This window comes from Knoellia locipacati (genome assembly GCF_007992835.1).
Taxonomy (GTDB): Bacteria; Actinomycetota; Actinomycetes; order Actinomycetales; family Dermatophilaceae; genus Knoellia; species Knoellia locipacati.
Window position 1 is genome coordinate 55,801 of the sequence record NZ_BKBA01000008.1, and the last position, 112,289, is coordinate 168,089.

The window sequence follows — 112,289 nt, forward strand, 5'->3', positions numbered from 1 at the left end:
CAAGGGTGAGCGGCGCGAGAGCCTCGAGATCTTCACGAAGGTCTACTGGCCGACCGGACTCGGCGGCAAGAACGACACCGGCCTGTCCCGCAAGCACGTCATGGAGTCGATCAACGGCTCGCTGCAGCGGCTCCAGACTGACTACGTCGACCTCTACCAGGCGCACCGCTACGACACCGAGACCCCGCTCGAGGAGACGATGCAGGCCTTCGCCGACATCGTCCGGCAGGGCAAGGCGCTCTACATCGGCGTGAGCGAGTGGACCGCCGACCAGATCCGCGAGGGCGTGCGGCTGAGCAAGGAGCTCGGCTTCCAGCTCATCTCGAGCCAGCCGCAGTACTCGATGCTCTGGCGCGTCATCGAGGACGAGGTCGTCCCGACGAGCGCCGAGCTCGGCGTGAGCCAGATCGTGTGGAGCCCCATCGCCCAGGGCGTGCTCTCCGGCAAGTACCAGCCGGGCCAGGCCCCGCCCGAGGGCTCGCGCGCCACCGACGAGAAGGGTGGCGCCGACATGATCAAGCGGTTCATGAACGACGACGTCCTCACCCGCGTCCAGGGCCTCAAGCCGATCGCCGACGAGGCCGGTCTCAGCATGGCCCAGCTCGCCGTCGCCTGGGTGCTGCAGAACGACAACGTCGCCGCGGCCCTCGTGGGCGCCTCGCGGCCCGAGCAGGTCCACGAGAACGTCAAGGCCGCCGGCGTGCGGCTCGAGCCCGAGCTCATGAGCCAGATCGACGAGGTCCTCGGTGACGTCGTCGAGCGCGACCCCGGCAAGACCGCAGAGACCGCGCCGAAGCAGCGCGTCGCCTGACCTCGTCGGCACCTGCGTGGGCACGTCGCGCGAGAGCGACGTGCCCGCCGGGTCTCGGCCCGGTCACGGTTTGCACATTCGGCTCCCGGGGCCATGGGCCGTGGGTAACGTCCGGCGCAGCACGGTCCGGAGAGCCGGACGTGACTGACCTGCTGACCTGCTGACCTGCGAGGGCGGATCTGTGAGAGTTGCCGAGGGCGCCACTGCCTGCGCCGAGCACGCGTGGGTGACCGCCGACCAGGTCATGGCGTGGGGCGAGGTGCATCTCGTCAGGGTGTGCCGCAGCTGCCCGTCCGTGGCGCTCGTCGACGAGCCCTCCGCGTAGGACGTCGCGGCCGTGGCGGCCGTCGCGCCGTGGTCGTCGCAGCGCGACGGTCGCGCCGCGTCAGGTGATCCGGACGCGCTCGCCCAGCCTCGGCACGACCACGGCCGCGGAGAGCTCGTCCCGGATCCGCCCGGCCAGCGCCTCCGCGGCGCGGGCCTCGGCGTGGTTGACGAACACGGTGTCCGGCTCGTCCGGCAGCTCGTGCAGCCAGCCCAGCAGCTCATCGGCGTCCGCGTGGACGGAGAAGCCCTCGTCGTGGGCGACCTGGGCCCGGACGGGGACGTACGAGCCGGCGATCTTGACCTCGCGGGCGCCCTCGGCGAGAGCCCGGCCGCGGGTGCCGACGGCCTGGTAGCCGGTGAGCAGCACCGTGTGCCGCGGGTCGGGGAGCATCGAGCTCAGGTGGTGGACCACCCGGCCACCGCTGGCCATGCCCGAGGCGGAGACGACGATGCTCGGGGTGCGCGGCTTGTTGAGCGCCCGCGACTCGTCGGCGGTGAGCGCGAGCTGCCAGTGCGGGAGGTGCCCCAGGGAGACCTCGATGTCCTCGGCGAGTTCCCCGTCGGCGGCGGCGCTGCGATAGACCTCGAGCACCTTGAGCGCCATCGGGCTGTCGAGGTGGATGGGGACGTCGGGGATGAGCCCGTCGCTGCGCAGCCGCCCGAGGGCCTCGAGGACGAGCTCGGTGCGGTCGACGGCGAACGCCGGGATGAGGACGGAGCCGCCGCGCTCGATGGTGCGCCGGATCGTCGCCGCCATCTCGTGGTGGTCCGGGTCGCCGCTCGGGTGCGTCCGGTCGCCGTAGGTCCCCTCGATGACGACGTGCCTCGCCGCCGGTGGCGCGGGCCGTGGCCGCAGCAGCGGGTGGTGCGGGCGGCCGAGGTCGCCTGAGAAGAGCACCGTGGTGTCGCCCTGCTCGAGCAGCACGATCGAGGACCCGAGGACGTACCCCGCGCGGACCAGGGTGAGCCGTCCTCCCGACCTCAGCGGCGTGGCGGTGTCGTATGCCGCGGGCGTGAGTGCCGTGATGGCGCGCTCCGCGTCGCTCGCGGTGTAGAGCGGCAACGGTGGGTCGTGCTTGGAGTAGCCCGACGTCCGCGCGTACTCCGCCTCCATCTCGAGCAGGTGGGCGCTGTCGCGAAGGACGATGGGGACGAGGGCGGCCGACGCCCTGGTGCACCACGCCGGACCGGAGAAGCCCTGCCGGACGAGGGCCGGCAGGTAGCCGCAGTGGTCGAGGTGGGTGTGCGTGAGGACGACGTCCTCGATGCCCGACGCCGGCACCCGGAACGGTTCCCAGTTGAGCCGTCTCCACTGCCGCTCGCCCTGGTAGAGACCGCAGTCCACGAGGGTGCGCCGGCGGTCGTGCTCGACCATCGTCTTGCTGCCGGTCACGGTGCCCGCGGCGCCGAGGAAGGTGAGGACGGCGCTCATGGTGTCTCCCCGCCGGCGCCTCTCCGGTCCGCCGGGGTCGAGGGCACGACGACGACCGGGCAGTGCGCGTGGTGGACGACGTGGGCGCCCACCGACCCCAGGAGCAACCCGGGGAAGCCGCCGCGTCCGCGACGACCGACGACGAGCAGCTGGGCTCCTCGCGACTCCTGCACGAGGGTCGGGCCGGCGATGCCGTGGACGAGCGACTCGCTGACCTTCACGTCGGGGTACTCGTCGCGGTAGCCCGCGAGCATCTCGGCGACGATGAGCCGATGGGACTCGACGACCCGCTCCCGGGCCTCGTCCGGGTCGCCGCGGGTGAAGGCGGCGTTCGCCTCGTCCCACCACCACGAGTGGACTGCATGCAGCGGCACCTCGCGCTTGGAGGCCTCGGCGAAGGCGAGGGCCACGGCGGGCGCCGAGTGCTCGTGCGCGTCGACCCCCACGACGACGGGCCCCGTCGCCGAGAGGTCGGCGCCGAGCGGCACGATCATGACCGGGCACTCGGCGTGGGCCATGACCTTGTCGGCGGTGGCCCCGAGGAGGAGCGCCTCGGCCTGTCCGAGGCGACCGCCGTCGAGGACGAGCATCGAGGCGTCGTGGCTCGCCTCGACGAGCATCGCCGCGGGGTCGTCGACCTCGGTGACGGCCGTGACCGTCAGGTCCGGCGCCACACGGAGGGCCCGCTGGCGGCACTTCTCGGTGTGGCTCGCGAGCCGCAGGAGGTGCTCGTCGGTCCAGGGCACGATGGTCAGCCCGGTGGCGTGCATGACCCGCAACGGACTGCCCCACCTGCGTGCGTGGGCGGCGGCCTCCTCCACGGCGCGGCCCGTGGACTGCCCGCTGTCGACACCGACGACCACCGCGTGGCCGGACCTCGTCTCGGTGGTGCTCATGGCACCCTCCCTTCGTTGCGCCCAGCGTCGCCCCGGACGGGGCGCGGTCGGGAGGGCCGAAGGTCCCCCGCGCCACGGCATACGGCAGGGGTGGCACGATCGAGGGCTGTCCCCAGACCAGACGGAGGCCCACATGGCAGAGCGGTTCGGTCGCCCCAGCCCGCGGGCGGCCATCAAGATGGCGTGGCACCACCCGGTGTCCGCGCTCGCCGCGAAGTCGGCGGCTGCGGCAGGGCTGGCGTTCTGGGTCGGCGGGCTGCTGCCGGGCGACCTCGGGGAGTACCGCTACTACGCCGCCCTCGGCGCCTACACGGTGATCTACCCCAGCGTCTCGGACTCCATCACCCAGGCGGGCCGCGCCGTCGTCGCCGTCCTCCTCGGCGCACTGCTCGCCATGGGCCTGCAGCTCACGGCCTGGACCAACCCGATCACGGTGGCGCTCGCCATCGGCCTCGGCGTACTCGTCGGCGCGTGGCGCTGGCTGCGTGACCAGACGACCTGGGTGCCGGTGGTGGCACTGTTCGTGCTGGCCGTGGGAGGGCCACGGCCCGAGGGCTACATCGAGGCCTACGTCGTCCAGATCGTCCTCGGCGCCCTCGTGGGCGCGGCGGTGAACTTCGTCGCGTTCGCCCCGCTGCCGGTGCACGAGCTGCAGAAGTCGACCACCGACCTGAGGCGCGAGCTGGCCCGACAGCTGCGTGCGGTGGCCAACGCCCTCTCCGACGAGGGTGGCAGCCGTGCAGACGACGTGCTCGCCGGCCTTCCCGACGTCAGCCCCGCGCGCGAGCGGGTCCGGCTGGCCATCGCCCAGGCGCGACGGGCGCGCAAGGGCAACCCGCGTGCCTCTCGCAGCGCGCACATCCACCGGGCCCTGTTCGACCTCGGCGAGACCCTCCAGCGGTGCAGCACGAGCGTCGAGTCGATGGCGGTCGTCATCCTGGACCCGAACGCTCCGCCCCTCACCGACGACCTGCGGCATCGCACCGCCGACCTCATGATCTCGCTCGCCGTCCTCTTCGAGGCGCTCGACGACGAGGTCCCCGACGAGGGCCACGTCCGCGCGGCGCGGGCCGCCGTCGACGGGCTCATCGACGCCGTCGACGCCGAGAGCGGCGCGGGTCGCGAGAGCCGCTACGTCGCCGGCGCCGCCGCCGTCTCGGGGCTGCGCTGCCTGGAGGCGTTCGTCACCGCGCAGCGTCGCTCGGGTGGGGACGCGACCATCGTTCCGGGGCCTGCGCTGCTGCCCCCGGAGGAGGCCGGGAGCTGAGGTCCGGACGGCGCCGCCGGAGCGACGGATTCGCCCGTAGCCGCGCCTTGCCCTGACCGCAAAGTCGCAGATCAGCCGCTCGCACGGCAGAGTGTGGCGACATGTCAGCAGACACCGATGTCAGACAGTCCGGCGAGTCGGAGACGAAGCTCAAACGGGGGATCACCCCCATGCTGCTCTTCTTCTTCATCGTCGGAGACACCCTCGGCGCGGGGATCTACACGCTCGTCGGGAGCATGGCCAAGGACGTCGGCGGCGCCATCTGGCTGCCACTGATCTTTGCGCTCGTCCTCGCGCTGCTCACCGCCGGCACCTACGCCGAGCTCATCACGAAGTACCCCCACGCGGGTGGGGCGGCCCGCTACGCCGAGCGGGCGTTCAAGAAGCCGTACGCGACCTTCATCATCGGCTGGCTCATGCTGTCGTCGGGGATCACGACCTCGGCGGCGCTGGCCAACGCCTTCGCCGGTGACTACCTCAAGGCGCTCATCGACCTGCCGGCCGTGCCCGTGACGCTCGTCTTCATCGGCGCGCTCATCGCGATCAACCTGCGCGGTGTGCGCGAGTCGCTCATGGCCAACGTCGGCGCCACGGTCATCGAGATGACCGGCCTGCTCATCATCATCATCGTCGCGGCCATCGTCTTCGGGAAGGGCGAGGCCGACCCGTCGCAGCTCACGACCTTCGCCGACGGTGTGACGCCGCTCCAGGGCGCCTTCGCCGCGACGATCACGGCCTTCTTCTCGTTCCTCGGGTTCGAGGCTGCGGCCAACATGGCCGAGGAGGTCAAGCAGCCGTCCAAGGCCTACCCGCGGGCGCTGTTCGGCGCGATCATCACCGCCGGTGTCATCTACCTGCTCATCGCGCTCGGCGCTGCCGCGGTCGTCCCGACCGGTGACCTCGCCGAGTCCGAGGGACCGCTGCTCGAGGTCATCAAGGCCTCCGGCCTGTCGTTCCCGCCGTGGCTCTTCGGCGCCATCGCCCTCGTCGCGATCGGCAACGGCGCGCTGCTCTTCATGGTCATGGCCAGCCGTGCGACCTACGGCCTCGCCGAGGCCGGGCTGCTCCCGCGGATCTTCGGTGAGGTCGCCTCGACGCGTCGCACCCCGTGGGTCGCGATCCTCGTCGTCGGTGCCATGACGATGGCGATGAGCTTCGTCGGTGACGTGAGCCTGCTCGCGGACACCACCGTGCTGCTGCTCGTGCTCGTGTTCATCTCGGCGAACATCTCGGTGCTCATCCTCAAGAAGGACAAGGTCGAGCACGCGTACTTCAGGACGCCGGCGATCGTCTCGGTCCTCGCGCTCGTCGCGAGCATCGCGCTGCTCACCCAGCAGAGCGCGCAGACGTGGCTCATCAGCGCCGGCTACGTCGTCGTGGGCACCGTGCTCTTCCTCATCGCGCGGGCTGCCCGCAACCGTGAGGGCGAGCCCGCCGATGAGGCGCCCGTCGACCTCGGCTGATCCTGCCGGCCGACCGGCCGACTCAGTCCTGACGCCGTCGCGCAGGCCCGCGGAGCCCCGCGGCCTGCGCGGCGGCGTTCGCCTCGTCGAGGACGACCCGAGCCGGTATGCCGGCCCGCTCGGCTGCCGCTCGCACGTCCTCGAACTCGGGGGTCGCGTGGACGGCGCGGCCGTCTGCGGTGTGGGACAGCTTGATCCGCACCGGGACCCCGCGGACGTCGACCGTCTCCCAGGAGCGGTCGAGGGCGTGACGTGACACCTCGTGCTCGCGGACGCCGAGGGTCGTCGTGTGCTCGAGGACGATTCCGCGCAGGGACTCGCGGTGCCCGACGTCGCAGAGCACGGACAGCGTGTGGGCGGGACGACCCTTCTTCATGAGGATGGGAGTGAGCCACGCATCGGCGGCGCCGGCCGCGAGCAACGACTCGATGACCCCCGGCCACAGCCGCGGGTCGAGGTCGTCGACGTTGGCCTCGAGCACCCAGAGCGTCTCGGCCCCACCGGTGGCGGGTGCCGGGTCGGTGGTGGGCGTCGGCTCCGTGGCGGGCTCGCCGAGGACGACCCGGGTGACGTTGGCCCGGCCCTCGACGTCCTTGGTGCCGGCGCCGGACCCGGAGGCGGTGACCCGCATCGGTGGCAGCGCCTCGCAGGTCGCGGCGAGCGCTCGCACGAGGGCCAGACCGGTCGGGGTGGCCAGCTCCCCGGTGCCGACGGCGGCGACCTCCCACCCGGTGGCCAGCCGCAGGGTCGCCGGCGCGGGGACCCCGACGGTGCCGTGGCTCGTGCGGGCGGTGCCCGACCCCAGCGCCACCGGCCCGGCCGACACCGACGTGACGCCGAGCAGGTGGAGGGCGGCGCAGACGCCGACGACGTCGGCGATCGAGTCCCACGCGCCCACCTCGTGGAAGTGGACGTCGGCGGGTTCGACGCCATGGACGTGCGCCTCCGCGTCCGCGAGCACCTCGAAGACGTGAACGGCCCTGTCGCGCACCGGTTCCGGGATGTCGGCGGCCTCGATGAGTGCGCGGATGTCGGTCCACCGGCGGTGCGGCTGGTCGGGGGCGAGGACCTCGACGTCGACCTTGGCCGCCCGCAGCCCGGCGCGGCTCACCTCGGTGAGGGCGAGCCGCACGGTCGCGGGCAGGACGGCGTCGACGACGGACTGGACCTCGTCGAGCGGAGCGCCCGCATCGACCAAGGCCCCGAGCAGCATGTCCCCGGCGACGCCGGCGCCGGCGTCGATCCAGAGGTGGGTGGTCATGCGCGAAACGGTAGTGGCAGGCACCGGCGGCCGGGCGACGTGCCCGGTGCACGGCATACGGGCTGGGGTCCGGATCGCGGGTCTCAGCGCAGCCGGAAGAGGACCTCACCGGCGTTGGGCACGACGAAGGTCTCGCCGTCGGCCTCGGCCGCCGCGAGGTCGACCGAGTCCGGGTCGAGGTAGCCGAGGTTGGCGCGGCGGCACTCCTCCTCGGGGATGCGTGTAGCGAGCGTGACCTTGACGCGCAGCCGCTCCTCGCCCGTCTCGGCGTCGTAGGTGCCCGCGCCCCGCAGGTGGGTCGAGTGGGCGAGCGTGCCCCAGTGGACGTGCTTGAAGCGGTCCCACTGCTTCACGAAGTAGTCGCGGCAGTGGTAGCCGATCTCGAGGATCTCGGGGTGGCTCGTCGAGATATCGGTGATGTGGGGGGCGTAGAGGATCACCTCACCGCCGTCCGCCACGACGGGCTCGAGCTTGTAGAAGCCCTTGGCGCCGGTCCAGATGTCCTCGTACATCTCGGGGACGACCGAGATGACCCGCGACACCGGCTCGTCGAGGTGGTGGACGTGCGTCGCCGCGCAGACCTCGGCGGCGCTGGCCCACGACGAGATGGTGTCGCCGAACGAGATCGAGTGCAGGTCGAGGCTGCCGGCCTCGCCGACGACGCAGAACGCGAGCTTCTCGGCGGGCACGAGCGAGGCGCCCTCGTTGATGAGGGCCCGCACGGGCGTGATCGCCGTCGTGCCGATGATCTCGGCGGAGGTGATGAGGGCGCCGATCCAGTGCGAGACGTCGATGATGTCCTGGCCGGCGACGCCGGGGAAGAAGTACTTGTTGCCGCCGGAGATCCCGACGACCTCGTGGGGGAGCACGGGCCCGACGACGAGGGCGACGTCGTGCTCGACGACGGCACGGTTGAGGAGCACCGGCACGTCCATCGTCAGCCGTCCCTCGGACAGCTCGGCGAGCCGTGACGCCGGGATGGTCCCGAGGTCCGCGAACGTCGACGGGTCCCACCACTCGTGGTTGACCACCGTCATGCCGGGATAGCTCTGCTCGAGCGCCCCAACCTCGTAACCGAGGTGCGCCGCGAGGGCCTCCTCGCTCATGGGCTGGTGGGTGCCGAGCGCGATGAGCGTCGTCATCCGCGTGACCCGGCCGTGCAGGGCTGCGTGGACGGCACCCAGGAGCATCGGCAGGGGACACGTGCGCGTGCCGTCGGGCACGACGATGCAGACGCTCCTGCCGTCGAGGTCCGTCGCGGCGAGCTGCTCGGCGATGAAGTTCGTGACCTGCTCGGTCGGGAGGACGCCGTGCTCGTCGCCGATGCGTGCCGCCCGCAGTGCGGCCTCGGCGGGAGTCTCCTCGATCGTCGATGTCATGAGCTCACTCTTGCCGGGGCCCACAGGGGCTGGCAAGGCGGGTCGTGGTGGGCCGGAGCCCGGGCGGATCGCCGGTCTCCGGATCGACAGTGAGAAGGTGAAGGCATGGAGGACGTGAGCTTCGGCCCCGACGAGTCCAGGGTCGAGCACGTCCTTCGTGCCTTCGCCGCGTTTGAGCGGGTCGGGGTCGCCTACTCCGGCGGGGTCGACTCCGCCACGCTCCTCGCCCTGGCGGCGCGTGCCCTCGGACCCGACCGCGTCGTCGCCGTCCTCGGTGTCTCGCCGAGCCTGGCCGCCGACGAGCGCACCTCGGCCCACGACGTCGCCGCCTTCATCGGCGTCCCGGTCGTCGAGGTGCGGACCCACGAAGGCGACAACCCGGCATACCAGCGCAATGGTCCGGACCGCTGCTTCCACTGCAAGCACGAGCTGTTCACCCGGATCGACGACACCGTCGTGGCTGCGCACCGGCTCGACGCGGTCGCCTACGGCGAGAACGCCGACGACGCCCTTCGCCCCGACCGCCCGGGCTCGCGCGCAGCGACCGAGCACGAGGTGCTGCGTCCGCTCGCCGACGCCGGCCTCGACAAGGCCGCGGTCCGGCGGGTCGCCCGCGTGCTCGAGCTGCCCTGCGCCGGCAAGCCCGCGGCACCCTGCCTCGCCTCGCGGATCCCGCACTTCGAGGCGGTCTCCCCGGAGAAGCTCGCACAGGTCGAGGCGGCCGAGTCGGGGCTGCGCGCCCTGGGGTTCGCCGACTGCCGGGTGCGCCACCACGGCGAGGTGGCCCGTCTCGAGCTGCTGCCGGACGACATCGCCCGCGCCACCGCCCCCGGGCTGCGCGCGGACGTCGAGGCCGTGGTTCGGGGCGCCGGGTTCCGGTTCGTCACGGTCGACCTGCGCGGCATCCAGTCGGGTGCGTTCACCCTCCCGCTCGTGGCTGCGGCCCGTGGCTGAGCCGGGGGCCGGCGAGCCTTGGGAGCCGGGCGAGGCGCTGCGCGACATCGCCGAGCTCGACCACGACCGCTTCGCCAGGCGCGGCTACCCCGAGGCGGTCTACTGCGAGGGCAAGACCGCCGAGCAGGCCGGCGTCATCGCCGCAGCGGTGGGGGAGCGCGGGGCGCGCACCCTCTTCACCCGGGCGGACGCGGGCCACGTCGAGGCGATCCTCGCGGCCCTCCCGGACGCGGCACACGACGCGACCGCCCGTCTCGTGGCGTGGCCACCCGATCCGCCCGAGCCCACCGGCGGCACCGTCCTCGTCGTCGCCGCCGGCACGTCCGACCTCCCCGTGGCGCGCGAGGCCCTGCTCGTGGCCCGGCACCTCGGCCGCACCGCCGACCTCGTCGTCGACGTCGGCATCGCGGGACTGCACCGCATCCTGTCGCGGCTCGACCAGCTGCGCGCCGCCCGGGCGATCGTCGTCGTCGCGGGCATGGACGGAGCCCTGCCGGGCGTGGTCGCGGGCCTCGTCGCCGCACCGGTCATCGCCGTCCCGACGTCGGTCGGCTACGGCGCCGCCTTCGAGGGTCTGGCGCCGCTGCTGACGATGCTCAACAGCTGCGCGCCCGGGGTCGCGGTGGTCAACATCGACAACGGCTACGGCGCCGGGCACATGGCGGCCCAGATCGCCGCTCCCGTGCCTGGATGAGGTCGGTCAGGGGGTAGCGTGCCCCCGAGTCTCCGTTTCCGTGAGGCGCGCCCTCCACCCCGCACGGGAGTCCGACGGTGTTGAACTCGACGCTGCTCATGTCGTCCGCCCACCACTTCGGCAACGACCACAAGCTCAACCCCTACTACGAGGACGGCGAGACCGTCGACACGGCGAAGGCCGAGCTCGAGCACGCAGGGATCCGCGATGCACTCCGCTCGGCCGGCGCCGAGATCATCCAGGTCGACGCCCCGCCGGCGAGCCAGGACGGCGTCTACACCGCCAACTGGGCGCTGGTCCGCGGCGGCGTCGCCCTCATGGCGACCCTGCCGCCGTCGCGCAAGGCCGAGGAGCCGTGGGCGCGCACCAAGCTCACCGAGCTCGGCTACCAGGTCGAAGACCTGCCCGAGCCGTGGCGCTTCAGCGGCCAGGGCGACGCCCTCGTCTGCGGCGACCTCGTCTTCTGCGGTGCGGGCTACCGCTCCGACGAGCCGGCGCTCGCCTACGCCGCCGACCGGTTCGGCCTCGAGCGGATCCAGCTCCAGACGCTGCCGCTGCTCAACGCCGACGGCACCCCGCACGTCAACGTCGTGAGCGGTTGGCCCGACAGCTACTGGTACGACATCGACCTCACGCTCGCCGTCCTGCGCGAGCCGGACGCCGACGGCCGCGGCCTCATCGCCTACTGCCCCGAGGCGTTCACGCCCGAGAGCCGCGAGAGGCTGGCCCGCCTCGACGCGGTCGACACGATCGAGATCGCCGAGTCCGAGGCCATGGAGTCCTTCGCCTGCAACCTCGTCTCCACCGGCACGACCGTCGTCATGAGCGACAGCGCCCCGCTGCTGCGTGCCGACGTCGAGAGCGCCGGCCTGTCGGTCATCACGCCCCACGTCGACGAGCTCGCCAAGGGCGGCGGCTACATCCGCTGCACCAGCCTCTGGGTCTGACACACACTCCGGCTCAGGGGCGCTGCTGCTGGGCGCGAGCATGCCGCTCGTGCAGGCGGTCGCGCACCTCGTCGGGCGTGTAGGCGCGGCGCTGCCGCTCGTTGCGCGCCACCGCGGCACCCGTCGCGACGACCGAGACGACGCCGGCGAGACCGAGCAGCTTCCACCAGTTCGACTGCATGACCGCAGCGTATGCCGGGTGCCCGAGCACCCGGCATACGCTGCGGTCATGTCTTCGCACCCAGGGACCGCCGGGGAGCTCTCGCTCGACGAGGCCGTCGACCTCACCCGCACCGGTGACGTGTGGATCTTCCGCGGGCGCTCGGTGGCCGACCGGGCGATCCAGACGGCGACCAACGCTCCGGTCAACCACGTCGGGATGGCGGTCGTGCTCGACGACCTGCCGCCGCTCATGTGGCACGCCGAGATGGGCAAGTCCCTCCAGGACATGTGGACCGGCGACTTCCACCGTGGGGTGCAGCTGCACGACCTGCGCGCGGCGGTGAGCCGGTGGCAGGAGACCTACGACCAGCGTGCCTGGCTCCGCCAGCTCACGCCTGAGGTGGGGGAGGAGCATGAGGACGCCGTGCTGCGGTGCGTCGCCCGGCTCGACGGCGTCTCGTTCCCCTCGACGGGCCGGCTCGCCTGGCGCTGGCTCACCGGACGCGACCACCATGTGTCGGCGCGCGACCTCGACCTCAAGGCGTTGCGGCCCGAGGTCGCCTACTGCGCCGAGGTCGTGGCGCTGACCTACGAGGAGATGGGGCTGCTCACGCCCGACGCCCCGATGAACTGGTACGACCCGGGCCGCTTCTGGAGCGGTGACTCGCTGCCGCTCGTCCCCGGGTGGGACCTCGGAACCGAGATCGCCGTCGGCCGTGGGGCTGCGGCCGGCTGAACGGCGTCAAGCCCGCACCGCCGAGGCGTGCGGGCGATCTGCACCCTTCTGGTTACCGAGTGACAAGTTTGCGGTACAGTCGGTATCAGGCACTCGGTGTACCGGATACTTTGGACGACTCCGAGCAGGCCGGACCCAGACCACTCCCTCGAAGGGAAGCCATCATGGCGACGACGCCCACCTTCGCCGACCGGGGCCAGCGCCTCGGCCTGCGCCTCATCTCCAAGGCCGGCGGCCTCCCCGTCATGGCGGACCCCAAGGTCCGCGGACGGGTCGAGAAGCTCCTCAACCGCGGCGCCCACTCCGGGTTCAAGGCCCAAGTCGCCGTCGGCCGCGCTTTCACGCAGGCCCGGGGCTCGGGCTCCGCGACCCGCCCCAGCACGTCCACGCGCCGCGGGGTCTTCGACCTCACGCCGACCGAGGACCAGCAGATGCTCCAGCAGGCGGCCCGCGAGCTCGCCGACGAGGTCATCCGCCCCGCCGGCTCCCGGGCCGACGCCGACCGCGCCGTGCCGGAGGACGTCCGGGTGGCCATGCAGGACATGGGCCTCGGGCTCGTGGGCGTCCCCGAGGAGCTCGGCGGCATCGCCGAGGAGCGCTCCGCCGTAGCCGGGGTCCTCGTCCTCGAGCAGCTCGCCCGCGGCGACATGGGCATCGCCGTCGCCCAGATGGGTTCGGCCGCCGTCGCGACCGCACTCGCCCTCTACGGCGACGCCGACCAGCAGGCGACCTACCTCCCGCACTTCACCGGCGAGCAGCCCGTGGCCGCGGCCGCGCTCGCCCTCCAGGAGCCCCAGCCGCTCTTCGACCCCTTCGCCCTGACGACCACCGCTGTCGCGCAGGGGGACTCGCTCGTCCTCAACGGCACGAAGGCCATCGTCGCCAACGCCGGGCGCGCCGAGCTCTTCGTCGTCTCGGCGATGCTCGAGGGCGAGGCCCGCCTCGTCGTCGTCGAGGCCGCCACCGAGGGCGTCACGATCGAGGACGACCCCGCGATGGGGGTGCGCGCCGCCGCCACCGGCCGCGTCGTCCTCACCGACGTCGCGGTCGCCCGCACCCACCTGCTCGGCACCGCCGACGACCACCGCGACGCCGTCCGCCGAGGCCGGCTCGCCTGGGCCGCTGCCGCCGTCGGCACCGGTCAGGCCGTCCTCGACCAGGTCATCGGCTACGCGCAGGAGCGCAAGGCGTTCGGCGAGCCGATCGGCCAGCGCCAGGCCGTCGCGTTCATGATCTCCGACATCGCGATCGAGCTCGACGGGCTCCGCCTCGCCGTCCTCAAGGCCGCCGCCCGGCTCGACTCCGGCACCGACGCCGCCCAGGTCGTCGGCGAGGTGCGGGCCCTCACCGCGACCCACGCCGCCCAGATCGGCTCCCACGCGGTCCAGCTCCTCGGCGGGCACGGCTTCGTCAAGGACTTCGACAACGAGCGCTGGTACCGCGACCTGCGTGGAGCGGGTGTCCTCGAGGGCACCCTGCTCGTCTGACCGGCATACCCACACAAGGACTGGACCATGATCGATCTCGAGGTTCCCCGGAAGTTCCGCCCGCTCGTCGAGCAGGCACGCGGTATGGCCGAGGAGGTCTTCCGCCCCATCTCCCGCAAGTACGACCTGGCCGAGCACGAGTACCCCCGCGAGCTGGATCTCATCTCCGCCGTCATCGACGGCATGAGCAGCTCCGGCGCCGGCCAGGGAGCCGGTGCGGCCAAGACGACCCGCGCCAAGGACGACGAGGGCGAGGGCGCGGTCGCCGCCGTCGGCTCCGGCCGCTCGCACTCCGCGTCGGCGAAGGTGCGCAACGGCTCCAACATGTCGTCGGTGCTCTCGATCCTCGAGACCTGCCGCGGCGACGTCGGTCTCACCCTGTCGATCCCGCGCCAGGGCCTCGGCAACGCCGCCATCGCCGCCGTCGCCAACGACGAGCAGAAGGCGCGCTACGCCGGCCAGTGGGCGGCGATGGCCATCACCGAGCCCGAGACGGGGTCCGACTCGGGCGCGATCCGCACCACGGCGGTGAGGGACGGCGACGAGTACGTCCTCAACGGCGAGAAGATCTATGTCACCGCCGGCGAGCGCGCCGAGCTCGTCGTCGTCTGGGCGACCCTCGACAAGAGCCTCGGCAAGCAGGCCATCAAGTCGTTCGTCGTGCGCCGCGACAACCCGGGCCTCAAGCTCGTCCGGCTCGAGCACAAGCTCGGCATCCGCTCCTCGGACACCGCGGCCTTCCACCTCGACGACTGCCGCGTCCCCGCCGAGGACCTCCTCGGGGACCCCGAGATCAAGATCGCGGGCGGCTTCGGCGGCGCCATGCAGACCTTCGACAACACCCGACCGCTCGTCGCCGCCATGGCCCTCGGGCTGACCCGCGCGAGCCTGGACCTCACGACCGAGCTCCTCGCGAAGGCGGGCGTCACGGTCGACTGGGACCGGCCGGCATACGTGCAGTCGTATGCCGCGGCGCGGCTCCTGCAGATGGAGGCCGACTACGAGGCCGCGCACGCCCTGACGATGCGCGCGGCGTGGATGGCCGACAACGGCAAGCCGAACTCGATGGAGGCCTCGATGGCCAAGGCGAAGGCCGGACGCACCTGCGTCAACGTCTCCCTCGCGTGCGTCGAGCTCGCCGGTGCGACGGGCTACGCCGAGCGCGAGCTGCTCGAGAAGTGGGCGCGCGACTCCAAGATCCTCGACATCTTCGAGGGCACCCAGCAGATCCAGTTGCTCGTCGTGGCCCGTCGCCTGCTCGGGATGAGCTCGAGCCAGCTCAAGTAGCCGGCGTCAGCAGGGCGTGCGTCGCGGGGTCAGCGACCGCGGCGCTCGCGCTGGCGCTGCACCCACGGGATGCCGATCGCGAGCATGGCCAGGGCGAGCGCGACGGCGGCACCGAGCAGCCCGCACAGCACGGCGAACCCGACCTTGATGATCCCCTCCCAGACGAGGTGGTCGTACGCGAGGTCGGGTTCGTTCTGCGTCCCCGTCCAGAAGCCGAGGACGAACGCCAGTGCGGTGAGCACCATGAGGCCGAGCGACACCCCGGCACTCTTCGCGACGTGCCCCGCCTTGAGCGGCACCTCTGCGTGCTCCTCCTCGTCGACCCGGTGCGCGAACGTCTCGAAGACGTCCGGCATCGGTTCGGTGCGGCGGCGCTTGGGCATTCGCGAAGCATAGGCCCGACGCCTGCGCGGCCCCGGCACCTCGGGCCGGTGCGCCCGGTCGTGCCGCTGGCCCCCGGTTCTGCCCTCGCGCGAACCGCTGCGGCGGTACGTTGCGCTCGTGACGACTGGTTTCACGGACGAGCGCGTGCGCGCGTGGGTCGCGGCCGCCCCGCTGCGCTGGCCCCGCTGGGTGCTCGCCGGTCTGTGGGTCGCGGCCTTCGTGGTCTCGTCGATGAGCGACACCGCGCCGTGCACCACCGACTCGCCCTGTGGGCCCGAACCGGACTTCTCCGTGGCGCTCGTCCTCTGCCTCGGGGCGCTCGCGCTCCTGTGGTGGCGTCCGTTCGTGGCCGCCGCGTGTGCTGTCGTGTTCGCCGTCCTCGACCTCGCGTTCGACGACGTCGTCACCGCGAGGGTGGCCTGGCCCGTCGTGGCCCTGGCCTTCGTCGCGTATGCCGTCCACGTCCGGTCCCGCACGCAGCGCCAGCGTGACATCGCCCGGGCGGCGAGCGTCGTCCTGCCGCCGTGGCCCCCAGGGTTGCAGCGGCCGTTGCGCACGGACCGTCCGCACCGGCTCATGGCGCTGGCCGCGATGGTCCTCGTCCTCGTCGCGACCGGGTCGGTCTTCGGATACGAGCGGGCGACCGGCCTGGACGCCGAGCACTCTGCGCGAAGCCGCGTGGTCGAGGGCGTCGTCCTCAGCCACGAGGACGACGAGGGCTACCAGCGGGTGCAGCTCACGGACCGTCCGGAGGGGTTCCCGGCCGTCGTCGACGTGCTGTTCCTCGACGTGCCCGACGTGGGAGCCGACGTGGCCGTCCAGGTCGACCCGCAGGACCCGTCGTGGACGCACGCGATCGCGGAGCCGCCGGACCGCACGTGGTGGTTCACGCTCGGTCTCGGCGCGCTGCTCGTCGCGGGACTGCTCGGTGAGCGACTGCTCTCGGTCCGGGTGAGGCGCCGTCACCTCGAGGGGTCCGCGCACGAGGTCGGCGTGCCGGTGCGGGTGTTCACCGACGACCTCGACTTCGTGGGGATCGTCGCGACCGACTCGACACGGGGGCTCGCGGAGTTCCCCGTCGACGAGAACCTCCGGCTGGCGCGGGCCGAGGACCGTCGGGTGACGGCCCCGGTCGAGACCTACCTCGTCGGCGACGTCCGGCACGGGGGCTGGGCGGCGCTCGCGTCGCCCACGGGCCTGCGCTTGCCGATGGGGGCGATCTCGGCGCTGCCCGAGGGCACGGAGGTCGACCTCGACAGCTTCGACCGCGACCCCGAGGACGTGCGCGACTGGTCCGAGGAGGTCCCGATGGGGACGATCCCGGTCCCCCTGCCCGTCACGGTCGAGGCGCCGCTCTGGCGACGTCTCGCCGGTGCGCTCGTCGCGGTGGTGGCCGTCGCCGTCGGCACCTGGCTGCTGCGCGACGACGAGGTCGGCTTCTCCGGCATCGGGGTCGTCGTCGGGACCGGGTCGGCGATGCACTGGGGGCTGGACCAGCTGGCGCACCGGATCCGGGTGACCCGCGACGGGTTCGAGATGTCCACGGTGTTCCACCGGATGTCGAGCCCGATGGGTGCGGTCCGTGAGGTGCGGCACGACGGCGAGGCGGCCCTCGTGGTGTTCGACGACGAGAGCGTCCTCGACATCACCCCCGGCGACGGTGACCACCGCGGGCTGGCGGCAGCCATCGAGCACGCGGTCGCGTCCGCGCCGAGGCTGTCCCGGAACGCCGTCCCCACCGGCGGGGAGCTGGCGTGGACGGCCGTGGCGTTCGGACTCGGTGTGGTCGTCCTCGCCGGCAGCTGGCTCGTGCACTGGCTCGGCTGACCTGCACACCGGCGGCTGTCGGTGACGGGTCCTACGCTTCTCGACCATGGCGTCCGTCGAGCGACCTCCCGTGCCCGTGGAGTGGATCGAGCGGCTGTCGGCGATCGTCGGCGCGTTCCCCGAGGCGCGTGAGCACGACGCGTGGGTCGGCATGGCCTGGAAGGTCAGGTCGGCCACCATCGCCCACGTGTTCGGCGGTGAGGACCAGCTGTTCCGGATCACCTTCCGCGCCGACGCCGAGGAGGTCATGGCCTTCGAGCACATGGGTGAGCCCTACTTCAAGGCGGGCTGGGGCGGCAACGTCGTCGGGCTCATCCTGGATGACAGCACCGACTGGGACGAGGTGGCCGAGCTCCTCACCGACTCCTACTGCATCCAGGCGCCACCCTCCCTCGCGGACCAGGTCTCGCGCCCCGCGCTCTAGCGGTCGGATGCACGGGCCGCCAGCCGGTCGGCCGGTCGCCCGACCGGCTCGTGCTGGTCGGGCCGGCTGCCGCCGGGCTGCCGCCCCAGGTGGGTCCGCTGGAGACGTGTCTTTGCTCCACGTCCCGGAGCAAAGACACCCCCCCCTTCGCGTCACGTGCTGATGCGAAGGGGGGTCTCTGTGCGTCGTGTGAGGGAGCAAAGACACGTCTCGGACGCGGCACGCACGGCGTGCGCGGACCCCTCTCGGACGCGGCACGCTCGGCGCGCGCGGGCACGCTCGGCGCGCACGGACACACGCTCGGGGCGCGTGCGAAACGCCCGACCCGGTCAGCCGAACCGCAGCTCGTCACCCACCCGGATCGTCCCCGACCCGAGGAGCCGGAAGACCGTGCCGCCGCGGGCATGCAGAGCCTTCATCGCACCGGGTCCGAGGTCGTCGTCGAGGAGCCGGCAGGGCGCAGCGATCCGGACGACCTCGAGCTCGACGTCACCGACGTGCATCCGCTCGCCGGGTCGCGTCGGGAGCGGCCCGTGGGTCACCGTGAGGTTGCGGCGGGTCAGCCCCGGCGGGACTTCCCGGCCCAGCTCGCGGGCGGCCGCCTCGAGCTCGTCGAGTGCCTGCACCGTGACGTGGCGGTGCCGGCTCCCGTGGTAGCGGTCGCCGACGAGACCCACGCCGGCCTCGGCCTCGACCGAGTCCACCGACTTCGTGGGGAGCCGACGCCCCGGAGCGATGTGGATCGCGTGGACCCGGACCGTCATGACCCGATCACCCACCCGAGCCACGCGGCGCCGACGCCCAGCCCCAGGCTGAGGAGCACGTTGACCACGGCGTCGCGCGGACGCTCGTCACCGAAGGCGTCCTGCAGCTCCAGCGCGAGCGTCGAGAACGTCGTGAGCGCCCCGCAGAACCCGGTCCCGACCAGGGCGAGGCGTGAGCCGTCGACCCCGGCCGCCACGGCGACGCCGAGGACGAAGGAGCCGACCACGTTGACGGCGAGGGTGCCGGCCGTCGGGGTCGCTCCCCAGCGCTGGCGCAGCCAGTGGTTCACGAGGTAGCGCAGAGGCGCCCCCACTGCGGCGCCGAGCGCGACGAGGAGTGTCGTCACGCCGCCATCCTCCAGATCCGCTGCCCCACAGCGGATCCAAGGCTCACCGCGAGCACGCCTCCGAGGAAGGAGGCCAGGACATAGGCACCCGCCTCCCCGCCGTGTCCCGTCTCGAGCAGGGTGACGACGTCGACCGCGAACGCCGAGAAGGTCGTCCAGCCACCCAGCACCCCGACGCCCACGACGGGCCGCGCCAGCCGGTGGGCCCCGGGCCGGTCCAGCAGGAACGCGACGAGCAGCCCCATCGCCAGGGCCCCGGTCACGTTGACGACGAGCGTCGACCACGGGAACGAGCCGGCAGGGTGCGGCAGCGCCAGCCCCACGGCATACCGGCCGAGGGAACCCACGACACCACCGGCGGCGATCCCGAGGAGGAGCGTCGCATCCGGTTGTGCCGCAGGGCTGCCCACGTCAGCGGCGGATGGTCTCGAGGTACTCGCCGATCCGGCCGATGGCCTCGGTGAGGACCTCGGTGTCGGGCAGGGTCACGAGGCGGAAGTGGTCCGGCTCGAACCAGTTGAAGCCGGTGCCGTGCGTCACGAGGATCTTCTTGGCGCGCAGCAGGTCGATGACGAACTGCTGGTCGTCCTCGATGGCGTACATCTCGGGGTCCAGCCGCGGGAAGCAGTAGAGCGCGCCGTGCGGCTCCACGGAGGTCACGCCGGGGATCTCGTTGAGGAGCCGGTTGGCGAGCTTGATCTGCTCGTAGAACCGCCCACCCGGGACGATGAGCTCGTTGATCGACTGGTAGCCGCCCAGGGCGGTCTGGATCGCGTGCTGCGCAGGCACGTTGGCGCACATGCGCATGTTCGCGAGCAGGGTCAGGCCCTCGAGGAAGTCCTCGGCGAGGTGCTTCGGCCCCGACACCATGACCCAGCCGGCGCGGTAGCCGCACACGCGGTAGGCCTTCGACAGCCCGCTGAACGTCAGGCAGAGGACGTCGTCCTCGGCGAACGTCGCGACGTGGTGGTGCACCGGCGTCACGGCGTCGTCGGCGTAGAGGATCTTCTCGTAGATCTCGTCGGCCATGAGGACGAGGTGGTGGCGGCGGGCGATGTCGACGAGCCCGCGGACGATCTCCTCCGAGTAGACCGCGCCGGTCGGGTTGTTGGGGTTGATGACGACGAGCGCGTGGGTGTTCTCGGTGATCTTGGACTCGATGTCCTCGAGGTCCGGGTTCCACCCGTTCGACTCGTCGCACCGGTAGTGCACCGGTGTCCCACCGGACAGCGACACGGCACCGGTCCACAGCGGGTAGTCGGGCGCGGGGATGAGGATCTCGTTGCCGTCGTCGACGAACGCCTGGAGCACCATCGAGATGAGCTCGGACACGCCGTTGCCGATGTAGACGTCGTCGACGGTCGTGTCGGTCAGCCCGCGCGCCTGGTAGTACTGCGCGACCGCGGTCCGCGCCGAGTAGATGCCGCGCGAGTCGCTGTAGCCCTGGGCGTCGGGCAGGTTGTGCACCATGTCGGCGACGATCGCCTCGGGAGCCTCGAACCCGAACGGTGCCGTGTTGCCGATGTTGAGCTTGAGGATCTTGTGCCCCTCGGCCTCGAGGCGCTGGGCCTCGACGAGAATCGGCCCCCTCACGTCGTAGCGGACGTGCTGGAGCTTCTTGCTCTGGACGATCGGGCGCATGACCGCATGCTTCCAGACGCGGTATGCCGTGTGCGCGCAGGTTTCGTCGTGAGACGCGTCAAGGACGCCGGCCACGACCCACGCTGCGCCGGGCCACGACGGTGCGCGGCGACGTCGAGCCCACCACCGTGGTGACGACGGTGGTCACCGACGGGGTCCGCGGGGTCGAGGAGAAGCCGAACCTGCAAGGCGGGTCGATGTCGGCGAGAGCGCCCAGCGGCGTCCCGTCGACCTGCCCTGACATCGCGGTCACCCGTCGGAGGTCGGTCGCGCCGTAGAACTCCTGCCGGCCCTCGAGCGCCGTCCCGACGGTGCGCACGCCCGGCATGACCCGTCGGGCGACCGGCGAGACGATGCGGGCCCAGGTCGGGCTGGCGCCGATCGGCCGGGGCACGGCGCGCAGGAGCCAGCCCAACGGCATACGGGCCCCGATGGTCAGGTCCAGCGAGAGCGAGTCGGAACGCACGCTCCACGACGACTCGGTGACGGTGCACGACACCGGCTCCACGCGCACCTCGTCGAACTCGTAGGTCGAGGTGACGTAGTCGGCGACGACGTCGTTCGGCGCGAGCAGGACCCGATGCCCGCCCACGGTCTCGACCATGACGTCGGCGAACGCACCGAGCGGCGTGGTGTGCCAGCGGCCCACGACGACGCGGGTGCCGGAGGTCGAGCCGACGCCGGCGATGTGGCCCCGGAAGCGGTCACGCAGGCGAGTCACGGGCGGGTCAGTCCGTCGGTGCGGCGCGCACGAGCATGACGGGCGAGGTGGCCGTCTCGAGGACCTTCTGGCTCTGCGAGCCCAGCAGCATCCCGGCGAACCCGCCGCGGCCACGCGTGCCCATGACGACCAGCCCGGCGTCGGCGGAGCGCTCGGCGAGGACCTTGGCCGGGTTGCCGCGGACCACCTCGACCGTGCAGTCGACGTCGGGGTGCCGGGCGCGCAGCGGCTCGACGACCCGGTCGGCGACGGCGCGGTACTTGGTCTCGATGTCGTTCCAGGCCGGCGTGCCGGGGGTGGTGACGACGAGTCCGTCGACGACCTCGACGTTCCACGTCGTGATGGCGACGAGCGGGGCCTTGCGCAGGTCGGCGATCCAGAAGGCACGCTCCGCGGCTGCGGCGCTGTGGTTCGAGCCGTCGATGCCGACGACCACCGGGCCCTCGGAGTCGACCCGGGCACCCTGCGGGACGATGACGACCGGGCACGACGAGTGCATGGCGACGGCAAGCGACGAACGCCCCAGCCCGAGCCGCTGCAGGGTGCTCGCGCGGGCCGCACCGACGACGACGAGGCGCGCCCTGCGGGACGCGTCGATGAGGGCCTGCTCGGGGCGGGAGAAGGGCAGGCTCCCGCTCACCGAGAGGTCGGGCCAGCGCGTGCGGGCGCTCGCCAGCGTCTCGTCGAGGAGGCTGGCGTTGCCGATGTCGCCGTCGGGACCCATGGAGATCGAGTTGCCGGCGACCGGGTCGATCGCGGACAGCTCGGCACCGAGGTCGTGGGCGTGGAGGATGTGCAGCGGGCTGCCCGACCGCTGGGCCGAGCTCCCCGCCCACGTGAGGCACTCCGCATCGCGGTCGCTGTTCCCGATCCCCACGACGACTGCACCGTCGGGGATGGCGTCCCTCTCGCTCGCATCCATGACGCGACCCTACCCACGCCGTAGCGGCGGGGAGTAGGTTCGGCCATCCACGCAGCCGTGAGAAGGGGACTCGATGTCCAGCAGTGCCGACCCGACGCTCTCCCACGCCGCCGGCCGCACCGAGCCGGCGCTGCTCGAGCAGACCATCGGGGCCAACCTCGACGCGACGATCGCGCGGCACGGCGACCGCGAGGCGCTCGTCGACCGCGCCCAGGGACTGCGGTGGACGTATGCCGTCCTCGGCGAGCACGTGGACCGGCTCGCGAGGGCGCTGCTCGCCGCGGGGTTCACCAAGGGCGACCGGGTGGGCATCTGGGCGCCGAACTGCGCCGAGTGGACCGTCGTGCAGTACGCCACCGCCAAGGTGGGCGTCATCCTCGTCAACATCAACCCGGCATACCGCTGGCACGAGCTCGGCTACGTCCTCACGCAGGCCGGCATACGCGGTCTGTTCACCGCGGCGTCGTTCAAGACCTCCGACTACGTGGCCATGATCGAGGAGGTCCGCGGCGACTGCCCCGACCTCGAGCAGGTCTGGGTCCTCGGGCAGGACAGCTGGTCCGACCTGCTCGCCGGCGCCGAGGGCGTGGACGACGAGCGGCTCCGGAACGCGGGCGAGGCGCTGTCGCCGCACGACCCGATCAACATCCAGTACACGTCCGGCACGACGGGGTTCCCCAAGGGCGCGACCCTCAGCCACCACAACATCCTCAACAACGGCTATCTCGTCGGTGAGGTCTGCCGCTACACCGAGGAGGACCGGATCTGTATCCCGGTGCCCTTCTACCACTGCTTCGGCATGGTCATGGGCAACCTCGCGGCGACGACCCACGGTGCCTGCATGGTCATCCCGGCGCCGGGGTTCGACCCCGCCCTCACGCTGGCCGCGACCGCCGAGGAGCGGTGCACGAGCCTCTACGGCGTGCCGACGATGTTCATCGCTGAGTGGGCGCTGCCGACCTTCGGCGACTACGACCTCAGCTCGGTGCGCACCGGGATCATGGCCGGCTCGCCCTGCCCGGCCGAGCTCATGAAGAAGCTCATCGCTGCCGGCATCGACGAGATGACGATCGCCTACGGCATGACCGAGACCTCGCCGGTGTCGACGCAGACCCGCACGGACGACGAGTTCGACCGCAAGGTCGGCACCGTCGGACAGGTCGCGCCGCACCTCGAGGTCAAGGTCGTCGACCCGGTGACCCTCGAGACGCTTCCCCGCGGCGAGGCCGGCGAGTTCTGGACCAAGGGCTACTCGGTGATGCTCGGCTACTGGGGCCAGGACGAGAAGACGGCCGAGGCGATCGTCGACGGCTGGATGCGCACCGGTGACCTCGCCGTCATGGACGAGGACGGCTACCTCCAGATCACCGGCCGGATCAAGGACATGGTCATCCGCGGCGGCGAGAACATCTACCCGCGCGAGATCGAGGAGTTCCTCTACACGCACCCGGACGTCGTCGACGCGCAGGTGGTCGGGGTCCCGGACACGAGGTACGGCGAGGAGCTCGCCGCGTGGATCCGGATGCGTGAGGGAGCCGAGCCGCTCACCGCGCAGTCGCTGCGGGAGTTCGCCACCGGCAAGCTCGCGCACTACAAGATCCCGCGCTACGTCCGCATCGTCGAGGACTTCCCGATGACGGTCACGGGCAAGGTCCGCAAGGTCGAGATGCGCGAGATCACGGTGGACGAGCTGGGCCTCGAACCCGGGGCCCCAGCCGGGGCGTGACCGCGACCCCATCCGTGCAGGTCCGACGGTAGTTTGGGGGCGAGCGGGTGCCGCCGCACCCGACGACGACGTCAGGAGCAGTCACCGTGAAGTACCTCATCGGCGCCCTTGTGATCCTCGCCCTCCTCTTCCTGGTGTGGTGGATCATCTCCCGTGGCAAGCAGCGCCAGCTCGACGAGCAGCGGGCCGAGGCCGCCCGGATCCGGGCCGGCGCCCAGGAGCGGACCGCCGCCCTTCAGGGCCAGGAGACGTTCGCCCAGCAGTCGACCGAGCGCGCCGACCTCGCGCGCCGTGAGGCCGAGGAGCGCGCCCGACAGGCCGAGGAGAGTGCTCGCGAGGCGCAGCGCGTCGAGGAGGAGGCCCGTCGTCACCAGGCCGACCTCGAGCGCGGGCGGCTCGAGCGCGACGCCGAGCTCCGCCGCGCCGACGAGCTCGACCCCGACGTCGAGATGGACAAGAACGACCCCCGACCGCTCCCCGAGGACCTCGACGACGACGTCCGTCCCCTCGACGAGACCCGGGTCCACACGCCCGTGTCCACCGAGGCCCCCGGCGCCGGGACGGCTGTGGCGGCCGGTACGACCGCGGCCGCCGGGACGGCTGCGGCGGCTGACGTCCCGTCCGCCCGAGACGAGGACGCTCCGGCGACGTCGGCCGTGACCTCGACCGGTGCGCCCGCAGACTCCGAGACGGCCGACGTCGAGACGGCCCGGTCCGAGACGGCCGACTCCGGGACGGTCGCCGACTCGGTCACCGCGCCCGACTCGCAGGACCAGGGCCGCACCGAGCAGGGCTGGGGCGCTGGGGCAGCCACCGCCGGTGCCGGCGCCGCCGCTGTCGGCAGTGCGTATGCCGCCACCCGCGGCAACGAGCCCGACGACGCCTCCGCGCGCCTCGCCTCGGGAGTCGACTACAGCGACAACGGGGTCGACCACCGGGACGCCGTCGTCGCGGAGAGTGACGACGCCGACCGCACCGGGGCCGAAGAGGCCCACCACGACGACGCGCCGGTCACCCGTGAGTGGGCCCCCGTCGACAGCAGCCGCGAAGCGGACCAGGCCTCGAGCTCCGTCTCCGACGGCGCTGAGGGGGACGAACGAGCACAGGAGACGACGATGTCCGACGAAGAGCTGTTCGGCGCGAAGGCCGTGTCGAACGACGGGGCCGATGCTGGCCGGACGACCGACGAGCGGGACCTGGGTGACGAGGGGTCGCGCGATCGCGAGTCGCGCGATGACGAGTCGCGCGATGACTCCGTCGCCGACGGCGCGACGACCGCGGGGGCGACCGACGGCGGTGCCGCCGAGATGACGATCATCGGCGACGTCGAGGACTACGCCTCGACCGAACCGCTGCCCGCCGACGAGCAGACCCCCGGCACGTCGCCCGAGGGTGTCGAGGACGCCCGTCGCGATGCTGACCTGACCGCCGACTCCTCGGACGAGGAGCCCACCCACGAGGAGACGTGGGAGGACGAGACCGACAGCCGCGACAGCGACGACGGCTCGGTGCGCGACTCGGATCGCGACACCGATGCGGCCGACAACGGCTCGCGCGACCACGAGGCCGGGACGACGAGCGACTGGGGTGGCGCTGCCACCACCGGTGCCGCTGCCGGAGCGGCCGCGGGCTCCACGACCGGCCGCAACGCATCGACCGACGGTGACGAGTCCACGGACCGTGACGAGACCGAGCGTGACGCTGGCTCCAGCAGCGACGCGGACCGTGGCGACGCCGACCTCGGTGGCGACACCGACGAGAACCGTGGCAACGCCGACCTCGGTGACGGCGCCGACGGGGACCGTGCCCAGGGCACCTCCGACGCCGGTTCCGAGTCGACCTCCGACGACGCCACGAGCGAGGACGGGGACGCGAGCCACTGGCCCGACGGGACCGACCGGATCAACACGCTCGACGACGACGGCACCGACGGGGCCGGCGCGGACGCGTCCGGCACCGACTCCGCCGAGGACCGCGACACCGACAACAGCAACGACGTCGACAACGACACCGAACAGGGCGATCGCGACGGCTCGGCGTCCGAGGGCGGCGGCTCGTCGCGTCGGATCTCGGCGATGGACGAGATCCGCGACGGTGGCTTCGGCGTCGGCTCCGCGGCTCCCTTCGAGGACCGCGCGCAGCCGCTCGACCACCCGGTGCAGGCCTACCGCGACACGATGACCTACCGGACGCCGGACGCCGACGGCTACGACTCGGCCGAGCCCGACGTGTGGTTCTACGACGAGGACGCCGCCCGCCGCGCGGGCTTCAACCCCTCGCAGGGCTGAGCCGCCACGCATCGACGACGCCCCGCCGGTCTCGACCGGCGGGGCGTCGTCGTGTCGTGAGGTCCAGACGACCAGTTCGTGCGCAGACGACCACGCAGAGGCGGGGGTCTCGTGACCACGTGGTCGTCTCGTCGCCCCAGTCCGCCGGCCGCACCGAGGTCAGGGCAGCGGCACCGACCTCACCAGTGGCCGCCGCGACGGCGGTCGAGCTCCTCGTCCACGGCCGGGCTCGACTCCGTGGCGTCGACGGCCACGTGGTGCTCGAGGGGTGAGTCCGACGCGTCCACGGACGGCTCCTCGGCCCAGGAAGGTGACTGGCCGGCATACGCGTCGGTCGTGCGTGCGGCTGGGACGTCCCCGCCGTCGCGCCATCCGGCGCCACCGAGGCGGCTCAGCGGGACGGTCTGGTCGATGGGCGACTGCTCGACGGACTCGTCGGCACCGAACGTGATGTCGCTGCGGCCTCGCGCACCGGTCTCGGTCACCTCGGGCGCGCCATAGCCGTGGAGCTCGGGCGCGGTGGCGTCGTCGCGGTGGCGCAGGACCCACACGAAGGCGGCGACGACGACGACGAGAGCGACCGCACCGACGAGCCACAGCAACGAGTCATCCATGGGCACGACCGTAGTGGGACCGGCGCCGACGGGGGGAGTTGGCGGCCGCCGAACGCCGCCACGCCGTCGTGGCAGTCACACCACCGGCGCGCGGCCGCCCGCGGCTAGTAGGTTCGCGTTCGTATCTGTCCCGGACCCAGGAGGTCGAGTCGTGCGCATCGGTGTGCCGTTGGAGTCGTTGGCGGGTGAGACCCGGGTCGCGGCGACCCCCAGGACCGTCGAGCAGCTGATCGACCTCGGGTATGCCGTGTTCGTCGAGTCCGGTGCCGGGCACCTGTCGACCTTCGAGGACGCGGCGTACGTCGCTGCCGGCGCCGACATCGTCGGCGAGGACGTCTGGAACACCGACGTCCTGCTCAAGATCAACGCGCCCTCCGAGCCCGAGCTCGCCCGGCTGCGCGCCGGTCAGACCATCGTGAGCCCGCTGTCCCCGGCGCTGCGGCCCGAGCTCGTCGCCGCCCTCGCCGAGCGCGGCGTGACGGCGCTCGCGATGGATGCCGTGCCTCGCATCTCGCGGGCCCAGTCCCTCGACGTGCTGTCGTCGATGGCCAACATCGGCGGCTACCGCGCGGTCATCGAGGCGGCCCACGAGTTCGGGTCGCTCTTCACCGGGCAGGTCACGGCCGCCGGCAAGGTGCCGCCCGCCAAGGTCCTCGTCATCGGCGCCGGTGTCGCCGGGCTGTCCGCGATCGGCACGGCCGGCTCGCTCGGCGCCGTGGTCCGTGCGTTCGACGCGCGCAGCGAGGTCGCCGAGCAGGTCGAGTCGATGGGTGCCCAGTTCCTCCGGATCGACGTCGAGGACACCGGCCCGTCGGCCGACGGCTACGCGAAGGAGACGGGGGAGGACTTCAACGCCAAGGCCGCGGAGCTGTACGCCGCCCAGGCCGCGGACGTCGACATCGTCATCACCACCGCACTCATCCCCGGGCGCCCGGCTCCGCGGCTGCTCGACGAGGCCATGGTCGCGTCGATGAAGCCGGGCTCGGTCATCGTCGACATGGCCGCGGCCAACGGTGGCAACGTCGCCGGCTCCGTCGCGGACCAGAAGGTCGTCACCGCCAACGGCGTGACGATCCTGGGCTACACCGACCTGCCCGCCCGGCTCCCCACCCAGGCCTCGCAGCTGTTCGGCACCAACCTCGTCAACCTCCTCAAGCTCGTCACGCCCGAGAAGGACGGCCAGCTCACCCTCGACCTCGACGACCCCGTGCAGCGCGGGATGACCGTGGTCCGGGAGGGCGAGGTCCTGTGGCCCCCGCCGCCGGTGCAGGTGTCGGCGGCTCCGGCTGCGGGTGCTGCTGGTGCTGGTGCAGCGGGTGCCGGTGCTGTGGGCGCCGCGGGTGCCAAGGAGCCGGCCAAGCCACGCGACCCGCGCCTCAAGTACCTCTGGATGGCGCTCGGAGCCCTCGTCTTCGCGCTCGTCGCCTCGGCCTCGCCTGCGGTGTTCCTCGGGCACTTCACGGTGTTCGCGCTCGCCGTCATCGTCGGGTTCTACGTCATCTCCAACGTGTCGCACGCGCTGCACACGCCCCTCATGGCCGAGACCAACGCCATCAGCGGAATCATCGTCGTCGGGGGGCTGCTCCAGATCGACTCCGACAACCTGCTCGTCAAGACGCTCGGGTTCCTGGCGATCCTCGTCGCCAGCATCAACATCTTCGGAGGCTTCGCAGTGACCGGCCGCATGCTCGAGATGTTCCGGAAGGACTGAGGCGACGATGACATCCAACGTGGTCTCTGCGGCATACATCGTCTCTGCCGTCTTCTTCGTCCTCTCCCTCGCGGGTCTGAGCAAGCACGAGTCGGCCAAGGAGGGCAACGCCTACGGCGTGACCGGCATGGTCATCGCGCTCGGCGCCACCATCTGGCTGGTGCTCTCGCGGTCCGAGCACGCCCTCGTGACACTGCTGCTCATCGCGCTCGCCATGGGCATCGGCGCCGCAATCGGGCTGTGGCGGGCGCGCAAGGTCGAGATGACCCAGATGCCCGAGCTCGTCGCGATGCTGCACTCGTTCGTGGGTCTCGCGGCCGTGCTCGTCGGCCTCAACAGCCACCTCACCGTCGGCGACGCGGCCGACACGATCCACTCGGTCGAGGTCTTCCTCGGGGTGTTCATCGGCGCCGTGACGCTCACCGGCTCGGTCGTCGCGTTCCTCAAGCTGTCCGCGCGGATCCCGTCGACGCCGCTCATGCTGCCGGCGCGGCACTGGCTCAACCTCGCGGCGCTCGTCGTGTCGGCGCTGCTGCTGCTGTGGTTCGTCCAGTCGCACTCGGTCGTCCCGCTCATCCTCATGACGCTCATCGCGCTGGCGTTCGGGTGGCACCTCGTCGCCTCGATCGGCGGTGGCGACATGCCCGTCGTCGTGTCGATGCTCAACTCGTACTCCGGCTGGGCGGCGGCGGCTGCGGGCTTCATGCTCGGCAACGACCTGCTCATCGTCACCGGTGCGCTCGTCGGTGCCTCCGGTGCGATCCTGTCGTGGATCATGTGCCGTGCGATGAACCGCTCGTTCGTGTCCGTCATCGCCGGCGGGTTCGGCCAGGAGGTCTCGCTCGCCGACGACAGGGACTACGGCGAGCACCGCGAGATCACCGCCGAGGCCGCCGCGGACCTGCTGCGGGACGCGTCGTCGGTCATCATCACGCCGGGCTACGGCATGGCCGTCGCGCAGGCGCAGTACCCCGTCGCCGAGCTCACGAAGCGGCTGCGCGACCGCGGGGTCGACGTGCGGTTCGGGATCCACCCGGTCGCGGGGCGCCTCCCCGGCCACATGAACGTGCTGCTCGCCGAGGCCAAGGTGCCCTACGACATCGTGCTCGAGATGGACGAGGTCAACGACGACTTCCCCTCGACCGACGTCGTGCTCGTCATCGGCGCCAACGACACCGTCAACCCGGCGGCCGCCGAGGACCCGACGTCGCCCATCGCGGGCATGCCGGTGCTCCAGGTGTGGAACGCGCACGACGTCATCGTCTTCAAGCGCTCGATGGCGACGGGGTATGCCGGCGTCCAGAACCCGCTGTTCTTCCGGGAGAACTCGCAGATGCTCTTCGGCGACGCCAAGCAGCGCGTCGACGACATCCTCACCGCCCTCTGACCCAGCCCGCCTCAACTTTTGCTCCCATGCGGGAACCTTGAGGGTCCGGAGGGGACATGCCCTCCGGACCCTCAATCTTTCCTCCCGGTGCATGCCGACGAGGTATGCCGTCACGCCGCCGCGATCGCGGAGCGCACCTTGGCCGCCGCCGCGCCCGGGCGTTCGAGGTCGGCCCAGGTGATGCGGACGACGACGTAGCCCAGACGGCGCAGGGCGTCCTCACGCTTCTTCTCGGCCCACAGCACCGCTGGATCCCCCGAGTCGTACTTCATCCGACCGTCGAACTCGACGATGACGTTGGTGCCGTGGACGAGGAAGTCGACACGCCCCACGAGTCGACCGTCGCGGTCCCGGATCTCCACCTGTGGGGTGAGGACGAGTCCGGCCATCTCGAGGGCGACCGAGCACCGTGACTCGCCGACCGACTCCCGCAGTCCGTTGGCGAAGGACAGCATCGAGACCGCACGACTCCCGTGCCTCCACCCGCACACCACGTCGACGGCAGCCCGGAGGTCCTCGGCCGACACCAGGCCCGCGTGCATCGCGTGGTCGGCGCTGACGACTCCCTGGACGACGCCGTGCTCCATGGCATGTGCGGCCAGTGCCGTGGCCAGCTGGACCGCTGGGCCGACGGGGGTGCGTTGCGTCGGTTGCCCGGTCCACTGCCGCACGCGGTAGGGCCCGACGCGGACCGACCGGTCGATCGGCCGCAGGACGTTGATCGTGGACATGTCCGCGCCCCACACCCTGACGCCGTGAGCGAGCACGGCCGACGTGGAGCCCAGGGTGGCGTCGTCCCACAGCAGCCCGGCACCGAACGACAGGTCCGCATGCCACCGCGAAGGTGACGTCGGGTCGACGAGGTCGGCCACGGCATACAGGCCTCTGGCGGGATGGAGGAGCTCTTCGGAACGCACGGCGTGCACCAGAGCCACGGAAGTGAGTCCGGTCCTGTGGGCCTGCTTCGTCGTGAAGAGCCCGTGCTGTGCCTGAGCGAGGTCTCGCAGGGAAGGGTCGAGGTACGTCATGGTCTCAGCGTTCGACAGACCCTGCGGGGTGGGCGAGGGGCGGCTCGTCGAGCTGTGGACGACAGCCGAGCCGTGGGGTGCCTGTGGACAGCCGAGCATGCGGAGGAAAGCGTGAGGGACCGGAGGGAAATGTTCGGTCCGGACCCTCAAGGTTCCCGCATGGGGAGCAAAAGCTGAGGTGGGGGAGGCGTCAGGTCGAGGTCATGCTCGGGACCTCGCCCTCGCGGGCCTCCCCGGCGAGCCGCGACCGGCGGTACCCGTAGACGAAGTAGATGAGGAAGCCGAGCGCCATCCAGATGACGAAGCGGATCCACGTCTCCACCGGCAGCGTGAACATGAGATAGGCGCAGATCGCCGCCGACAGCCACGGCAGCCACGGGCTGAACGGCACGCGGAACGGCCGCTCGAAGTCGGGCCGCCGCTTGCGCAGCACCGGCACGGCGATCGACACGAGGAAGAACGCCGTGAGCGTGCCGATGTTGATCATGAACTCGAGCTTGCCCACGGGCGTGACAGCGGCGACGATCGCGACGAGCAGCCCCAGACCGATGGTGATCTTGAGCGGGGTGCCGGTGCGGCGGTTGACCTTGCCCAGCCCCGACGGGAGCAGCCAGTCGCGCGACATCGCGAAGACGACGCGGGACGAGCCGATGAGCAGCGTCATGACCACCGTCGTCAGACCCGCGACGGCGCCGGCGGAGATGAGCGTCGCGTAGCCCGGCTTGCCCACCTGCTCGAACGCGCCGGCGAGCGACCCGGCCTTGTCGAGCTGGTCGTACTTCACCATGCCGGTGAGGACGAGGGCGGTGGCGCAGTAGAGGACGGTGCAGATGACGAGCGAGCCCAGGATGCCGCGGGGGAGGTCGCGGGCGGGGTTCTTGGCCTCCTCGGCGGTCGTCGCCACGACGTCGAACCCGATGTAGGCGAAGAAGACGAGCGAGGCCGCGGCGAAGATCCCCGAGATGCCGAACGCCGACGGCGCGAACCCGAAGAGGGCCTCGACGAGCGGTTGCTCCATCGTCGAGCCGCTCTTGCTCGGCAGCGACGGCGGGATGAACGGGCTGTAGTTCGAGGTCTTGATGTACGAGAGCCCGGCGAAGATCACGAACAGGACGATGAAGATCTTGAGCGCGACGAGCGCCATGTTGACCCGCAGCGACTCCTTGATGCCGACCGAGACGAGCACCGTGAGCGCGAGCACGAGGAGGAACGCTGGCAGGTCGAACGACGAGCCGTAGGCCACGGACTCCGGGATCGTGATCCCGAGGTGGTCGAGGAAGATGCCCAGGTACGCCGACCACCCCTGTGCCACGACGGATGCGCCGAGCAGCAGCTCGAGCAGCAGGTCCCAGCCGATGATCCAGGCGACGAGCTCGCCGAGCGACGCGTACGAGAACGTGTAGGCCGAGCCCGACACCGGGATCGACGACGCGAACTCGGCGTAGCAGAGCGCCGCCAGCGCACAGCAGATGGCGGCGACGATGAACGAGATGATGACCGCGGGGCCGGCGAGCTCGCTGGCCGCGCGGCCGGCGACGGTGAAGATACCGGCGCCGATGACGACGCCGACGCCGAACACGGTGAGGTCGAGGGCGGTGAGACGTTTCTTGAGCTGGTACTCGGGCTCGTCACCCTCACGGATGGTCTGCTCGATGGACTTGGTCCGCATCACGCTCATCGCATTCCCTTTCGTCCGGGCCTGCGCTGGGTGCGTGGCCTGATCACCGGGATCTCGCCCGTGTCCTCCAATCGAGAAGCGTGCAGGAGATCGGAGCTCCGGTAAAGGGTCTCGTGCGGCGGCGTCACAGAGCGTGACTCGCGAACCGGGTTGCGTATGCCGTCCGCCCCCGTCGCGCCCTCACCTCGCCCGAGGTAGTCGCGCCAGCCGTGCGGGTCCTCCCAGTGGTCCTGCCACCCGTCGTCGTAGTCACCGACGGGTCCCCGGCCGGGGTGGCCACCGGGTCGCCCGCCCCGTCCGCCACCGTCGGGGCCCTCGTCGTCCCCGTCGTCGCCGGCCCACCCGTCCTCGGGGTCGCGGGCGGCCTCGTTGGAGCCGAAGAGCACGGTGCAGATGGCGCGGTAGTGGCGCTCGGCGTCGGGGACGTACTCGATGTGGCCGAGCGCCTGGTCCTGCCCGGCGGACTCGAGCAGGAAGGTGCCGTAGCCGATGATCCGCCCCATGATCGAGCGGTCGAAGGTCATGTCGGTGACCTTCATGAGCGGCATCATCGCGACCTTGCGGCGGACGAAGCCGTAGAAGAGCAGGAAGCGCTTGTCGGTGGCGACGAACCAGTCGTGGCGCCAGTTGAGATAGCGCCACAGGAGGTACAGCGCACCGGCGAACGCGGCATACCAGAAGAAGTTCGCGAGCATCGCGCCGCCGCGGGTGCGGGGTGCCTCGGCCTCGACGTAGGTCGCGAGGAAGAGCAGGCCGACGAAGAGGGCGATCGGGCGGATCTGCGAGAACCAGTGCTGGCGCACCATCGTGACGACGTTCTCGCCATCGACGAGGTAGCGGTCCAGCTCTCGATCGAGGCGCCCGGCCGCCAAGGTCAGCTCCGGGCGATCAGGGAGTCGAAGAACCGACCGATGTTGGCCACGCCGTTGGCGATGACGTCCCAAGCGCTGCCGACGATGTTGGCGGCGTCGGAGGGCGAGGTGAAGATGGCGTAGAGCAGGAAGATGACGAGCAGCCACGTGACGATCTTCTTGACCGGGGGCATGGACACGTCGACTCTCTCTCGGGTTCAGGTCAGGCGCAGGCGCGCGCGCAGACTCGACTTCGCAGCACCTCATGATGACGGATGGAGGTGTGACTGGTGTGACTCATGTGGCCACACGGCGTGTCGGGCGTGGCGTCAGACGACGCCGTAGAGGCGGTCCCCGGCGTCACCGAGCCCCGGCACGATGTAGCCGAGCTCGTTGAGCTTCTCGTCGATCGACCCGGTGACGAGCTGGACGGGCACACCGGCGTCGGCGAGCGACTCCTCGAGGTGCGCGATGCCCTCGGGTGCGGCGAGCAGCGTGACGGCCGTGATGTCGTCGGCGCCGCGCTCGAGCAGGAACTTGATGGCGTCGACCATCGAGCCGCCGGTGGCGAGCATCGGGTCGAGGACGTAGACCTGGCGCCCGGACAGGTCGTCGGGCAGGCGGTTCGCGTAGGTGATCGCCTCGAGGGTCTCCTCGTTGCGCTGCATGCCGAGGAAGCCAACCTCGGCGCTCGGCAGGAGGCGCACCATGCCCTCGAGCATGCCCAGCCCGGCGCGCAGGATCGGCACGATGAGCGGCTTGGGGTTGGAGAGCTTGATGCCCGTCGTCGGCGCCACCGGCGTCTCGATCTCGAACGGCTCGACCCGCACGTCGCGCGTCGCCTCGTAGGCGAGCAGCGTCATGAGCTCCTCGGCCAACCGGCGGAACGTCGGGGAGTCCGTCCGCTTGTCACGCAGGTAGGTCAGCTTGTGTGCAATGAGCGGATGGTCGGCAACGTGAACGCGCATGGGTGAAACTTAGCGTGTGTGTGCCCACCCCGGACCAGCGTCAGGTCCTCCGACCGCTCCGCTGCGCGAGGAGTATGCCGTCGCCATGCGTCGCGCACTCGAGCTCGCCGCGCGTGCAGCGGACGACGGGGACGTGCCCGTCGGTGCCGTGGTCCTCGACCCCGCCGGCGTGGTCATCGGCGAGGGGCGCAACCTGCGTGAGGTCGAGGGCGACCCGACCGCGCACGCCGAGGTGGTCGCGCTCCGCGAGGCGGCACGGCATACGGGCTCGTGGCGGTTGGAGGGCTGCACGCTCGTCGTGACCCTCGAGCCGTGCCCCATGTGCGCGGGCGCCGCGATGCTCGCGCGGATCTCCCGGATCGTCCTCGGTGCGTGGGACCCCAAGCTCGGTGCGACCGGCTCGGTGTGGGATGTCGTGCGCGACCGGCGGGCCACGCACCGGATCGAGGTCGTCGGCGGAGTCCTCCAGCGCGAGGCGTCGCGCCAGCTGCTCGACTTCTTCGGGGAGCGCCGGTGAGCGACGTCCTCGCGACCCTGCTCGACCAGCCGCCGTGGGTCATCCTCACGATCGCCGCGCTCGTCGTGTTCGGGGAGTGCGCGATCTTCGTCGGGATGGTCCTGCCGGGCGAGACCGTCGCCGTGCTCGCCGGTGCCGCGGCGGCCATCGGCCAGACCTCCCTCGCGTCCGTCCTCGTGGTCGTGCTCGCCGCGGCGATCCTCGGCGACAACGTCGGGTATGCCGTGGGTCGCTTCGCCGGTCCGCGCCTCCACCGCCGCGTGACGAACCCGGCGCGGCGCCAGCGGCTGGCCGGTGCCGAGGCGCGGCTGAGGTTGCGTGGTGGGCTGGCGGTCTTCCTCGGCCGGTGGACCCCGTTCGTGCGCTCGGTCATGCCCTCGCTCGCGGGGATCTCTCGTATGCCGTACGCGAAGTTCCTCGCCTGGGACCTGCTGGGTGCCGGGTCGTGGGCCGTGGGGAGCGTGCTCGCGGGCTACGCGGCGGGGAGGTCCTACGAGCAGGTCGTGGACTGGTTCGGGACCGCGGGGGCGGTGCTGCTCGGGGCGTTGATCATCGTCGGGGTGGGCGTGTGGAGCTGGCGGCGGACCGCGTCGGCACGCGCCTGACCGCCCTGCGCGCGGCTCACCGGCGACGCCGGCTGCCACGCAACACACTCGACGTCGGCATCGGCGCCCGACAAAACCGTTGCGCGCAGCGGGCCTCCCGGCTTAGCGTCGGAGGACACGGAAGGGAGGTGGTCCAAGAAGTGATTTCTCATTGGACGCGTGAGGTGACTGCGCGCTAGTCGTGCACCTCGACTGCTCGAGGTCGCGCCGCCCGGCGCAATCCAACGCAGTTCACCGCAGCCCGCGGGTCGTGCAGGTCGTCCCCTGCACTCGCTGTCTCCCAGTTCGGGGGCGGCGGGCCCGCGGGCTGTTCCATGCCCTATGCCGGTCAGCGCCAGACCGTGGACCGCCGCGGCTAGGCGCGGGCGAGGACGTCGAGTCGCGGGCGGCGCAGGTGCTGGGGGTTGGCCAGCTCGTACACCTCGGCCACCGCCAGCAGGACCTCGTCCGAACCCTCGGGTCCGACGAGCTGGAGCCCGACCGGCAGCCCGTCGCCGTCGAACCCGGCGGGCACGGACATGGCGGGCAGCCCGGTGGCGGAGACCAGCGTGGCCGCCCTCATCCAGTCGAGGTAGGTGTCCATCGACACGCCGGCCACCTCGGACGGGTACTCGAGGGTGGCGTCGAAGGGTGCGACCTGGACGGCGGGTGCCACCAGCAGGTCGTGGGTCGAGAAGAACGTCGCCGTGCTGCGGCGCAACCGGGCCCGGGCGTTCGCGGCGGAGCGGAGGTCGTCGGCGGTGAGCTCCATCTGGCGCAGCGTCGTGAGGTCGGGGGAGGCATGGGTGTCAGCCGGCATGGTGACCCTCCCGGCTCACTCGAACGCGCCGGCATACGCGTTGAGCGCAGGCTGGCCGCCGAGGTGGGCGTAGAGGACCGTGGAGTCCTTGGCGATCTCGCCCGAGGTGACGAGGTCGATGAGGCCGGCCATCGACTTCCCTTCGTACACAGGGTCGGTGATCATGCCCTCGAGGCTGCCCGCGAGCCGGATCGCCTCGATGGTCGAGTCCACCGGGATGCCGTACTCGTCGCCGGCCCAGCCCTCGAGGACGGTGATCTCGTCCTCGCGCAGGTCGCGGCCCAGGTCGATGAGGTCGGCCGTGTGGCGGGCGATCCGGCTCACCTGGTCGCGAGTCTTCTGCAGCGTGGCCGAGGCGTCGATGCCGAGCACGTGGCGGGGACGGCCACCGGCCTCCTCGAGGGCGGCGAAGCCGGCGATCATGCCCGCGTGCGTCGAGCCCGTCACGGTGCAGACGACGATGGTGTCGAAGAAGACGCCGAGCTGCTCCTCCTGCGCCGCGAGCTCGTAGGCCCAGTTCGCGAAGCCGAGACCGCCGAGCCGGTGCTCCGAGGCGCCGGCCGGGATCGGGTAGGGCTTGCCGCCCTCGCGCTCGATCTCGTCGATGGCCTCCTGCCACGACTGGCGGATGCCGATGTCGAAGCCGGCGGGGTCGAGCCGGGCGTCGGCGCCCATGATCCGGGACAGCAGGATGTTGCCGACGCGGTCGTTTCCGGGGTCCTCCCAGTTGACCCAGCGCTCCTGGACCAGGCGCACCTTGAGGCCGAGCTTGGCGCCGACGGCGGCGACCTGGCGGGTGTGGTTCGACTGGTACCCACCGATCGAGACCAGTGTGTCGGCGCCCGAGGCGAGCACGTCGGGGACGATGTACTCGAGCTTGCGGGTCTTGTTGCCACCGAACGCCAGCCCGGAGTTGACGTCCTCGCGCTTGGCCCACACCTGGGCGCCACCGAGGTGGGCGGTGAGCCGGTCGAGGGCGTGCACGGGGCTGGGGCCGAAGGTCAGGGGGTAGCGCTCGAAGTCCGCGATGGACATGGGTGTCTCCTGGGTTCTGGGTCGGGGTGGGCCGGGGCCCGGGTGGGGAGGCCGGTCAGCCGGCCTGGCCGGCCCTGCTGTCGGCGTCGTCGACGAGGTCGACGAGGGGGAGCAGGGTCTGCCAGTTCTCCTGTGCGGCCCGGCCCGCCGCAGCGGCGTCACCGGCCTCGCAGAGCGCGATGATCTGCTCGTGGAGGGTGATCGAGCCTCGCCCGTCGAGGCTCGCGAAGCGGATCCGCTCGAGCCGGCGGAGCACGGGGGTGACCTGTTCCAGGACGGTCGCGGCGACGGGGTTCGCGCTCGCGGTGACGGTGACGGCGTGGAAGTCGTCGTCGGCGGACAGTGCGGCCTCGGCGTCGTGGGCGTCGAGGGCCTCGGCGAAGCGGCGGTTGGCCTCGCGCATGGACCGCAGGTCGCCCTCGGAGAGGTTCGGGACCGCCTCCCGGACGACCAGCTCGTGCAGTGCCGCTGCCACGGACTGCGAGGCCCGGGCCTCGCGCACGTCGAGGGGGCTGACGCGGGTGTAGCTGCCGGGCTTGGACTGTACGAGACCTGCCCGTTCCAGACGCCCGAGGGCCTCACGGATCGGGGTCCGGCTCACGCCGAGCCAGCGGCCCAGGTCGGCGTCGTTGAGCCGCTCGCCGGGAGCGAAGGTGCCGTCGATGATCCCCGCGCGCAATGCCAGGTAGGCGTCGTCGCGCAGGAGCAGGCGGGGCCGCGTCGGCGGGTTCTGCGGGATTGGCATGCAATATATTGCACACGGCATTCGGAGAGTGTCAAGGGGTGCGGGTCGAGTCCTGAGGTCAGGGCCCTGAGCGCACCGTCGTCTCCACGGTCCTCACGAACGGGGGAGATGTGCCGCGTTCGTGAGGACCGGGAGCGCGGGACGACGAAAAAGCCCCGAGCCGAAGCTCGGGGCTTTTCCGTTCTGGCGGTGGCGGTGGTGTTGAGTCTCAGGACATCCGCAACAGGTGTCTCAAGACATAGGCAACAGTTCGGCGCTGCGATGTGGTGGTGTCTCGAGCGAAGCTGGTCATCACCGCGGTCACCGTCGAGGGCTTGAGCCAGGCGGAGGCGGCGCGTCGGTATGGGCTGTCCCGTGCGTGGGTATCGCGGTTGATGGCTCGGTGGTGGGCCGAGGGAGAGGGCGCGTTCGAGCCTCGCTCACGACGACCCAGAACGACCCCGACAGGGGCCGGGCCCGAAGCCATCGCTGCGGTCCTGGCCGAACGGGACCGGCTTACGGCGGTCGGGCATGATGCCGGCCCGGAAACAATCCACTGGCACCTTGACCGGGTCGGGGCGCTGTCGCCGGTGCCTTCACGGGCCTCGATCGCGCGGATCCTGTCCCGTCACGGCCGGGTCACTCCCGCGCCCAAGAAGAAGCCGAAAAGTGCCTACCTGCGGTTCGAGGCGGCCCAGCCCAACGAGTGCTGGCAGTCCGACTTCACCCATGTCCGGCTCCCCGGAGACGATGCCGAAGTCATCACCTGGCTCGATGACCACTCCCGGATGGCGTTGCACATCACCGCACACCACCGCGTCACCGGACAGATCGTGCTCACCACCTTCCGTGACGCAATGAGCGAACACGGCTGTCCCGCATCCACGCTCACCGACAACGGGATGGTGTACACCGTCCGCCACGCTTCCAAACGCACCAGCGGGGGACGCAACGCGTTCGAGGCCGAGCTCGCCACCCTGGGCATCCGGCAGAAGAACGGGCGCGGCAACCACCCCCAGACCCAGGGCAAGGTCGAACGGTTCCAACAGACGATGAAGGCGTGGCTGACCCGCCAACCCGAACAGCCCACCACCCTCGCCCAGCTGCAAAACCTGCTCGACCGGTTCCGGTACGAGTACAACCACGAACGACCTCACCGAGCCTTGGGCCGACGCACCCCGGCGGCGGCCTACGCATCCCTGCCAAGGCGAACCCCCGGCCCGAACCCACAGGCAGGCCTCACGCGCGCGTGCGCACCGACAAGGTCCACACCGGCAAGATCACCCTGCGTCACGGCGGAACGCTCTACTCCATCGGCATCGGCCGCCACCACAACGGCACCACCGTGAAAGCGCTGGTCAACGGCCTGGACATCACCATCATCGACGCCACCACCGGCGAAGTCCTACGCCAGCTCACCCTCGACACCACCCGCAAGTACCAGCCCCAGAAACCACAACACCCCGAACCCTGAGGGTTCGGGGTGTTGCCGATGTCCTGAGACATCACATGGCGGTGGCGGTGGGATTTGAACCCACGGAGGGCTTGCACCCTCACACGCTTTCGAGGCGTGCTCCTTAGGCCGCTCGGACACACCACCGCGAAGCAGGATACGCAACGAGCCCGCGTGAGCGAAATCGAGGGGCGGGCAGACGGCATACGGGCCGGCAGGTGGGCGGGCATCTGGAGGGAAGACAGAGGGTCCGGAGGGAAATGTCCCCTCCGGACCCTCGAGGTTCCCGCACGGGGAGCAAAAGGTGGTGCTCAGGCGCGCGCAGCGAGCATCTCCTGCATCGCCGTGATCTCCGAGGTCTGCGCCGACTTCATGGCCCGGGCCAGCGTGACGACCTCCTTGCGGTCCGAGCGCGCGAGCACGGCATCGGCCATCTCCACACCGCCGCGGTGGTGGGCGATCATCAGCGTGAGGAAGATCCGGTCGGCCTCGACACCGCGCGCCGCGGTCAGCCGCGCGAGGTCCGCCTCGGACGCCATGCCCGGCATCGGCACGGCGTCACCCGACGCCGACGTCGCACCGTGGTGGTCCGAACCCATCCACGCCATCGGCGCCTGTGACCCCGTCGGCGTGAGCCCCCAGAGCTGGAGCCAAGCGAACATCTGGCCGGCCTGCTGCTGCTGGCTCGTCGCGATGTCGTTGGCGAACGTGCGGATCGCCGGGTCCTCGGTGCGCTCGGCCACGAGCAGCGACATCTGCACCGCCTGCCCGTGGTGCGTCTGCATGTCGCGCGCGAAGCCCGCCTCGGCCGACCCGTCCAGCGGGAACCCGCCCCGCCCGAACAGCGCCCAGCCGAGCACCAGTCCGGCGAGCAACGAGCCGACGGCGAGCAGGACGGACAGACCGACGACCTCACCCCGGGAGCGGGGCGAGGCCGTCGGCACTGCGTGGTCGGACTCGGTCACGATGCGGACGGCGAGGGGGTCGCGCCCGGCATCGACGAGGGGCTGGTCGACGGCGTCGCGCCGGTGGACGGAGCGGCGGGTGCGCCACCGGTGAGGCTCGGCGACACGGACGGGTCGGTGCCGTCGGTGCCGTTGGTGCAGAGCGCGCCGGGCTCGGGGGTGTCCGGACCCTGGCGGTACTCCTTGATGAACTCCTCGAGGCGCGGGTCGTCGGCGCCGGTGAGCTGGATCTGGTGGCCCCAGGTCGAGGCGACCACCGGCGAGGGGAGCCCGTCGTACGGCGAGAGCACGGCGTAGGTGCTCGGCAGCACGTCCTTGAGCTTGTCGACGTCGGCCTTGGGCAGGTCGGGCTTGTAGGTCACCCACACGGCGCCGTGCTCGAGCGCGTGGACGGCGTTCTCGTTGGGCACCGGCTTGTCGTAGACGCCGCAGTTGAGCCACACGGGGTTGTGCTCGCCACCGACGGGCGGGTTCTCCTTGTAGGTCACCGGGGTCTGGACGTGCGCGCCCGCGGCGTACTTGTAGTCCTTGACCGCGTCGAGGCTCGGGGTGTTGGCCTTGTCGTGGATGACCGCGAACACCACGGCTCCGACGACGATCGCGATGGTCACCGCGGCGGCACCCCAGATCGCGAACAGCCGACGCTTGTCCTTCTTCTGCTGCTCCTTGCGCATCTGCGTCACACGGTCGGAGGCACTGCGCTGGCTCGCGCGCGCCTTCTTGCTGCCACTCCCGGACGGGGCCACGTCACACTCCTGAGAATTCGAACGATGTCGGGGAGATTGTCACCCATGGGTCTGGGAGTTCGCTGGGGCAGTCCGTGCCTAGGCGATCCAGTGCCTCGTGGCCGCGGCCCACGTCGCACCCACGAGGAGCACGGCCGACAGTCCCAGCCCCACGGCATACAGCCGCCTGTATGCCGTCCCCTCCCGGATCGTCCCGACCGCGAGGTAGGCGGGGAACCACGTGAGGGCGTAGCGCGGCGCCGACACCCACAGCGTCGAGCAGAGCACCACGCCGACGGTGAGCGAGAGGTAGGTCAGCTCGGGCCAACGACGTTGTCGCGCAAGGAGAAGGCACACGGCGACACCCAGCAGAACGGCAACGATGTCGGCGGCGCGGCTCGCGGCGAGCCAGGCGTTGGGGCTGTCGAGCAGCGACTGCCAGGCCGTCGCGATCCCGGTCCACGGGGTGGCGGTCGAGCGGTCCCAGCCGCGGTGCTCCGCCTCGCGCCACGCGTCCCACGAGCCGGTGAGGGAGTGCAGGTGGAGCACGTAGCCACCGATGCTCAGTGCGGGAAGTCCGAGGGCGAGGACGTCCCAGCGCGGACGGGGTCGCCCGTCGTGGTGCCACTGCAGGGCGTACATGACGGCGAGCCCGGCGGCGAGGAACAGCCCGTTGACGCGGACCCCGGTCGCCAACGCCGCGAGCGCACCCGCCCACCACCAGTGGCGCCGTGAGGCGAGCAGCCAGGCCCCGAGGGCGAGGGCGAGGAAGAGGGCCTCCGTGTAGACGGCGACGAGGAAGAAGCCGCACGGCGCGAGGGCGAGCATCAGGACCGCCCGGCGAGCCGCCACCGGACCGCCGCGGGCGTCGTCGCGGACGAGCTGCCACAGCAGCGCGGCGGCGATCGCCCCGGCGACGAGGGAGGTGAGGACGCCGGCGCCGGTGACGCTGCCGCCGGTGAGCGGGGCGAGGGCCGCCATGAGCATGGGGTACCCCGGGAAGAACGCCTGGTCGCAGCAGTCGAGGCCCGGCGGGAGGTAGCCCAGGGTCGCGATGCGCACGAAGTGGTAGCTGTCCCACGCCGAGAAGCGGTCGAGCCACCAGACGCCGCTCGCCCACTCGTGGGCAACGGCCCCCTGGCCGGCGACCGCGGCCATGGCGAGCACGGTGAGCCCGAGCAGCAGCCGGGAGCCGAGGAACGCGACGCCGGCACGCACCGCGGGGGACGTGCGCAGGGTGGTCACTGGGCGGGGTGGCGCCAGAAGGGTTCTCGCGCACCGAGATCCGCGACGATCGCCGACGCCTGGTCGAGGAGCGGCTGCTTGTCGGTCTCGGGCGGCGTGACGTCGACGAGCTCGAGGAGGTGGTGGCTGGTCTCGAGGTCACCCAGCTCGCCGAGCGTGTCCTGGAGGTGCGCGACCACCGTCGCCAGGTCGTGGGGCGCGGAGCCGGGCGCGTGGGCCGACTCGGGCGGGACGGCATACAGGCTTCCGAAGAACTGGATGCCGTAGCGGAGCTTGCGGGCCTCCTTGCGCACGGAGTGCCGCTCGGTGCGTGAGGCGTGGGTGAGGTCGGCACCGCGACGCAGGACGCGACGGAGCCGGCGGTCGAGGGCGTCCGGTGCGGCCTCGAGCACGGGCGGGTCGTGGGGGACCTCGTCGTGCAGGTGGCGGAGGAGCCCGTCGACGTGGGTCCTGAGGTCGCTCCACCGGTCGGACGAGAGCACCTCGAGGACCTCGTCGTGGGCCGCGGCGCGGCGCTCCAGGAGCAGCGCACGCGGTGCCCCGGTGAGGTGGCCGGCGTGGTCGCGGACGGCGACGTCGAGGTCGCGCGCCCGCCCGAGCGGCACGGCGAGGTCACGGATCTCGGTGCTGACCCACGCGAGCTTCTCGCCGTCGCCGAGCGGACGGCTCAGGAGCGCGAACGCGACGCGCGCCCGCCGGATGCCGATCCGCACCTGGTGCAGGGCCTCGGGGTCGTGGCCGGCGCGCAGCAGCTCGCTGTGGTGGCGCACGTGGTCGCCGGCGGCACGCACGACGATGTCGAGGGCCTGCGTCGTGGTCATCTCGGGGGTCAGCACGATCGGGGCCCCCGTCGCGACCGTCACGACGACGACTTCGACGTGGTGGTGCTGGGCGAGGGGCACATCGGCAGGCCGGTGGGCGTCGGGTTGGGTGCGAGGGTCGAGAACCTGCTGCCCAGGACGATGTCGAGCGTCGCGTCCTTGCGCTTGTCGGTGATCGACGTCGTCCCCTTGCCGCCCAGCGGGACGACGAGGTGGGCCCGGCTCTTGCCCGCCTGGCCGTAGCGGACCTCGACGACGTTGACCTTGCGCCCGAGCGGGTCGTTGCGGACCTCTCCGATGACGAAGCCGCGCTCGCGCAGCTCGGCGGCGGTGCGGGCCGCGAGGCCGTTCTTGCTCGACGCGTTGTAGACGTTGACGCGGGTCGTCGCGGGCGTCGGCAGCTTCGGGTTGAAGGGGGTGCACGTCGCGCCGGTGCGCGGTGTCGCCTCCTCGCCCCCACCCGAGGCGCGGTAGTACGAGTAGGCGTACCAGAACGCGAAGAAGAGCAGGAGCAGGACGATGAGGATCGTCGTCGTCGCCCGGCGGTTCTGCCGGCGGTGCCGCAGCTCGGAGGAGAGGTCGCGTTCGGCCATGGCGGGCTACTCGATGACGAGGACGCGCGCGTGGAGCGTCGGCCGTTGGTGCAGGGCCGCGCGCAGGGCCCGGTGCAGTCCGTCCTCGAGGTAGAGTGTCCCCTCGAACTCGACGACGTGCGCGAACAGGTCGCCGTAGAACGTCGAGTCCTCCGAGAGCAGCATCCCGAGGTCGAGCGTGCGCTTGGTCGTGACGAGGTCGTCGAGCCGCACCAGGCGCGGGGGCACGTTGGACCACTGACGCGTGCTGTACCCGTGCTCGGGGTACGGACGCGTGTCGCCGACGGCCTTGAAGATCACGCCGCCACTGTATGGGCCCCGGTGCCGGGACGCGCGCACCCTCCCGCGTCGTGGGCGCAACTGTGACCTGCTTGGTATGCCGGCCCCTCGGCTGCGTCCGCAGACCTGGTCGGGTTCCTGACCGGCGTTGCGGACGCAGTGGGTCAGGAGGCGACCGAGGCGAGCTGGCGCTCGACCTCCTCGGCGGAGAGCACGTGCTGGATGACCATGGTCGCGGCGCCGATGACGCCCGCGTGCCCGCCGGTGCGGGCGGCGACGATCTGGAGCTGCTCGGTGGCCAGCGGGAGCGAGCGGCCGTAGACGACCTCGCGGATGCCGGCGAGCAGGCTCTCGGCGCACTGCACGAGCAGCCCCCCGACGACGATGACCTGCGGGTTGAGCAGGCTCACGGTCGAGGCGAGCACGGCGCCGATCTCACGACCGGCCGCGCGCATCTCGGCGATGGCCTCGACGTTGCCGCCACGCACGAGGTCGACGAGCCCGCGGGTGTCGTGGGCGTCGACGCCGCCCCGGGCGAGGCGGGCGACGATGGCGGGTCCGCTGGCGACGGCCTCGAGGCACCCGACGTTGCCGCACCGGCAGAGGACGCCGTCGCCGTGCGGTGCGGCGACGTGGCCGAGGTCGCCGGCCGCGCCCTGGGCGCCACGGTGGAGCTGGCCACCGGTGATGATGCCGGCGCCGATGCCCGTGGCGACCTTGACGAACACGAGGTGGTCGACGTCGGGGTGCATCGTGGCGTGCTCCCCGAGCGCCATGATGTTGACGTCGTTGTCGACGAGGACGGGACCACCGAGGCCGGCGGAGACGTGGGCCGGGACGTCGTAGCCGTCCCAGCCGGGCATGATCGGCGGCGACACGGGGCGGCCGCTGGAGTGCTCGACGGGACCGGGCAGCCCGATGCCGACGCCGGCCAGGTCGGTGCGCGTGCGCTTGGCCTCCTTGAGCAGCTCGCGGCCCAGCTCGACGACGCGGTCGAGGACCGGGCCGGGACCGCTCGCGATGTCGAGCTCGACGGTCCGGTCGGAGATCACCGTGCCGTCGAGGTCGGTCAGGCCGACGGTCGCATGGGTCGCCCCGAGGTCCGCGCCGATGACCGCGGCGGCGGAGGGGTTGAACGCGAATCGCACCGGCGGGCGCCCGCCCGTGGAGCGCGACTCCCCGGCGGGCTTGAGCAGCCCGGCCGCGAGGAGCGAGTCGACGCGGGTGCCGACGGTCGAGCGCGCGAGCCCGGTCACCTGGATGATCTCGGCCCGGGTGCGGGGGCGTCCGTCGCGCATGAGCTGGAGCAGGGCGCCGGCACCGGTAGGCCCATCGGTGAGGGGGAGGGTGCCGGGGGAGTTCACGCGGGTAGTCAAGCACAAATCGCGAGTTTCGCCCACGATGCACACAGATGTGTGCGATGAGATTCACGCTTTTGCTTGACGGACATGCAAAAGACTCCTACGGTTCTGACCCATGAGCAGAGGCAATGACGCCTCACCACTTCTGGTGATGGCAGGGATCGTCAAGCGGTTCCCCGGAGTGACGGCACTCGACGGCGTGGACCTCGACGTGCTCCCGGGTGAGGTTCACTGCCTGCTCGGCCAGAACGGCGCGGGCAAGTCGACCCTCATCAAGACGCTCGCGGGGGTGCACACGCCCGACGAGGGCACCATCACGTGGGACGGCACGGAGGTCACGCTCGGTCACCCGCAGGCCGCCATGGACATGGGCATCGCGACGATGTACCAGGAGCTCGACCTCGTCGAGGGCCTCACCGTCGCCGAGAACATCTTCCTCGGTCACGAGAAGTCGCGGTTCGGACTCTCGCAGCGCTCGGCCGCCCGCGCCGCGACGCGCGAGCTGCTCGCAGGCCTCGGTCACCCCGAGATCTCCCCGACGACCGAGGTGGGGGACCTGTCCGCCGCCGGCCAGCAGATCGTGAGCATGGCCCGGGCGCTGTCGCGCAAGGCGCGGCTCATCGTCATGGACGAGCCGTCGGCCGTCCTCGACAGCGGTGAGGTGGAGCGCCTCTTCGACGTCATCCGCCAGCTCACGGCCCAGGGCATCGCCGTCGTCTACATCTCGCACCGCCTCGAGGAGATCCGCGTCATCGGTGACCGCGTCACGGTCCTCAAGGACGGACGCACCGTCGCCACGGGCCTGTCCGCCGAGGAGACTCCGACCGGAGAGGTCATCCGGCTCATGACCGGCCGCTCCATCGAGTACGTCTTCCCCGAGCGGGCAGCCGCGGCACCCGAGGGTGAGCCCCTGCTCGTCGTCGACGGCATCTCGCGTCGCGGCGAGTTCGAGAAGGTGAGCTTCGAGGTGCGCCCGGGCGAGGTCGTCGGTCTCGCCGGCCTGGTGGGCGCTGGTCGCTCCGAGATCGTCGAGACCGTCTTCGGCGCCCGCAGGGCCGACGAGGGCACCGTGAGCGTGGGTGGTCGCCGACTCCGGCCCGGCTCGGTCGGCTCCGCGGTCGACGCCGGCGTCGGGCTCTGCCCCGAGGAGCGCAAGAGCCAGGCGCTCGTCCTCGGCAACAGCGTCGCCCACAACATCAGCATGGCGACGCTCACCCGCTTCTCCAGGGGCGGCCTCATCGACCGCGGCGCCGAGAACGCCGCGGCCCAGGAGCTCGCGACGAGCCTCGAGCTGCGACCGACCGGGATCTCGCGTGAGATCCGCACCCTGTCCGGTGGCAACCAGCAGAAGGTCGTGCTCGCCCGTTGGCTGCTCCGCGGCTGCCGGGTGCTCCTGCTCGACGAGCCCACGCGTGGTGTCGACATCGGCGCCCGCTCCGAGATCTATGCCCTGGTCCGCAGGCTCGCCGACGACGGTGTCGCCGTCGTCGTCGTGTCGAGCGAGATCGAGGAGGTCCTCGGTCTGTCCGACCGCGTCCTCGTCGTCGGTGACGGCCAGGTCCTTCACGAGGCGCCCGCCGGCGACCTCGACGAGCACCAGGTGCTCGACATCATCATGAGAGGAGACGCCGCATGAGCGTCGAGACCCCCCGCACCTCCGAGGAGCCCGTCGGCACCCAGGAGATGGCGGCCCCCGCAGCCACGGCCGGGTCCGGCCCGAGCGCGCTGAGCCGTCTCGCCGGCAGCTCTGCGACCCGCAACCTCGGCCTCGTCATCGCCCTCGTCATCCTCTGCGTCGTCGGGCTCGCCACCGCAGGTGAGCGGTTCGGGAGCATCGACAACGCGCTGACCATCCTCCGGCTCGCTGCCGTCGTCGGCGTCGTGAGCATCGGCATGACCTTCGTCATCTGTGGTGGGGGCATCGACCTCTCGGTCGGCGCCATCGTCGCCCTCTCCTCGGTCTGGGCGACCACCCTGGCCACGCAGACGCTGGCCGCGGACATCCACTGGATCGTCATGGTCTTCACCGCGCTCCTCGTGGGAGGCGCCTGCGGGCTCGTCAACGGCGTGCTCGTGGCCTACGGCAAGGTGGCGCCGTTCATCGCCACCCTGGCCATGCTCGCCAGCGCCCGCGGTCTCGCCGAGCTCATCGCCCAGCGCCGCACCCAGATCGTCCGCGACCGCTCCTTCATCGACTTCTTCGGCGGCAGCGTCCTCGGCATCCCGGTGCTCGTCATCATCTTCGCCATCGTGGCCGCGCTCGGCTGGGTCCTGCTCAACCGCACGACCTTCGGCCGTCGCACCCTGGCCATCGGTGGCAACCCCGAGGCAGCGCGACTGGCCGGCATCAAGGTCGAGCGGCAGACGGCATACCTCTATGTCCTCCTCGGACTCGCCTGCGGGCTCGCCGCCGTGATGCTCATGGCCCGCACCACGACCGGGACGTCAACCCACGGCGGGCTGCTCGAGCTCGACACCATCGCCGCCGCGGTCATCGGCGGGACGCTCCTCAGCGGCGGGCGCGGCACCATCGTCGGCACCGTGCTCGGTGTCCTCATCTTCACGACGCTCACCAACGTCTTCACGCTCAACAACGTCGACACCTCGACCCAGAACGTCGCCAAGGGCGTGGTCATCGTCGCCGCCGTCCTCCTCCAGCAGCGGCTCGCCGCCCGCCGTCGCAGCACCTAGCCACGGCTCGTCCGCACCACGGCACCACGGCCGGGCCCACGGCGTGGGCCCCCCTGCTCCACACCAGCGTCATGCACGGCACCACCACTCCCTTCACCACCTCGCACCACAGCCCCAGGAGAGCACCATGAACCCTCGCACCATCTCCCGTCCCGTCCGCGTCGCCGCGGCCCTCGGCGTCGTCGTCCTCGTCGCCGCTGGCTGCACGAGCAACACCCCCGAGGCCGAGGGCTCGACGTCCTCGGACAGCCAGCGCGCGGGGAGCAACAACGACGAGCCGGGTGACAAGGTCACCATCGGCTTCTCGGGCCCCGCGGCCGACCACGGCTGGCTCGGCGCCATCAACAGCGCCGCCCAGGCGGAGGCCAAGAAGTTCTCGGACGTCGACTTCAAGGCCGCCGAGGGCACCAACGACGCGAGCCAGCAGATCGCGCAGGTCGAGACCTTCATCAACGACAAGGTCGACGCCATCGTCCTGCTCCCGACCGACGGCGCCGCCCTCACCGAGGTCGCGACCAAGGCGATGAACGCCGGCATCATCGTCGTCAACGTCGACCGTGAGTTCTCGACGCCGTTCGCGGCGCGCACGACCGTCCTCGGTGACAACTACGGCATGGGCGTCAGTGCGGGCACCTACGCCTGCAAGCTCGTCAACGACAAGAAGATCAGCAACCCGGTCATCGCCGAGATCGCCGGCATCGACGCCCTGCCCCTGACGCAGGACCGCAGCAAGGGCTTCGCCGACGCGCTCAAGGCGTGCAACCAGACCGTCGACAACCGCGTCGCCGCGGAGTTCACCGTCGAGTCCGGTGAGAAGGTCGCCTCCAACCTGCTCCAGGCCGCGCCCAAGATCGACATCATCTGGAACCACGACGACGACCAGGGTGTCGGCGTCATGGCGGCCTTCGACAACGCCAAGCGCAGCGAGTTCGCGTTCATCGGTGGCGCCGGCTCGGCCAACGCCATGCGCTGGATCAAGGAGGGCAAGATGGAGGCCACGGTCCTCTACCCGCCCACGCAGGCCGCTGACGGCGTCCGCTTGGCCCGCCTCCTCGCCCAGGACAAGAGCATGAGCGACCTCGTCCAGGTCGCCATCCCGCGTCGCATCGTCCTCGACGCTCCGGTCGTGACGAAGGAGAACGTGGAGGAGTACCTCCCGCTCGGCTTCGAGTCCTGACCGACCCTCGACCGGGGTCCGCGCGGCCATCCCTGGGCCGCGCGGACCCGATCCCCTCGACGCCCGGCTGCCCCGCGCGGCCCCCGGAGACCTCCCGGAAAGGGTTCTCATGACCACGGACACCACGGCGACCGACCTGGCACAGGCGGGCACCGCCGCACCGCAGGCCCACGCCGCCACCGAGACGGGCCGGATCGGCATCGGGATGGTCGGCTACGCCTTCATGGGCCTGGCCCACTCCCAGGGCTGGCGCAACGCCCGCAGCTTCTTCGACCCGGCGCTCACCCCCGACCTCGTCGCGATCGCCGGTCGTGACGGCGCCGCCGCCGCCGAGATGGCACGCCGGTTCGACTGGCAGCACGTCGACACGGACTGGCGCGCGCTCATCGCCCGCCCCGACGTCGACGTCGTCGACATCTGCACGCCGGGCGACACCCACGCCGAGATCGCGATCGCCGCACTCGAGGCCGGCAAGCACGTCCTGTGCGAGAAGCCGCTGGCCAACACGGTCGACGAGGCGCGACGCATGGCCGAGGCCGCACAACGCGCTGCTGCCAACGGGATTCGCTCGATGGTCGGCTTCACCTACCGTCGGGTGCCGGCCATCGCCTTCGCCCGCCAGCTCGTGCAGGAGGGCCGGATCGGCGAGATCCGGCACGTGCGCGCGCAGTACCTCCAGGACTGGCTCGTCGACCCCGAGTCCCCGCTGACGTGGCGCCTCGAGAAGGAGCGCGCCGGCTCGGGCGCCCTGGGTGACATCGGCGCCCACATCATCGACCTCACCCACTTCATCACCGGGGAGCGGATCACCGGGGTGAGCGCGACCACCGAGACGTTCGTCAAGGAGCGCCCGATCGCGGGGAGCGTCAAGGGCCTGTCGGCCTCGGCACAGGACGGGGGCGCGCGTGGTGCCGTCACCGTCGACGACGCCGCGATCTTCATCGCCCGGCTCAGCGGGGGAGGTCTCGGCACGTTCGAGGCGACCCGGTTCGCGACGGGTCGCAAGAACTCGATCCGCCTGGAGCTCAACGGTTCCGGGGGCAGCTTGGCGTTCGACTTCGAGGACATGAACGTCCTCCACCTCCACGACGCCTCGGTCGACGCCCGCGAGTCGGGCTTCACCAAGATCACGGTCACCGAGCCCAGCCACCCCTACGTCGAGAACTGGTGGCCCGCGGGTCACGGCCTCGGCTACGAGCACGGGTTCACCCACCAGGCCGCGGACCTCGTCGACGCCATCGCCCGCGGCGTCGACCCCACCCCGTCGTTCGCCGACGGGCTCGCGGTCCAGGAGGTGCTCGCCGCGGTGGAGTCCAGCGCGGCCAGCGGCTCCGCCTGGACGGCCATCGACTCCCCGGCCGGCACCTGAGCCGTCGCCGAGGACCCCACCGACCACCCCGCTCGTCCGTGGCCGACCACCACACCAGCGCAGGCAAAGGAGGCTGACCGGTCCCGCTGTTCCCCCCTGTCATTGCAGTGACGAAGGAGCACCATGAACGACAACGACGTCAAGATCCCCGAGCTGGCCCGCACGCTGGGCCTCGGTCGCCGCCAGTTCCTCGCGGCGACGACCGCGATGGCCACGGCCGGTGCCGCGACAGCGGCAGGTGCCGCGACGGCATACGCCTCGCCCGTCGGCAACGCCAACGGCACGCTCGTGCCCGCCTCGAAGCGCGGCATCATCCTCTACACGGTCCGCGACGCGATCTCGCGCGACCCGAACACGACCGACCTCGCCTCGGGCTTCAAGGAGGTCCTCGGCGAGCTGTCGCGCATCGGCTTCCGCCAGATCGAGTTCGCCGGCTACACCCAGCACGCGAACGCCGAGGGCGGCAACAACCTCAACACCGTCGCCGGCGCCACCCTGCTCAAGTCGTGGCTCGACGACCTCGGGCTCGAGGCCGAGGGCAACCACGGCAGCATCCCGAGCACCATCACCGACCAGACCGTCGCGGCCTTCGACACGGCGTGCGAGATCGCGAACATCCTCGGTCTCGGCCACATCGGCACCGGCAACGACCCGACGAGCTCGGCCTACGTCGCCGACTGGGTCGCAGCGGCGGAGCGGTGGGACTTCTTCGGCAAGCGCGCCTCGGAGCACGGGCTCAAGCTCTACACGCACAACCACGACGTCGCCTACAGCTTCCTGCTCGACAGCGGGCCGCTCGACGCGCAGGGTCGCCCGACGCGCAGCAGCGGTATCCGGCGCCTCGAGCACTTCCTCGCCAACACCGACCCCAAGCACGTCTTCCTCGAGATGGACATCTACTGGGCGCACGTGGCGCAGTACAAGCACCACACCTACACGGCGCCGGACGGCAGCCCGGTGAGGTCGGTCTTCGACCCGGCCGCCCTCGTCGCCGCCCAGACCAAGCGCTTCCCGCTCTTCCACGCCAAGGACGGGCGTCGCGACGCCACCCAGACCAACGGCTACGTCATGACGCCGTTCGGTGAGGGCGACATCGACTACTCGACGTTCTTCCGCCGCGTCGGGGCCAAGGGCTCGCACAACCCCATGTGGGAGCAGGACACTGCACCGGGTGGCACCGCCAACCCCGGCCAGTCGCTGGCCTTCGCCCGCACGAGCTACGACAACCTGGCCGCCCTGCGCGGCTGACATCCCCCGTCGCCGGCCCGGTCGGGTTCGCTGTTGCAGCAACGGACCCGACCGGGACGGTTTCCGCCCGACTCTTTGACCAGCAGGACGTGACCCGGATTCTACGTTCGTGGAACCGGCCGAGAGAGATGAAACTGGAGGACACCGTGGCACGACCGATCACCCTGTTCACGGGACAGTGGGCCGACCTTCCCTTCGAGGAGGTATGCCGTCTGGCCGCCTCGTGGGGGTACGACGGGCTCGAGATCGCCTGCTGGGGTGACCACTTCGAGGTCGACCGGGCCCTGGCCGAGGACGACTATGTCGCCGGCCGCCGCGAGATCCTCGAGCGCCACGGCCTCGGGGTCTGGGCCATCTCCAACCACCTCGTCGGCCAGGCCGTCTGCGACGACCCGATCGACCAGCGCCACCAGGACATCCTGCCGGCCGACATCTGGGGCGACGGCGACCCCGAGGGGGTGCGCCAGCGCGCCGCCCAGCGGATGGCCGACACCGCCCGGGCCGCCGCCAAGCTCGGTGTCGACGTCGTCATCGGCTTCACCGGCTCGGCCATCTGGAAGTACGTCGCGATGTTCCCGCCGGTCTCGGCCGAGACCATCGAGGCGGGCTACCAGGACTTCGCCGACCGCTGGAACCCGATCCTCGACGTCTTCGACGAGGTCGGCGTGAGGTTCGCGCACGAGGTCCACCCGTCCGAGATCGCCTACGACCACTGGACGACGGTGCGCACCCTCGAGGCCATCGGGCACCGCGAGGCGTTCGGCCTCAACTGGGACCCGTCGCACATGGTGTGGCAGGACCTCGACCCGGCGGCGTTCATCTGGGACTTCCAGGACCGGATCTACCACGTCGACTGCAAGGACGTCCGGATGCGGGTCGGCAACGGCCGCAACGGAAGGCTCTCGTCGCACCTGCCGTGGGCGGACCCGCGACGCGGCTGGGACTTCGTCTCGACCGGTCACGGGGACGTGCCGTGGGAGGACTGCTTCCGCACCCTCGGCGCCATCGGCTACGACGGCCCCATCTCCGTCGAGTGGGAGGACGCCGGCATGGACCGGCTCGTCGGCGCGGCCGAGGCGGTCGGCTTCGTGCGCCGGCTCGCGTTCGACCGGCCCGAGGCGGCGTTCGATGCGGCGTTCAGCTCGGGCAAGGACGAGCAGTGAGCGGCGACGTGAGCGGTGACGTGCGCGGCGGCGGCGGCGGCGGCGGCGCGGTGGCGGCGGACTTCACGCCCACCCGAGACGACCGGTTCTCGTTCGGCTTCTGGACGGTCGGCTGGCAGGGCGTCGACGTCTTCGGTGGCGCGGTGCGCCCGCCGCTCGACCCGGTGGAGGCGGTGCACCGGCTCTCCGACCTCGGCGCGTGGGGCATCACCTTCCACGACGACGACGTCAGCGACTTCGGGACGTCGACGGCGCAACGGCTCGAGCAGCTGGCGCCGTTCCGACGAGCGCTGGAGGAGACCGGCCTCGTCGTGCCGATGGTGACGACGAACCTGTTCTCGCACGGCGTGTTCCGCGACGGCGGCTTCACCAACAACGACCGCGACGTCCGTCGCTACGCCATCAGCAAGGTCGCCGACGCCATCGACCTCGCCGTCGAGCTCGGCGCGACGACCTTCGTCGCGTGGGGTGGTCGCGAGGGTGCGGAGTCCGGCGCCGCCAAGGACGTGCGCGCTGCGTTGGACCGCTACAAGGAGGCGTTCGACCTCCTCGGTGACTACGTCGTCGAGCAGGACTACGACATCCGGTTCGCGATCGAGCCCAAGCCCAACGAGCCGCGCGGCGACATCCTGCTGCCGACGATCGGGCACGCGCTCGCGTTCATCAACGAGCTCGAGCGCCCCGAGCTCGTCGGTCTCAACCCGGAGGTCGGCCACGAGGAGATGGCCGGGCTCAACTACGCACACGGCATCGCCCAGGCGCTGTGGCACGGCAAGCTCTTCCACCTCGACCTCAACGGCCAGACCGGTCCCCGCTACGACCAGGACCTGAGGTTCGGTGCGGGCAACGCCCGTGGGGCCTTCTGGACGGTCGACACCGTCGAGACCGGGGGCTACGACGGGCCGCGGCACTTCGACTTCAAGCCGCCGCGCACCGAGGACATGGACGGCGTGTGGGCCTCGGCCGCCGGCTGCATGCGCAACTACCTCGTGCTCAAGGAGAAGTCGCGGGCGTTCCGTGCCGACCCCGAGGTGCAGGCCGCGCTCGAGGCGTCACGTCTGGATCAGCTCGCGACGCCGACCCTGGCCGAGGGGGAGGGGCTCGCCGCGCTGCGGGCCGAGGCCTTCGACCCGGACGAGGCGGCTGCGCGTGGGATGGGCTTCGAGCATCTCGACCAGCTCGCGCTCGAGCACCTCTACGGCATCCGCTGACCCGCTCCCTCCTCAACTGATTGCCCCACCGCGAGGCCTCGCGGTGGGGCAATCAGTGGTGTGTGGGCACGCAGCCGGACGACGACCGGGTATGCCGTCCGCTCGCCTCGCGCTCGCGCTCACCCCTGTGCGCCGCCCACCGTCGCACTAGAGTGCCGAAGGTGACCGAGAACGCGACGCCCGAGACGCCCGCCAGCGACGCCACTGCTGCTCCTGCAGGCGAGCCGGCGCCCGCCACCGCGGCCGAGGCCGCGCCCGCACCGGATGAGAAGGCCGCGCCCGCTGGGGGCAGCGCGCACCTCGACGAGATCCGCGCCGGCTACGCCTTCTCCGGCCCGTCGCTCAACTTCGGCGCCACCGTCATCGACGGCACGGCGCACCCCGACGCCCCGGTCCAGATCCCGCTCGCCGTCCTCAACCGGCACGGCCTCGTCGCGGGCGCCACGGGCACCGGCAAGACCAAGACGCTCCAGCTCATGGCCGAGCAGCTCTCCGGTCAGGGCGTCCCGGTCTTCCTCGCCGACATCAAGGGCGACCTCTCGGGACTCGCCAGCCCCGGCGAGCCCAGCGACCGGACCGCCGCGCGCGCGAAGGACGTCGGTCAGGACTGGCAGGGCACGGCATACCCGACGGAGTTCCTCTCGCTCGGCGGGCAGGGCAAGGGTGTCGCGATCCGCGCGACGATCACCGACTTCGGGCCCACGCTGCTCGCCAAGGTCCTCGGTCTCAACGACACGCAGGAGTCGAGCCTCGGGCTCGTCTTCCACTACGCCGACAAGAACGGCCTCGCGCTCCTCGACCTCAAGGACCTCCGCGCGGTCATCCAGCACCTCGTGAGCGACGACGGCAAGGCCGAGCTCAAGGCGCTCGGCGGCCTGTCGTCCGCGACAGCCGGCGTCATCCTGCGCGAGCTCATCGCCTTCGAGGACCAGGGCGCGGACGCGTTCTTCGGTGAGCCGAACTTCGACACGAACGACCTGCTGCGCACCGCCGCCGACGGCAAGGGCCTCGTCACCTGCCTCGAGCTGCCGGGGGTGCAGGACCGGCCGGCGCTCTTCTCGACCTTCCTCATGTGGATGCTCGCCGACCTGTTCCACGACCTGCCCGAGGTCGGCGACGTCGACAAGCCCAAGCTCGTCTTCTTCTTCGACGAGGCGCACCTGCTCTTCGCCGACGCGAGCAAGGCCTTCCAGGAGGCCATCGAGCAGACGGTGCGGCTCATCCGCTCCAAGGGCGTCGGTGTCTTCTTCGTGACCCAGTCGCCCCGTGACGTCCCCGCGGGCGTGCTCGGCCAGCTCGGCAACCGGGTCCAGCACGCGCTGCGTGCGTTCACACCCGACGACGCCAAGGCTCTGAAGTCGGCCGTCAAGACCTACCCGCACAGCGAGTACGACCTCGAGGAGCTTCTCACCACGCTCGGCACCGGCGAGGCCGTCGTCACGGTCCTGTCCGAGCGCGGCGCCCCGACCCCGGTGGCGTGGACGCGGATGCGTGCGCCCCAGTCGCTCATGGCGCCCTCGCCCGACGCGCTGCTCGACTCGACGATCGCGGCCTCGGCCATCGCGTCGAAGTACGCCGCCGTGGCCGACCGCGAGTCCGCCTACGAGAAGCTCGCGGCACGTGTCCAGGCGGCTCCCGCGCCGACCGCGCCGACCGCGCCGCAGAAGTCGCCGGCTCCGACGCCCGCGAAGAAGGCGGCGACTCCCAAGGAGGACCCGGGCCTCGTCGAGCAGGTCGTCAAGTCGAGCGCCTTCCGCTCGGCCCTCCGCTCGGCCGGCACGGTCATCGGCCGTGAGATCACCCGGTCGATCTTCGGGACCCGCAAGCGCTGACGAGTCGACCACCTCGTGACGAGCCGACCGGGCATACCTGGTCGGTTCGTCCGAAACAGATCCTTTGACGACCTCCCGCAGTGAGCTAGAGACCGAGCAGGGCTCTCGCGTAGGCGTCCTCGACGTGCGTCTCGGTGACCGTATGCCGTGAGCCATCGCTCCCTGCGCACGTCACCTCCCAGCCCTCGGGCGTGCGGGTCAGCGACTCGAGGCGGTCGCCGAGGAGCTCGCGGAGCTGGTCCTCGCGGGGCAGCCACAACGCCTTGTCGAGGCTCACCGAGTCGAGCGCCCACTCGGTCGTGCCGTTGAAGCCGAGCACCGTCTGCTCGCCGAACGTCTGCGGCTCGACCGTGAGGTCGCTGACCCAGAAGACCTAGGCCGTGAGCAGCTCGGCGTCGATGACGAACCGGTCGCCGGCGGCGGGCTGCCAGAGCACGCCGGCGTCGTGGACGATCCGGCGGGCGAGCTCGAGGCTGATCACCGTCCCATCATGGCGTGGACCGTCCCGGCGTCAGCGCTTCGCGAGCGAGGCCCGTGAGACGGGGAAGGTGAAGAACGTCGTCGGGAAGAGCTCGGGCTTGTGCGTGAAGTGCCACCACTCCTCGGGCAGGTTGGTGAAGCCCTCGGCGCCGAGCACGCCGACGAGGAGGTCGCGGTTCGCCCGCGCGGCCCCCGTGATCGCGGGATTGGCCGTGTGCGACAGGACGTCGAAGCAGTCGAACGCCGTCCCCATGTCGAGCGAGGCATCGGGGGCCCGGTCGGCCACCGGCCCGAAGCACGAGCCCGCGGGGTGGGGCGAGTGCGGCGTCGGGCCCGGGCGCGCGCCGATCGGCTGGATCGTCAGGTCGACCGTGCTCGCGCGGCTGTGGCCGGACTTGGCCGCGATGTAGCCGTCCTCGAACAGTCGCGACTTCTCGACCCGCGGATAGAACTCCGACTTCATCTGCTCGTCGCCGAGGTCCTCCGCCCACCGGACGAAGTGGTCGACGGCACCCTGCGGGCGGTAGCAGTCGTAGACCTTGAGGGTGAGCCCCTTGGGCCGCAGGGCGGTCTGGGCCCGCGAGAGCGCCTCGGCGGCGGGACGGGTGAGCAGGCACAGCGGTGCGCGGTAGTCGTCGATCCGCTCGCCGACGAAGTTGTGGTTCGTCGCGTAGCGGATCTCGTGGACGATCGTCGGGTCGACGTCGCGCAGGGCGACGATCTCCGGCGGGGCGCTCGGATGTCCCTGTGCAGCAGCGGCTCCCGCTCCCGCCGGCGCGGCGGCAGGGCCGGCGGCGACGGCGGCCGTCAGCGGGGCGGCGACGAGGGAGAGTCCGAGGGCGAGCACGGGCAGGGCGCGACGAGTCATGCCACGTTCCTAGCAGCGTGCTCAGCGGGCCGCCACCGGAACGTTCCCGTCACCACCAGGAGACGACGGCCGCGGCGCCACCGATGACGGCCGCGAAGCGCACCGCACGACCGACGAGCCCCGTCACGAGGAAGACGACCAGAGGCACGCGGAGCGCGCCCGCGAGGACGGCGATCACGGCATACGGCGGAAGCCCCACCACCGACGAGACGAGGAGCAGCCCGGCGGTGAACCACGGGCGTCCCTCCGTGCGGCAGCGCCACCGTTCGAGCGCGGCCTTGGCGCGGGGCTTCTGCATCCGCCGGGCCACGAAGCCGAAGCGCTCGAGCTCGCGGCCGCCGTAGTACCAGAAGAGCTTGCCGACCATCTGTCCCACGGACGACACGGCGATGATGACCCACGTGGGTGCCTCGCCCTGGGTGGCGGCGAGGGCGACGACCGCCTCGATGTTGATGAGGGGGATGAGGGCCGAGGCGACCGCGAACCCCGCGATGCTGAGGACCTCAGGCCACATGCGTGGTCACCGGGTCCGGCAGGGGCAGCCCGATCCGAAGCAGTCGCGCAACCGACCAGCACTTGAGGACGAGCAGCGCGAGCGCGATCGCCAGGGCCACCTCCATCCACCCGGTGACGAGGAGCAGCACCGCGAACAGTGCGCTGTTGACGGCCTTCGCGGGCTTGGACCAGTTCCACAGCCAGATGGTGCGGTCGACGACGTAGAAGTAGTTGGGGCTGCGGATCGGCCACGCGAGGAACGCGATGGACAGGAAGGTGTCGACGACCATGAACTCGGCGAGGTAGACGAACACCGCCGGTGCGAGGTCGGGCTGGAGCCACGCGAGCCCGACGTAGAAGGCGCCGGCGTTGAAGCGGTCCGAGAAGATGTCGAGCACGGCGCCGATGCGGGTCTCGCAACGGCGCAGCCGCGCCCACGTGCCGTCGAGGATGTCGCCGACCCAGTAGATGCCGAGCGCGACGACGAGCAGGGTGAGGCTGCCTTCGAGCGCGCCCCACGCGGCCACGGCGGCCGAGCCGACCGTGCGCACGGCGGTGATGACCGTCGCCCCGGTCCACAGGTGCTCGTGCAGGATCCCGACGTCGGCCGATGTCCCCCCAACCAGCACTGGTCCCGGCATCTGCACAGGATAGGGGCCCGGCGTCGAACGCGTCCCGACTCAGCCGAGAACCGCGGCGACGAGCAGGATGACCGGCACCGACCCCATCGTCGTGATGAGGATCGTGTCGCGCGCCAGCACGGTGCCCCGGTCGTAGCGGGTCGCGTGGACGAAGATGTTCTGCGCGGTGGGCAGGGCCGACGTCACGACGATGGCGAGCAGCGCGTGCCCGTCGACACCGAGCGCGAAGCGAGCCACGGCATACGCGACGAGGGGTTGGACGACGAGCTTGAGGGCCGACGTGGTCGCCAGCTCGGCGACGGAGCCGGCGGCCCCGAGGCCGGGCCCGAGCCGCAGCGCGATGCCGTAGGCGAGGAGCATCGCGGGCACGGCGACGTTGCCGAGGAGCTCGAGCGGGTTGCCGACGAACTCCGGCAGCGTCCACCCGGTGAGCGAGAGCAGCAGGCCGATGAGGGAGCCGACGGTGAGCGGGTTGCGGAACGGCCGCGTGACGAGCTGCCCGATCGACGGAGCGCGCCCGAGGGCGTCGGCGTCGAGCAGGGCGAGGGCGATCGGCTGGAGCACGAGCAGCTGGAGGAGGAGCGTCGGTGCAACGAGGGCGGCGTCACCGAGCACGTAGCTCGCCACCGGGATGCCCAGGTTTCCCGCATTGACGTATGCCGCGGAGAGGGCGCCGATGGTCGCGTCACCGAGGCGTCGCCGCCAGAGGAATCGCGCGAGCAGGCCGTAGACCGTGACGGGCACGAGCACGGCGACGGTGGTGGCCACGAGGTTGGCCGACAGGACGTTGTGGACGTCCGCGCGGCTCAGCGTCACGACCATGAGCGCGGGTGAGCCGACGAAGAACGCGACCTGTGACAGCACCCGCTGGGCGGTGAGGTCGACGATGCGCAGGTGGGCGAGGAGTGCGCCGACGGCGATGACGACGCCGATGGTGGCGAACCCCGTGAAGACTCCCTGCACGGCGCAAGGTTAGGGGTGCGGCCGCGGCGGTGCGCGAGACGACCATCTCCTGGTGAGACGACCATGGAGATGTGGTCGTCTCACCAAAGCGTGCTCGTCTGGTGGCAGCCGGGCGGTGGCGGCGGTGCGGGCGGCGTCGGAGAGCAGTCAGCCGCCGGGTCGCAGGACCGGCCCCAGGGTGTCGAGCACCGACGCGTCCTCGATCGTCCCGGGCACGGTCGGCGTGCGACCGTCGGCGATCTCGCGCATCGTCTTGCGCAGGATCTTGCCCGAGCGCGTCTTGGGCAGCGCGGCGACGATGTCGACCTGGCGCAGTGCGGCGACCGCGCCCACCTCGTCGCGCACACGCTTGACGAGCTCGGCCCGGATCCGCTCGCCCTCGGCACCCGTGCCGTCGACACCGCCCTTGAGGACAACGAGGCCACGGGGCAGCTGTCCCTTGAGCTCGTCGGCGACGCCGATGACTGCGCACTCCGCGACGTCGGGGTGGCCGGCGAGGGCGGCCTCGATCGACCCGGTCGAGAGACGGTGCCCGGCGACGTTGAGGACGTCGTCGGTGCGGCCCATGACGAAGAGGTAGCCGTCCTCGTCGACGAGCCCGCCGTCGCCGGTGGCGTAGAAGCCGGGGTAGGTCGAGAGGTAGCCGTCGACGTAGCGCTGGTCGTCGCCCCACAGCGTGGCGAGCGTCCCCGGAGGCAGCGGCAGGCGGATCGCGATCGCGCCCTCCTCGCCGGCCGGCAGCGGGGCACCGGTCTCGTCGAGGATGGAGACGGCATACCCGGGCATGGGCACGGTGGGGGAGCCGGCCTTGATCGGCATCGGCTCCAGCCCCCGTGGGTTCGCCGCGATGGGCCACCCGGTCTCGGTCTGCCACCAGTTGTCGACCACGGGCACGCCGAGGGTCGACGTCGCCCACTCATAGGTGTCGGGGTCGAGTCGCTCGCCCGCGAGGAAGACGGTCTCGAGCGTGGAGATGTCGTGCTCGCGGAGCAGCTCACCCCTGGGGTCGTCCCGCTTGATCGCCCGGTAGGCCGTGGGCGCCGTGAACATCGCCTTGACCCCGTGCTCGGCGATGACCCTCCAGAAGGCCCCGGCATCGGGCGTCCCCACCGGCTTGCCCTCGTAGAGCACGGTGGTCGCGCCGGTGAGCAGCGGCGCGTAGACGATGTAGGAGTGACCGACGACCCACCCGACGTCGCTCGCGGTGAACCACACGTCACCGGGCCCGATGTCGTAGACGTTGCTCATCGACCACCGCAGCGCGACGGCGTGGCCGCCGTTGTCGCGGACGATGCCCTTGGGCCGCCCCGTCGTCCCCGAGGTGTAGAGGACGTAGAGCGGGTCCGTCGCGGCGACCTCGACGCAGTCGGCCGGCTCCGCATCGGCGACGAGCTCGTCCCAGTCCATCTCCTCCCACTCGGTGTCGCGCTCGCCGACCGCGGCGCGGGCCTGCTCGCGCTGGAAGACGATGACCGACTCGGGCTTGTGGCTGCTGCGGTCGAGGGCCGCGTCGAGCATCGGCTTGTACTCGACGACGCGGCTCGGCTCGATGCCGCAGCTCGCGGCGACGACGACCTTGGGCTGGGCGTCCTCGATCCGGGCGGCGAGCTCCGCCGGCGCGAACCCGCCGAAGACGACCGAGTGGATCGCGCCGAGCCGGGCGCACGCGAGCATCGCGACGACGGCCTCGGGCACCATCGGCATGTAGACGACGACCCGGTCGCCCTTCTCGACCCCCAGGCTCGCGAGCGCACCAGCGAACGTTGACACGCGAGCCAGCAGGCCGGCATACGTGATGGTCTGCTTCGTGCCGGTGACGGGACTGTCGTGGATGAGCGCCGGCTGGTCGCCCCGGCCGTCGCGCACGTGCCGGTCGAGCGCGTTGAAGCAGGTGTTGAGGGTGGCGCCGGAGAACCAGCGGTAGAGCGGTGGGTTCGAGTCGTCGAGCACCGTCGTCGGGGGCGTCACCCACTCGATGCCGTCCGCGGCGGCGCGCCAGAAGGTGTCCGGGTCCTCGAGGGACTGCGCGTATGCCGTGCGGTAGGCGTCGGTGCTCATGTCGCCATCGTGGGGGTCGGGAGGGGGCCGCGACCAGTGGTTCGACGAACGGCGAGCCGAGCGGCGGAGGGGGAGCGGCGAGCGGATTTCGTCGGCGTTGCGCGCTCGGGTAACCTCCTCCGTTGGAGGATTCGCATAGTGGCCTAGTGCGCACGCTTGGAAAGCGTGTTGGGTTAACGCCCTCAGGGGTTCGAATCCCCTATCCTCCGCTCCAAGAAGGGCCCCGACCATGTGTCGGGGCCCTTCTGCGTGCCCGGCACGACTTGGCCCGACGGTCGGATGTGCGGACAGGAGGGGCCCCGTTCTGCCACGATCTGGCCATGACGACCGGGGTGGGGCACACGGTGCTGGGGGCCGAGCCCGCAGGAGTGCGGCGAGCGGTCTGGCTGCGACGCCTCCTCGGCGCGCTCATCGTCGCCGCCTGGGTGGCCTGGTTGGTGCCGTCGTGGATGTCCTCCCTGAACGAGGTGCAAGCGCGCGACGTCTTGCAGGACGTGCGCGCGGAGAGAGTTGTCGCGTTCGTCGCCGCCGACCTGGTCCGGCCGAACACGATGCGCTTCTCCGCGCTCGGGACGACCTGGGACATGGACACGCCCGGAGCCGATGCCGACGGACGGCCTGAAGAGGGCCCGGCCATGCAGCTTGTCTACTCGGTCGAGGGCGACGTGAGGCCGCGATGGCTGCCGGAACCGCCCCCACTCATCGGTGACCAGGACGTGTTCGCCGCCCTCAAGGCCTCGGGCGCGCAACCGTTCACGCCCGAGACATTCCCTCCCAACCGTGACTGGGTGGCCTTTCCAGCCCTGTTCGCGTCGATCGCCGCCCTGGTCTCGCTGCTGACCACGACGCCGACGCGTGGGACCCGGCCGTTCTGGGTCTTCGCGGGAAGTCTGGGCATGGGCCTGGGCGTCGTCGGGTATGCCGTCGCCGAGCTCTGGTGGCCCCGCACCTCCGTGCCCCCGGAGCAGGGCCCGGACGGGGAGGACGTCGAGCGCCGGCTGCGGTGGTGGCACGGGCTCGGCGTGGCGGTCGTCGGCGGTCTCGTCGTCGCCGGGCTCCGCGCCGTCATCACCTGACCTCTCGTCCGACCTCCCGCACGTGACCGCTGCGTATCTGTTGCGCATGTCCGGAGGTGTGGCTAAGTTCCATTGGCAACACCAAGTGCGTGAATGGTTCACATCGTCGTGGACCTCGAGAGACCGGAGATGTCATGCCCCGTTCGTCCGTCACCCGCCGCACCGCGATCGCCTCGGCGGTCGCGGCGACCCTCGCCGCCGGCGCGATCCCGGTCACGACGGCGGACGCCGCCGTCCCCGCGGGTCCCAAGGGCTGGGTCCAGTCGACCCTCGTCCGGATGACGCTGGAGGAGAAGGTCGGCCAGCTCTTCGTCCAGCAGGTCTACGGCCAGGACGCGACGACCCCGGACTCGCGCAACCTTCCCCTCTACGGGGTCTCAACTCCCGCCGAGGTGGTGCAGAAGTACCACCTCGGCGGTGTCATCTACTTCGCGTGGACCGACAGCGTCAAGAACCCGCAGCAGATCGCCGGGCTCTCCAACGGTCTCCAGCAGGCGGCGCTGACCCAGCAGTCCAAGGTGCGCATCCCCCTGCAGGTCGCGACCGACCAGGAGCAGGGCGTCGTGACGCGCATCGGCCCGCCCGCCACCCAGTTCCCCGGCTCGATGGCGCTCGGCGCGAGCCGCTCGGCCGACGACGCCCGCACCGCCGCCGCGATCACCGGCGAGGAGCTGCGCGCGATGGGCGTCAACACGAACTTCGCCCCCGACGCCGACGTCAACGTCAACCCGCTCAACCCCGTCATCGGCACCCGCTCGTTCTCGAGCAAGCCCGAGCTCGCCGCGCAGATGGTCGCCGCGCAGGTCGCGGGCTACCAGGAGGACGGCAAGGTCGCCGCGAGCGCCAAGCACTTCCCGGGCCACGGCGACACCGCCACCGACAGCCACGTCGCCTTCCCGATCATCACCCACAGCCGTGAGCAGTGGGAGCAGCTCGACGCCCCGCCGTTCAAGGCCGCCATCGCGCAGGGCATCGACATGATCATGACGGCGCACCTCGCCTTCCCCGCGCTCGACGACTCGGGCAACCCCGCCACCCTGAGCAAGCCGATCATGACCGACCTGCTGCGTGGCGAGCTCGGCTACAAGGGCGTCATCGTCACCGACGCGCTCGAGATGCAGGGCGTGCGCGACCTCTACGGCGACGAGGAGGTCGCCGTCCGTGCCCTCGAGGCCGGCGTGGACCAGCTCCTCATGACCCCGGCGATGGACAAGGCCTACGCGGCCGTCATCGACGCCGTGAAGACCGGCCGGATCAGCCAGGCCGACCTCGACGCCAAGGTGCGTCGGGTCCTCGAGCTCAAGGTCAAGCGCGGCATCGTCGCCGACCCGATGGTCGACCCCGCCGCACTGGGCTCCGTCGTCGGCACCACCGAGCACCTCGCCACGGCTGACGCCATCACCAACCGCACGAGCACCCTCGTCAAGAACGACGCCAAGGTCCTGCCGCTCGCCACCAACGGCAAGAAGGTCCTCGTCACCGGCTACGGCGTGACGACGACCCAGATCCTCGCCGACGGCCTCGCCAAGGCCGGCTCCACGACGACGGTCAACCAGACCGGCACCTCGCCCACCGACGCCCAGATCGCCTCGGCGGTCGCCTCGGCCCAGGGCAAGGACGCCGTCGTCGTCACGACGATGAAGGCCTGGGACACCAACGTCACCGACAAGCGCGGCGGCCAGCAGAAGCTCGTCAAGGCGTTGCAGGACACCGGGATCCCGGTGATCGTCGTCGCCACGCGCGACCCCTACGACATCGCCTACCTGCCCGGCACCACGACCTACCTGTCGACCTACTCCTACAGCCCGGTCGCCATCGAGGCCGCGGCCCGCGTCATCTCCGGCGCGGTCGCACCGACCGGCAAGCTCCCCGTCGACATCCCCGCTAAGGGCGCGCCGAGCACCGTGCTCTTCCCCTTCGGCCACGGCCTCACCTACTGAGTGGAGATCTGACATGACCTCACCCAACCGCCGCCAGCTCCTCACCGGTGGGGCCGGTCTCGCCGGCGCCGCCGCCCTCAGCCTCGGTGCGAGCCCCGCGCTCGCCAGCCCCACGGCATACGCGCCGTCCGTCAACGACCCGAAGCGCAAGGTGACCCCCGGTGCCGACGTCGCCGCTGCGAGCGGCTGGTCGGTCCTCAAGGGCCGCAAGGTCGGCGTCATCACCAACCCGACCGGGATCCTGCTCAACCTCCGCTCGATCGTCGACGAGATGCACGACTCGGGCGCCGTCGACATCCGCGGCGTCTTCGGGCCCGAGCACGGCTTCCGCGGCACCGCCCAGGCCGGCGAGGCCGAGGACACCTACGTCGACGAGCGCACCGGGCTCACGGTCTACGACGCCTACGGCGCCAACACCGCGAAGTTCGCGTCGATGTTCCGCGCGGCCGGCGTCGACACCGTCGTCTTCGACATCCAGGACGTCGGCGCGCGCTTCTACACCTACATCTGGACGATGTACACGGCGATGAAGGCAGCCGTCGAGACCGGTGCGACCTTCGTCGTCCTCGACCGCCCCAACCCCATCGGCGGCACGGCCTACGGCCCGATGATGACCGAGCCGTGGACCTCCGGGGTCGGGGCCGAGGCGATCGTCCAGGCGCACGGCATGACCGTGGGTGAGCTCGCGCGCTTCCTCAACGTCGAGATCCTGCCCAGCGACACCGGCGGTCGTCGCCTCCCGAAGGTCGAGGTCGTCGAGGTCAAGGGCTGGCGTCGCGACGTCACGTATGCCGGCACCGGCCTTCCGTGGGTCATGCCCAGTCCCAACATGCCGACTCCCGACACCGCGCTCGTCTACCCGGGCACGGGCATGTTCGAGGGGACGAACCTCTCCGAGGGGCGCGGGACGACCCGCCCGTTCGAGCTCATCGGTGCGCCCTACGTCGACCACAAGTGGGCCGACCGCCTCGCGGGTCGCGACGTCGCGGGCGTGGCGTTCCGCGAGGCCTACTTCACGCCGACGTTCAACAAGCACGTCGGCAAGGTCTGCGGTGGCGTCCAGGTGCACATCACCGAGCCCTCGGCGATCGACCCCGTCCTCGTCGGTGTCGAGATGCTCGTCGCGGCGAAGTCCCTCTACAAGGACTTCCAGTGGCGCTACGACACCTACGACCCGGCGCGTCCGTACTGGATCGACAAGCTCACCGGATCGACCCGCCTGCGTGACCAGATCACGGCCGGCGCCGACGTGGCCACGGTCGTGGGCGCATGGAAGGACGAGCTCGCGAAGTTCGATGCCGCCCGCCAGCCCTACCTCATCTACGGCGGCCCCGCCCGATGAGCCTCTCCCGTCGCACCGTCCTCGGCGGTGGCCTCGTCCTCGGGGCCTCGTTCCTCACCGCTCCGGCCGCCCGCGCGGAGGACTACACGAAGCCCTTCACCGGCTTCGCGCCGCCGTCCACGGTGCTGCGTGCCGGGACCCCGGGGTCCGTGGGCCTGGACCCGGCCCCGATCGAGCTGGCCAAGGACCAGGTCCGCAGCCACCAGGTCGCGGCTCCCGGTGGGCACCCGCTCTACCCCGGGCACGTCGGCCTCATGGCCCACGACGGGGCCGTCGTCGCCACCCAGGTCGACGGCTTCGCGCTGCGCTACAGGAACGCGACGGAGGAGCTCCCGCAGTCGCAGTGGGTCCCCATGCGCCGCGACACGATCTTCGACCTGGCCTCGGTCTCGAAGCTGTTCACGTCGATCACGGTCGTCCAGCTCATCGAGGAGGGGAAGGTCGACCTCGAGGCGCCGGTGGCGACCTACCTGCCCGAGTTCGGTGCCGCGGGCAAGGAGTCGGTGACGATCCGGCACCTGCTGACCCACACGAGCGGGTTCACGTCGTGGCTGCCGCTCTACAGCAAGTACCCCGACAAGGCCTCCCGCATCGCTGCGGTGATGAACCAGCCGCTCACCAACCCCGTGGGGACGGTCTACCTCTACAGCGACCTCAACCTCATCACACTCGGCGTCCTCGTCGAGCGGCTGCGGGGCCAGTCGCTCGACGAGGTCGTCGCCTCGCGGCTCACCGGGCCGCTGGGCATGCGCGACACGGGATACAACCCCGTGGCCAAGGAGCGCACGGCCGCGACCGAGTACCAGGCGGTCCCGGCTCGCGGGATGGTCCGGGGTGAGGTCCACGACGAGAACGCCTGGTCGCTCGGTGGCGTCGCCGGTCACGCCGGTGTCTTCTCGACCGTCGACGACCTCGCCGTCCTCTCGCAGGCCCTGCTCAACGGCGGCACCTACCGTGGCGCGCGCATCCTCGACCGCAAGAGCGTGTCGCTGCTCATCACGAACTTCAACGAGAGCTTCCCCGGCGACGACCACGGGCTCGGCTTCGAGCTCGACCAGACCTGGTACATGGACGCGCTCAGCGGACCGAGGACGGCGGGGCACACCGGCTACACGGGCACCTCGATCGTCATCGACTTCGCCTCCCGCTCGTTCGCCATCCTGCTCACGAACCGCGTGCATCCCTCGCGCTCGTGGGGGAGCATCAACGTCGCCCGCCAGGAGTGGGCCAGGGGGCTGGGCATGGCCCTGCCGATCCGGGCCCGCGGCAACCACGTCGTCTGGGAGACCGTCGCCCGGAACGCGAGCACGGCCACGCTCACCGTGCCGCTCGTGGTCCCGGCGTCGGGCGCCCGTCTCGGCTTCGACCTCGTGGCCCAGACCGAGGACACCGACGTCCTGCACGTCGAGACCTCACGCGACGGTGGCACCACCTGGGAGGCGCTGCCGCTGCGGATCCGCCAACCCGGCGACGCCCGCCACGGTGAGGACCGCGAGCAGGACGGCTCGCTGGCGAAGGCCGAGCTCGACGACGGCACGACGGGTCCGATCAGCGGCACCGACGGGGAGCGGCGGTGGCGCCAGGTGCGCGCCGACCTCACGGCCGGTGACCAGCTGCTGCGGTGGCGCTACGTGACCGACGCCAACACCCTCGGACGAGGCGTGGCGGTGAGCCGGGTCAGGGCGTTCTCGGGCCGCGGCATTCTCGTGGACGGTGACCGGACTCCGGACGAGTTCGGGACTTCTGGGTGGACTCTGGCCCGGAGGTCGTAGTTTTGGCACATGTCGACACCGATCCAGTCCTTCGACGTGGCTGACGCCCCGCTGCTCGTCCGCCTGCGTGGAATCCTCCCGTCGCTCACTCCTGCAGAGGAGCGCGTCGCCGCCCAGGTCCTCGCCGACGCCCGCCGGGCCTCCGACCTCACGATCACCGAGCTCGCTCAGGCGGCGAAGACCTCGGAGACGACGGTCCTGCGCTTCTGCAAGCGGCTGGGGCTCAAGGGCTACCCACAGCTGCGCCTCGCTCTCGCCGCCGAGTCGGCCATGCCGCGTGAGCAGCGCATGGCCGGCAGCGACATCAGCGCCTCGGACACGATCGACGACATCATCGCCAAGGTGGCGTCCGTGGACTCCAGCGCCGTCGAGGAGACCGCGCAGCAGCTCGACCGCGACTCGCTGACCGCGGCCGTCGACGCCGTGGCCAAGGCCACCCGCGTCGACGTCTACGGCATCGGGGCCAGCGCGACCGTCGGGGCCGACCTCCAGCAGAAGCTCCACCGCATCGGTGTCGTCTCCTTCGCGTGGAACGACCCGCACATCGCCTTGACCAGCGCGACCCTGCTCTCGAAGCAGGACGTCGCGATCGGCATCTCCCACTCCGGGTCCACGAGCGAGACCATCGAGTCGCTCGCGGTCGCCCGTCGACATGGCGCGCGCACCATCGCCGTGACGAACTTCCCGCTGTCGCCTCTGGCCAAGGGCGCCGACATCGTGCTCACCACGGCGGCCCGCGAGACCTCGTTGCGGTCGGGGGCGACGGCCAGCCGGATCGCGGCCCTCACCGTCGTCGACTGCCTCTACATCGCCGTGGCCCAGCGCGACCTGCGCCGGGCGCGCAAGGCCGTGGCGGACAGCCGCAAGGCCGTCGAGGGTCACCACATCGCGTGACGCGCAGGCGGGTGTGGCGTGGCTTCCGGACGTCCGAAACCGCCAGTGATTCACATTGTTGACGCTGAGCGTGTAAGAAACTAACCTTCGAGAATGGTCAGCGACGTCCGGGTGAGTGCGCCCACGGAAGAACGCCATCCCGGCACCGTCGGGATCGACAGCGCGTCGACCCTCGAGGTCCTCACCCTCATGAACGAGGCCGACCGCACGGTCGCCGACGCCGTGGCGGAGATGCTCCCCGAGCTGGCCGTGCTGGTCGACCACGCCGTGGCCGCCATCCGGGCGGGCGGCCACGTCCACTACTTCGGGGCGGGCACGTCCGGGCGCCTCGCCGTCCTCGACGCCGCCGAGCTCCTGCCCACGTTCAACGCCCCCGAGGGGCTCTTCGTCGCCCACCACGCGGGTGGGCCCACAGCGCTGCTCCGTGCCGTCGAGAACGTCGAGGACGACAGCGACCTGGGGAGTGCCGATGCCGGCGTCGTCTCGGAGGGGGACGTCGTCATCGGACTCACCGCGTCGGGCCGCACCCCCTACGTCAAGGGCGCCCTCATGTGCGCCCGCGAGATGGGGGCGCGCACCGCGCTGGTGACGGCCAACCCGGGATCGGAGCTCGCGGCATACGCCGACCACCTGCTCGTCGCGGACACCGGCCCGGAGGTCCTCACCGGCTCGACCCGCCTCAAGGCGGGCACCGCCCAGAAGCTCGTCCTCAACGCCTTCTCGACCGCCGTGATGATCCGGCTGGGGCGGACCTGGTCCAACCTCATGGTCGACGTCGTCGCCACCAACGCCAAGCTGCGGGGACGCGTCGTGCGCATCCTCCAGGAGGCCACCGGCGCCAGCGACGAGGACGCCCGGCTCGTCCTCGAGGCGGCCGGTGGCCGTCTCAAGCCGGCGCTGCTCTCGCTGCTGGCCGGCATCCGCGTCGACGACGCCCTCGACGCCCTCGCCGCGAACGGCGACTCCGTCGCCGCGGCGCTCGCCGCCCTCACCACCCCACCCGCGTCCCGGACCGCGCCCCACGGCGCGTCCGGCGGCGCGCCCCGCAGTGCATCCCCCAGCCCGGCCCCGGGCGCGCCCCACGGCACGCCCAGCACCCCACGCCCCACGTCAAGCCAGTCAGCGTCGACAGGAGAGTTGTCATGACCCAGCGGACCCGCCGCTCCACCTTCACCCTCATCGCCTTCACGGGGGTGCTCGCCGTCGCGGCCTGCGCACCGTCGAGCGACAACGACACGAAGGGGTCCGGCGACGGCGGTGACGCCAAGGCGACCACGCTCACGGTCTGGTCCTGGCGCGTCGAGGACGAGGCGGCATACAACAAGATCTTCGACGCCTACGAGGCCAAGCACGAGGGCATCACCGTCGAGTTCAAGCCGTTCAAGGCGACCGAGTACAACAAGGTCCTCGCGACCGGGCTCGCCGGCTCCGACGGCCCCGACGTGCCCCAGGTGCGCTCCTACGGCCAGGTCGAGCCGACCATCGCCTCGAAGTCGCTCGTGCCCCTCGACGGCAAGGTCGACCTGTCCGGCTGGGACGAGAACGTCGTCAACTCGGCGAAGTCCAAGGCCGACGGCAAGCTCTACTCGGTGCCGCTGGCCCGCCAGACGGTCCAGATGTTCTACAACAAGGGCCTGTTCGAGAAGAACGGCATCAGCGAGGCCCCCAAGACCTGGGCCGACTTCACCGCGGCGGGCGACAAGCTGCTCGCCGGTGGCGTGACGCCGATCGCCGTCGGCGCCAAGGACGACTGGACCCTGCCGATCGTCCACGAGGTGCTCGCGGCGCCCCGCTTCGGCGGTGCGGCCTTCCAGGAGGAGGTCCTCACCGGCAAGAAGTCGTTCACCGACCCGAACTTCGTCGCCTCGATCGACGTCTTCAAGCAGCTCGCCAAGTACTTCCCCAAGAACGTCACGGGTGTCGCGGTCACCGACGCGCAGACGCTCTTCTCGGCCGAGAAGGCCGCGATGTTCCCCGGTGGCTCGTTCGACATGGCCGTCCTCAAGAAGGCCAACCCCAAGATCGACCTCGGTGTCTTCGAGGTCCCGGCCCCGACCGGATCGCCGGAGGACAAGGCGACCACGCCCGGCTGGGCCGACGGCAACTTCGCGGTCAACGCCAAGTCGCCCAACCAGGAGGCCGCCCTCGAGCTGGTCAAGTGGATGTCGACCAAGGAGTTCGGCCAGATGGTCGCCGACGAGGTCAAGCAGATCTCGGCCGTGCCCGGCGTCACCTACAACGACCCGCTGCTCAAGCAGATGGCCGACAACTACGAGAAGTCCCCGTCGCCCTACCTCCTGCTCACCGACTTCCGCTACGGCACGCCGTCGGGCACCGACCTCATGGGCAAGGGTGCGCAGCAGCTGCTCCTCGGCTCCAAGACGGCAGAGCAGGTCGCGGCCGACATCGACACCGGGGTGAAGGCCTGGTTCAAGCCCTCCTCGTGACCGGGGTGGAACCCGGGCCGCTCACCGTGGTGGACTCGCTCTCGTGAAGACGCGCACCGGACTGGCCTTCCTCGCGCCGGCCCTGATCCTCTTCGGCGTGTTCGTCCTCTACCCGATGCTCACGGCGTTCTCGTACGCCTTCTTCGAGTGGCAGGGGACGAGCCGCCAGGGGTTCGCCGGGCTGTCGAACTTCTCGGCGCTCGTCAACCGGGCACCGTTCAAGACCGACCTGCCCACGGCGCTGCTCCACAACGTCCTGTTCTTCGTCGGCACGATGCTCGTCCAGAACACCATCGGCCTCTCGGTCGCGACGCTGCTGCACCGCCGGGCCCGGACCCGGCGGATGCTGCAGACGCTCTACGCGATGCCCTACCTCGTGAGCCCGATCGTCATCGGCTACCTCTGGACGCTGCTGCTCTCGCCGACGTTCGGCCCGGTCAACCAGCTGCTCACCAAGATCGGCCTCGAGCAGTTCGCCCTGCCCTGGCTCGGCGACCCCAAGACCGCGCTCTGGGTCGTCATCCTCGTCTCGGTGTGGCAGTGGGTCGGCTTCCCGGTCCTCCTCTACGGCGCGGCCCTCGGCGGCGTCCCGGAGGAGCTCACCGAGGCGGCGCGCGTCGACGGGGCCTCGCACGGTCAGGTGTTCCGCAAGATCACCTTCCCGCTGCTCATCCCCGCGATCGGGACGGTCTCGGTGCTCACCTTCATCTTCGCCATGGAGGCGTTCGCCCTGCCGTTCGCGTTCGGTGGCTCGACCGGCAACCCGGCCGGCTCGACCGACTTCGTCTCGCTGCTCTTCTACCGCTCGGCGTTCGACTCCGGTGCGGTCGATGCGATCGGCACCTCCTCGGCCCTGGCCACGGTCCTCTTCCTCATCATCTTCGGTGGGGCGATGGCCGCGACCAAGGTGCTCCGCCGGCACGAACGACGGATGGCCTCATGACGACGACCCTCACCGCGGCCGACGCGGCCCCCACCGGCCTCGAGACCTCGGGTGCGTCCGGCGCCTCGGGCCGGCGTCCACGCCGCCGCCGGGGTTCGAGCGCCAGCGACCCGGTAGGTGGTGTCGGTGCGAGCATCCTGCTCTGGGGCTACGCCGTCCTCGCGCTCGCACCGCTCGTCATCATGGTGCTCAACTCCTTCCGCACCAACGCCGACTTCATCACCAACCCCCTCGGGCTGCCCACGTCACCGACGGTCGCGGCATACAAGGAGGCGTGGACGGTCGGCAGCTTCGGGACGTACTTCGTCAACTCGCTCGCGGTGACCGCGGGCGCGGTGGCGATCTCGACCGCGGTCTCGACCATGGCGGCATACGGGCTGGCGCGCAGCCGCGCGCGGATCTTCCGCTGGATCGAGTCGCTCTTCCTGTCCGGCCTCATGCTGCCGATCCACCTGGCGATCCTGCCGGTGTTCTTCCTCTTCGACGGCTTCGGCCTCATCGACAGCCGCCTCGGGCTCGCGCTCATGTATGCCGCCGCGGGTGTGCCGTTCTCGATCTTCGTCCTCACGACGTTCTTCCGGCAGCTGCCCGAGGAGCTCGAGGAGGCGGCGGTGCTCGACGGCGCCAGCCCGTGGCAGACGTTCTGGCGGATCATGGTGCCGATGGTGCGCCCGGCGCTGGCGACGGTGGCGGTGTTCCGGTTCGTCCCGATCTGGAACGACTTCCTCTACCCGCTCGTGCTGCTCCGCTCGGAGTCCAAGTACACGCTTCCCGTCGGCCTCACGAACTTCTTCGGCGAGAACGCGACGAACTACTCGGCGCTCTTCGCCGGGCTCGTCATCACGACGATCCCGCTCATCGTGCTCTTCCTCTTCGCCACCAAGCAGATCGTCGCGGGGTTGACCGCCGGCATGTCGAAGTGATCGGCTCGCGCCTGTGAGCGGAGACCGGTCGGCTACCGTCGTCGGCGTGGACGTGGGTGGTTCGGGCCTTCGTCTGCAGTGGTCGTATGCCGGTCAGCCCGGTCCCGTGCTCACCGCACCCGGGGTGCGGATCGGGTCCGGTGGTGTCGACGTCGAGGCCCTGGCCGCGGATGCCTCGCGCCTGCTCTCCGAGGGTGGCGTCACGGACGTCGCCGCGGTGTGCTGGTCGCAGCGCGGGCTGCTCTTCCTGTCGGACCCGGTGGAGGTCGTGCGGGTCGTGTCGGGTGCCCTCGGTGCCGCCCGGACCGCGGTCGTCAGCGACGCCGTCGCCTCCCTCGTCGGTGCCCTGGGTGGCGTGCGCCCGGGCGCGGTCGTCGCCGCGGGGACGGGTGCCGTGGCGTTCGGGTCGGACTTCGGGTCGGCCGACACATCGGTGTGGCGGCTCGTCGACGGCTGGGGCCACGTGCTGGGCGACCGGGGCTCGGCGGCCGGTGTCGGGCTCGAGGGTCTGCGTGCCGGGCTGCGGTTCCACGACGGCCTGCCCGGCGGGTCCGAGCGGCTGCTCGCCGAGGGCGAGTCGGCGTTCGGAGCGACCTCGCACTGGCCGCGTCGCGTCATGACCGGGACCGACGCCCCAGCGCTGCTCGCCTCCTTCGCCCCGCGCGTGGCCGAGGTGGCGAGCCACGGGGACGTGGTGGCGGCGCGGATCTGCCGCGAGGCGGGGGAGTCGCTGGCCGAGTCGCTCCTGTCGGCGGCCCGGGGCATCGCGTCGCCGGTGCTCGTCGCCACCGGTGGGCTGCTCGCGGCCGAGCCGGTGCGGGTGGCTCTCGAGGCAGCGGTGGGTGAGGCCGGCGCCGCGCTCAGTCCCGCCGTGGGCGGTGCCCTCGACGGCGCCCTGCACCTGGCCACCGTCCTCGCCCGGACGGGCACGATCCCGCGCCACCCGGCATACGTGCACCTGTCCTGAGCGCTGCTGGTGGGGCTCCCGGGACCGGGACGCTCCGACGGCACCCATGCTCACGACCGTGTGCACTGCTGCGCCCCAGTGCAGCAGTGCACAGTCACGCAGTGCACTGCTGCGGCCGAGAGCAGCAGTGCACAGTCTCGCAGTGCACTGCTGCGGCCGAGAGCAGCACTGCACAGTCTCGCAGTGCACTGCTGCGCCCGAGTGCAGCAGTGCACAGCGCTGAGCGAACAGGTGCGGCGCGGCGGCCGAGTTGGAGCAGGCCCGGCGCGCCGGGTTAGACTCGGAACCGGCACCCCGCGTGGTGGTACCTCACTGAACTCCCCCAGGGCAGGAATGCAGCAAGGGCAGGTGAGCTCTTCCAGGTACGCGGGGTGTCTTTGCGTCTCCCCATCGGGAGACGAGGGGCGTCAGGCGCCGCAGGCGCAGCCACCCTCGCAGCCGCCACAGCCCCCGCCGCGGGCCTCGGGGGCGTTGCCCCGGTCCTCCCACACGAGTTCGAGCGCACGCAGCAGGCCGTCGACGGGCTGGGCGCCGGTGACGGCGAACTTCTGGTCGAGGACGTAGGTCGGGACGGCGGTGATGCCGATCTGGTTGGCCGTGGCCTCGTCGGCGCGCACGTCGTAGCCGAAGTCGTCGGAGCCGAGCATCTCGCGGACGTCCTTCTCGCCCAGGCCGCCCTCGACGGCGAGCCGGACGAGGGTGTCGGTGTCGCCGAGCGAAGCACCCTCGGTGTACCACCCGCGCATGACGCGGTCGGTCACGGGCTTATCGAGCCCGCGGGCCCGGGCGAGGTGGAGCACGCGGTGCGCGTCGAACGAGTTGCCCGCGACGACCTTGTCCCACTGGAAGTCGAGCCCGACCTCGGCGGCGTCGGCGGCCATCGACTCGTGCTGGGCGACCATCTCCTCGCGCGACCGGCCGTACTTGGCGGCGATGCGGTCGACGTTGGACCCCTCGACGACGGCCGGCGCCGACCGGTCGAGCTGGTAGCTGTGCCACACGACGTCGACCTCACGCTCCTCGCCGTCCTCGGCACCGGCCACGAACTGGTCCACGGCGAGCTCGAGACGACGTCGCCCCACGTGGCAGAACGGGCAGACCAGGTCGAACCAGACATCGATGCGCATGCCCACGACGATACGTCGGAGGCCCGACGGCACCGGCCGTCGGGCCTCCTGCGCGGCGGTGGCTGCGGGTCAGGCAGACTCGGCCGTCCCCGCCTCCTCGTCGTTGCTCGACGAGCCGATGGCGCGCGACGACCCGCCGTGCGAGACGGAGATCCGGCGGGGCTTGGCCTCCTCGGCCACCGGGATCGTCAGGGTGAGGACTCCGTCGCGGTAGTCGGCCTCGATCCGGTCGAGCGCCAGACCGCGTCCGAGCGACAGCTGGCGGGCGAAGGTACCGCTGGGCCGCTCGCGCGAGAGCCACTGGGCGTTCTCGGCTTCGGGTGCGGGCCGCTCCGCGCGCAGGGTGAGGGTGCGGTCCTCGACGTCGATGGCGATGCTCTCGGGGTCGACACCCGGCAGGTCGATGTGGGCGACGAACCTCTCGCCGGACCGGTAGAGGTCCATCGGCATGACCGCTCCGGACGTGCTCGCCGGGCTGCGCAGGCCCTCGTTGAACAGCCGGTCGAAGGTGCGGTCGAGGGCGCGGAAGGGGTCGTGCGGGGTGGTGCTCATGACACTTCTCCTTGGTGAACGGGAGGCCGATCTGCTCGACCTCGGGGGAACCTTTCTTGAGTGGGAGCCGCTCAACTTCGTGCTCATTTCCAGTTGTAGCCCCGTCACTGGGGACTCGTCAAGCCACCCGCTGGTCAAGGGGGTCGCCGGGCACCTTCTAGTCCTCGCCCTCGAGCCGGGGTCGCCGTCCGGCCTGACGGCCTACGGTGTCGGCATGGGCCTCATCACGCGCACGGCACCGGCGACGCTGCCGCAGAACCTCACCCGTCTGGCGCTCGGCGCGTTCATGACCGGAGCCGGGGTGCTGCACCTCACGACCGCGCGCGAGGAGTTCCGGGCCCAGGTGCCCCACTGGGTACCGGTGGACGAGGACCTCGTCGTGCTGGCCTCGGGCGTCGCCGAGGTCGGGCTGGGCGTGGCCCTCCTGGCCCTGCCCGGACGCCGCCGGATCGCCGGTCTGGCGCTCGCGGCGTTCTACGTCGCGATCTTCCCGGGCAACATCGGGCAGTACGTCGAGGGGATCGACGCGTTCGGCCTCGACACCGACACCAAGCGGCTGGCACGCCTCGCGTTCCAGCCGGTGCTCGTCGCAGCTGCCCTGTATGCCGCGGGGCTGCCCGAGGGTGGTCTCAGACGTCGCGGTGCGACAGGGACTCGGACTGCACGCGGTTGAGCCCGGCGTAGAGCATGACGGCCGCGGCGACCCACGAGCCGATGACGAGCAGTCCCGACGTCGGCCAGCGGGTGATGCCCCAGACCATCCCACCCACGATGAGCGTGTCGAGGATGAGCGGCATGGCGTACCAGAGCAGGACGCCCTGGGCACTCGGCACCGCGTTGAACGGCCCCGTCGGCGGGCGGCCCCGGTAGGCCGCGAGCAGGTTGCCACCTGCGAGCACCACGGTCGTCATGACGAGCCACGGCAGGGCGGTGCCGACGTCCGCGCCGGCCACCACGGCAGCGACGCAGCCGATGACCGTCGTCACGGCGAGGTGGAGCACGCCGGGGACGAGGAGATGGGTCGCGGCGGCGCGCACCGGGGGTGAGCCGAACAGCGCCGGCGTGCCCATGGTGTCGGCCTCGAGCCGCAGGCCCTCGCTGAGCCCGCTGAACCCCATGTGGCTGACGAGCGCCGCGACGAACGCCACGAGCGGCGGGACCGCGGCGGTGGACAGCGTGGCGCCGAGGGCCCAGGCCGCGGCAGCGCTGAGCACGAGACCGACGACCGCCGCGCCGGGAGCCCGTCGGAGGCCGAGGAAATCACGCGCGACGAGGGTCATCACCGGGCCGCGGTGGCGCAGCCGCTTGGTACGGGCCCGGGTCACGGGGCGTGCGGCCTCGAGCCGGACCGCCCGCAGGTCGCCGGCCTGGACCCCGCCCACCATCCGGTTCGAGCGCGCGGACTGGGTGCGCAGGTCATGGATGCCCAGCCGCCGCACCTCGCCGACCCACGGCGCGCGACTTCTTGCCCCGCCGGGACGTCGCTGCTCGGGCCGAAGGCCCCTTTCCGACGTCCCAGCTGGGCAAGAAGTCGGAGGCGACAGGCGCGACTGGCCGAGCAGCCACGCCGCGCCGACGGCGAGACCGACGAGCAGCCCGGCCACGACCGCAGGCCCGACGACCCACGGAGCAGCCACCCGGGCGCCCCAGAGCGAGGCGCCGACGAGCAGCCCGGTCAGGGCCCCGGCGGCCAGCACCGCGAAGAGCGAGTAGCCGAACCACGGCCGCAGCGCCGCCCACCGGTCGAGCGAGGAGGCCACGACGTGGTCGACCCACGGCACCGGAGCCACGATCGGACCGCGGACCCGGCCCGCCTCCCGGGCGAGGGCAGCCGCGGCGGCGACGACGACGAGGCCGACGAGCACGACCCACGGCGAGCGCAGCGCGTCGGCCATGCCACCCCGGTCCCCGGCGAGCACGAGGGCGCGCAGGAGCGGGAAGCCGTAGAGGCCGACGACGATGAAGCCGACGTACGCGGCATACGCGACCTCCTTGCGCGCCGGGTTGCCCGACGGGCCGTGGAGGACGTGGACGATGTCGGCGAGGCGCTCGTGGTCACTCATCGCCGCAACGGCCGGGTCGCTGGCGGCACTCGCAGGGCTCATGCGGCTCAGCCCTCGGCGGCGACGAGGTCGACGACCTGGTCGGCCACCCGCTCGGTGATCGCCGGGTCGTGGCAGGCGAGGACGACGGTCGTGCCGGCGTCGCGGCGGGCGGCTACGAGCTCGGCGACGAGGGCGCGCTTCTCGGTGTCGAGGCGCTGCTCGGGCTCGTCGAGGACGAGCACGTCGGCCGGGCGGAAGAGCGTGAGCGCCAGCCGGAAGAGCTGGGTCTGGCCCGAGGAGAGCTCGTGGGGGAAGCGTCCGTCGAGCTCGCCGATCCCGACCTCCTCCAAGGCGGCCGCAACCCGGTCGTCGCAGGTGTCCGCGTCGCCGCCCCACGTCGCGTCGAGCAGCACGAGGTGGTCGCGCAGGGTGAGGTCGCGGTAGGTCGCAGGCGCCCCGACCAGCGCGGCGACGGCCGCTCGGACCGCCGGGTCGCGCTCGTCGGCGACGTGCTCGCCGACGTGTACGGTGCCGGTCGTCGCGGGCAGCGCCCCGATGAGGATGCGGAGCAGGGTCGTCTTGCCCGACCCGTTGGGCCCGCGCAGCACGAGGCACGACCCGCTCGGCGCGGTGACCGACACCGGCGCCAGCAGCGCCGCGGGACCGATGACCTTCGAGACGTCCTCGGCTCGGATCTCCACGTGTTCCTCCCTCTGCGTCCGCAACCCTGGTCGGCGTCGTCGCCACTTCCGCGGACGCAGGCGAGCGTATGCCGGGTGGCCGCGCACGCGGCATACCGGCTGTCCCTCGCGCCGACTAGGTTGGTCGCCGTGAGCACCGCCCTCTATCGCCGCTACCGCCCCGAGACGTTCGCCGACGTCATCGGGCAGGAGCACGTGACCGAGCCGCTCATGCAGGCGTTGCGCACGGGGCGGGTCAACCACGCCTACCTGTTCAGCGGCCCGCGTGGCTGCGGCAAGACGACGAGCGCGCGGATCCTCGCCCGCTGCCTCAACTGCGAGCAGGGCCCGACGGCGACGCCCTGCGGCGAGTGCGACTCGTGCGTGGCCCTGGCCCGCGGTGGCGCCGGCACGGTCGACGTCATCGAGATCGACGCGGCCAGCCACGGTGGTGTCGACGACGCCCGTGACCTGCGCGAACGCGCGTCCTACGGCCCGGCGCAGAGCCGCTACAAGATCTACATCATCGACGAGGCGCACATGGTGACGCCGCAGGGCTTCAACGCGCTGCTCAAGATCGTCGAGGAGCCGCCCGAGCACGTGAAGTTCATCTTCGCGACGACCGAGCCCGAGAAGGTCATCGGCACGATCCGCTCGCGCACCCACCACTACCCGTTCCGCCTCGTCCCGCCGGGCCAGCTCTCCGACTACATGGAGCGGCTCTGCGTCGCCGAGGAGGTCGCGGTCGCGCCGGGCGTGCTGTCGTTCGTCGTGCGCGCGGGTGGTGGCTCGGTGCGTGACTCGCTGTCCGTCCTCGACCAGCTCATCGCCGGCTCCGGCGCCGACGGGCTGACCTACGAGTCGGCGGCCTCGCTGCTCGGGTTCACCGACGGAGAGCTGCTCGACGCGGCGATCGACGCCTTCGGTGCGGGTGACGGCGCGGGTGCGTTCTCGGCGATCGAGCGGGTCATCGAGACCGGTCTCGACCCGAGGCGCTTCATCGAGGACCTCCTCGAGCGCCTGCGCGACCTCATCGTCGTCGCCGCCGTCCCCGAGGGCGCCTCCGCGGTCCTGCGGGCCCTGCCGCCCGACCAACTCGAGCGGATGCGCCAGCAGGCCGCCAGCTTCGGGCACGGCGCCCTGTCCCGCGCCGCCGACATCGTCAACGCCGGGCTCTCCGAGATGACCGGCGCCACGGCGCCGCGCCTCCAGCTCGAGCTCATCGCCGCGCGGATCCTGCTGCCGGCTGCCGCCGGCGAGAGCGGGTATGCCGCACGCCTCGACCGCCTCGAACGTCGCCTCGACGTGGGCGGCGTCCCGAGCGGGGCCGCCGCTCCGGCCGCGGCGCCCCAGCCCGCCCCAGCCCGCACTCCCGCACCGTCGCCGACGCCTGCGCCGACCCTCGCGCCGTCGCCTCAGCCGGCGCCACAGCCCACCCAGGCGCCCGCGCCCCCGGTCATCGCCGCTCCGGTCTCCACGGCTCCGGTCTCGCCTGAGACAGGCCCTGCGGCGCCGGGCTCCGCGACGCCGGCTTCCGCGGCTCCGGCCGCGCCGGTCGTCGCACCCGCCGTCCAGCCCTCCCACGAGCGCGACCTCCAGCCTCCGCGCACGACGATCGCGCCGGCTGAGCCGGCTGAGCCGGTTGCGCCGGTCGCCCCCGAGCGGCCCGCCTCGCAGTACACGGACGAGGAGCCCCCGGACGACGACGAGCCCGAGGCGCCCGAGTTCCTCGAGCCCAGGCCCCCGTCGGCACACGGCTCGCCCGATCCTCGCCAGCCGCACCCGGGTCACCAGCCCCAGGGAGGCCCCGAGCCGCAACCGGGCGACCAGTTCCAGCCGGGCCACCAGCCGCAGCCCGGGCACCAGCCCCAGCCGGACCACCAGCCGCTGGCGACGCCCGAGCCGCAGCCCGCTCCCCGGGCCCCGGCCGGGCTCGACACCGCGGCGATCCGCCGCTCCTGGCCGGACGTCCTCGCCAAGGTCTTCGAGCTGCGCCGCACGACGTGGACCTTCGTGTCCGAGCACGCCCAGGTCCTCGACTACGACGGCGAGCGGCTCCTGCTCGGCATCTCGACGACCGGTCTGGCGAACACCTTCCGGCGGGGTCCGCACGCGACCTACGTCCAGCAGGCCCTCATCGACGTCCTCGGCGTCGACACCCGCGTCGAGGGCGTCCCGGCCGACGGCTCCGCGATCGGCGGCACCGTCGGTGTGCCGACGATCGACCCCAACCGCCCGGACCCCGTGCCGCAGTCGCAGCCCGAGCGTCCCGCCCCGCAGCAGCAGCAGTCGGCGCAGGCCCGGGCCGAGGCCAACGGTGCCGCCGCGCACGACGCGCCAGGACGGGGAGGCGAGCCGACGGCATACGTGCCGAGCCAGCCGGCCACGACGCAACCCGACTGGGGCAGCGGAGGCAACGACGGCGGTGCCGCCCCTGCGTGGGCGACCCAAGCCGCACCCGGCGCAGGTGGCGACGAGGTCGTCAGCCCGTTCGCGCGGGCCAAGCAGACGGTCGCCTCCGAGCCCGACCCGGATGAGACGCCGGTCGCAGATGACTCCGCGATCAGCGACGATGACGAGGACATCGAAGGCCTCGGAGAGGTCGGTGTCCCCGTCGTGGAGCGAGTCCTGGGTGGGAAGGTCATCTCCGAAGAGGACGCATGAGCACCTACTACTGGGTCAGCCGCACCGCGGTGATGTCGCTGGCCCACGCGATCTGGCGCCCCACCATCCTCGGCAAGGACAACGTCCCCAAGGACGGTGGTGTGCTCCTGGCGAGCAACCACCTCTCGTTCATCGACTCGTTCGCGATCCCGGTCGCGGCGCCACGCAAGGTCTCGTTCCTCGCGAAGTCCGAATACTTCACCGGCACCGGCGTGCGGGGCCGCTTCGTGCGCGGGTTCATGGAGGCCGGTGACGCCATCCCGGTCGACCGTGACAGCTCGCGAGGTGCGCAGGACTCGCTCGACCTCGCGCTCGAGGTGCTGCGGGCCGGCAAGGCGTTCGGCATCTATCCCGAGGGCACGCGCTCTCGTGACGGCCGCCTCTACCGGGGCCGGACCGGCGTCGCCTTCCTCTCGCTCACGGCTGGCGTCCCCGTCGTGCCGGTCGGTCTCGTCGGCACCGACAAGGTGCAGCCCGTGGGCACCCGCGGCCTCAAGATGGCCGACGTCACCGTCGCGTTCGGGCAGCCGATCCACCCCTCCGCGTATGCCGGCCTGCCCGCCGGGCGTGCCCGTCGCCAGCTCACCGACGACGTCATGGACGCGATCGCCGCGCTCACCGGGCAGGAGCGGGCCGACACCTACAACGAGCGCCCGGCCACCGAGACCCCCGACGACTGACCCGCCTCAACTTTTGCTCCCCAGGAGGGAAGGTTGAGGGTCCGGAGAGAAAGGTTGCGTCCGGACCCACAACCTTCCCTCCGGTGAGCGGAGCCGAGCGCGGCAGGCGACCAGTGGTGGCGCAGTGGCCTAGGCTCAAGGTGTGTACGAAGGCGCAGTGCAGGACCTCATCGACGAACTCGGCCGACTTCCGGGCGTGGGACCCAAGAGCGCCCAGCGCATCGCCTTCCACCTGCTCCAGTCCGACGCCGTGGACGTGCAGCGCCTCACCGACGCGCTCACCCAGGTCAAGGCCAAGGTGCGCTTCTGCGTCATCTGCCACAACATCGCCGAGTCCGAGCAGTGCCGCATCTGCGCCGACCCCCGCCGTGACCTCACGAGCATCTGCGTCGTCGAGGAGCCCAAGGACGTCGTCGCCATCGAGCGCACCCGCGAGTTCCGGGGCCGCTACCACGTGCTCGGCGGTGCGATCAGCCCCATCGACGGCATCGGCCCGGACGACCTGACCTTCCGCGAGCTCATGACCCGGCTCGCCAGCGGTGAGGTCACCGAGATCATCATCGCCACCGACCCCAACCTCGAGGGTGAGGCGACCGCGAGCTATCTCGCGCGCTTCCTCAAGGGCATGGGCATCAAGATCACCCGGCTCGCCTCCGGCCTGCCCGTGGGCGGCGACCTCGAGTACGCCGACGAGGTCACCCTCGGCCGCGCCTTCGAGGGACGGAGGCTTCTCGATGCCTGACGCCCGGACCGGTGCGACCTCGACCGAGCAGTCCGACAGCCTCTCGGACCTGCGCGCCCTCGCCGCCGACTCCGCCGAGGAGGCGCGCACCTACCTCGCGACCGTCTCCGACATCGCCTCCGGCGCCAACCCCGCCGCGGCGCTCCCGCTCGGGCTCCTCGCCCTGTCGCAGGTGCTCCTCATGGGTGCCCGGCTGGGCGCGATCGAGGACATCGTCCCCGAGGACCGCTTCGAGGTCGACCCGGGCCCGGACGTCGAGCTCGACCCGTTGCGCGAGAACCTCTCCAACCTCTTGGAGGGGCTCGACGACTACGCCGACGTCGTCGACCCGGTCACCGCGCCCGAGCTCACCACCGGCTCGCTCTCCAACGACCTCACCGTCGTCGCGTCGGCGCTCGCGCACGGTCTGCGTCACCACGACGAGGGCCGGGTGCTCGAGGCGCTGTGGTGGTGGCAGTTCAGCTATCTCTCCGACTGGGGGGAGCGTGCGGCCAGCGCGCTCCGGGTCCTCCAGGCCCTGCTCGCGCACGTCCGTCTCGACGCCGACGCGGACGCCGTCGCCGAGGCCGAGTTCGACGCCCTCCACCCCTGACCTGCACCGACGCGTGAGGTGGGGGAGCAGGGCGACGTGACGGACCGGCATACGGGCGTCCGTCCGGCCTCCCGGACACGTCGTTAGACTCGCAGCCGTCCGGAACCACGCGATCCAACCGACTGGGAGTCCTCGTGCCCATCGTCGTCCAGAAGTACGGCGGCTCCTCGCTCGCCGATGCCGAGAGCATCAAGCGGGTCGCCCGCCGCATCGCGGAGACGCGCAAGGCCGGCAACGACGTCGTCGTGGCCGTGTCCGCCATGGGCGACTCCACGGACGAGCTGGTCGACCTCGCCCAGGACGTGAGCCCGCTGCCGCCGCCGCGCGAGCTCGACATGCTCATGACCGCCGGCGAGCGGATCAGCATGGCCCTCGTCGCCATGGCGATCCACGACCTCGGCCTCAGCGCCCGCTCCTTCACCGGCAGCCAGGCCGGCGTCATCACCGACGAGGCGCACGGCAAGGCCAAGATCATCGACGTCACCCCGGGCCGGATCACCGAGGCGCTCGACAAGGGCCACGTCGTCATCGTCGCGGGCTTCCAGGGCGTGAGCCAGACGACCAAGGAGATCACCACCCTGGGTCGTGGCGGCACCGACACGACAGCCGTTGCGCTCGCTGCGGCGCTCAAGGCCGATGTGTGCGAGATCTACACCGATGTCGACGGCGTCTTCACCGCCGACCCGCGCATCGTCCCGAGGGCCCGCAAGATCGACCGCATCTCGGCCGAGGAGATGCTCGAGCTCGCCGCGTGCGGCTCCAAGGTCCTGCACCTGCGCAGCGTCGAGTACGCCCGCCGCTACGACATCCCCATCCACGTCCGTTCCTCCTTCACGCCGAAGGAGGGCACGATCGTCACCGACCAGCCCGGCCCCGAGGGCCTCGAAGGAGAAGCCGTGGAAGCCCCGATCATCGCCGGTGTCGCGCACGACCGCAGCGAGGCCAAGATCACCGTCGTCGGTGTCCCCGACCAGAAGGGCAACGCGGCCGAGATCTTCCAGGCCGTCGCCGCGGCCGAGGCCAACATCGACATGATCGTCCAGAACGTCTCGGCGGCCGACACGGGCCTCACCGACATCTCCTTCACGCTGCCCAAGACCGACGGCCAGGGCGCGATGGAGGCGCTGCAGGCGATCCAGGCCGCGGTGGGCTTCAGCGGCCTCCAGTACGACGACCAGATCGGCAAGCTCTCGCTCGTCGGCGCGGGGATGCGGTCCAACCCCGGTGTCTCGGCGACGTTCTTCCGCGCGCTCGCGGACGCGGGGGTCAACATCGAGATGATCTCGACGTCCGAGATCCGCATCTCGGTCGTGACCCGCAGCGAGCTGCTCGACGAGGCCGTCCGGGCGGTGCACACCGCGTTCGGGCTCGACTCCGAGGAGGGCGAGGCGGTCGTCTACGCCGGGACCGGACGCTGAGCGTCGGAACGGATCGGATGAGCACCGTGTCACCTCCACCCACCCTTGCCATCGTCGGCGCCACCGGGGCCGTGGGCACCGTCGTGCGCGACGTCCTGCCCATGCGTCGCCACGCCTGGGGAGACGTGCGCCTCGCCGCGGGGGCCGAGGACGTCGGTTCCGTATGCCGTGTGGCCGGCGAGGACCTCACCGTCCAGGCCCTGACCCCTGAGTTCTTCAACGGCGTCGACGTCGCCGTGGTCGACATCCCCCCGGAGATCTCCGCCGAGTGGGCCGGCGTGGCCGTGGAGCGCGGTGCCGTCGTCATCGACAACAGCCCGACGTTCCGCCGCGACCCGCAGGTGCCGCTCGTCGTTCCCGAGATCAACCCCGAGGCCGTCAACGAGCGCCCTCGCGGCATCATCGCCAACCCGGGCGCGACCGTGATGACGATGATCGACGTCCTCGCCGTGCTGCACTCCCACTGGGAGCTCACGGAGCTCGTCGTCACGAGCTTCCAGGCGGCGTCGGGCCTGGGCCGGGCCGGCATGTCACGCCTCCACGACGAGATGGCCGTCGTCGGCGGCAGGCGCGAGCTCGGCATGGCGCCCGGTGACGTGCGGCGGATCATCGAGCACGAGCTCGGCCCGAGCATGTTCGGTGGGCCGCTCGCCCTCAACGTCCTGCCCTTCGCGGGCTCGCACGTCGGTGACGGCTGGAGCTCGGAGGAGTCCAAGATCCGCCAGGAGACGCGCAAGATCCTCGGCATGCCCGACCTGCGGGTCTCGGCGACGTGCGTGCGCGTGCCGGTCGTGTCGACGCACTCGGTCTCGGTCCACGCGACCTTCGCCAAGCCGATCCAGGTCGACAAGGCGAGGCAGGCCCTCGTCGAGGCGCCGGCCGTCGTCGTCATGGACGACCCCGAGCACGGCGACTTCCCGACGCCGGTCGACATCGTCGGCGCCGACCCGCGGTTCGTGGGGCGGATGCGCCAGGCGATCGACTTCCCACGCACGCTCGACCTCTTCGTCTGCGGCGACAACCTGCGCAAGGGCGCGGCCCTCAACATGCTCCAGACCGCCGAGCTCGTCGCCGCGACGCTCTCACCGGTCCAGCCGGTCTAGAGGTCCAGCCGGTCCAGAGGTCCAGCCGGTCCTGCCGTCGTCGTTACCGGCGCGCGGCCTCGCCGCCACGGCAGGCGCCCGGGTCTCGCGCGCGGGCGCCCCTTGACCCCGGCGTGACCTCCTGTCCTCGTGCCGGACACCTTGGTCTGCGACCCTGCGCGGACCGCGGGGGGTTGCGGTCGCCGGGGTCGTGCTCCAGATCGAGTCTCGTTTGGGTGACGACCTTGGCGTGTTACTCGTGTGACTGGTGTGACTCATGGTGAAATTCATCCACGCGGTTGTGGGACCGCCGTCGGTCGTGAGGTGTGAGGAGTGGTCGTGTTCAGGAATCGGACGTCATCGCCCGGCCGCGAGTCGCTGCCCCGGCGCACGGGTCGCGCCGCCCGCGACCTCGGTCGACGGAGCCTGGGGATGACGCGTGACACCGTCCACAAGGAGCTGCTCGAGCGCGCCCGTGCGCAGGAGGAGCTCACCGACGACCAGATCTGGCGTCGCTACCAGTTCCGCCACCTCGCCGCCTTCATCACCATCCCGGCCGTCCTCCTCGGCACCGCGAGCATCGCCACGGCATACGGCACCGGGCTCATGTCCAACGAGCCCGCCAAGGTCGCGTGCCAGCCGGTCGTCGTCCCCGCGCCCGACCCGGCGTCGTTCCACATCAAGGTCCTCAACACCTCCGGGGTCAACGGCGCCGCCCACGCGGTCGGCAAGGACCTCACCCGCCGCGGGTTCACCGTCGTCGAGGCCTCCACCGCCCCGCGCACCCTCTACGTCAAGGCGCCCGTCCGGATCTACTACGGCAAGGCCGGTCTCGACCAGGCCCTGCTCGCCGCCCAGACCGTCGCCGGGGCCGAGCTCGAGTTCGACGGTCGCTCCGGCACCTCCATCTCGTTCGTCCTCGGTGCCGAGTTCACGACGATGCTGCCCGCGCCGCCGCCCAAGCCGCCGGCCCAGAAGTCCTACAAGGTCAACGTCTACAACGCCACGTGGAAGCCCGGCCTGGCCAAGGCCGCCATGGCCGAGCTCGTGGCTCGCGGGTTCACCCCCGGCAAGCAGGGCAACGACCCCGACCACTCGTTCCTGCCCGACGACGTCGCCGTCATCCGCCACGGGCCCGACGCCGACCTCGCCGCCGCACAGGTCGCCCGCCACATCAAGGGCGCGGTCCTGAGCGAGGTCCCCCGCAACAACATGGTCATCGACGTCGTCCTCGGCAACAAGTTCGAGCAGGTCACGCCCTCGGCCGAGCTGCCCCCGCGCGAGGCCGTGCGCAAGGACCCACCCCCGACCGTCTCGCGGCCCTGCGACTGACCCGCAAACGATCCGCAGTCGGCCGGGCGTCCACGAGTCGGGCACGCCCTGACTGTGCCGCCGGTCACACTGAGAGACTGTGCGCATGGCTGTCCAGACCGTTGCCCTGCTCACCGCCGGTGGCCTCGCGCCCTGCCTGTCGTCCGCCGTGGGCGGGTTGATCGAGCGCTACACCGCGATCGCTCCCGACGTGCGGATCATTGCGTACCAGAACGGGTATGCCGGCCTGCTCACCGGCCGTTCGGTGGAGGTCACCCCGGAGGTCCGTGAGGGTGCGGCACTCCTCCACCGGTTCGGTGGCTCGCCCATCGGCAACAGCCGGGTCAAGCTCACCAACGTCGAGGACTGCGTGAGGCGCGGACTCGTCACGGAGGGTCAGGACCCGTTGCACGTCGCGGCCGAGCAGCTGACGGCCGACGGCGTCGACGTGCTGCACACCATCGGCGGGGACGACACGAACACCACGGCAGCCGACCTCGCGGCATACCTCGCCTCGAACGACTACCCGCTCACCGTGGTGGGCCTGCCCAAGACGATCGACAACGACGTCATCCCGATCCGGCAGTCGCTCGGCGCGTGGACCGCGGCCGAGCAGGGCGCGCTGTTCGCGCGCAACGTGCTCGCCGAGCACTCCTCCAACCCGCGGATGCTCATCATCCACGAGGTCATGGGGCGGCACTGCGGCTGGCTCACGGCCGAGACGGCCCGGCGGCACCACGCGTGGGTGGGGGAGCAGGAGTGGCTGCCCGGCATCGGCCTGGACTCGCGTCGCTGGGACGTGCACGCCGTCTTCGTCCCCGAGGCGCACATCGACCTCGCGGCCGAGAGCGCGCGGCTCAAGGCGGTCATGGACGAGATCGGCTGCGTCAACATCTTCCTGTCCGAGGGGGCCGGGGTGAGCGAGGTCGTCGCCGAGCTCGAGGCCAGCGGCCAGGAGGTGCCCGTCGACCCGTTCGGCCATGTCCAGCTCGACAAGGTCAACCCCGGCGCGTGGTTCGGCAAGCAGTTCGCGCAGCGACTCGGCGCAGAGAAGGTCATGGTCCAGAAGTCCGGCTACTTCTCGCGCTCGGCCGCCGCCAACGAGGAGGACCTCGCCCTCATCCGGCGCTGCACCGACTACGCCGTGGACGCCGCCCTGCGCGGCGAGTCCGGGGTCGTGGGCGAGGACGAGGAGCGCGGTGACGAGCTGCGTGCGGTCGAGTTCCCGCGGATCGCCGGCGGCAAGGCGTTCGACGCCTCCGTGCCGTGGTTCGTCGAGCTCAAGGAGTCGATCGACCAGACCTGACGCGGGCCGGGTGGTGACGCGTCGTGCCCTCACCCACCGGTGCGGGCGGGGTGCGGCGCGCCCGTCGAGGGGGAGTCGTCCACCATCTCGTGCGTCACGCCGTAGGTCGTGCGCAGGCGCACCTCCTGCCGGTCGGTGTAGGCCTCGCCGCGCCGGCGCCGCCACTCCACGAGTGCGGGTACGCGGTCCATCGCCCGGTTGACCACGCCGAACGGTCGACCGAGCCCGGCGACGACGGGTCCGACCCGGGACGGGGGCACGCCGAGGTCGTCGGCGATGTCGTCGCCCAGGAAGAGGCGCTCGAGGCCGTGGACGGTGGTCGGCGACCACCGCCGGAACGGCCCGAGGAGGAGGTCGAGCTCGGGCACGAGGAACTCGGTGTTGATCCCGCGCACGAGGGCCCGGCAGAAGTCCTCCACCGGCGGGCGCGTCATGAGGTGCAGCTCCTCGAGCGCCTCCTGGTCGGCCTGCGTCGCGGGCAGCAGGTCCGGGACGACACCGAGCAGGTGGCCGAGGTAGCGCCAGCGGGCGTAGTGGCCGTCGGCGACCTCGTGGGGACGGAAGTGCACGCCGACGCGTGCCAGGGCCCGGATGACGATGAGGCAGAACTCGTCGACCGTGTAGGCGAGGTGGGCCTGCGAGATCGGCTCGCCCCAGGCCTCGAGGTCCCAGGCCGGGTCGTCGCGCAGGTGGCGGCGCACGAAGGCGTGGATCATCCGCACACGCACGGTGCGCTCGAAGCCGGGGGAGAACCTCCCCAGGCCCCCGGGTCTCGTCACCGCGCGCAGCCACGTCGCCACCTCGATGGTGCGCATGCCGGCGCTCTCGACGTAGCGGCCGGTCATCGCCAGCGGGCGCGAGGCGGTCGGGTTGGCATACCCGACGAGGAGCGAGGCCGCACCCAGGACGATGCCCGTCTCGCGGCTGTGGCGCGCGAGGTCGCGGACGCCCGCATCGATCGCCGGGAGGTCGACCCACTCGGGCACGTCGTCGAGCTGGGCGAAGAGTGCCACGAGGCTCGCGGGCGCGTCGGGGACCGTGTCGATGCCGTCGGCGAGCGCCTGTCGCAGCAGTCGCATGAAGCGTCCGCGACCGATCCGGGCGGCCTCGTCGGCGCAGGCGTCCGCGAGCGGGTCGCCGACCCACATGCCCGCGAGGTAGGCCGACCCGAGCGTGCTGTGGCGGGCGACCGCCTCGGTCGCGTTGCGCACGCTCGTCGGTGGGGCGGGTGCCTCGGCCACCCTCCGAGCGTACGAGCGAAGGGCTACGGGCGGAAGAGCCCGGGAGTCAGCGAGCGACGAGTATCTGGAGCCCTTCTCGCGGCTCCTCTCTGACGCCACACTGGGAACGAGGAGAGGAGCAGGTCATGGTCAACGTGCCAGCCGAGGTGCCTGAGATGCCGGAGGTGCCAGCCGTCCCGGGCGTGGCCCAGATCATCACACCGCCGACCGTGCGGGCCAGCGCGTCCGTGCGCACCTACCGCTACCTGCGGCTCAGCCTCGTGGGGCTCGTCGTGCTCCTGCTGTTCTGCGTGTGGCTCGAGCGGCTCGGGGGTCTGGAGGCCAACCGACACCTCGGGTCGATCAGTGCCTACTACTACACGCCGGCCCGCAGCGTCTTCGTCGGAGCACTCGTGGCCATCGGCATCAGCCTCGTCGCCATCGTCGGCCGTCGCGGGTTCGAGGACACGGCGCTCAACATCGCCGGGATGCTCGCACCCGTCGTGGCCATGGTGCCGACGCCACGGGGCGCCGGGGGTGCGCCGTGCGACCCGGACGGTCGCTGCTCGGTGCCGCCGGAGTTCGTGCCGTCGGTCGTCAACAACATCTGGGGTCTCGTCGCGCTGGGCGTCCTCGGACTCGCTCTCGGTGGGTGGGTCGTCGTGGCCCGGCGGCAGTCCTCGCGGGCGACCCGGATCGGCTTCTTCCTCGCCGCCGGGGTGTTCGTCGCGTTCTTCCTCTGGTTCCGGTTCGGGCGGGACTCCTTCCTCGACACCGCCCACTTCGGCGCCGCGGTGCCCCTGTTCGGCCTCATCACCGCCGTGGCGTTCGTCAACGCCCGCAAGGCCCGTGGCCGCCGCGACCGGGCCGGCGACGCGAAGGCCGCGCGGGCCTATGCGTCGGTCTACGGCGGGGTCGCCCTCGTCATGGCCGTGACCTTCGGCGCCGCCATCGTGCTCGCGCTCATGGACCAGCTGGGTGGCGGCGGGACACCGGACGAGTGGGTGCTGTGGGTCGAGGTCGTCCTGCTCGTGTCGTTCGCCGTCTTCTGGGTGACCCAGACGTTCGACTTCTGGACCGACGGCCTGCCGGAGGAGGCGGCTGTCCGGACCTGACACCTTCGAGGGTTCCTGCTCGCTCCACGGCCCGACGAAGGACAATGGGACGGCGCCGGACGGCACGGGAACCTGGAGGAGTGGGATGCACGAGCAGCACGACGGGTCGACCCGTGTGGCAGGGGCCTGGCTGGGGTCCGCCTGGCACGAACGGTGGCTCGAGGCCGAGACCGACCGGCTGCTCGAGTTCGGTCGCGGGTCGCGACTCGCAGACGGCGGCTTCGCACGCCAGGGGGACGACGGGACGGCCCAGGACGGCCCGCTCGAGCTCTGGCTCACGTGCCGGATGACGCACGTCCACTCCCTCGGGCACCTCATGGGCCGGCCCGGGTGCGGTGCGCTCGCCGACCACGGCGTCGCTGCCATCACCACGCTCTTCGCCGACGCCGAGCACGGCGGCTGGTTCTCGCAGGTCGGCCGTGACGGGGTGCCCCGGTCGACGGCCAAGGAGGCCTACCCGCATGCCTTCGTCATCCTCGCCTCCTCGAGCGCCACCGCTGCCGGGCGGCCCGGGGCCGATGCGCTCCTCGCCTCCGCGCTCGACGTGAGCGAGCGCTTCTTCTGGGACGAGGAGCAGGGGATGGCGGTGGAGGAGTGGGACCGCGCGTTCAACGCCCTCGACGGCTACCGCGGCGTCAACGCCAACATGCACACCGTCGAGGCCTACCTCGCCGCCGCTGACGTGACGGGTCAGCGGGTCTGGCTCGACCGCGCGGTCCGCATCCTCGAGCGGGTCGTCCACGGCTGGGCCCGCGAGTGGTCGTGGCGCCTGCCGGAGCACTTCGACGCCACGTGGACCGCGGTGCCCGACTACAACCGCGACCGGCCCGCCGACCCGTTCCGTCCCTTCGGCGCCACGATCGGCCACTGGTTCGAGTGGGCCCGCCTCACGCTCCACGCCCGCGCCGCCCTCACCGCCCTCGGCGACGAGCCCGCCGCGTGGATGCTCGACGACCCGCAGGGCCTCTTCGACGCCGGGGTGCGCGAGGGCTGGGCCGTCGACGGCTCGCCGGGCTTCGTCTACACCGTCGACTTCGAGGGGCAGCCCGTCGTGCGCGAGCGCATGCACTGGGTGGCCGCCGAGGCGATCGGAGCGGCGGCCACGCTGCACCACGCGACGGGCGACCCGGCATACGAGCACTGGTACCGCACGTGGTGGGACTACGTCGACACCGAGGTCATCGACCGGGTGGGCGGCTCCTGGTGGCACGAGCTCAGCCCCGCGGGCGAGGTCTCGCGCACGACGTGGGACACCAAGGCCGACCTCTACCACGCGGTGCAGGCGACGCTCATCCCACGGCTGCCGCTCACCCCGTCGCTCGCCACCGCCCTGCGGGACCTGCCCCGCGACTGAGCCGCCGACCGACCCCGAGCAGCACGAAGGCCCTCCGCTCGCTAAGCGGAGGGCCTTCGTGTCACTGGTCGGGGTGACAGGATTTGAACCTGCGACCTCTTCGTCCCGAACGAAGCGCGCTACCAAGCTGCGCCACACCCCGTGGCTCGTCACTGCCCTTGCAGACGGCGACACCAGAGGATAGCCGACGGTCGCCCACCTCCCGAAATCGGTTCCCGGCGTCAGCGCGCGACGAGGGTGAGCAGCGTCGCCTCGGGGCGACAGGCGAACCGGACGGGAGCGTACGGCGAGGTCCCGAGTCCTGCCGAGACGTGCAGGTATGCCGCCCGCTCGGGTTCCGTGGGCACCTGGCCTCCCGCTCCCGGCCACCACCGCGACAGGCCCTTGGCCCGACCCCGGTCGAGGTCGCAGTTGGTCACCAGGGCGCCGTAGAACGGCACCGCCAGCTGTCCGCCGTGGGTGTGGCCTGCGAGGACGAGCCCGGCGCCGTCGGCGGTCATGGCGTCGAGCACCCGCTGGTAGGGCGCGTGCACGAGACCCACCGTCAGCGCGACGTCGGGGGCAGCGGGTCCGGACACCGCGGCATACCGGTCGTACTCGATGTGCGGGTCGTCGACGCCGACGAGCTCGACGCGGTGCGGACCCATCGTCACCGTCGTGCGCGCGTTGTCGAGGTCGGACCAGCCGCCCGCCCGCAGCCCGGCGACGAGCTCGTCCACGGGCAGGTCGGTGCGCGGGGCCTTGGGTGCCTTGGCATAGCTCGGGGTGAGGTAGCGGGCAGGGTTCTTGGGGACCGGACCGAAGCGGTCGTTGGAGCCGAGCACGAAGGCCCCGGGGAACTCCATGAGCGGCTCCATGGCCCGCAGCAGCGGACCCACGGCGTCGACGTGCGCGAGGTTGTCGCCGGAGTTGACGACGAAGTCCGGTGCGAGCGCGGCGAGGTCACGCACCCACGCGATCTTGCGGCGCTGGTCGGGCATGAGGTGCAGGTCGCTCACCTGGAGAAGGCGCACCGGCTGCGATCCCGCGGGCAGCACCGGCACGGTCTCCTCGCGCAGCGCGAACCAGTTCCGCTCGACGAGCGCTGCGTAGGCCACCCCCGCGACCCCGGTCGCCGCCACTCCGGCCACGGCGGTCAAGGTGGTCCGGATCGGGGAGGTCATCACCCCAGTATCCCGGTTGACGGCGGGTGCGAGACTTGGGGGCATGACCGACACGACTCTCAAGGGGACGCTCCGCAGCGACCTCCACGACGCGATCCGCAGCCAGGACAAGGTCCGCTCCGGCACGCTGCGCATGACGCTCACCGCCATCACCAACGCCGAGGTGGCCGGTGACGAGGCCAAGGAGCTCAGCGACGACGAGGTCCTCAAGGTCATCGCCAAGGAGGCCAAGAAGCGCAAGGAGGCGTCCACGGCATACACCGAGGCGTCCCGCCCCGAGCTCGCCGCGACCGAGGACGCCGAGCTGGCCGTCCTCGAGACCTACCTGCCCAAGCAGCTCGACGACGCCGAGCTCGAGCGCATCGTGCGCGCCGCCGTCGAGAGCTCCGGCGCCACCGGCATGGCGCAGATGGGGCAGGTCATGAAGGCCGCACAGGGCGAGATCGCCGGTCGCGCCGACGGTGGCCGGGTGGCCGCCATCGTCAAGCGGGTCCTCGCCGGCTGAGCCCGCGCCCACGAACGCGATGACCCCCACCGGATCCGGTGGGGGTCATCGCATCGTTCACGGTCGCTTGGGCGGTTTGGTGGGCTTGGCCTTCGGCCCCGGGCCCTGCCCCGGACCGGGCCCGGCCGTCGGTGTCGTCGGCGGGGGCACGACGACCGTGTTCTGAGGCTGCGGGGTGAAGCGCTGCGCGGTCTGCGTCGAGTAGCCGCGCGAGATGAGCAGGGTCACGGTGCCGCCCTTGGGCGCCTTGGCGCTCGGCGTCGTGCTCGCCACCCGACCCTCGCGGACCGAGCTGTCGACCCGGCCCCCGACCTTGACCTTGAAGCCCGCGGCCTCGAGCTTGCCGGTGGCGGTCTCGATGCTGTCGCCGGCGACGGCCGGGAGCACGACGTAGTTGCCGTTGCGCACGGCGGCCGAGGGGGCGGTGAACGGGACGATCGGGAGCCCGTCGGTCGCGGCCTTCATGATCTTGCCCCAGACCGGGCCGGCGACCGTGCCACCGAAGACGCTCTTCTTGTAGCCGTAGCTGCCGAAGGTCTTGCGGTTGAGCGTGAGCAGCTCACCGTTGGCCTTGGCCGGCTTGACGTTGCCGATCCAGACCGAGGCCGCGCGCTGCGGGGTGTAGCCGACGAACCACGACTGGTTGTGGTTGTTCGTCGTGCCCGTCTTGCCCGCCGCCGGACGCTCCTTGACCGTCCACGACCCCTCGGCGGTGCCGCGGCTGTCGTAGAGCGGGCCCTGGAGCAGGGCGTTGACACCGTCGGCGACGTCGGCCCGAATGACCTGCTTGCACGACGTCGGGGGCACCTTGACGACCTTGCCGTTGGACGTCGTGATCGACTCGATCGGGGTGGGCTCGCAGTACTTGCCGCGGGCGGCCAGCGTGGCGTAGGAGGAGGCGATGGTCATCGGCGTGACGACACCGGCGCCGAGGGCCACGGCCGGGATCGCGGTGTCGATCGGCTTGCCGTCACCCTGGTGCAGGCCCATGCGGTTCATCGTCTCGTGCACCTTGCAGGCGCCGAGGTCGATGGTGAGCTGCGCGAACGAGGTATTGATCGACTCGGCGGTCATCTTGGCCAGCGAGAGCGTGCCGCCGCTCTTGTAGTCGTTCTTGACCTCCCACCCCTTGGGGTCGGTGCGGCACTTGTCGTGCATGTCCTTGTTGGTGAAGACGTGCGAGTCCTCGGGGGAAGCCATCGGTGCGGTCACGGTGGCGTCGAGCGGCATCCCGGACTCGAGTGCGGTGACGAGCGCGTACATCTTTGCGGTCGACCCGAACTGGTAGCCGTACTGGCTGCCGCCGTAGCGCTGGTCGACGTTGAGGTTGAGCTGGCTGTCGCCGAAGTCGGTGGCCTGGGCCATGGCGAGGACCTTGCCCGTGCCCGGCTCGAGGACGGTCGACGCGGCACCGAGGTTGCTCTTGTTGCCGATCGGCACGGCGGCGGTGAGCTCACGCATCGTGGCCGTCTGGAGCTTGGTGTCGAGCGTGGTCTTGATCGTCAGGCCGCCCTGGTTGATGTTCTTGAGGCGCTCGGCGGGGGTCTTGCCGAGGACGGCCATCTGCGGCGACTTCTGGAGGTACTCCATCATGTAGGCGCAGAAGAACGGCTGGCTCGAGCGCTGGCAGACGCCCTTGGGGGGCTTGCGGTTGCCGAGCATGTCGGCCACCGGCTGCTTCTTGGCCGCGGTCACGGCGGCGACGGGCGCGAGGTTCAGGGCCTGCATGCGGTCGAGGACGGCGTTGCGCCGGGCCTGCGACTGCTTGGGGTTGATCACCGGGTTGAACTTGGTCGGCTGCTGGACGATGCCGGCGAGGAGCGCGGCCTGGCCCAGGGTGAGCTTGGCGGCGTTGACGCCGAAGTAGTTCTGGGCCGCGGCCTCGACGCCGTAGGCCTGGTCGCCGTAGTAGACGAGGTTGAGGTAGCCCGCGAGGATCTGCTCCTTGGTGTAGTTGCGCTCCACGTCGAGGGCGTACTTGAGCTCCTGCAGCTTGCGCGTGTAGGTCTTGGCGACGGCGGCCTGCGCGGCGTCCTTGTCGTCACGACGCAGGGCGTTCTCCTGGAGCGTGATCTTGACGTACTGCTGGGTGATGGTCGAGGCACCCTGCACGTCACCACTGGAGAAGTTCGACACCATGGCGCGGGTGAAGCCGCGCACGTCGAGGCCGCCGTGCTCGTAGAAGCGGGAGTCCTCGATCGCGATCTGGGCCTTCTGCATCCACGGCGAGATCTTGTCGAGGCTGACGATGATGCGGTTCTCGTCGTAGGGGTTGGCGATAAGCTTGTTGTCGGCGCTGAGGATCTTGGACTGCTGCGCCAGCGGCGACACCGAGAACTCGCTCGGGAGGTCGTTGAACGCCTTGACGCCGCTCGTCGTGGCGCTCCCTCCGGCCCCGATGGCGGGGATGGCGATGCCCGCCATGAGCAGTCCCATGAGGGTGCTCAGGACGACGAGCCCCAGCAGCAGACGGAGCACGTGGGGCAGGTTTTGGGCACGACCTTCCATACCCGCAGGGTAACGCGGCAACATGTGACCCCCTGTTGCGCAGCGCCGGAATCCATCGCTGCACGTCAGACGAGAAAATGGCTAGCAACTAACTAGTTACAAGGAACTATGTGACTAGTCCCCAGAATCGTCATAGCGCAGGTTCCACCTACTGCCTAGTTTTCGGGTAGCGCCATTCGGGAGGGAATGGCCCAGCCAAGGGAAATCGCATGACGATCACTTCAGCTCCTGCCAATGCTTCAGCCAGTACTTCTGACTGGTCCACCCGCGGCACCTGCGTGGGCACCGACCCCGATGCACTCTTCGTCCAGGGGAAGGAGCAGCGCGTCGCCAAGATCGTGTGTCGTGGCTGCCCCGTCGCCCTCGACTGCCTCGCCGATGCCCTCGACAACCGCACCGAGTTCGGCGTCTGGGGAGGGATGACGGAGCGCGAGCGCCGTGCCCTCCTCCGCCGCCACCCCGAGGTCCGTTCCTGGCGGGACGTCCTCAACAAGACGCTGGGTCGCACGCAGAACTGAGACCCACCCGTATGCCGGGTCGGTGCCTTCGCGGCACCGGCCCGGCCTTCTTGTGTCCGGGGGTGTGGGGTGGTGCGGCGTCAGCCGGCGAGCAGCCGGCCGACCTCACGGAGCCCGTCGAGGTCGTGGACGTCGGTGGCCGACGCCGCCACGGTGGACAGCCGCACGTGGGGGTGCGAGGCGGCGAAGCGCGAGACGAACCCGTGCTGGCGGGCCGCCGTCGAGGCGAGGTCGACGTGGAGCGAGAGCAGCCCCGCGGTGAGCGAGTCCTCGTCGCCGGCCTCGGTGAGCTGGCCGAGGCCGTCCTCGGCGCGTGAGGCCGAGAGGGCGCTCGCGCCGAGCGACTGGAGACGGTTGACGACGACGCCGGCGAGCGGCATGCGTTCCTGTCCGAGCCGGTCGACGAAGAAGGCAGCCTCGCGCAGCGCGTCCCGGTCCGGTGAGGCGATGACGACGAACGCCGTCGTGTCCTCCTTGAGCAGGGCGTAGGTGACGTCGGCGCGCTCGCGGAACCCGCCGAACATCGTGTCGAGCGCGGCGACGAACGTCTGGACGTCCTGGAGCATCTGCCCGCCGAGGACCCGGCTCAGGGTGCGCTGGGCCAGGTCGACCCCGACGCTGAACACCTTGAGGTAGGCGCGGCCCCCTGCCTTGGCGGGCGCCATGAGCAGGCGGACGAACCGCCCGTCGAGGAACGAGCCGAGGCGCTTGGGAGCGTCGAGGAAGTCGAGCGCGGAGCGCGACGGGGGAGTGTCGACGACGATGAGGTCCCAGGTGCCGTCGCGCTCGGCCTGCGTGCGCAGCTGACCGAGCTTCTCCATCGCCATGTACTCCTGCGTCCCGGCGAACGAGCTGGAGACGGCCTGGTAGAAGGGGTTCTCGAGGATCTGGGCGGCCTTGTCGGGGGTGGCGTGGGCCTCGACGACCTCGTCGAAGGTCCGCTTCATGTCGAGCATCATCGCGTCGAGGGAGCCACCGTTGCCCAGGTCGACGCCAGCGACCGGTCGCGGGGTGTTGTCGAGCTCGGTGAGTCCGAGGGACTGGGCGAGCCGGCGGGCGGGGTCGATGGTGAGCACGACGACCTTGCGCCCCGACTCGGCGGCGCGGATGCCGAGCGCCGCCGCGGTCGTGGTCTTGCCGACGCCACCGCTACCGCAGCAGACGATGATGCCGACGCCGGGGTCGGCGAGCAGCCCGTCGACATCGAGGCTGGTCGGGGTCGTGGGGGTGCGGGTGGCCATCAGGCGACTCCCTGCGCGAGGAGCTCGTCGGTGAGGACGGCGACGCCGCCCTCCTCGATCCCGTCGGCGAGCGCGGGGAGCTCGATGACGGGCGGTCCGGCGGCGGCGATCTCCTTGGCCATCTCGTCCTGGAGCTCGAGCCGCAGGGCGTGGTCACGACCCTCCTGGACGAGGCCCTTGACCATGGGGCCGGTCGGGCGCAGCCCCGCGGCGGTGAGCTCGGTGCGCAGGAGCTCGTCGAGGTCGTCGTCGGCGCCGTCGAGGGCCGCGAGGTTGGCGGCGGTGAGGCGTGGCTCGCGGATCTGGTTGACGACGAGGGCGCCGATGTGGAGGCCGACGGCCTCGAGGTCGCGCAGGCCGTCGAGGCTCTCCTGCACCGGCATCTCCTCGAGGAGGGTCACCATGTGCACGAGGGTGCGGGGGTCGTGCAGCATCCGGGTGATCGAGTCGGCCTGCGACTTGATCGGGCCCATCCGGGCGACGTCGGCGACGCCGGCGTTGACGTTGAGGAAGCGCACGGCGCGACCGGTCGGGGGCGCGTCGAGGACGACGGCATCGTAGTGGAGCGCGCCGCCCTTGGAGCCTCCGCCGCGTCCACCCCGGGGTCGACCGGCGGCCTCGTAGATCTTGCCGATGAGGAGCACGTCGCGCACGCCCGGTGCGATCGTCGTCGCGAAGTCGATGGCGCCGACCTTCTCGAGCGCCGTGCCCGCCCGGCCGAGCTTGTAGAAGAGCTGGAGGTACTCGAGCAGCGCGGCCTTGGCGTCGACCGACAGGCCCCACAGCTCGCCGCCGCTCGGGTGCGAGACGAGGCGGACCTCGTCGGTGCCGAGCGGGGGGACGTCGAACGTCTGGGAGAGGCCTTGGCGGCCCTCGACCTCGGCGAGGAGGACCCGTTTGCCGGTGCTGGCCAGCGCCAGGGCGAGAGCGGCGGCGACCGTCGTCTTGCCGACCCCGCCCTTGCCGGTGACGACGTGCAGGCGGGCTGCCGAGAGCTCCGCGAGGGTGGATGAGGGCACGGTGCCAGCCTACGTGGGGCGGCACTAGGGTGGGCGTCATGCAGAAGTGGGAGTACGCAACGGTGCCGCTGATGATCCACGCGACGAAGCAGATCCTCGACCAGTGGGGCGAGGACGGCTGGGAGCTCGTGCAGGTCGTGTCCGGCCCTGATGGCAACGGCCTCGTGGCCTACCTCAAGCGTCCGAAGGGAGCCTGACCATGAGTGCAGTCGAGGACCGTCTCGCCGAGCTCGGCCTGACCGTGCCCGAGGTGGCCGCCCCCGTGGCCGCCTACGTCCCCGCCGTCCAGGACGGCTCGCGGATCTTCACGTCCGGCCAGCTGCCGATGGTGTCCGGGCAGCTCGCCGACACCGGCAAGGTCGGCGACGGCGAGGGCCACGTCTCCCCGGAGCGTGCCAAGGAGCTCGCGCAGATCTGCGCGCTCAACGCCATCGCCGCCGTGAAGTCGGTCGTCGGTGACCTCGACAAGGTCGAGCGCGTCGTCAAGGTCGTCGGCTTCGTCGCGTCCGACCCCGCCTTCACCGGCCAGCCCGGCGTCATCAACGGCGCGAGCGAGCTGTTCGGCAAGGCCTTCGGCGACCGCGGCGTCCACGCCCGTTCGGCCGTCGGTGTCTCGGTGCTCCCCCTCGACGCCCCCGTCGAGGTCGAGATCATCGTCCACGTCGCCGACTGAGGCGTTCTTCCTCGTATGCCGTTGCGCGAGTTCGCTGCCCCGCGTTCCGACGCGTGGGTGGCGAACGCGCGCGCCTGGCTCGCGTCCCCGGGTGAGCCGCTGGTGCCCCGGGGCGCCGCGACGGTGCTCGTCGTGCGTGACACGAGCGACGGGCCAGCGGTGTTCGTCCAGCGACGGGTGTCGACGATGGCGTTCGCGCCGTCGATGTACGTCTTTCCCGGCGGCGGTGTCGACCCCGAGGATGCTCGGGCGGTGCTCGACCCGGGTGCGGTGAGCGAGCTGGCTGCCACCATGGGTATCGCCCCCGACGAGGCGGCGCCGCTGCTGTCGGCGGCCGTGCGCGAGGTCGAGGAGGAGTGCGGGCTGCGCCTGTCGGTCCCCGACCTCGTCCCGCGGGCCCACTGGATCACCCCGCCGTTCGAGAAGCGGCGCTACGACACGTGGATCTTCGCGGCAGCACTTCCCGAGGGCCAGCTGGCCGAGGGCGCCTCGACCGAGACCGACCACGACGCGTGGGTGCTTCCGCGAAGCCTGCTCACGGCATACGCCGAAGGGCACGCAGTGATGCTGCCGCCCACCGTGGTCATGCTGGAGCAGCTGGCGGAGTTCGCCTCCGTGGCGGAGTTCCTCGCCGACCGTCCGGTGCTCACCGCCGTCTCGCCCGAGCTCGTCGACCTCGGCGACCGCCTCGTCATGCGTTCCGACATCCCCTGACGGGAGTCGTAGGGGTGTGCCGCGGGGTCGGACACCCATAAGTGTCCAGGGTGGACACCTATAGGTGACCGACCCGATCGAGCACCCCGTGCTAGGCCTGTCTCGTCGGGTCGTCTCTCTCAGGTGGCAGGGTGGGGGAATGAGCGAGCAGGCGTGGACCGGCGGGCAGGTCACCGAACGGGCGCACTGCGTCCTCGCGCCCAACCCGGGGCCGATGACGCTCGACGGCACCAACACCTGGGTCCTGCTCGAGCCTGGTGGCACCGAGGCGGTCGTCATCGATCCCGGGCCGCTCGACGAGGCCCACCTCGCACGGGTCGTCGACACCGTCACCGCTGCCGGCGCCCGCGTCACCGAGACGATCCTCACCCACGGCCACCACGACCACGCCGAGGCGGCACCGCGCTTCGCCGAGCTCACGGGGACGCGTGTCAGGGCCGTCGGGCGCGGCCACGACGACCTCTCCGACGGCTCGGTCATCACCGCCGGGGCGCTCGAGATCCGCGTCGTCGCCACCCCCGGTCACACGAGTGACTCGGTGTCGTTCGCACTCGCAGCCGACCACGCGCTCCTCACCGGTGACACCGTCCTGGGGCGGGGCACCACGGTGGTGGCGCACCCGGATGGCGAGCTCGCGGCATACCTCGCGTCGTTGGACCGGATCGCCGACCTCACCGGCAACGGCCAGGTGACCCGGATCCTGCCCGGCCACGGTCCCGCCGTGCCCGACGCCAGCGCCATGGTCGCGTTCTACCGCACGCACCGTCAGGAGCGGCTCGAGCAGGTGCGGCAGGCGCTCACCGACGGGGCGGCCGGCGAGCCGGACCCGGTCGAGGGCGTGCTGACGCGGGTCTACGCAGACGTACCGCAGGAGGTCTGGCCGGCGGCGCGGATGAGCATCCGGGCGCAGCTGGACTACCTCGGCGTGCGCTGAGGCGGGTCGATCGAGGGCGTCAGCGCGCGCGGCGCTGGAGGCGCTCCATGTCCTGGACGAGCACGGCGCGGGCCTCGAGCTTGAGCCACCCCCGGGTCGCGAAGTCGGCGAGGGCCTTGTTGACCGTCTCGCGGGAGGCGCCGACGAGCTGGGCGAGCTCCTCCTGGGTGAGGTCGTGGCTCACCATGACGCCGCCCTCGACCGGACGGCCGAAGCGGTCGGACAGGTCGATGAGCGCCTTGGCGACGCGGCCGGGGACGTCGGTGAAGACGAGGTCGGCGAGCGACTCGTTGGTGCGGCGCAGGCGACGGGCGAGCGCGGCGAGGAGCGTGGTGGCGACACCGGGGCGCTCTCCGAGGAACGCCTTGAGCTGGTCGTGCGTGAGACCGACGATCTGGGTCTCGGCGACGGCGGTCGCTGTGGCCGTGCGGGGCCCGGGGTCGAACAGGCTGAGCTCGCCGAACATCTCGCCCGGGCCGAGGATCGCGAGGAGGTTCTCGCGACCGTCCGCGGAGGAGCGGCCGAGCTTGATCTTGCCCTCGCCGATGACGTAGAGCCGGTCACCCGGGTCGCCCTCGTGGAAGAGCACGTCGCCGCGCTCCATGTGCTGGGCCGTCATGGACGTGATGAGGCTGTCGGCCGCCTCGTCGTCGAGGGCCGCGAACAAGGGGGCTTTGCGCACGATGTCGTGATCCACGGGCCACAGTGTGCCACGTCGCTCCGCGCCCCGGCGGGCGACGGCGCGGCCCGTCGCCGTCGGTGCTCGGCCGTAGTCTGGCGTGCGTGCCTGCCTCTCCCGCTGCGTATGCCGCAGAGTCACCCGTCGCTCGGACGCGTCGGGCCCGCAAGATCTATCGCGCGCTCGTCGACCGCTATCCCTACGCGCACGCGGAGCTCGACTTCGAGACGCCGCTCCAGCTGCTCGTCGCGACCGTGCTCTCGGCCCAGACCACCGACGTCACGGTCAACAAGGTGACGCCGATCCTGTTCTCCCGCTGGCCGACCGCGCAGGCGCTCGCCGCCGCCGACCGGGTGTCGATGGAGGAGGTGCTCAAGCCGACCGGGTTCTTCCGCGCCAAGACCAACTCCGTCATCACCCTGGGCCAGGCGCTCGTCGAGCGCTTCGATGGTGAGGTGCCGCGCCGGCTCAAGGACCTCGTGACGCTGCCCGGCGTCGGTCGCAAGACCGCCAACGTCGTCCTCGGCAACGCCTTCGACGTGCCCGGCATCACCGTCGACACCCACTTCGGGCGGCTCGCGCGACGGTTCGGCTGGACCGAGGAGACCGACCCGGTCAAGGTCGAGCACGAGATCGGGGCACTCTTCCCGCGCAAGGACTGGGTCATGCTCAGCCACGTCCTGATCTTCCACGGCCGTCGCACCTGCCACGCCCGCAAGCCCGCCTGCGGCGCCTGCCCGGTGGCGCGGTGGTGCCCCTCCTACGGCGAGGGCGAGACCGACCCGGTCAAGGCGCTCACGCTGCTCAAGTACGAGCTGGCCCCCAGCGCCGTGCTGCCGGACCCGCCGCCGGGACCGCTGCCCGGTGAGCGGGCCGAGGAGCCGGCGTGACCGCTCCTCGCCCCGACTGGATGGCGCGGGTCCTCGAGGCCCTCGACGAGGACCAGCCCGCCGCCTTCACGACGTTCGCTCCGCCGGACGACGTCGACCGGCGCTCGGCCGTGCTCATGCTCTTCGGGCCGAGCGCGGACGGCGGCACCGATGTCGTCCTCACCGCTCGGTCGAGGTCGCTGCGGGCGCATCCAGGGCAGGTCTCGTTCCCCGGCGGCCGGGTCGACCCGACCGACTCGGGGCCGGTCGACGCCGCCCTGCGTGAGGCGCAGGAGGAGGTCGGTGTCCTGCCGGCCAGCGTCGACGTCGTCGGGGCCATGCCCGAGCTCTTCCTCACCCCGAGCGGCAACGCCGTGACCCCGGTGCTCGGCTGGTGGCCGGTGCCGGGGCAGGTGAGCGTCGTCGACCCGGGAGAGGTCGAGCGCGTCGAGCGGGTGGCGCTGGACGAGCTGCTCGACCCGGCCCGACGCTTCACGGTGGCCCACCCGTCGGGCTACCGCGGCCCGGGCTTCGAGGCTGGCGGACTGTTCGTCTGGGGTTTCACCGCGCTGCTGCTCGGTGCGGTGTTCGACCTCGCGGGACTCACCCAGCCGTGGGACCCCAAGGTCGAGCGGCCCATTCCCGAGCACGTGCTCTCGGACTGGATGCGCAACCGCACCTGACCCGAACCGGCGCCCGACACCCGCGGCGAGTGCCGGGATCAGGACTTGAGGGTGGCGATCGTCTGCTGGGCCTCGGCGATGGCGCGGCTCGGTGCGGGCTTGGCCTTCTCGAGGGACTTCTTGCCCATGAGGCCGAGGACGCCGGCGACGATGAGCAGGAGGAGGGTCGTGATGCCGTAGCCCGCCCACACCGGCAGCCACACGGCGATGACGCGGGCGATGGTGTGGAACAGGAAGATCAGCCCGAGGAGCCCGACGAAGGCCGCGGCGCCGAGGAGTGCGGCGCCCTTGCCCATGACCTTCGCGCCGGCGGACACCTCGGCCTTGGCCAGGGCGATCTCGCTGCGGACAATGCCCTGCACGTCGTGGGTGGCGTCGGCGACGAGCTGGCCGATGGTCCGCTCGGGTCCGGTTCCGGTTGTCATGCTGCTCACCTTCGCAGGTCGGGAGGCTTTCTGGGCGACTGGAACGACCTTACCCACCGCGGGCCGCCTCACTTCGGTGCGTCCCCGCTCGAACGGCGTTGGAACGCATCCGGGATCCCGTCACCGTCGTCGTCGACCGCGTCCTCGAGGGCGATGCGGCGGTGGACCGCGTTGCGCCGCCGCAGGACGACCGCGGCCAGGAGGGCCGCCAGCAGCGAGCCGACCATGACCGCGAGCTTGGCGTGGTCGTCGCGCTCGCTGCCCGCCCCGAACGCCAGCTCCCCGACGAGGAGCGAGACGGTGAAGCCGACACCGGTGAGCAGCGACAGTCCGACGATGTCGCTCCACGCGAGGTCCTCGTCGAGCTGCGCCCGCGTGAACCTCGCCAGCAGCCATGTGCTGCCGAGGACGCCGACGAGCTTGCCGACGACGAGACCCGCGACGATCCCGACGGCGACCGGGTCGCGCAGCGCGGCGCCCACGCCCCCACCGACGACCGTCACTCCCGAGGCGAAGAACGCGAAGACCGGCACGGCGAACCCTGCCGACAGCGGCCGCAGCCGGTGCTCGAGGCGCTGCGCCACGTCGGTCTCGGCCGGCAGGGTCGACACGGACGGCACGCTGGCCCTCGCCCTCACCGGGACCACGAGTCCGAGCAGCACACCGGCGACGGTCGCGTGGATGCCCGAGGCGTGGACCAGCGCCCACGTCGCGAACGCGAGCGGGACGAGCAGCCACCACACGACGATCCGGCGCTGGACGAGGGCGGCGAACACCCCCAGGGGCAGCAGCGCCAGCAGCAGCGGCACCACCTCGAGCCCCTGCGTGTAGAAGATCGCGATGATGGTGATGGCGATGAGGTCGTCGACGACGGCGAGCGTGAGCAAGAACGACCGCAGCCCCGACGGCAGGTGCGAGCCGATGACCGCGAGCACGGCCAGCGCGAACGCGATGTCGGTCGCCGTCGGGATCGCCCACCCCCGCAGCGCCGCGGAGTCGCCACCGGCAACCATCACGGTGACGGCGAACAGCACCGCGGGGACCGCCACCCCGGCAGCCGCGGCCAGGACCGGCACCGCGGCCTTCGCCGGGGAGCGCAGGTCGCCGACGAGGAACTCGCGCTTGAGCTCGAGCCCGGCCACGAAGAAGAAGACCGCCAGCAGCCCGTCCGCAGCCCAGGCGCCGATCGACAGCTCGAGGTGCCACGGCTCCCAGCCGACGCGCAGGTCTCGCAGGCCGGCATACGCCTCCCGCCAGGGCGAGTTCGCCCAGACGAGAGCGGCGAGCGCGGCCACGAGGAGGATCGCGCCACCGACGGTCTCGGTACGCAACGCACGCGTGACGGTCTGGTTCTCGGCCCAGGACGGCCTGCGGAAGAGCCGGTCGCGGGAGGCGGGGGAGGTCATGGTGCCCTTTCGGGGTCGGCGGCATTGTTGCCGACCAGACTTCCCGGCGCACCTGACGTCGACTCTATCGGTGCTCGACCCGGCTCACGACCCCACGCGCTCGGCGACGAGCAGCGTCACGAGGGCAGCGGCGGCCATCGCGGCGCCGGCCCAGATCGTCGAGACGTAGCCCAGTCCCGCGGCGATCGTCACGCCCCCCAGCCAGGCGCCGAGCGCGTTGCCGACGTTGAAGGCGGCGATGTTGGCGCCGCTCGCCAGGGTTGGGGCGGACCCGGCGTACGTCATGATCCGCAGCTGGAGCGCGGGCACGGTCGCGAACCCGAAGGCGCCCATGAGCACGAGCGAGACCATGGTGAGGACCTGCGACTGCGCCGTGAGCGCGAACCCGACCATGGCGACCGTGAGGATCGCGAGCACCCAGGTGAGGGTGCGCGGGACGGAGCGGTTGGCGGCCCGGCCACCGAGGAGGTTGCCGACGAAGAGGCCGAGGCCGAACAGGATGAGCAGCCACGGCACCGAGCTGCTCGCGAAGCCGGAGACCTCGGTGAGCGTGAACGCGATGTAGGTGAAGGCGCCGAACATCCCGCCGAAGCCGAGGACGGTGATGAGCAGCGAGAGCCAGACCTGGCGGTTCGCGAAGGCGGACAGCTCCTGTCGTATGCCGTGGGGCCGGCTCGCGTCGCCGCCGCCGGGGGCGGCGTCGGTCGCGGTGGGCCGGGCGTTGACCGAGGCGGGGACGAGGAGGGCCATGGCGACGAGGGCGAGGACGCCGATCGCCGTGATGGCCCAGAAGGTCGAGCGCCAGCCGTACTCCTGGCCGAGCAGGGTGCCGAGCGGGACGCCGAGCACGTTGGCGGTGGTCAGGCCGGCGAACATCAGCGCGATGGCGCTGGCGGCGCGGTCCTTGCTCACCAGACCTGCGGCGACGACGGAGCCGATGCCGAAGAAGGCGCCATGGCAGAGGGCCGCGACGACGCGGCCGGTCATCATCACGGCATACGACGTGCCGATGGCCGAAAGGAGGTTCCCGACGACGAACAGCACCATGAGCGCCAGGAGGACGTGCTTGCGGGGGAGCCGGGAGGCCGCGAGCGTGAGCGCGACGCCACCGACGGCGACGCTCAGGGCGTAGCCGGAGATGAGCCAGCCGGCAGCGGTCTCGGTGACGTCGAAGTCGCGGGCCACCTCGGGCAGCAGGCCGGCGATGACGAACTCGGTGAGCCCGATCCCGAATCCGCCGACGGCGAGCGCGAGGAGGCCGAGGGGCATCCGCCGCTGGGTGGTCGTGTCGACGGGCAGTGCGAGCGTGGATGCCACTGCGGTTCCTTCCATGCGAAGATATAGCGCGTGTGCAACTACCTGTGGAACATTAGTTGCACACGCGCGATATTGCAAAACGCCGCTAGAATGGACGCATGGGTATCTCCGACGACGCGGTGCAGGTCCGATCGCAGGGGTGGCGGCGGCTCGCCGCCCTGCACCAGATGATCGAGTCCGAGCTCGAGCGGGCGCTCCAGGGCGACCACGGGCTCTCGGTCGTCGAGTTCAGCGTCCTCGACTCGCTCTCGCGCCAGGACGGGTGGCACATGCGCATGTCGCAGCTCGCCCGGGCCGCGGCGCTGTCACCGAGCGCGTCGACGCGGTTGGTCAACCGCCTCGAGGACCGGGGCCTGCTCACCCGCATCCTCTGCGCCGACGACCGCCGAGGGATCTACACCGAGCTCACGCCGGCCGGTCGTGCCCTGCTGACGAAGGCGCGTCCGGTGCACGACCGGGCTCTGCGTGACGCCGTCGCGCAGGCCGAGGCGACCCCTGAGCTCGCCGACCTCGTCGCCGCCCTGCCCGAGCTCGCCGGTGTCGGTGCGCGCGAGGTCGAGGCGGCCGCCGCGCGCTGACAGCGGCACCCAGCAGGACGGCATACCTGCGACTGATGGCCCTTCCCGGCGGTCGTCGCTGCGCTCCTCGCGCCGGAAAGGGCCATCAGTCGCGCAGGGGTCTCAGTCGGAGGAGTCCTTCGACAGGCCCTGCTGGATGAGGTTCATCACCGAGCTGTCGGCGAGCGTCGTGACGTCGCCGACCTCGCGGTTCTCGGCGACGTCCTTGAGCAGGCGGCGCATGATCTTGCCGGAGCGGGTCTTGGGCAGCTCCGGGACGACCATGATCTGGCGCGGCTTGGCGATCGGGCCGATCTCCTTGGCCACGTGGTTGCGCAGCTCCTGGACCGTCTGGTCGCCGTGGTCCTCGGCGCCGCCACGCAGGATGACGAACGCGACGACCGCCTGGCCGGTCGTCTCGTCGGTGGCACCGACGACCGCGGCCTCGGCCACCGACGGGTGCGAGACGAGCGCCGACTCGATCTCGGCGGTCGACAGGCGGTGGCCCGAGACGTTCATGACGTCATCGACGCGGCCGAGCAGCCAGATGTTGCCCTTCTCGTCGTACTTGGCGCCGTCACCGGCGAAGTAGTACTTCTCGCCGAACCGGCTCCAGTAGGTCTCCTTGTAGCGCTCCGGGTCTCCCCAGATGCCGCGGAGCATCGAGGGCCACGGCTGCGTGAGCACGAGGTAGCCGACCTTGTCGGGCTCGGTGAACGGCTTGCCCTCGTCGTCGAGGATCTCGGCGCTGATGCCGGGGATCGGGCGCTGCGCCGACCCGGGCTCGAGCGTCGTGACACCCGGGAGCGGGCTGATCATGATCGCGCCGGTCTCGGTCTGCCACCACGTGTCGACGATCGGCGCCTTGTCGCCTCCGATGTTCTTGCGGTACCAGAGCCACGCCTCGGGGTTGATCGGCTCGCCGACCGAGCCGAGGACGCGGATGCTCGACAGGTCGAACTTCGCGGGGATGTCCGAGCCCCACTTCATGAACGTGCGGATCGCCGTCGGTGCGGTGTAGAGGATGGACACCTTGTACTTCTCGACGATCTCCCACCAGCGGCCCTGGTGCGGGGTGTCGGGCGTGCCCTCGTAGAGGACCTGCGTCGCGCCGTTCGCGAGCGGCCCGTAGACGATGTAGGAGTGGCCGGTCACCCAGCCGATGTCGGCGGTGCACCAGTAGACGTCGGTCTCGGGGTGGACGTCGTGGACCACGGCATTCGTGTATGCCGTCTGCGTGAGGTATCCGCCCGTCGTGTGGAAGATGCCCTTGGGTTTCCCCGTGGTGCCCGACGTGTAGAGGATGAAGAGCGGGTGCTCGGCGTCCATCGGCTCTGCGGTGTGCTCGGTGCTCTGGCCGTCGACGAGGTCGTGCCACCAGACGTCGCGGCCGTCGGTCCACTCGACCTCGGACTCGGTGCGCTTGACGACGAGCACCTTCTCGACGGGGGTGTCGCCCCCGGCCAGCGCCTCGTCGACCGCGGGCTTGAGGGGTGCGGCCTTGCCGCGACGCCACTGCCCGTCGGCGGTGACGACGACGCGGGCCTCGGCGTCGTTGATGCGGGTGCGCAGGGCCTCGGCCGAGAAGCCGCCGAAGATCACCGAGTGCGGGGCGCCGAGTCGGGCGCAGGCGAGCATCGTCGCGATGGCCTCGGGGATCATCGGCAGGTAGATCGCGACCCGGTCGCCCTTGCTGACACCGAGCTCGACGAGCGCGTTGGCCGCACGGCACACGTCGTCCTTGAGCTGGGCGTAGGTGACGGTGCGCGTGTCTCCGCCCTCGCCCTCGAAGTGCAGCGCGACACGGTCGCCGTTGCCGGCCTCGACGTGGCGGTCGACGCAGTTGTGGGCGACGTTGAGCTCGCCTCCGACGAACCACTTGGCGAAGGGGGCCTCGCTCCAGTCGAGGGTCTGGTCGAAGTCCTTGCTCCACGTGAGGCGCTCGCGCGCCTGTCGCGCCCAGAAGGCCTCGGGGTCGGACTCGGCCTCGGCGAACAGGTCCTCGGTGCCGACGGCCTGCGCCTTCAGCTCCTCGCTGGGGGAGAGGTCGAGCTCGGCCAGGTGGCTGGAGAGGTTCTCGTCGGGCACTTCGGGCTCCTCGTCGTTGGGGGCGAGCGTGATGTGACAACACGACACTGGTGCCCACCCAACCGTGTCCGGGGTTCGGCATCAACAAGGGGTCCACGATCGTCGCCGGGAGGCAGGTGTGCTGCGGTCAGCGGTGCCGTGGCGGGGATGGTACGACCAGCGGTGCGTCGTGCGGCACTTTTTCGCCATTCCTCCACCGGGCAAATCGGCGCGAAGTAGCGTCCAAACATGGACAACTGGGGAGTACGGGCGCGACGCGCGTGGCCGTTCGTCGCGATGGGTCTGGCTGTCGCTCTCTGGTGGCCGGCGGGCTTCGCGGGGCGTGCCTCGTGGATGCACCTGTCGCTGATGCAGACCGAGAACGGGATCGTGCCGCTCAGCGGTGGCGAGCTCTTCCTCGGGTCGCTCGTCGGGGCTGCCGTCGTCTCGGCTCTCGTGGCCGCACCGTTGGCCAGGCTCGTCATCGCGGGCGTGCTCACGGGGGCCGCGTGGCTGCTCACCGAGGCCGACGTGGTCTTCGCCCAGGGGGAGCGGGGTGTGCTCGCAGCCCTCGTGGGCCTCGGGCTCCTGCTCGGCCTCGTCGTGGGATCGCAGTCGATGCGGGGCGTGCTGCCGGCCGCCACGCTTCTCGCCATGCTCGCCGGTCTCACACCGGCCACCTGGCCGCGCGCCCTCCTGCTGGCCGCCGCGGTCGCGCTGCCGTTCTGGTCGGCGACCGCGGAGCGCGCCGCCCCGACCGCCATCGCGGTGGCACGGGTCGTCGCCACGTGGCTGGTGTCCGTGGTCTTCTCGATGAGCCTCTGGGCGGGGTTCGCCTCGCTCGAGGTCGGGGGCCTCGCCGACCCGAGGTCGGCAGCACCCGACATCGCCCGCGGGTTCGTGACCTTCCTCTGGGAGCGTGGCCTCGAGATCGTCAGGACGGCACCACAGGTCGACTCCCCATGGTTCTGGGGCGCGATCGTCGTGGCCGTGGGGCTCGTCATGGTGGCCAACACGCTCCGACGCCGCACGGCGCAGACCCCGGCCTGACCGGCACGCCCGAGCTCCACGCAACCCCGCAGTAACCTGCCCGCATGAGCGATCCACGCACGCGCGCCGAGGCGAAGGCCGCCACCACGGCGCGAGAGGGCCAGGTGGCGGACGCGTCTGAGGGCGAGGGTCGCACGGCACCGCGTGACCGGGGCGCGCTGGTGCGTCGGGTCTGGCCGTTCGTGGCGATGGTGGTCGCGGCGCTGCTCTGGTGGCCCGTCGGCTTCCTCGGGCGCGCGGAGTGGATGCACCTGCCGCTCACGCAGGCCGCGGGCGGTGTCGCACCGCTCAGCGGCGGTGAGCTGTTCCTCGGCTCGCTCGTCGCCGCGGCCGTCGTGTCGGCCCTGGTCTCGTCGCCGTGGCCGAGGTTCGGGATCGCCGCGGGGCTCACCGTGGTCGCCTGGGTGCTCAGCGACGGAGACGTCGTCGTCGCCGCGGGCGAGCGCGTCGTGCTCGCCGCCCTCGCGGGACTCGGCCTGCTGCTGGGCCTCGCCGTCGGCGCCCGGGCCACTCGCGGCGCCGTGCCGGTGGCGACCTTCCTGGCACTCGTGTCGGGGCTGTCACCGGCGACGTGGTCCCGAGGGGTCGTGCTCGCGGTCGCCGTCGCGCTTCCCTTCTGGGTGGCGACCTCCGACCGGGTGGCCCCCACGATCCTCGCAGTGGTGCGGGTCGTCCTCACGTGGCTGCTTGCCGTCGTCGTGTCCATCAGCCTGTATGCCGGGTTCGGCGCGCTCAAGGTCGGCGCGCTCGCGGACCCGGCCGGTGCCGCTCCCGTCGTCGGGCGGGCGTTCGTCGACAACGTCCGCGACAACGGGCTCGAGATCGCGCGGACCGCGCCGCAGGTCTACACGGGCTGGATCTGGCTCGCGGTCGTTCTCGCCATCGCCTTTGTCGTGGTGGCGACCGCGCTCAAGCGCCGTCGCGCGCCGGCGGCTGCCTGAACTCCTGCGGTTGCGACCCTGCGGTCGCGACGGACACGAAGAAGGGCGTCGCACCCCTGCCGCGACGCCCCACCCCCTCGTGCTGGTCATTCAGCAGTTCGGGCAGCCCCCCGGCCAGATGATCGTTCCGGCGGTGACCTCACCGGCGGTGTCGGCCGCCAGCTGATGGGCCCCCACGGGGACGAGGAAGGTCGCGAGGCTGAGGAGCAGGACACTGATGAGTCGGCGCATCGGTGGAACCTTTCGTCGGACCCGATCGGCGTTCGGGTGTCAGCGCTGACTCTCGCCCCTCGCGGTCAGGGGTGCCTAGGGGTCGGCTGTGGCAGATTTGTGCCGTGACCGAGTTGAGCCACGACACCTCAGCACAGGGAATGTTCGGCGAGTTCGGGGTCTCGTCGGGGGCAGAGGAGGTCTATCGCGTCCTCGTGCGACTTCGCCATGCCACGCGGGCGGAGCTCGGGAGCCTCGGTGTGGTGCCCGAGGATGAGCTCGATGCCGCCATCAGCGAGCTCGGGGCGCTGGGGCTGACGGCGGAGTCGGCCTCCGGCTGGAGTGCCGTGCCCCCGGAGCGTGCGGTCGAGCTGCTCATCCACCGCGAGGAGCAGGTGCTCGCCGCCCGACGGGCCCGGCTCGACCAAGCGCGCGACAGCATCCCGCTGCTCGTCGCGGACTACGTGGACGGCAGCCGGACCTTCGTCAGCGACCGTGTCGAGCTCCTCGACGACCCCGACGTCGTGCGCTCGCGCCTCTTCCAGCTCACCCAGCAGGCCAAGCGGTCCGCGTGGTCGATGAGCCCCGGTGGCGCCCTCTCCCCGGATGCGGTGGACAGCTCGATCCCGCTCGACACGGACCTGGCCTCGCGGGGAGTGAGCTCGCGGATGATCGTCTCGACGTCGTCACTCGGCCCCACCCACTGGAACGAGTACCTCACCTCGATCCAGGCCCTCGGCCACGAGGTCCGGGCGTCGGACACCGTGACGCTGCGCGCGATCATCATCGACGAGGAGATCGGCGTCATCCCCGACACGGAGTCGGTCCGTCCGGGCGCCTACGTCCTCCACGGCAAGGCGCTCGTCGCACCGCTCGTCGCGCTCTTCGAGGAGGTCTGGGACGCGTCGACGCCGTG

110 protein-coding genes, 3 tRNA genes and 1 other RNA gene (2 of these 114 only partly in view) are annotated in these 112,289 nt (G+C 71.4%); 63 read left to right on the forward strand and 51 right to left on the reverse strand.

Features of this window, described 5'->3' with window-relative positions:
* Positions 1-811, forward strand: partial view of an aldo/keto reductase family protein gene (locus KLO01_RS08400; RefSeq protein WP_147064101.1) — the 3' portion only. It extends 200 nt beyond the left edge of the window; only the last 811 of its 1,011 coding nucleotides appear in the window; its start codon lies off the left edge, out of view; it ends in the stop codon at positions 809-811.
* Between the two features lie 181 nt (positions 812-992).
* The gene (locus KLO01_RS17140; protein ID WP_186827973.1) at positions 993-1,136 is read left to right on the forward strand and encodes a hypothetical protein; all 144 of its coding nucleotides are present in this window, start codon (positions 993-995) and stop codon (positions 1,134-1,136) included.
* Positions 1,137-1,196: 60 nt separating this feature from the next.
* On the opposite strand, the gene KLO01_RS08405 is transcribed toward KLO01_RS17140, so the two are convergent.
* Positions 1,197-2,570 (reverse strand): MBL fold metallo-hydrolase RNA specificity domain-containing protein, encoded by a 1,374-nt coding sequence (locus tag KLO01_RS08405; RefSeq protein WP_147064103.1) that lies wholly within the window; start codon positions 2,568-2,570, stop codon positions 1,197-1,199.
* A complete protein-coding gene (locus KLO01_RS08410) occupies positions 2,567-3,466 on the reverse strand; it encodes a universal stress protein (RefSeq protein WP_186827974.1) in 900 nt (299 codons plus the stop codon). Before KLO01_RS08410 ends, KLO01_RS08405 begins: the two co-directional genes overlap by 4 nt.
* 133 nt (positions 3,467-3,599) lie before the next feature.
* Here KLO01_RS08410 and KLO01_RS08415 point away from each other — a divergent pair, with 133 nt between their 5' ends.
* Together KLO01_RS08415 and KLO01_RS08420 are read left to right on the forward strand one after the other, a co-directional pair.
* Entirely contained in the window at positions 3,600-4,733 is a 1,134-nt protein-coding gene (locus KLO01_RS08415; protein ID WP_147064108.1) for an FUSC family protein, read from the forward strand.
* Between the two features lie 101 nt (positions 4,734-4,834).
* Positions 4,835-6,196: an APC family permease gene (locus KLO01_RS08420; protein ID WP_186827975.1), complete on the forward strand. Its 1,362-nt coding sequence runs from the start codon at positions 4,835-4,837 to the stop codon at positions 6,194-6,196.
* A gap of 22 nt (positions 6,197-6,218) precedes the next feature.
* Here KLO01_RS08420 and larC read toward each other — a convergent pair whose 3' ends face one another.
* The gene (larC, locus tag KLO01_RS08425) at positions 6,219-7,457 is read right to left on the reverse strand and encodes a nickel pincer cofactor biosynthesis protein LarC (protein WP_147064110.1); all 1,239 of its coding nucleotides are present in this window, start codon (positions 7,455-7,457) and stop codon (positions 6,219-6,221) included.
* A gap of 83 nt (positions 7,458-7,540) precedes the next feature.
* A complete protein-coding gene (locus tag KLO01_RS08430; protein WP_147064112.1) occupies positions 7,541-8,836 on the reverse strand; it encodes a lactate racemase domain-containing protein in 1,296 nt (431 codons plus the stop codon).
* 105 nt (positions 8,837-8,941) lie between these two features.
* On the opposite strand from KLO01_RS08430, the gene larE reads away from it, so the two are divergent.
* The 3 genes from larE to KLO01_RS08445 all read left to right on the forward strand — a co-directional run bounded on the left by larE (position 8,942) and on the right by KLO01_RS08445 (position 11,431).
* Positions 8,942-9,790, forward strand: a complete 849-nt coding sequence (gene larE / locus KLO01_RS08435; protein ID WP_147064114.1) for an ATP-dependent sacrificial sulfur transferase LarE — start codon at positions 8,942-8,944, stop codon at positions 9,788-9,790.
* Complete coding sequence (gene larB / locus KLO01_RS08440; RefSeq protein ID WP_147064116.1) at positions 9,783-10,484, forward strand: nickel pincer cofactor biosynthesis protein LarB; 702 nt, start codon at positions 9,783-9,785, stop codon at positions 10,482-10,484. Before larE ends, larB begins: the two co-directional genes overlap by 8 nt.
* A gap of 77 nt (positions 10,485-10,561) precedes the next feature.
* Complete coding sequence (locus KLO01_RS08445) at positions 10,562-11,431, forward strand: dimethylarginine dimethylaminohydrolase family protein (RefSeq protein ID WP_147064118.1); 870 nt, start codon at positions 10,562-10,564, stop codon at positions 11,429-11,431.
* 13 nt (positions 11,432-11,444) lie between these two features.
* On the opposite strand, the gene KLO01_RS17145 is transcribed toward KLO01_RS08445, so the two are convergent.
* Complete coding sequence (locus KLO01_RS17145; RefSeq protein WP_186827976.1) at positions 11,445-11,612, reverse strand: hypothetical protein; 168 nt, start codon at positions 11,610-11,612, stop codon at positions 11,445-11,447.
* A 48-nt stretch (positions 11,613-11,660) separates the two neighbouring features.
* Between KLO01_RS17145 and KLO01_RS08450 the strand changes: the two genes are divergently transcribed.
* The 3 genes from KLO01_RS08450 (at position 11,661) to KLO01_RS08460 (ending at position 15,103) form a co-directional block, all read left to right on the forward strand.
* Entirely contained in the window at positions 11,661-12,329 is a 669-nt protein-coding gene (locus KLO01_RS08450) for a hypothetical protein (RefSeq protein WP_147064120.1), read from the forward strand.
* 164 nt (positions 12,330-12,493) lie between these two features.
* On the forward strand, positions 12,494-13,816 hold the full coding sequence (locus KLO01_RS08455; protein ID WP_307725662.1) for an acyl-CoA dehydrogenase family protein: 1,323 nt from the start codon (positions 12,494-12,496) through the stop codon (positions 13,814-13,816).
* A 27-nt stretch (positions 13,817-13,843) separates the two neighbouring features.
* Complete coding sequence (locus tag KLO01_RS08460; protein ID WP_147064122.1) at positions 13,844-15,103, forward strand: acyl-CoA dehydrogenase family protein; 1,260 nt, start codon at positions 13,844-13,846, stop codon at positions 15,101-15,103.
* Between the two features lie 29 nt (positions 15,104-15,132).
* On the opposite strand, the gene KLO01_RS08465 is transcribed toward KLO01_RS08460, so the two are convergent.
* Complete coding sequence (locus KLO01_RS08465; RefSeq protein ID WP_147064124.1) at positions 15,133-15,486, reverse strand: hypothetical protein; 354 nt, start codon at positions 15,484-15,486, stop codon at positions 15,133-15,135.
* Between the two features lie 118 nt (positions 15,487-15,604).
* On the opposite strand from KLO01_RS08465, the gene KLO01_RS17150 reads away from it, so the two are divergent.
* Both KLO01_RS17150 and KLO01_RS08470 read left to right on the forward strand, forming a co-directional pair.
* The gene (locus KLO01_RS17150; protein WP_186827977.1) at positions 15,605-17,314 is read left to right on the forward strand and encodes a hypothetical protein; all 1,710 of its coding nucleotides are present in this window, start codon (positions 15,605-15,607) and stop codon (positions 17,312-17,314) included.
* A 46-nt stretch (positions 17,315-17,360) separates the two neighbouring features.
* Positions 17,361-17,738 (forward strand): MmcQ/YjbR family DNA-binding protein, encoded by a 378-nt coding sequence (locus KLO01_RS08470; RefSeq protein WP_147064125.1) that lies wholly within the window; start codon positions 17,361-17,363, stop codon positions 17,736-17,738.
* Between the two features lie 329 nt (positions 17,739-18,067).
* Here the strand turns inward: KLO01_RS08470 and KLO01_RS08475 are convergent, their stop codons facing one another.
* Genes KLO01_RS08475 through KLO01_RS08500 form a run of 6 tightly spaced genes read right to left on the reverse strand, consistent with a single transcriptional unit; the run spans position 18,068 to position 22,133 of the window.
* Complete coding sequence (locus tag KLO01_RS08475) at positions 18,068-18,502, reverse strand: MOSC domain-containing protein (RefSeq protein ID WP_147064128.1); 435 nt, start codon at positions 18,500-18,502, stop codon at positions 18,068-18,070.
* The gene (locus KLO01_RS08480; RefSeq protein ID WP_147064130.1) at positions 18,499-18,849 is read right to left on the reverse strand and encodes a fluoride efflux transporter FluC; all 351 of its coding nucleotides are present in this window, start codon (positions 18,847-18,849) and stop codon (positions 18,499-18,501) included. The genes KLO01_RS08475 and KLO01_RS08480 overlap by 4 nt, the downstream gene beginning before the upstream one ends.
* A complete protein-coding gene (locus KLO01_RS08485) occupies positions 18,846-19,259 on the reverse strand; it encodes a fluoride efflux transporter FluC (RefSeq protein ID WP_147064132.1) in 414 nt (137 codons plus the stop codon). Before KLO01_RS08485 ends, KLO01_RS08480 begins: the two co-directional genes overlap by 4 nt.
* 1 nt (position 19,260) lies before the next feature.
* Positions 19,261-20,490, reverse strand: coding sequence for a pyridoxal phosphate-dependent aminotransferase (locus KLO01_RS08490; RefSeq protein ID WP_147064133.1), 1,230 nt, complete (start codon positions 20,488-20,490; stop codon positions 19,261-19,263).
* Positions 20,491-20,548: 58 nt separating this feature from the next.
* The gene (locus KLO01_RS08495) at positions 20,549-21,211 is read right to left on the reverse strand and encodes a hypothetical protein (RefSeq protein WP_147064135.1); all 663 of its coding nucleotides are present in this window, start codon (positions 21,209-21,211) and stop codon (positions 20,549-20,551) included.
* A 7-nt stretch (positions 21,212-21,218) separates the two neighbouring features.
* Complete coding sequence (locus KLO01_RS08500; protein ID WP_147064137.1) at positions 21,219-22,133, reverse strand: universal stress protein; 915 nt, start codon at positions 22,131-22,133, stop codon at positions 21,219-21,221.
* Positions 22,134-22,206: 73 nt separating this feature from the next.
* On the opposite strand from KLO01_RS08500, the gene KLO01_RS08505 reads away from it, so the two are divergent.
* Entirely contained in the window at positions 22,207-23,859 is a 1,653-nt protein-coding gene (locus tag KLO01_RS08505) for an AMP-binding protein (protein WP_147064138.1), read from the forward strand.
* 86 nt (positions 23,860-23,945) lie between these two features.
* Entirely contained in the window at positions 23,946-26,147 is a 2,202-nt protein-coding gene (locus KLO01_RS08510; protein WP_147064140.1) for a sunset domain-containing protein, read from the forward strand.
* A gap of 179 nt (positions 26,148-26,326) precedes the next feature.
* Here the strand turns inward: KLO01_RS08510 and KLO01_RS08515 are convergent, their stop codons facing one another.
* A complete protein-coding gene (locus KLO01_RS08515) occupies positions 26,327-26,761 on the reverse strand; it encodes a hypothetical protein (protein WP_147064142.1) in 435 nt (144 codons plus the stop codon).
* Positions 26,762-26,912: 151 nt separating this feature from the next.
* Here KLO01_RS08515 and KLO01_RS08520 point away from each other — a divergent pair, with 151 nt between their 5' ends.
* Both KLO01_RS08520 and pntB read left to right on the forward strand, forming a co-directional pair.
* Complete coding sequence (locus KLO01_RS08520) at positions 26,913-28,472, forward strand: Re/Si-specific NAD(P)(+) transhydrogenase subunit alpha (RefSeq protein ID WP_147064144.1); 1,560 nt, start codon at positions 26,913-26,915, stop codon at positions 28,470-28,472.
* Positions 28,473-28,479: 7 nt separating this feature from the next.
* The gene (pntB, locus tag KLO01_RS08525) at positions 28,480-29,859 is read left to right on the forward strand and encodes a Re/Si-specific NAD(P)(+) transhydrogenase subunit beta (RefSeq protein ID WP_147064145.1); all 1,380 of its coding nucleotides are present in this window, start codon (positions 28,480-28,482) and stop codon (positions 29,857-29,859) included.
* A 110-nt stretch (positions 29,860-29,969) separates the two neighbouring features.
* Here pntB and KLO01_RS08530 read toward each other — a convergent pair whose 3' ends face one another.
* The 5 genes from KLO01_RS08530 to upp form a co-directional block, all read right to left on the reverse strand.
* Positions 29,970-30,887 carry a type IV toxin-antitoxin system AbiEi family antitoxin domain-containing protein gene (locus KLO01_RS08530; RefSeq protein ID WP_186827978.1) on the reverse strand — a complete coding sequence of 306 codons (918 nt, stop codon included), beginning with the start codon at positions 30,885-30,887 and terminating at the stop codon, positions 29,970-29,972.
* A 190-nt stretch (positions 30,888-31,077) separates the two neighbouring features.
* Positions 31,078-32,565 carry an amino acid permease gene (locus KLO01_RS08535; protein ID WP_147064149.1) on the reverse strand — a complete coding sequence of 496 codons (1,488 nt, stop codon included), beginning with the start codon at positions 32,563-32,565 and terminating at the stop codon, positions 31,078-31,080.
* The gene (locus tag KLO01_RS08540) at positions 32,562-33,437 is read right to left on the reverse strand and encodes a PH domain-containing protein (protein ID WP_147064151.1); all 876 of its coding nucleotides are present in this window, start codon (positions 33,435-33,437) and stop codon (positions 32,562-32,564) included. The genes KLO01_RS08535 and KLO01_RS08540 overlap by 4 nt, the downstream gene beginning before the upstream one ends.
* A gap of 2 nt (positions 33,438-33,439) precedes the next feature.
* Positions 33,440-33,616: a hypothetical protein gene (locus tag KLO01_RS17155; protein ID WP_186828030.1), complete on the reverse strand. Its 177-nt coding sequence runs from the start codon at positions 33,614-33,616 to the stop codon at positions 33,440-33,442.
* A gap of 129 nt (positions 33,617-33,745) precedes the next feature.
* On the reverse strand, positions 33,746-34,384 hold the full coding sequence (upp, locus tag KLO01_RS08545; protein ID WP_147064153.1) for a uracil phosphoribosyltransferase: 639 nt from the start codon (positions 34,382-34,384) through the stop codon (positions 33,746-33,748).
* A gap of 85 nt (positions 34,385-34,469) precedes the next feature.
* Here upp and KLO01_RS08550 point away from each other — a divergent pair, with 85 nt between their 5' ends.
* Complete coding sequence (locus tag KLO01_RS08550) at positions 34,470-34,901, forward strand: nucleoside deaminase (RefSeq protein WP_147064155.1); 432 nt, start codon at positions 34,470-34,472, stop codon at positions 34,899-34,901.
* A complete protein-coding gene (locus KLO01_RS08555; RefSeq protein WP_147064157.1) occupies positions 34,898-35,506 on the forward strand; it encodes a DedA family protein in 609 nt (202 codons plus the stop codon). Before KLO01_RS08550 ends, KLO01_RS08555 begins: the two co-directional genes overlap by 4 nt.
* 355 nt (positions 35,507-35,861) lie before the next feature.
* On the opposite strand, the gene KLO01_RS08560 is transcribed toward KLO01_RS08555, so the two are convergent.
* The 3 genes from KLO01_RS08560 to KLO01_RS08570 are packed head-to-tail and all read right to left on the reverse strand — an operon-like array spanning position 35,862 to position 38,085.
* Positions 35,862-36,305 (reverse strand): amidase family protein, encoded by a 444-nt coding sequence (locus KLO01_RS08560; RefSeq protein ID WP_147064159.1) that lies wholly within the window; start codon positions 36,303-36,305, stop codon positions 35,862-35,864.
* Between the two features lie 15 nt (positions 36,306-36,320).
* Positions 36,321-37,340, reverse strand: a complete 1,020-nt coding sequence (locus KLO01_RS08565; RefSeq protein WP_147064161.1) for a 1-aminocyclopropane-1-carboxylate deaminase — start codon at positions 37,338-37,340, stop codon at positions 36,321-36,323.
* A 55-nt stretch (positions 37,341-37,395) separates the two neighbouring features.
* Positions 37,396-38,085, reverse strand: coding sequence for a GntR family transcriptional regulator (locus KLO01_RS08570; RefSeq protein ID WP_147064163.1), 690 nt, complete (start codon positions 38,083-38,085; stop codon positions 37,396-37,398).
* Between the two features lie 269 nt (positions 38,086-38,354).
* Here KLO01_RS08570 and KLO01_RS08575 point away from each other — a divergent pair, with 269 nt between their 5' ends.
* Together KLO01_RS08575 and KLO01_RS17495 are read left to right on the forward strand one after the other, a co-directional pair.
* The gene (locus KLO01_RS08575) at positions 38,355-39,413 is read left to right on the forward strand and encodes an IS481 family transposase (RefSeq protein WP_246136122.1); all 1,059 of its coding nucleotides are present in this window, start codon (positions 38,355-38,357) and stop codon (positions 39,411-39,413) included.
* Positions 39,410-39,538, forward strand: a complete 129-nt coding sequence (locus tag KLO01_RS17495) for a hypothetical protein (RefSeq protein WP_275938374.1) — start codon at positions 39,410-39,412, stop codon at positions 39,536-39,538. Before KLO01_RS08575 ends, KLO01_RS17495 begins: the two co-directional genes overlap by 4 nt.
* A 36-nt stretch (positions 39,539-39,574) precedes the next feature.
* Here KLO01_RS17495 and KLO01_RS08580 read toward each other — a convergent pair.
* The 8 genes from KLO01_RS08580 to KLO01_RS08615 form a co-directional block, all read right to left on the reverse strand.
* Positions 39,575-39,664 (reverse strand) — tRNA-Ser (locus KLO01_RS08580).
* 164 nt (positions 39,665-39,828) lie between these two features.
* A complete protein-coding gene (locus tag KLO01_RS08585; RefSeq protein ID WP_246136123.1) occupies positions 39,829-40,482 on the reverse strand; it encodes a DUF305 domain-containing protein in 654 nt (217 codons plus the stop codon).
* Positions 40,479-41,228 carry a thioredoxin-like domain-containing protein gene (locus tag KLO01_RS08590; RefSeq protein WP_246136124.1) on the reverse strand — a complete coding sequence of 250 codons (750 nt, stop codon included), beginning with the start codon at positions 41,226-41,228 and terminating at the stop codon, positions 40,479-40,481. The genes KLO01_RS08585 and KLO01_RS08590 overlap by 4 nt, the downstream gene beginning before the upstream one ends.
* A 78-nt stretch (positions 41,229-41,306) precedes the next feature.
* On the reverse strand, positions 41,307-42,452 hold the full coding sequence (locus KLO01_RS08595; protein ID WP_147064165.1) for a mannosyltransferase family protein: 1,146 nt from the start codon (positions 42,450-42,452) through the stop codon (positions 41,307-41,309).
* Positions 42,449-43,315, reverse strand: a complete 867-nt coding sequence (locus KLO01_RS08600) for a CHAD domain-containing protein (RefSeq protein WP_147064167.1) — start codon at positions 43,313-43,315, stop codon at positions 42,449-42,451. The genes KLO01_RS08595 and KLO01_RS08600 overlap by 4 nt, the downstream gene beginning before the upstream one ends.
* On the reverse strand, positions 43,312-43,866 hold the full coding sequence (locus KLO01_RS08605; RefSeq protein ID WP_147064169.1) for a LytR C-terminal domain-containing protein: 555 nt from the start codon (positions 43,864-43,866) through the stop codon (positions 43,312-43,314). Before KLO01_RS08605 ends, KLO01_RS08600 begins: the two co-directional genes overlap by 4 nt.
* A gap of 6 nt (positions 43,867-43,872) precedes the next feature.
* A complete protein-coding gene (locus KLO01_RS08610; protein WP_009776380.1) occupies positions 43,873-44,166 on the reverse strand; it encodes a type II toxin-antitoxin system VapB family antitoxin in 294 nt (97 codons plus the stop codon).
* A gap of 143 nt (positions 44,167-44,309) precedes the next feature.
* Positions 44,310-45,443, reverse strand: coding sequence for an ROK family transcriptional regulator (locus KLO01_RS08615; RefSeq protein ID WP_147065184.1), 1,134 nt, complete (start codon positions 45,441-45,443; stop codon positions 44,310-44,312).
* A 178-nt stretch (positions 45,444-45,621) separates the two neighbouring features.
* On the opposite strand from KLO01_RS08615, the gene KLO01_RS08620 reads away from it, so the two are divergent.
* From KLO01_RS08620 to KLO01_RS08655, 8 genes are all read left to right on the forward strand, one after another.
* The gene (locus KLO01_RS08620; RefSeq protein WP_371860258.1) at positions 45,622-47,142 is read left to right on the forward strand and encodes a sugar ABC transporter ATP-binding protein; all 1,521 of its coding nucleotides are present in this window, start codon (positions 45,622-45,624) and stop codon (positions 47,140-47,142) included.
* Complete coding sequence (locus KLO01_RS08625; RefSeq protein WP_147064172.1) at positions 47,139-48,197, forward strand: ABC transporter permease; 1,059 nt, start codon at positions 47,139-47,141, stop codon at positions 48,195-48,197. The genes KLO01_RS08620 and KLO01_RS08625 overlap by 4 nt, the downstream gene beginning before the upstream one ends.
* A gap of 127 nt (positions 48,198-48,324) precedes the next feature.
* On the forward strand, positions 48,325-49,374 hold the full coding sequence (locus KLO01_RS08630; RefSeq protein WP_147064174.1) for a substrate-binding domain-containing protein: 1,050 nt from the start codon (positions 48,325-48,327) through the stop codon (positions 49,372-49,374).
* 205 nt (positions 49,375-49,579) lie between these two features.
* Positions 49,580-50,743, forward strand: coding sequence for a Gfo/Idh/MocA family protein (locus tag KLO01_RS08635; RefSeq protein WP_147065186.1), 1,164 nt, complete (start codon positions 49,580-49,582; stop codon positions 50,741-50,743).
* Between the two features lie 123 nt (positions 50,744-50,866).
* Positions 50,867-51,991 (forward strand): sugar phosphate isomerase/epimerase family protein, encoded by a 1,125-nt coding sequence (locus KLO01_RS08640; RefSeq protein ID WP_147064175.1) that lies wholly within the window; start codon positions 50,867-50,869, stop codon positions 51,989-51,991.
* Positions 51,992-52,137: 146 nt separating this feature from the next.
* A complete protein-coding gene (locus KLO01_RS08645) occupies positions 52,138-53,154 on the forward strand; it encodes a sugar phosphate isomerase/epimerase family protein (RefSeq protein ID WP_147064177.1) in 1,017 nt (338 codons plus the stop codon).
* Positions 53,155-53,204: 50 nt separating this feature from the next.
* On the forward strand, positions 53,205-54,365 hold the full coding sequence (gene xylA, locus KLO01_RS08650; protein WP_147065188.1) for a xylose isomerase: 1,161 nt from the start codon (positions 53,205-53,207) through the stop codon (positions 54,363-54,365).
* Positions 54,366-54,526: 161 nt separating this feature from the next.
* Positions 54,527-56,197, forward strand: a complete 1,671-nt coding sequence (locus KLO01_RS08655) for a helicase HerA-like domain-containing protein (RefSeq protein ID WP_147064179.1) — start codon at positions 54,527-54,529, stop codon at positions 56,195-56,197.
* A gap of 85 nt (positions 56,198-56,282) precedes the next feature.
* Here the strand turns inward: KLO01_RS08655 and KLO01_RS17555 are convergent, their stop codons facing one another.
* From KLO01_RS17555 to KLO01_RS08685, 6 genes are all read right to left on the reverse strand, one after another.
* Positions 56,283-56,516, reverse strand: a complete 234-nt coding sequence (locus tag KLO01_RS17555; protein WP_307725663.1) for a hypothetical protein — start codon at positions 56,514-56,516, stop codon at positions 56,283-56,285.
* A gap of 192 nt (positions 56,517-56,708) precedes the next feature.
* Positions 56,709-57,545 carry a M15 family metallopeptidase gene (locus KLO01_RS08665; protein WP_147064181.1) on the reverse strand — a complete coding sequence of 279 codons (837 nt, stop codon included), beginning with the start codon at positions 57,543-57,545 and terminating at the stop codon, positions 56,709-56,711.
* A 49-nt stretch (positions 57,546-57,594) separates the two neighbouring features.
* Positions 57,595-58,059: a VTT domain-containing protein gene (locus tag KLO01_RS08670; protein WP_147064183.1), complete on the reverse strand. Its 465-nt coding sequence runs from the start codon at positions 58,057-58,059 to the stop codon at positions 57,595-57,597.
* A complete protein-coding gene (locus tag KLO01_RS08675; RefSeq protein WP_147064185.1) occupies positions 58,049-58,681 on the reverse strand; it encodes a CDP-alcohol phosphatidyltransferase family protein in 633 nt (210 codons plus the stop codon). Before KLO01_RS08675 ends, KLO01_RS08670 begins: the two co-directional genes overlap by 11 nt.
* 39 nt (positions 58,682-58,720) lie before the next feature.
* A complete protein-coding gene (locus tag KLO01_RS08680) occupies positions 58,721-59,644 on the reverse strand; it encodes an AEC family transporter (RefSeq protein ID WP_147064187.1) in 924 nt (307 codons plus the stop codon).
* A gap of 147 nt (positions 59,645-59,791) precedes the next feature.
* Complete coding sequence (locus KLO01_RS08685) at positions 59,792-61,702, reverse strand: propionyl-CoA synthetase (RefSeq protein WP_147064188.1); 1,911 nt, start codon at positions 61,700-61,702, stop codon at positions 59,792-59,794.
* Positions 61,703-61,826: 124 nt separating this feature from the next.
* On the opposite strand from KLO01_RS08685, the gene KLO01_RS08690 reads away from it, so the two are divergent.
* The 12 genes from KLO01_RS08690 (at position 61,827) to ffs (ending at position 74,388) form a co-directional block, all read left to right on the forward strand.
* Positions 61,827-61,911: transfer RNA gene (locus KLO01_RS08690), tRNA-Ser, on the forward strand.
* A 111-nt stretch (positions 61,912-62,022) separates the two neighbouring features.
* The gene (locus KLO01_RS08695) at positions 62,023-62,778 is read left to right on the forward strand and encodes a hypothetical protein (protein WP_147064190.1); all 756 of its coding nucleotides are present in this window, start codon (positions 62,023-62,025) and stop codon (positions 62,776-62,778) included.
* Positions 62,779-62,912: 134 nt separating this feature from the next.
* A complete protein-coding gene (locus KLO01_RS08700) occupies positions 62,913-64,718 on the forward strand; it encodes a glycoside hydrolase family 3 protein (protein WP_147064192.1) in 1,806 nt (601 codons plus the stop codon).
* Positions 64,719-64,731: 13 nt separating this feature from the next.
* Entirely contained in the window at positions 64,732-66,060 is a 1,329-nt protein-coding gene (locus KLO01_RS08705) for an exo-beta-N-acetylmuramidase NamZ family protein (RefSeq protein WP_147064194.1), read from the forward strand.
* Complete coding sequence (locus tag KLO01_RS08710; protein WP_147064196.1) at positions 66,057-67,832, forward strand: serine hydrolase domain-containing protein; 1,776 nt, start codon at positions 66,057-66,059, stop codon at positions 67,830-67,832. Before KLO01_RS08705 ends, KLO01_RS08710 begins: the two co-directional genes overlap by 4 nt.
* Positions 67,833-67,841: 9 nt before the next feature.
* Entirely contained in the window at positions 67,842-68,726 is an 885-nt protein-coding gene (locus KLO01_RS08715; protein WP_147064198.1) for a MurR/RpiR family transcriptional regulator, read from the forward strand.
* A 93-nt stretch (positions 68,727-68,819) separates the two neighbouring features.
* Positions 68,820-69,872: an N-acetylmuramic acid 6-phosphate etherase gene (locus KLO01_RS08720; protein ID WP_147064200.1), complete on the forward strand. Its 1,053-nt coding sequence runs from the start codon at positions 68,820-68,822 to the stop codon at positions 69,870-69,872.
* Complete coding sequence (locus tag KLO01_RS08725) at positions 69,869-71,173, forward strand: ABC transporter substrate-binding protein (protein ID WP_147064202.1); 1,305 nt, start codon at positions 69,869-69,871, stop codon at positions 71,171-71,173. Before KLO01_RS08720 ends, KLO01_RS08725 begins: the two co-directional genes overlap by 4 nt.
* Positions 71,174-71,216: 43 nt before the next feature.
* Positions 71,217-72,116 (forward strand): carbohydrate ABC transporter permease, encoded by a 900-nt coding sequence (locus KLO01_RS08730; RefSeq protein ID WP_147064204.1) that lies wholly within the window; start codon positions 71,217-71,219, stop codon positions 72,114-72,116.
* The gene (locus KLO01_RS08735; protein WP_147064206.1) at positions 72,113-73,039 is read left to right on the forward strand and encodes a carbohydrate ABC transporter permease; all 927 of its coding nucleotides are present in this window, start codon (positions 72,113-72,115) and stop codon (positions 73,037-73,039) included. Before KLO01_RS08730 ends, KLO01_RS08735 begins: the two co-directional genes overlap by 4 nt.
* Before the next feature lie 46 nt (positions 73,040-73,085).
* Complete coding sequence (locus KLO01_RS08740; RefSeq protein ID WP_246136125.1) at positions 73,086-74,006, forward strand: BadF/BadG/BcrA/BcrD ATPase family protein; 921 nt, start codon at positions 73,086-73,088, stop codon at positions 74,004-74,006.
* Between the two features lie 285 nt (positions 74,007-74,291).
* An RNA gene (ffs, locus tag KLO01_RS08745) (signal recognition particle sRNA small type) lies at positions 74,292-74,388 on the forward strand.
* 25 nt (positions 74,389-74,413) lie between these two features.
* On the opposite strand, the gene KLO01_RS08750 is transcribed toward ffs, so the two are convergent.
* Both KLO01_RS08750 and KLO01_RS08755 read right to left on the reverse strand, forming a co-directional pair.
* Positions 74,414-75,133: a DsbA family oxidoreductase gene (locus tag KLO01_RS08750; RefSeq protein WP_147064210.1), complete on the reverse strand. Its 720-nt coding sequence runs from the start codon at positions 75,131-75,133 to the stop codon at positions 74,414-74,416.
* A 69-nt stretch (positions 75,134-75,202) separates the two neighbouring features.
* Complete coding sequence (locus KLO01_RS08755) at positions 75,203-75,685, reverse strand: Hsp20/alpha crystallin family protein (RefSeq protein ID WP_147064212.1); 483 nt, start codon at positions 75,683-75,685, stop codon at positions 75,203-75,205.
* Positions 75,686-75,899: 214 nt separating this feature from the next.
* Here KLO01_RS08755 and KLO01_RS08760 point away from each other — a divergent pair, with 214 nt between their 5' ends.
* The gene (locus KLO01_RS08760; RefSeq protein ID WP_147064214.1) at positions 75,900-76,358 is read left to right on the forward strand and encodes a DoxX family protein; all 459 of its coding nucleotides are present in this window, start codon (positions 75,900-75,902) and stop codon (positions 76,356-76,358) included.
* On the opposite strand, the gene KLO01_RS08765 is transcribed toward KLO01_RS08760, so the two are convergent.
* Both KLO01_RS08765 and KLO01_RS08770 read right to left on the reverse strand, forming a co-directional pair.
* The gene (locus tag KLO01_RS08765; RefSeq protein ID WP_147064217.1) at positions 76,315-77,790 is read right to left on the reverse strand and encodes a hypothetical protein; all 1,476 of its coding nucleotides are present in this window, start codon (positions 77,788-77,790) and stop codon (positions 76,315-76,317) included. The two genes, KLO01_RS08760 and KLO01_RS08765, sit on opposite strands and share 44 nt — an antisense overlap.
* 5 nt (positions 77,791-77,795) lie before the next feature.
* Positions 77,796-78,431, reverse strand: a complete 636-nt coding sequence (locus tag KLO01_RS08770) for an ABC transporter ATP-binding protein (protein WP_147064219.1) — start codon at positions 78,429-78,431, stop codon at positions 77,796-77,798.
* A 129-nt stretch (positions 78,432-78,560) separates the two neighbouring features.
* Between KLO01_RS08770 and KLO01_RS08775 the strand changes: the two genes are divergently transcribed.
* The 8 genes from KLO01_RS08775 to KLO01_RS08810 all read left to right on the forward strand — a co-directional run bounded on the left by KLO01_RS08775 (position 78,561) and on the right by KLO01_RS08810 (position 88,205).
* On the forward strand, positions 78,561-81,074 hold the full coding sequence (locus KLO01_RS08775) for a DNA polymerase III subunit gamma and tau (protein ID WP_147064221.1): 2,514 nt from the start codon (positions 78,561-78,563) through the stop codon (positions 81,072-81,074).
* Positions 81,071-81,754, forward strand: a complete 684-nt coding sequence (locus KLO01_RS08780; protein WP_147064224.1) for a lysophospholipid acyltransferase family protein — start codon at positions 81,071-81,073, stop codon at positions 81,752-81,754. The genes KLO01_RS08775 and KLO01_RS08780 overlap by 4 nt, the downstream gene beginning before the upstream one ends.
* Before the next feature lie 142 nt (positions 81,755-81,896).
* Positions 81,897-82,496 (forward strand): recombination mediator RecR, encoded by a 600-nt coding sequence (recR, locus tag KLO01_RS08785; protein ID WP_147064226.1) that lies wholly within the window; start codon positions 81,897-81,899, stop codon positions 82,494-82,496.
* The gene (locus tag KLO01_RS08790; protein ID WP_147064228.1) at positions 82,489-83,088 is read left to right on the forward strand and encodes a DUF5063 domain-containing protein; all 600 of its coding nucleotides are present in this window, start codon (positions 82,489-82,491) and stop codon (positions 83,086-83,088) included. Before recR ends, KLO01_RS08790 begins: the two co-directional genes overlap by 8 nt.
* A 134-nt stretch (positions 83,089-83,222) precedes the next feature.
* Positions 83,223-84,506: an aspartate kinase gene (locus KLO01_RS08795; RefSeq protein ID WP_147064230.1), complete on the forward strand. Its 1,284-nt coding sequence runs from the start codon at positions 83,223-83,225 to the stop codon at positions 84,504-84,506.
* A 17-nt stretch (positions 84,507-84,523) separates the two neighbouring features.
* On the forward strand, positions 84,524-85,609 hold the full coding sequence (locus KLO01_RS08800; RefSeq protein ID WP_147064232.1) for an aspartate-semialdehyde dehydrogenase: 1,086 nt from the start codon (positions 84,524-84,526) through the stop codon (positions 85,607-85,609).
* 411 nt (positions 85,610-86,020) lie between these two features.
* Positions 86,021-86,920, forward strand: a complete 900-nt coding sequence (locus KLO01_RS08805) for a LytR C-terminal domain-containing protein (protein ID WP_147064233.1) — start codon at positions 86,021-86,023, stop codon at positions 86,918-86,920.
* Between the two features lie 85 nt (positions 86,921-87,005).
* Positions 87,006-88,205 carry a pyrophosphate--fructose-6-phosphate 1-phosphotransferase gene (locus KLO01_RS08810; RefSeq protein ID WP_147064235.1) on the forward strand — a complete coding sequence of 400 codons (1,200 nt, stop codon included), beginning with the start codon at positions 87,006-87,008 and terminating at the stop codon, positions 88,203-88,205.
* Positions 88,206-88,234: 29 nt separating this feature from the next.
* Here KLO01_RS08810 and KLO01_RS08815 read toward each other — a convergent pair whose 3' ends face one another.
* Positions 88,235-89,446: an oxygenase MpaB family protein gene (locus KLO01_RS08815; protein WP_147064237.1), complete on the reverse strand. Its 1,212-nt coding sequence runs from the start codon at positions 89,444-89,446 to the stop codon at positions 88,235-88,237.
* A gap of 125 nt (positions 89,447-89,571) precedes the next feature.
* Between KLO01_RS08815 and KLO01_RS08820 the strand changes: the two genes are divergently transcribed.
* Together KLO01_RS08820 and KLO01_RS08825 are read left to right on the forward strand one after the other, a co-directional pair.
* A complete protein-coding gene (locus KLO01_RS08820) occupies positions 89,572-90,540 on the forward strand; it encodes a hypothetical protein (protein ID WP_147064239.1) in 969 nt (322 codons plus the stop codon).
* An 85-nt stretch (positions 90,541-90,625) separates the two neighbouring features.
* Positions 90,626-91,894, forward strand: coding sequence for an AGE family epimerase/isomerase (locus KLO01_RS08825; RefSeq protein ID WP_147064241.1), 1,269 nt, complete (start codon positions 90,626-90,628; stop codon positions 91,892-91,894).
* 65 nt (positions 91,895-91,959) lie between these two features.
* Here the strand turns inward: KLO01_RS08825 and KLO01_RS08830 are convergent.
* Together KLO01_RS08830 and KLO01_RS08835 are read right to left on the reverse strand one after the other, a co-directional pair.
* Positions 91,960-92,036 (reverse strand) — tRNA-Pro (locus KLO01_RS08830).
* 79 nt (positions 92,037-92,115) lie between these two features.
* The gene (locus tag KLO01_RS08835; protein WP_147064243.1) at positions 92,116-93,057 is read right to left on the reverse strand and encodes a metallophosphoesterase; all 942 of its coding nucleotides are present in this window, start codon (positions 93,055-93,057) and stop codon (positions 92,116-92,118) included.
* 43 nt (positions 93,058-93,100) lie between these two features.
* Between KLO01_RS08835 and KLO01_RS08840 the strand changes: the two genes are divergently transcribed.
* Positions 93,101-93,562 carry a GatB/YqeY domain-containing protein gene (locus tag KLO01_RS08840; RefSeq protein WP_147064245.1) on the forward strand — a complete coding sequence of 154 codons (462 nt, stop codon included), beginning with the start codon at positions 93,101-93,103 and terminating at the stop codon, positions 93,560-93,562.
* A gap of 57 nt (positions 93,563-93,619) precedes the next feature.
* Here the strand turns inward: KLO01_RS08840 and KLO01_RS08845 are convergent, their stop codons facing one another.
* Positions 93,620-96,070: a penicillin-binding protein gene (locus tag KLO01_RS08845; RefSeq protein WP_147064247.1), complete on the reverse strand. Its 2,451-nt coding sequence runs from the start codon at positions 96,068-96,070 to the stop codon at positions 93,620-93,622.
* A 209-nt stretch (positions 96,071-96,279) separates the two neighbouring features.
* Between KLO01_RS08845 and KLO01_RS08850 the strand changes: the two genes are divergently transcribed.
* On the forward strand, positions 96,280-96,588 hold the full coding sequence (locus KLO01_RS08850; protein ID WP_147064249.1) for a WhiB family transcriptional regulator: 309 nt from the start codon (positions 96,280-96,282) through the stop codon (positions 96,586-96,588).
* 80 nt (positions 96,589-96,668) lie between these two features.
* On the opposite strand, the gene bagB is transcribed toward KLO01_RS08850, so the two are convergent.
* On the reverse strand, positions 96,669-97,829 hold the full coding sequence (gene bagB / locus KLO01_RS08855) for an ArsA family ATPase (protein ID WP_147064251.1): 1,161 nt from the start codon (positions 97,827-97,829) through the stop codon (positions 96,669-96,671).
* Positions 97,829-98,848 carry an ATPase BagA gene (bagA, locus tag KLO01_RS08860; protein ID WP_147064253.1) on the reverse strand — a complete coding sequence of 340 codons (1,020 nt, stop codon included), beginning with the start codon at positions 98,846-98,848 and terminating at the stop codon, positions 97,829-97,831. Before bagA ends, bagB begins: the two co-directional genes overlap by 1 nt.
* 38 nt (positions 98,849-98,886) lie before the next feature.
* Between bagA and sp36 the strand changes: the two genes are divergently transcribed.
* The 4 genes from sp36 (at position 98,887) to KLO01_RS08880 (ending at position 101,169) form a co-directional block, all read left to right on the forward strand.
* On the forward strand, positions 98,887-99,045 hold the full coding sequence (gene sp36 / locus KLO01_RS08865; protein WP_147064255.1) for a Sp36 family protein: 159 nt from the start codon (positions 98,887-98,889) through the stop codon (positions 99,043-99,045).
* A 2-nt stretch (positions 99,046-99,047) separates the two neighbouring features.
* On the forward strand, positions 99,048-99,521 hold the full coding sequence (locus KLO01_RS08870; protein WP_147064257.1) for a RidA family protein: 474 nt from the start codon (positions 99,048-99,050) through the stop codon (positions 99,519-99,521).
* Positions 99,522-99,536: 15 nt separating this feature from the next.
* Positions 99,537-100,235: an NUDIX hydrolase gene (locus tag KLO01_RS08875; protein ID WP_147064259.1), complete on the forward strand. Its 699-nt coding sequence runs from the start codon at positions 99,537-99,539 to the stop codon at positions 100,233-100,235.
* 139 nt (positions 100,236-100,374) lie between these two features.
* Positions 100,375-101,169, forward strand: a complete 795-nt coding sequence (locus KLO01_RS08880) for an MBL fold metallo-hydrolase (protein WP_147064260.1) — start codon at positions 100,375-100,377, stop codon at positions 101,167-101,169.
* Between the two features lie 19 nt (positions 101,170-101,188).
* On the opposite strand, the gene KLO01_RS08885 is transcribed toward KLO01_RS08880, so the two are convergent.
* Positions 101,189-101,866, reverse strand: a complete 678-nt coding sequence (locus tag KLO01_RS08885) for a Crp/Fnr family transcriptional regulator (RefSeq protein ID WP_147064262.1) — start codon at positions 101,864-101,866, stop codon at positions 101,189-101,191.
* Between the two features lie 77 nt (positions 101,867-101,943).
* On the opposite strand from KLO01_RS08885, the gene nth reads away from it, so the two are divergent.
* Entirely contained in the window at positions 101,944-102,738 is a 795-nt protein-coding gene (gene nth, locus KLO01_RS08890) for an endonuclease III (RefSeq protein WP_186828021.1), read from the forward strand.
* Positions 102,735-103,400, forward strand: a complete 666-nt coding sequence (locus KLO01_RS08895) for an NUDIX hydrolase (protein ID WP_246136126.1) — start codon at positions 102,735-102,737, stop codon at positions 103,398-103,400. The genes nth and KLO01_RS08895 overlap by 4 nt, the downstream gene beginning before the upstream one ends.
* A 38-nt stretch (positions 103,401-103,438) precedes the next feature.
* Here KLO01_RS08895 and KLO01_RS08900 read toward each other — a convergent pair whose 3' ends face one another.
* The 3 genes from KLO01_RS08900 to KLO01_RS08910 form a co-directional block, all read right to left on the reverse strand.
* Positions 103,439-103,825: a phage holin family protein gene (locus KLO01_RS08900; RefSeq protein ID WP_147064265.1), complete on the reverse strand. Its 387-nt coding sequence runs from the start codon at positions 103,823-103,825 to the stop codon at positions 103,439-103,441.
* Between the two features lie 68 nt (positions 103,826-103,893).
* Positions 103,894-105,231 carry a Na+/H+ antiporter NhaA gene (gene nhaA, locus KLO01_RS08905; RefSeq protein WP_147064267.1) on the reverse strand — a complete coding sequence of 446 codons (1,338 nt, stop codon included), beginning with the start codon at positions 105,229-105,231 and terminating at the stop codon, positions 103,894-103,896.
* Positions 105,232-105,315: 84 nt separating this feature from the next.
* Positions 105,316-106,500 (reverse strand): MFS transporter, encoded by a 1,185-nt coding sequence (locus KLO01_RS08910; RefSeq protein ID WP_147065192.1) that lies wholly within the window; start codon positions 106,498-106,500, stop codon positions 105,316-105,318.
* A gap of 146 nt (positions 106,501-106,646) precedes the next feature.
* Here KLO01_RS08910 and KLO01_RS08915 point away from each other — a divergent pair, with 146 nt between their 5' ends.
* Entirely contained in the window at positions 106,647-107,126 is a 480-nt protein-coding gene (locus tag KLO01_RS08915) for a MarR family winged helix-turn-helix transcriptional regulator (RefSeq protein WP_147064269.1), read from the forward strand.
* A gap of 102 nt (positions 107,127-107,228) precedes the next feature.
* Here the strand turns inward: KLO01_RS08915 and acs are convergent, their stop codons facing one another.
* Positions 107,229-109,193, reverse strand: a complete 1,965-nt coding sequence (gene acs, locus KLO01_RS08920) for an acetate--CoA ligase (protein WP_147064271.1) — start codon at positions 109,191-109,193, stop codon at positions 107,229-107,231.
* A 228-nt stretch (positions 109,194-109,421) separates the two neighbouring features.
* Here acs and KLO01_RS08925 point away from each other — a divergent pair, with 228 nt between their 5' ends.
* On the forward strand, positions 109,422-110,222 hold the full coding sequence (locus KLO01_RS08925) for a hypothetical protein (RefSeq protein WP_147064273.1): 801 nt from the start codon (positions 109,422-109,424) through the stop codon (positions 110,220-110,222).
* 44 nt (positions 110,223-110,266) lie between these two features.
* Complete coding sequence (locus KLO01_RS08930) at positions 110,267-111,163, forward strand: hypothetical protein (protein WP_147064274.1); 897 nt, start codon at positions 110,267-110,269, stop codon at positions 111,161-111,163.
* 90 nt (positions 111,164-111,253) lie between these two features.
* Here KLO01_RS08930 and KLO01_RS17160 read toward each other — a convergent pair whose 3' ends face one another.
* Complete coding sequence (locus KLO01_RS17160) at positions 111,254-111,394, reverse strand: hypothetical protein (protein ID WP_186827979.1); 141 nt, start codon at positions 111,392-111,394, stop codon at positions 111,254-111,256.
* A gap of 104 nt (positions 111,395-111,498) precedes the next feature.
* Between KLO01_RS17160 and KLO01_RS08935 the strand changes: the two genes are divergently transcribed.
* Positions 111,499-112,289, forward strand: partial view of a helix-turn-helix domain-containing protein gene (locus KLO01_RS08935; protein WP_147064276.1) — the 5' portion only. It continues 277 nt past the right edge of the window; 791 of the gene's 1,068 nt are visible here — the first part of the coding sequence; it begins with the start codon at positions 111,499-111,501; its stop codon lies off the right edge, out of view.

Excerpts from the sequence above, each read along its gene's own strand:
- KLO01_RS08405 (WP_147064103.1), bottom strand. The coding sequence starts at position 2,570 with ATGAGCGCCGTCCTCACCTTCCTCGGCGCCGCGGGCACCGTGACCGGC.
- KLO01_RS08410 (WP_186827974.1), bottom strand. The coding sequence starts at position 3,466 with ATGAGCACCACCGAGACGAGGTCCGGCCACGCGGTGGTCGTCGGTGTC.
- KLO01_RS08415 (WP_147064108.1), top strand. The coding sequence starts at position 3,600 with ATGGCAGAGCGGTTCGGTCGCCCCAGCCCGCGGGCGGCCATCAAGATG.
- KLO01_RS08420 (WP_186827975.1), top strand. The coding sequence starts at position 4,835 with ATGTCAGCAGACACCGATGTCAGACAGTCCGGCGAGTCGGAGACGAAG.
- larC (WP_147064110.1), bottom strand. The coding sequence starts at position 7,457 with ATGACCACCCACCTCTGGATCGACGCCGGCGCCGGCGTCGCCGGGGAC.
- KLO01_RS08430 (WP_147064112.1), bottom strand. The coding sequence starts at position 8,836 with ATGACATCGACGATCGAGGAGACTCCCGCCGAGGCCGCACTGCGGGCG.
- larE (WP_147064114.1), top strand. The coding sequence starts at position 8,942 with ATGGAGGACGTGAGCTTCGGCCCCGACGAGTCCAGGGTCGAGCACGTC.
- KLO01_RS17145 (WP_186827976.1), bottom strand. The coding sequence starts at position 11,612 with ATGCAGTCGAACTGGTGGAAGCTGCTCGGTCTCGCCGGCGTCGTCTCG.
- KLO01_RS08450 (WP_147064120.1), top strand. The coding sequence starts at position 11,661 with ATGTCTTCGCACCCAGGGACCGCCGGGGAGCTCTCGCTCGACGAGGCC.
- KLO01_RS08455 (WP_307725662.1), top strand. The coding sequence starts at position 12,494 with ATGGCGACGACGCCCACCTTCGCCGACCGGGGCCAGCGCCTCGGCCTG.
- KLO01_RS08460 (WP_147064122.1), top strand. The coding sequence starts at position 13,844 with ATGATCGATCTCGAGGTTCCCCGGAAGTTCCGCCCGCTCGTCGAGCAG.
- KLO01_RS08465 (WP_147064124.1), bottom strand. The coding sequence starts at position 15,486 with ATGCCCAAGCGCCGCCGCACCGAACCGATGCCGGACGTCTTCGAGACG.
- KLO01_RS08470 (WP_147064125.1), top strand. The coding sequence starts at position 17,361 with ATGGCGTCCGTCGAGCGACCTCCCGTGCCCGTGGAGTGGATCGAGCGG.
- KLO01_RS08475 (WP_147064128.1), bottom strand. The coding sequence starts at position 18,502 with ATGACGGTCCGGGTCCACGCGATCCACATCGCTCCGGGGCGTCGGCTC.
- KLO01_RS08490 (WP_147064133.1), bottom strand. The coding sequence starts at position 20,490 with ATGCGCCCGATCGTCCAGAGCAAGAAGCTCCAGCACGTCCGCTACGAC.
- KLO01_RS08500 (WP_147064137.1), bottom strand. The coding sequence starts at position 22,133 with ATGGATGCGAGCGAGAGGGACGCCATCCCCGACGGTGCAGTCGTCGTG.
- KLO01_RS08505 (WP_147064138.1), top strand. The coding sequence starts at position 22,207 with ATGTCCAGCAGTGCCGACCCGACGCTCTCCCACGCCGCCGGCCGCACC.
- KLO01_RS08515 (WP_147064142.1), bottom strand. The coding sequence starts at position 26,761 with ATGGATGACTCGTTGCTGTGGCTCGTCGGTGCGGTCGCTCTCGTCGTC.
- pntB (WP_147064145.1), top strand. The coding sequence starts at position 28,480 with ATGACATCCAACGTGGTCTCTGCGGCATACATCGTCTCTGCCGTCTTC.
- KLO01_RS08530 (WP_186827978.1), bottom strand. The coding sequence starts at position 30,887 with ATGACGTACCTCGACCCTTCCCTGCGAGACCTCGCTCAGGCACAGCAC.
- KLO01_RS08535 (WP_147064149.1), bottom strand. The coding sequence starts at position 32,565 with ATGAGCGTGATGCGGACCAAGTCCATCGAGCAGACCATCCGTGAGGGT.
- upp (WP_147064153.1), bottom strand. The coding sequence starts at position 34,384 with ATGCGCGTTCACGTTGCCGACCATCCGCTCATTGCACACAAGCTGACC.
- KLO01_RS08550 (WP_147064155.1), top strand. The coding sequence starts at position 34,470 with ATGCGTCGCGCACTCGAGCTCGCCGCGCGTGCAGCGGACGACGGGGAC.
- KLO01_RS08560 (WP_147064159.1), bottom strand. The coding sequence starts at position 36,305 with ATGCCGGCTGACACCCATGCCTCCCCCGACCTCACGACGCTGCGCCAG.
- KLO01_RS08565 (WP_147064161.1), bottom strand. The coding sequence starts at position 37,340 with ATGTCCATCGCGGACTTCGAGCGCTACCCCCTGACCTTCGGCCCCAGC.
- KLO01_RS08570 (WP_147064163.1), bottom strand. The coding sequence starts at position 38,085 with ATGCCAATCCCGCAGAACCCGCCGACGCGGCCCCGCCTGCTCCTGCGC.
- KLO01_RS08605 (WP_147064169.1), bottom strand. The coding sequence starts at position 43,866 with ATGGCCGAACGCGACCTCTCCTCCGAGCTGCGGCACCGCCGGCAGAAC.
- KLO01_RS08615 (WP_147065184.1), bottom strand. The coding sequence starts at position 45,443 with ATGCGCGACGGACGCCCCCGCACCCGGGCCGAGATCATCCAGGTGACC.
- KLO01_RS08620 (WP_371860258.1), top strand. The coding sequence starts at position 45,622 with ATGAGCAGAGGCAATGACGCCTCACCACTTCTGGTGATGGCAGGGATC.
- KLO01_RS08625 (WP_147064172.1), top strand. The coding sequence starts at position 47,139 with ATGAGCGTCGAGACCCCCCGCACCTCCGAGGAGCCCGTCGGCACCCAG.
- KLO01_RS08630 (WP_147064174.1), top strand. The coding sequence starts at position 48,325 with ATGAACCCTCGCACCATCTCCCGTCCCGTCCGCGTCGCCGCGGCCCTC.
- KLO01_RS08635 (WP_147065186.1), top strand. The coding sequence starts at position 49,580 with ATGGTCGGCTACGCCTTCATGGGCCTGGCCCACTCCCAGGGCTGGCGC.
- KLO01_RS08640 (WP_147064175.1), top strand. The coding sequence starts at position 50,867 with ATGAACGACAACGACGTCAAGATCCCCGAGCTGGCCCGCACGCTGGGC.
- KLO01_RS08665 (WP_147064181.1), bottom strand. The coding sequence starts at position 57,545 with ATGACTCGTCGCGCCCTGCCCGTGCTCGCCCTCGGACTCTCCCTCGTC.
- KLO01_RS08670 (WP_147064183.1), bottom strand. The coding sequence starts at position 58,059 with ATGTGGCCTGAGGTCCTCAGCATCGCGGGGTTCGCGGTCGCCTCGGCC.
- KLO01_RS08675 (WP_147064185.1), bottom strand. The coding sequence starts at position 58,681 with ATGCCGGGACCAGTGCTGGTTGGGGGGACATCGGCCGACGTCGGGATC.
- KLO01_RS08685 (WP_147064188.1), bottom strand. The coding sequence starts at position 61,702 with ATGAGCACCGACGCCTACCGCACGGCATACGCGCAGTCCCTCGAGGAC.
- KLO01_RS08695 (WP_147064190.1), top strand. The coding sequence starts at position 62,023 with ATGACGACCGGGGTGGGGCACACGGTGCTGGGGGCCGAGCCCGCAGGA.
- KLO01_RS08700 (WP_147064192.1), top strand. The coding sequence starts at position 62,913 with ATGCCCCGTTCGTCCGTCACCCGCCGCACCGCGATCGCCTCGGCGGTC.
- KLO01_RS08705 (WP_147064194.1), top strand. The coding sequence starts at position 64,732 with ATGACCTCACCCAACCGCCGCCAGCTCCTCACCGGTGGGGCCGGTCTC.
- KLO01_RS08710 (WP_147064196.1), top strand. The coding sequence starts at position 66,057 with ATGAGCCTCTCCCGTCGCACCGTCCTCGGCGGTGGCCTCGTCCTCGGG.
- KLO01_RS08715 (WP_147064198.1), top strand. The coding sequence starts at position 67,842 with ATGTCGACACCGATCCAGTCCTTCGACGTGGCTGACGCCCCGCTGCTC.
- KLO01_RS08720 (WP_147064200.1), top strand. The coding sequence starts at position 68,820 with ATGGTCAGCGACGTCCGGGTGAGTGCGCCCACGGAAGAACGCCATCCC.
- KLO01_RS08725 (WP_147064202.1), top strand. The coding sequence starts at position 69,869 with ATGACCCAGCGGACCCGCCGCTCCACCTTCACCCTCATCGCCTTCACG.
- KLO01_RS08735 (WP_147064206.1), top strand. The coding sequence starts at position 72,113 with ATGACGACGACCCTCACCGCGGCCGACGCGGCCCCCACCGGCCTCGAG.
- KLO01_RS08750 (WP_147064210.1), bottom strand. The coding sequence starts at position 75,133 with ATGCGCATCGATGTCTGGTTCGACCTGGTCTGCCCGTTCTGCCACGTG.
- KLO01_RS08755 (WP_147064212.1), bottom strand. The coding sequence starts at position 75,685 with ATGAGCACCACCCCGCACGACCCCTTCCGCGCCCTCGACCGCACCTTC.
- KLO01_RS08760 (WP_147064214.1), top strand. The coding sequence starts at position 75,900 with ATGGGCCTCATCACGCGCACGGCACCGGCGACGCTGCCGCAGAACCTC.
- KLO01_RS08765 (WP_147064217.1), bottom strand. The coding sequence starts at position 77,790 with ATGAGCCCTGCGAGTGCCGCCAGCGACCCGGCCGTTGCGGCGATGAGT.
- KLO01_RS08780 (WP_147064224.1), top strand. The coding sequence starts at position 81,071 with ATGAGCACCTACTACTGGGTCAGCCGCACCGCGGTGATGTCGCTGGCC.
- KLO01_RS08790 (WP_147064228.1), top strand. The coding sequence starts at position 82,489 with ATGCCTGACGCCCGGACCGGTGCGACCTCGACCGAGCAGTCCGACAGC.
- KLO01_RS08800 (WP_147064232.1), top strand. The coding sequence starts at position 84,524 with ATGAGCACCGTGTCACCTCCACCCACCCTTGCCATCGTCGGCGCCACC.
- KLO01_RS08805 (WP_147064233.1), top strand. The coding sequence starts at position 86,021 with ATGACGCGTGACACCGTCCACAAGGAGCTGCTCGAGCGCGCCCGTGCG.
- KLO01_RS08810 (WP_147064235.1), top strand. The coding sequence starts at position 87,006 with ATGGCTGTCCAGACCGTTGCCCTGCTCACCGCCGGTGGCCTCGCGCCC.
- KLO01_RS08820 (WP_147064239.1), top strand. The coding sequence starts at position 89,572 with ATGGTCAACGTGCCAGCCGAGGTGCCTGAGATGCCGGAGGTGCCAGCC.
- KLO01_RS08825 (WP_147064241.1), top strand. The coding sequence starts at position 90,626 with ATGCACGAGCAGCACGACGGGTCGACCCGTGTGGCAGGGGCCTGGCTG.
- KLO01_RS08835 (WP_147064243.1), bottom strand. The coding sequence starts at position 93,057 with ATGACCTCCCCGATCCGGACCACCTTGACCGCCGTGGCCGGAGTGGCG.
- KLO01_RS08840 (WP_147064245.1), top strand. The coding sequence starts at position 93,101 with ATGACCGACACGACTCTCAAGGGGACGCTCCGCAGCGACCTCCACGAC.
- KLO01_RS08845 (WP_147064247.1), bottom strand. The coding sequence starts at position 96,070 with ATGGAAGGTCGTGCCCAAAACCTGCCCCACGTGCTCCGTCTGCTGCTG.
- KLO01_RS08850 (WP_147064249.1), top strand. The coding sequence starts at position 96,280 with ATGACGATCACTTCAGCTCCTGCCAATGCTTCAGCCAGTACTTCTGAC.
- bagB (WP_147064251.1), bottom strand. The coding sequence starts at position 97,829 with ATGGCCACCCGCACCCCCACGACCCCGACCAGCCTCGATGTCGACGGG.
- sp36 (WP_147064255.1), top strand. The coding sequence starts at position 98,887 with ATGCAGAAGTGGGAGTACGCAACGGTGCCGCTGATGATCCACGCGACG.
- KLO01_RS08870 (WP_147064257.1), top strand. The coding sequence starts at position 99,048 with ATGAGTGCAGTCGAGGACCGTCTCGCCGAGCTCGGCCTGACCGTGCCC.
- KLO01_RS08875 (WP_147064259.1), top strand. The coding sequence starts at position 99,537 with ATGCCGTTGCGCGAGTTCGCTGCCCCGCGTTCCGACGCGTGGGTGGCG.
- KLO01_RS08880 (WP_147064260.1), top strand. The coding sequence starts at position 100,375 with ATGAGCGAGCAGGCGTGGACCGGCGGGCAGGTCACCGAACGGGCGCAC.
- KLO01_RS08900 (WP_147064265.1), bottom strand. The coding sequence starts at position 103,825 with ATGACAACCGGAACCGGACCCGAGCGGACCATCGGCCAGCTCGTCGCC.
- nhaA (WP_147064267.1), bottom strand. The coding sequence starts at position 105,231 with ATGACCTCCCCCGCCTCCCGCGACCGGCTCTTCCGCAGGCCGTCCTGG.
- KLO01_RS08910 (WP_147065192.1), bottom strand. The coding sequence starts at position 106,500 with ATGCCCCTCGGCCTCCTCGCGCTCGCCGTCGGCGGATTCGGGATCGGG.
- KLO01_RS08915 (WP_147064269.1), top strand. The coding sequence starts at position 106,647 with ATGGGTATCTCCGACGACGCGGTGCAGGTCCGATCGCAGGGGTGGCGG.
- KLO01_RS08925 (WP_147064273.1), top strand. The coding sequence starts at position 109,422 with ATGGACAACTGGGGAGTACGGGCGCGACGCGCGTGGCCGTTCGTCGCG.
- KLO01_RS08930 (WP_147064274.1), top strand. The coding sequence starts at position 110,267 with ATGAGCGATCCACGCACGCGCGCCGAGGCGAAGGCCGCCACCACGGCG.
- KLO01_RS17160 (WP_186827979.1), bottom strand. The coding sequence starts at position 111,394 with ATGCGCCGACTCATCAGTGTCCTGCTCCTCAGCCTCGCGACCTTCCTC.